The sequence below is a fragment of the Halomonas saccharevitans genome (assembly GCF_032333995.1).
In the GTDB taxonomy this organism is placed as follows: Bacteria; Pseudomonadota; Gammaproteobacteria; order Pseudomonadales; family Halomonadaceae; genus Halomonas; species Halomonas saccharevitans.
This window is the reverse complement of sequence record NZ_JAVXUR010000003.1, coordinates 157,042-268,712: the sequence shown is the minus strand read 5'-3', so window position 1 is coordinate 268,712 and position 111,671 is coordinate 157,042. Positions and strand designations below refer to the sequence as shown.

Here is a 111,671-nt window from a genome sequence, read left to right as displayed (position 1 = left end):
CTCGCCGCTGCTCTCCATTCCCCACGCCGCCGCGGCCTTCGGGCTGGCCTTTCTGATCGCCCCCTCGGGGCTGCTTGCGCGGCTGGCCTCGCCGTCGATGACCGGCTGGGAGCGCCCGCCGGATCTGCTGATCGTCCAGGATCCCTGGGGGCTCTCGCTGATCGCCGGGCTCGTCATCAAGGAGGTGCCCTTCCTGCTGCTGATGAGCCTGGCGGCGCTGCCCCAGCTCGACGCCGAGCGCCGCGTGGCCATGGCCCGCTCGCTGGGCTATCGCCCGGCCATCGCCTGGCTCAAGGTGGTGGCGCCGGCCCTCTACCCGCTGATCCGCCTGCCGGTGTTCGCGGTCGTCGCCTATGCCTCCTCGGTGGTGGACGTGGCGATGATCCTCGGCCCGACCCTGCCCCCGACGCTGGCCGTATCGATCCTCACCTGGTTCAGCGACCCCGACCTCGACCAGCGCTTCCTGGCCTCGGCCGGCGCGATCCTGCAACTCGGCGTCACCGCCACGGCGCTGCTGACCTGGTGGGGGCTGGAGCGGCTCGCGGCTCGGCTGATGGATGCCTGGATCGCCCGCGGCGGGAGGCGCCGCGGCGAGACGAGCCTGCACCTCACCGGCAAGCTTTTCACCCTGCTCGCCACGGGCGTCGCCTTCACCGGCATCGGCAGCCTGGCGATCTACTCGGTAGCGGGATTTTGGCGGTTTCCCGAGGCCCTGCCCCTCAGCATGACGCTGGATCACTGGGCCCAGGCGCTGCCCGCCCTCGGCGGGCCGCTCGCCTCGACGGTGCTGATCGCGCTTGGCTCGACCCTGCTCGCCGCGGTACTGGTACTGGCGGCCCTGGAGAACGAACAGCGCACCGGCCACACCGCCTCGAAGGCGCTGTGGCTGCTCTACCTGCCGCTGATCGTGCCGCAGATCGCCTTCCTGTTCGGCCTGGTGGTGGTGATGGAGCAGCTCGGCATCCGGCCGACCCACGGCCTGATCATCTTCGGCCACCTGCTGTTCGTGCTGCCCTACGTCTTCCTGTCGCTCTCGGAGGCCTACCGGCGGATCGACCCGCGCTGGACGCAGCTGGCCCTGACGCTCGGCGCCTCGCGCAATGCCGTCTTCTGGCGGGTCCGCCTGCCGATGCTGCTGGCCCCCCTGCTCACCGCCTGTGCGGTGGGCCTGGCGGTGAGCATCGGCCAGTACCTGCCCACCCAGCTGCTGGGCGCGGGACGGGTCACCACCGTCACCACGGAGGCGGTCTCACTGGCCGCCGGCGGCAACCGTCGGGTGATCGGGGTCTGGGCGCTGGTCCAGGCCTGCCTGCCGCTGGTGGGCTTCGTGATCGCCATCGGCCTGCCGAAGTTGCTATGGTCCAACCGCCGCGGCATGCAGGGAGCCCCATGACCACGCCCCATCGACTCGAACTTCGCGACGTCCGGATACAGCTCAGTGGCAAGACCCTGGTCTCGCTCGACACCCCCATCGCCCCGGGCGAGGTGCTCACCGTCATGGGCCCCTCCGGCTCGGGCAAGTCGACCCTGCTCGCCTACCTGGCCGGCTTCCTGGCCCCGGAGTTCCAGGCCAGCGGCCGGGTGCTGCTGGACGACCGCGACATCACCGCCCTGCCCGCCGAGCGCCGCGGCATCGGCCTGCTGTTCCAGGACCCGCTGCTCTTTCCCCACCTCTCGGTGGCCGGCAACTTGCGCTTCGGTATGCCCAGAGCCGGCGCCGACAAGGCCGCCCGGGTCGATCAGGCCCTCACGCACATCGGGCTGGCCGGCTTCGGCGAGCGCGACCCGGCCACGCTCTCCGGCGGCCAGAAGGCGCGCGTCGCGCTGATGCGCCTGCTGCTCTCGGCGCCCTGCGCGGTGCTGCTCGACGAGCCCTTCTCGAAGCTCGACACCCACCTGCGCCAGGCGATGCGCCGGCTGGTGTTCGACCGCCTGCGCGAGGCCGGCCTGCCGAGCCTGCTGGTGACCCACGACCGCGAGGACGCCGAGGCGGCCGGCGGGCGGGTGATCGAGATCTCCTCCTGACCCGCGTCGCCCTGGAGCGTATCGTGCTCGAGCGTACGTCCTGGGCCGTATCGCGTTCAGGTCGACTCCTGCCACGCCAGGGCGTGGGGATCAAAGCCGCCGACCAGCCGCGGCTTGACGACCTCGAACCAGGGAGAGAGATCGAAATCCCGCGGGGTGAAGAGGCTAGGGTGGCGACGCTGGAACACCCGCGAACGGCCCGCCACGGGGATCGGCAGGATCGGGTAGCGAACCGACTGGAAGGCCTCGGCGATCAGGGTCGAGCAGATGGCGCGGGTCGGATCACCGCTGCCGAGTCCCAGCATGTGCCGACGCCAGGGCGTCGGCACGGGCGGCAGGGGCAGGAGGTAGCGGGCCAGGTCGAGGAGGTTGCGCAGGTCGTAGCGGTGACCCACGCGGGCGCAGACGAAGGCGATCAGCCGGTCGATCTCCGCCGGGCCCAGCCCCACCGGGCGACAGATGCGCAGCGCATAGCCGTCGAACGCCTCGAAGCCCACCACGCGCACTCCCTCCGACAGGTCCGCCTCGACGAAACTGCCCTCGCCCACGTAGAGGGCGGCATGCGACCAGGTCGACTGCGTCAGGTACTTGATCACCGTGCTGATCCGCGAGGAGCCCTCGACCAGCAGGACATCACCGGGCTCGAGACACGCCTGGATGTCCTCCTCGACGGGCTGCTGGGGGCAATGCCAGGGCCTCGGGCAGGAGAGCCAGCCCCCGAGGCCGTGACCGCATCGCTCGAGCATCGCGGACATCGGCGCCCTCCTTGCGTCACTCACGGCAAGGCGGCCAGCCGCCTGGCCAGGGTAAGAAGACTCGCCAACAGCAGCAGCGCCGCCAGCGGCAGCAGCCAGGGGAGCACCGGGATCAGGGCACCGGCCAGCGGCAGCCCCAGCCAGATCATCACCATCGGCGCGCAGCAGGCGCCGCCCGCCAGCAGGGCCGGCAGCGCGGCCAGCAGGGAGCCGCCGGGCGCGCGCCAAGCGCAGTGGCGCGTGCCGTGGCGCAGCCGCCGGCCCAGCACGAGGTTGGCGCCCAGCAGCAGCCCGAGCCCCAGGGCCAGCAGGGTATTGAGCGGACTGAAGGTCCAGATCCAGGGGCCCGCCTCGATCAGCCCCACCGGCTCGAAATGGAGGGGGCCGCGCGCCTGCCAGACCCGCTCCCAGGCGGGGAAGCGCGCGGCGAGCCCCCCGCCACCGCCGGGGCCGAGATCGCCGATCACCCAGAGATAGAGCCCGGCATAGGCAAGCCCGATGACCCCGACGAGCGCCGCGTCCCGGGGGCGCCCGACCAGCGCGTCGCGCAGGGCGGCGAGCGCGGTCATGGTGCGTCCTCCGGCGCCCCGTAGAGCCGGGTGTCGGGGTAGAAGGCCGCCCAGGCGAACCACATGGCCTCGAAGGCATGGATCGGCTCGAGGGCCTCGGTGCCGCCGCCGCTGACGCCCGCCGGGCCGAAGGTCAGCTCGTCGACGCGGATCGCGACGCGCCCGGGATTGTGAAAGACCCAGCCGGTCGCCAGGCCCGCATCGCGGATCACCGTGTAGTGGCTGTCGCCAAGCGCAAGCTCGATCACCGCCTCACGGCGCAGCGCCTCGCGGGTCACGGCGGCCGCGCCCTGGCGGGTGCGAAACCCCAGCACGCTGGCCTTGGGCGGCAGGCGTCGGCTCTCCGCCATGACCGGGAAGAGCCGGCCGCTCTGCGGGCGGTAATAGCCGCGTCGGGGGGCGTAGCCGCCGTAGGGGTCGCGGCGATAGTTGCGCACGTGGCCGGTCTCCTGGCTGAGCACCCGGGTATCCGGGTGGCGCGCCCGCCAGGCCTCCCAGGTGGTCCAGACGACCCTCAGCTCCTCGAGTCCCTGTCCCGCCAGGGGGCCGTCGATGGCCACGCCGAGCATCTGCGGGATCTCGCTGCCGGTGGTGCGGTCGTACATCACCAGGTTGCTGTTCACCAGCCGCCCGGAGACGCCCAGCTCGGCGGCGCCGCGATGAAAGCCCAGGGCGCTGCCGGTCAGCGGGCAGTAGGTGATGCTCAGGGGCCGGCCGGCCACGCTGTCGTTGACGATCTCGTGCCACACCAGGATGCGCTGCGGGTAGGCGCGGGCCTCGCCGTCGAGGTAGAGGCCGATGATCCGGTCGCCCGGCGCAAGCTGCGCCTCGGCCGCCGCCACCGATTGAAAGCGGGGCCGGTCGATGGAGGGAATGCCGTCCTTGCCGGGGCCGCCGGAGCGCACCGCCTGGCGGAACTCTTGCAGGGAGTACGCCAGGGGCACGGGAGGCGCCTCCAGGGTGGGCAGCGCCGCCCACGCCTCAGGCAGAGGCTGTGGCAGGGTCTGTGGCAAGGGCAGCAGCCATGAGGCGAACAGGATGATCAGGATAAGACGCCACCGGGTCATGGATTACCTCCCTGCGCGAGGGATGCCGACGCGCCGCGAATGCCGTCGCCGCCGGGACGCGGGCGGCCTTATCCCTCTGTCGCGCGGTGCCCGACGACCTTACGCGCGCGATAGACTGTAAGCTGGCGGCTTCCGCTCCGACTCAGGCGCGGCGAGAGTGCCTTAACGATCCCCAGGAGAGACGACATGCCGGCGAGGCCGCGGCTCAGCATCATCGTTCCGACCCTCAATGAAGCGGCCATCATCGAGGCGCAGCTTACCCGCCTCGCGCCCCTGCGCGCGGGCGGCGCGGAACTGCTGGTGGTCGACGGCGGCAGCCGCGACGCGACCCTGGCCCGGGCGCGCCCGCTGGCCTCGCGGGTGATCGAGAGCGCGCCCGGCCGCGCCCGGCAGATGAATGCCGGCGCCCGGGAGGCCCAAGGCCGAGCGCTACTCTTCCTGCATGCCGACACCGTCCTGCCGCCGGGGGCAGAGGCCGCGATCGCCGCGGCGCTGGCCGAGGGGCGCGACTGGGGGCGCTTCGACGTGCGGCTGGCCGGGCGCCATCCGCTGCTGCCCGTGATCGCCTTCGCCATGAACCAACGCTCGCGCTGCACGGGCATCGCCACCGGCGACCAGGGCCTGTTCATGACCCGTGAGGCTTTCGCGGGCGCGGGCGGCTTTCCCGATCAGCCGCTGATGGAGGACATCGAGATGTCACGACGGCTCAAGCGGATCTCTAAGCCCGCCTGCCTGCGCGAGAAGGTGACGACCTCGGGACGGCGCTGGGAGCAGGGCGGCGCCTGGCGGACCATCCTGCTGATGTGGCGGCTGCGCTGGCGCTACTGGCGGGGCGCCTCCCCCGACGACCTGGCCCGGGCATATCGCCATGTGCGCTGAAGTCCGCGACACCTTTCCCCTGGCGATACTCGCCAAGGCGCCGATCCCGGGACGCGCCAAGACGCGGTTAATCCCGGCGCTCGGCGCCGAGCGCGCCTGCCGGCTCCACGAGCGGCTGCTGCGCCATGCGCTGGCCACCGCCCTGGCGGCGACCTCGCCTGACCGCATCACCCTGTGGACGGCACTTCAGCACGATCACCCGCTGTTCCGGGAGCTGGCCGACCGCCACGGCATCGCGCTACGCGCCCAGCCCGAGGGCGATCTGGGCGCGCGCATGCACCAGGCCCTCGCGGCCATGGACGCACCGGGGCTTCTGATCGGCAGCGACTGTCCGGCGCTGACCCCGGCGCTGCTGCAGCGCTGCCGGGCGACGCTGAGCGATGCCGACGGCGTCTTCGTGCCGGCCGAGGATGGCGGCTACGCGCTGGTCGGCACAAGGCGCGCCGAACGCCGCCTGTTCAGCGCCATCGACTGGGGCACGGAGCGCGTCATGGCCCAGACCCGCGCGCGCGCCGAGGAAATGGGCTGGCGACTGGCCTGCCCGGCGCGACTCTGGGACGTCGACCGGCCGGAGGACCTCGAACGGCTGGCCCGCCTCGGCGACTCGCTCGGCGTCTGCTTGTTTGACCACCGGCTCGATGACCGTCTCGATGACGGTCTCGATGAGCGTCTGGTTGATTGAGAGTGAGGCCTCGCCGTCGAGCGCGCGCCCTGTAAGGAACGCCGTGGGGCCGCGACCCAGCGGAGAGTCCATACTCGACAGCTAATCTAAGCTGCTAGACTTTTCCCGCAGCGCGCACAACAACGACAGCGGGAACGGGGGCTCACCGATGGACGAAAAAGCACACAGGCTGGAGCGGCTCGCCACGGTAAGGCCGCGCCTGGTCTCCTTCGCCCTCATGCACTTGCGTGATCGAAGCCAGGCAGAGGATGCCGTTCAGGAGGCCATGATGTCTGCCATCGAGAAGAACGACAGCTTCGCCGGACGCTCCGGCTACGAGACCTGGGTCTTCGGCATCCTCAAGTACAAGATCCTCGACACCATGCGCGCCCAGAAGCGCCAGGGCCGCTGGCAGCCGCTGGCGGACGAGAACGACGACGAGGCGATAGACCGGCAGTTCCAGCAGAACGGCCGCTGGCAGCAGGAGGCCCGTCCGCAGAGCTGGGGAGAGCCCGAGGCCGCCTTCGAGACTGAACGATTCTGGCAGGTCTTCGACGCCTGCATGATCGCCCTGCCGGACAGCGCCGCACGGATCTTCTCCCTGCGCGAGCTGATGGGGCTCTCCACCGAGGAGATCTGCCGGGAGCTCGGCATCAAGGAGAACAACTGCTGGGTGATGTTGCATCGCGCCCGGTTGAGGCTGCGCGCCTGCATCGAGCGGGGCTGGCTCGAGGGAGACGCCTCATGATGATGTGCAAGGAAGCGACTCGCCTGATGTCGCTGCGGCAGGACCGCTCGCTCAGCTTCCAGGAGAAATTCTCGCTGCGGCTGCACCTTGCCATGTGCAGCGCCTGCCGGGAGTGCGACCGGCAGTTCACGCTGCTCCACGGCGTCGACCGGCACTTCGGCACCGAGGACGACGATGAGCCGTCGGCATGAGTCACCGGCCCGCGGCGGCGCCGGCCAGGCCCTCGAGCACGCCGGCGATCTTCTCCAGGGGCAACCCGCACTCATCCAGGGCGTGGCGCTCGGCCAGGTAGTGGGGGGAGCTCCACTCCAGCCGAACGCCCTGGTCGGTCTCCCGCACCACCATCTTCTGCGGCAGGTCCAGCGCCACGCTGCCCTGGCACTGCATCATCGGCGTGCCCACCGCCGGGTTGCCGAAGATGAAGGTCCGGGTCGCCGGCAGCGAGCGCTCCACGCGCTGGGCGTTGGCCGCGTGGTCGACGACGCTCATCAGGGTCAGCCCCCGCGCCTCGATCGCCTCGCGCAGCCGCTGATCGACGCGCTCGAACGCATCACTCGAATCGAGATGCATGATGCCGTGCGACGCCGCCTGCGCGACCGGCGCTACGGCCATGAGCAGGCTCAGGGCCGCCCCAAGCAACGCTCTACGCATGATATCGCTCCTCTTGCCGTATGCTGGTGGGGTATCGACCCGCTCAGCGTGGTCGAGGCTCGCGGTCCTGACAAGCCTCCGCGGCCTCGAGTTCGCCCCCCGATTCCAGGAGTGACCGTGCGATGACGCGACACCCCCTTTCCACCCGCCGTCTGATACTGGCCGCGCTCTGCGCCGGACCGATCCTGGTCGGGGCCGGCCAGAGCCTCGCCGACGAAGCCCTGCACTTCTCGCCGGAGGAGATCCGCGGCTGGTCGACCCGCGTCTTCGCGGGCGAGACCGAATATCGGGTCGTCGAACTGGACGGCACGCAGGCGCTCCGGGCCCGCGCCCGCCGACAGGCCTCGGCGAAATACCTGGAGCGCGAGATCGACCTCGGCGAGACGCCGTACCTGCAATGGTGCTGGCGAGTCTCGGAGGTGCACGAGGGGCTCGACGAGACGAAGAAGTCGGGGGACGACTACCCGGCCAGGGTCTACGTGGCTCGAAAGACGGGGCTGCTGCCCTGGCAGGTGGAGTCGGTGAACTACGTCTGGGCCTCGAGCCAGCCGGCCGGCAGCGCCTGGCCCAACGCCTTCACCGACCGCGCTCAGCTGCTGGCGCTGCAGAGCGGCGACGCCCAGGTGGGCGAATGGGTGGCGGAGGTGCGCGACGTCGGCGCGGACTACAGGCGACTCTTCGGCAGTCGAGCGACCCGCATCGACAGCCTGGCCCTGATGAGCGACGGCGACAACGCCGGCGTCGATGCCACGGCCTGGTTCACCCACCTGGCCTTCTCCGCCTCGCCCACGCCGCCCTCCTGCCCCTGACGCGCTCAGTCGATAGCGACGAACAGCCGATCGCCATAGCGCCAGATCAGAGTGCCGACCGCGATGGCAACATAGCAGACGAAGGGGATGGCGCGCCGGGTGCGGTCGCCGCTTCCCGCTGCCAGTGGCGCAGGGTGGAGGGGTGCACGCCGAACGACGCCGGCAGGGCGATGCCGATCTGCTCGGCCAGCAGGCCGATGATCGCCATGTGATGCACGGTATGGCTGGCCAGGAAGGCCAGTTCACGGGCCAGGCTGGACGGCAGGGCGAGGCGCGCCTCATCGTCCGCGACGCGATCAGAGGCCGGCGCGTCGGCGTCCTGGCAATGGCGCAGGGTCAGGCGCTCGGGCGACGCCTGGCCCTGAAGCGACGAGAGCCAGGCGTCGAGGGCGGCCAGACGCCGGGCGGCCTCGTCGGGCCGGGCTTCGAGGGCCGGGTCGCGACGACGCTGCTCGTAGTCGAGGGTCTCGGCGCCCGCCTCGAGCCCGCCGATCAGCGCCTCATAGTGGTCGATGATATGGCGAACGTGCTTGCCGAGGGTGTGACGCCCATGGACGCCGAAGACTCGGCGATAGGCCTCGGGGGCCAGGTCGTCGAGCAGGCTATTGAGCTGGGCCAGCGCCATCCGGTTCTCCTCGATGAGGCCCGGGGCGGTTCGCGATGGCAAGGTTGCGGGAATTGGCATGGTGGCTGTCCTGTCGGGTCCGTGTCGGGCCCGCCCGAAAGCGGGGAGGAAGCCGGGGCCGTCACCCGTGGTGACGGCCCGGCCTCTCAGGGAAGGGGCGATGGCGAGATCACCCCTCGGCCTCGGTTTCTGCTTCGCCCTCGGCTTCCCCCTCGGCTTCCCCTTCGGGTTCACCCTCGGCCTCTCCTTCGGCCTCGGCATGCGCCTCGGCCAGCATCAGGGGCGCCTCCTGGCCGCTGGTGAAGCCGCTGGAGGCGCCCGTCCCCTCGGCGGGCTCGCTGGCCACGGCCTGGAAGGCCGCCCCGCTCGCCACCAGCAGCAGCGCCGGTGCCGTATAGCCGAGCTGGCGGCCGAGCCGGCCCAGCAGGTTACGGCGTTTCTCGTCGTGCAGTGTCATGGTTCTGACCTCCTCGATTGGCAGTCTCGACACGTCCCGTCGACGCGCGCTCGCTATCCACGCTCGACGTCCGCGCTCGAATGGCATGCTCGACACGCCGTGCGTGGCGTCATGCCCTGGACCAGTCCGGGGGACCGGCCCCGTCACCGACGCCGCCGCGGCGGCGCCGTATGCTCGTGCCCCGCTACTCTACCGCCGCCGCGGAACTCGCGACCGGGGCTTCGGGGGCGATATGCGTGGCCAGCCAGGCGGCCAGCGACGCGGACGACGGCCCCTGCGCCTCGCTCCCTGTTTGTATCGCTTCTGTCTCGCTCCCGCTGTCTGTCGGGATGGCGCTCAGGGCCAGGGTGGAAAGCCAGTCGCCGAGGGCCGTCACGCCGTGGCCCTCCAGCATCTGCCCTTCCCCGGCCAGGCAGTGCGGCAGCAGCGCACCCAGGGCCTCCAGCATGGCGACCGGGGCCAGGGGCTCCTGGACGTGCTCGCCGCCCGGCAGCAGCACGCCGCGCAGGGTCACGCCGGCCGGCATCCTCGATGCGGGCCGAGAGCTCGCCGGTTCGTCGGCGGCGTCCGCCAGGGGGAGATCCAGGGGCTCGGCCCGCGTCGGGTCCGAGAGCTCCAGGCGCACGCCGCGGGTCAACCGGCCGTCGCCGGCCTCGCGCAGCCGCGTGAGCAGGCGGCGGCGCGGCTCGCCCTCGGGGAGCAGACAGAGCACCGCAGTGTCGTCGGGCATCACCAGCAGGGGCGCATCGATCACCGGGCGGTCGGGACTCGCGACTCGGCGCAGCAGGTGCGTCGTCAGCGCGGGAGCCAGCTGGGCCAGCGTCAGCCGCGAGGCCAGCAGCCGATCGGCGTCGGCCAGGGCGTAGCCCGCCGTCTCGCGCAGCACCCGAAGCCGCGGAAGCCGACTCGCCGCCTCGTCGGCGAGGGGTGTCAGCCGCTCCCCGAATCCGCTCGCGAGCCTCGCGACGGCCGGCGCGCTCGCCACCGACAGCGCCCACTCCTGCCCCGCCAGACCCAGCGCGAAGAGGCGCTCGACGGGGGGCGTCTCGGACGCCGCCGCCGCGGCCCCGGCTCCCGGGTCAGACACGCCCGCGGCGCCCCGCTGGCAGAGCAGGCCGGCGCGGCACCAGTCGTGAAGGGTGCTCCAGACCTCCCGGCGCAGGCTCTCGTGATCGGTCACGCGCTCGTCCGTTGCCCCGTTCGCGGCGCTCGCCAGCGCCTCGACGATGGCGTCGAGATCGAGCCCCTCGGTCGCCAACAGCCAGATCAGCGCCGCCGTGTCGTTGGGCCGGTAGAGATCGCCGCGGCGCGTGTCGTAGAGGGCGAGGCGCTCCTCGTCGACGATCTCCACGACGTGGCGACGCGCAAGCCGCGGGGCCGGCAGCGAACGCCCGACGAGCCCCTCGGCCAGCCGCCGGTCGGCGAGGCTCGGCAGCGTGAAATAGGGCAGGTAGCACTCGGGATCGGCGGCCGGCAGCAGCCGCCGGAAGCCGCCGGCGCGGGCCCGCTCCGCCTCGGCCTCGGCGACCAGCGCCGCGGCCGCCCCCGGCGCCTGGTCCTCCTCCTCGCTTGCCGTCTCGTTCGATGCCTTTCTCACCGCTCGGCCGGGAATGTCGATGAGCGTCACCAGGTCCCGAACCAGCCCGCCCTTGACGGCCTCCTCGACCCGCCCGCCCGACTCCGGGGCGGCGCAGATGCCAAGTGACGGACTCAGGTTGCACTCGAGGATCCACGGCTTGAGGGTGTCATCTACCAGGCAGTCGAGCCCTAACAGCTCGTAGCAACCGCGGGGGTCGGCGCCGACTTCGGCGGTGCGGGCGCGCATGGCGTCCACGGCGGAGATCGCGGTCAGCGCCACCAGGTCCTCGATGCGGGCGAACAGGGCATCGTCGTCATGCCCCTGATCCTTGAGCCACTGGCGGTAGCGATCGAAGTCGATGAACTCCACCGGCACCTCGGCGCGGTCGTTCAGGGCATTGATATCCGGATTGGTCAGCTGGCTGTAGGGGTTATCGGCATCGTCGGGATCCCAGGGCTCCGAGGCCAGCTTGGCGAAGCCCTGGCGGTAGAGATAGACACGCAGCGGCGCAAGCGAGCTGATCAGCACATAGAGGCGCAGCACATACTTGTGGCCGCGGATGGTGTGGGGGTTGGCCAAGTACTCCTGCACCAGCCAGTCCCGGGCGAGGGGCGCCTCGCCGACATCCTTGAGCAGCCGTATGCCCTTGCCCTTTGAGGCGTTGGTGGGCTTGAGGATCCAGCGCTGCTCGGGGTGATCCTGGGCGGCCTGCTGCAGCGCGTGGTAGTCACCGGGCATCACATAGGCGCGGGGAAAGAAGGCCAGCCGCCGGGCGAGCTCATGCTCGGGCCCGTGGCTCTCGTGGATGCGCTCGCGCAGGGTGGAGAGGCTCTCGTGCAGGCGACTCTTGACGGTGAGCGCCGCATTGCCGGGGAAGTGATTCATCGTGCGCGTCGGCGAGACCCGCCGGAACTGCCCGGCCTCCGGCATGCCGGTGATCCAGGCGGCGTCCCAGTCGTGCTCGTCCCCGACCTGCCAACCCAGGGGCTCCAGGGCCTCGCGAAAGAAACGGTCCTGCTCGGCGGCCCGCTTGCCGCCCAGCCAGAAGCGTCTCGGCGAATGTGGCTCCGTCATGCTCGGATTCTCCTGTGCGGCCACCGCGATGATGATGCCGTGGCTGATGAACTCTGGTCGCTCTGTCGTCGCGGCCACGCGCTCCTTACAGCGATAGCAACCGCCAGGCGATCTGTCGCGCCTTGATTTCTGGAACGATCGACTCATTGATGGCCGCAAGGCGACGCCATGGCGAAGAGCCGTGCTACGTGCCTCGGCCCGATACGACGACGCCCTGGCCGGTTGACCGGCCAGGGCGTCGTCATGAGGGACTCATCGCCGCGTTACGCGGCGGCTCAGGCCAGCCGCTCGGCCAGGGCGTCGAGGTCGGCCACGGTAAAGTCCGGATCGATCCCCCAGGGATCGAAGGGCGCATCCGGGCTGCGCCGCACCCAGGCGGCATGCAGGCCGGCGTGACGCGCACCGATCACGTCGAAGGCGTTGCTGGAGATCAGCCAGGTGTCGCCGGGCTCGCTCTCCAGCCGATAGCGCAGGTGGGCGTAGACCGCCGGGTCGGGCTTGAAGCGCTTGATCTCGTCGACACTGACCACGTCATCGAAGCGCTCGCGAATCCCGGCCTGCGCGAGCAACCCCTCGACCGCCTCGCGGCTGCCATTGGAGAAGGCCACGCAGCTCACACCCGCTGCGACGAGACGATCCAGTGCGGCCGCGGCTTCCGGGAAGGCCGGCAGGCGCTCATAGACGCCCATCAGGTGCTCCTTGTCGGTCTCCGAGAAACGCGTCTGCAGGGCGCGATCGGTGAACTCCAGCGCCTCGCGGGTGCAGCGGGCGAAGTCGACGTAGGCCCCCATCAGGCCCCGGCGGAAGCTGTACTCCAGCTGCTTATCGCGCCAGCGGCGCGAGAACTCGGGAGCCAGCTCCGAGCGGTCCTGCCCGGCGAGACGCTGCTCGAGCTCGGCGACCACGCCATGGGTGTCGATCAGGGTCCCGTAGACGTCGAAGGCCAGTACCGTTGCCATCTCCTTGCTCCTTCCATCGGTGAACGCTCCCAGCGTGCGCCAGGACGCACGCCGCGACAAGTCGGCGCGAGGGCCGGGCTCAGCCTGCCAAAAGCCGCGCCGGGACGAGCCGGCAGCGGCGAGAATCAGTACGGAGCAACGCCGGCCCCTGGCGGGGCCAGCGACGGGCGCGCCGTCAGGCGACGGTGGCGGCCATGCCCTTGACGACGCCCTCGCGGACCAGCTCGTCGAGCACCGCGTCCACGGCGCGACGGGCCCGAGCGACGATCTCGTCGACCTCCTCGCGGCTGGTGGTCAGCGGCGGCGCGAAGCCCAGGATGTCGCCCTGGGGCATGGCGCGGGCGATCAGGTTCTCCTGCATCGCCGCGGCGGCGATGCGCGGGCCGACCTTGAGCGTGGGATCGAAGTTCTGGCGACGAACCGGATCGGCGGCGAACTCCAGCGCCGCCAGCATGCCCACGCCGCGCACGTTGCCGACGATGGGGTGGTCGCCGAAGGCGGCCTGCATCTGCTGCTGCAGGTAGGCGCCGGTCTCGGCGGCGTTTTGGGTCAGCCCCTCGCGCTCGATGATCGCCAGGTTGGCGAGCCCCGCGGCGCAGCCGAGGGCATGCCCGGAGTAGGTCCAGCCGTGACCGATCGGGCCGTACTCGCCGGTCCCCTGCTCCAGGACCTTCCACACGCGGTCGCCGACGATCACCCCGGAGAGCGGCTGGTAGGCGCTGGTCAGGCCCTTGGCGATGGTGATGAGGTCGGGCTTGATGCCGTAGAAGTGGCTGCCGAAGTCGGCGCCGATGCGCCCGAAGCCGCAGACCACCTCGTCGGCGATCAGCAGCACGTCGTACTTGGCCAGCACCGCCTGGATCTCGGTCCAGTAGCCCTCCGGCGGCGGCACGATGCCGCCAGTGCCGAGCACCGGCTCGCCGATGAAGGCGGCCACGGTGTCCGGGCCCTCGGCGAGGATCATCTCCTCGAGCCTGGTCGCGCAGTGCTTCGAGAACTCGCGCTCGGTCATGCCCTCGAGCTCCGCGGCCCGCTGGTAGTAGAACGGCGCCTCGGTGTGGCGGATGGTGTCGATGGGCAGGTCGAAGTGATCGTGGAACGCCTTGAGGCCGGTCAGCGAGCCCGAGGCGATGCCGGAGCCGTGGTAGCCGCGCATCCGCGAGATCACCTTCTTCTTCTGCGGCAGGCCGCGCACGTTGTTGTAGTAGCGCACGATCTTCAGCTGAGTCTCGTTGGCGTCACTGCCCGACATGCCGTAGTAGACCTTGGACATGCCGGGGCCGGCGAGCTCTAGGATCTTCTCGGAGAGCGCGATCTGCGGCTCGTTGGAGTGCCCCACGTAGGTGTGGTAGTAGGACATCTTCAGGGCCTGCTCATAGATGGCCTCGGCCACCTCGGTCCGGCCGTAGCCGATATTGACGCAGTACAGGCCGGCGAAACCGTCGATGAACTCGCGGCCATCCTTGTCGACGATGTGGATGCCCTGGCCGCCGGTGATCACCCGGCCCGGCGCGTCGCCATGGGCGAAGTCACGCAGGTGGGTGGAGGCGTGGAAGGTCACCTTGCGGTCGCGCTCGATCAGGTCCCGGTGCTGCTGGTTCATGTGTTTCCTCTGCTCATTTCAGGCTCCCCGGCTCCTGCCAGGAAGGATGTTCATCGAATTCGAATGCTGGTTGGCATCGCCGTCATGCACCATCTCGCGATGCCCGAGGACGAAACCCTGAGGCTTCGCTTGCGGCCTGCGCGTCGGGTCGGATCAAGGTCCCTCTTGCCGACCCTCGATCGACATCCTTGTCGATCGCCGCGCGCCGCGGCGCTTGCCTCAGCGCCCTCGGGTAGATATCGCTCGCTGGCACATCCCGGCGCTGTCTCGAAAGCTAGCTCCCGGACACGGAGCCCAGGGCGCCGAGGCAGTAATACTTGGTCTCCAGGTACTCGTCGATGCCGGTCACCCCGCCCTCGCGGCCGAGGCCGGAGTGCTTGACGCCGCCGAAGGGCACCGGGGGGCCGGTCATCTTCACCGAGTTCACCGAGACCATGCCGAACTCCAGGGCCCGCAGGACCTTCCAGATGCGGCGGATGTCGTGGGTGTAGAGATAAGCCGCCAGGCCGTACTCGGTGTCGTTAGCCATCTCGATGACCTGATCGTCGTCCGCGTAGGCGGTGATCCCGGCCACCGGCGCGAAGCTCTCCTCGTGCCAGAGCTTCATGTCGCGGGTCACGCCCGTCAGCAGCACCGGCATGAAGAAGTTCTCGCCGGGGGCCTGGCTCTGGTCGCCGGCCACCATCGTCGCGCCCTTGGAGATGGCGTCGTCGACGATGGCCGCGGCCTTCTCCACCGCCTGGCGATGGATCAACGGGCCCAGGTCGATCTCGCCCTCCTGGCCGTTGCCCACCGTCAGCGCTGCCATGCGCTCAGCGAAGTGCGCGACGAACGCGTCATGGATCGACTCGTGGACCAGGATGCGGTCCGCGGCCAGGCAGTCCTGCCCGGCGGTCTGGAACTTGGCCGCCACCGCGGCGAAGGCCGCCTCCTTGGGGTCCATGTCCGGCCCGACGATGAAGGGGGCATTGCCGCCCAGCTCCAGCGAGACGCGCTTCACGGTGTTGGCGCACTGCTCCAGCAGCAGCCGGCCGACTCGGGTGGAGCCGGTGAAGGAGAGCGCCTTGACGCGATCCTCGCCGCACAGGATCCGCGACACCTCGGGCGGGTCGCCCAGCACCACATTGAACACCCCGGCCGGGATACCGGCCCGCTCGGCAAGCTCCGCCAGTGCCAGCGCCGAGAACGGGGTCTCGCCGGCGGGCTTGACGATCACCGTGCAGCCGGCGGCCATGGCGGCGGCGGCCTTGCGGGTGATCATCGCCAGCGGGAAGTTCCAGGGCGTGATCAGCGCGGCGATGCCCACCGGCTCCTTGAGGGTGCCGAGCGCCGCATTGGGAATGTGGCTGGGGATCGTCTCGCCGAAGGTGCGCTTGCCCTCCTCGGCGAACCAGCGCACGAAGCTCGCCCCGTACTCCACCTCACCCCGGGCATCGGGCAGCGGCTTGCCCTGCTCAAGGGTCATCAGCAGCGCGAGATCCTCGCGATTGGCCTGCAGCAGGTCGTACCAGGCAAGCAGGCGCTCGCAGCGCTCGTCGGCGCGCAGGGCGCGCCAGTGCACGAAGGCGGCCTCGGCGGCGTCCACGCTGGCGGTGATCTGGTGGGGCTCCAGCCAGGGGATGTGACCCAGCGTCTCTCCGGTGGCCGGGTCGAACACGGCCTCCTCGCGGTTGCCGTCGCCGTGGGTCCACTTGCCGTCCACGTAGGCGTACTGACGGAACAGACGCGGATCGCTGAGCTTGTTGGACAGAGTCATGTGCTACCTCCCCTGACGCGCCGGCGTGTGTCAGCGCCGGCGATGTTCCGGCGCGGTTCTGGGCGCCGAGAAAATGGTTCCGGCGCGGTTCTGGGCGCCGAGAAAACGAAGAAACGGACGGGCCGCCTGTTCACACGATCAGGTCGGCTCGATGGGTACAGGGTAAGGGATATGGCGGGACGGGATTTTTCGTTGGGCCGGACGAGAGGCGCAGGATTTTTTGTCCTGCGCCGGGAAGATGCGGTTTTTTCTGTTGCTACGTCATTCAGCCCCGTGGCTCAGCCCAGCGGCGGGTCGCTGAGGGCCTCCTCGGTGAACACCAGCAGGCCGAGTTCGGGCCGGTAGCCGTGGATCTCGGTGACGTCCAGGGCCTGCAGGAAGTAGAGGATCTCCTCGCTGACCACCTGGCCGGGGACCAGCACCGGGAAGCCCGGCGGATAGGGAATCACGAAACTCGCCGAGACCACGTCGCGGCCGTCGCGCATCTGTGCCTGCAGCTCGCCGTTGTCGAAGCGCAGGTACTCGGTGTTCTCCTCGTCATAGCTCAGGAAGTAAGCGCGGCGGATGTCCCCTTCGGGGGTCTGGCTGCCGGCCACCGGGCGGAAGGCATCGTGGAAGCGGCTGAAGTCCGGCAGCGGCGGCAGCTCACAGGTCAGCGAGTGGACGCGATTCTCGATGATCTTGCGCTCGGGACGGCTGCTCTCCTCCCAGCGATACTCGAACTCCTTGGCCAACTTGATCAGCACGTCGAGCAGGTAGGCGATAGCGCCCCGCGAGGTGCCGATGTTGGTCATGAACAGCACGGTATTGCGCGAAGTCTTGTTGATCTGGATGCCGTACTTGTTCATCAGGTATTCGTTCTTGAAGGTATCGCCGTCGATGCCCGTGGTACCGATGGCGATAGTGATGCGGCTGGGGTCGACGACGAACTCATCATTGGCCCAGGCCTCCTCCATCTTGTTCCAGCCGGTGACCGGATCGTAGAAGGTCTCGACCCCTGATTCCCGGTACTCCAGCGGCACCATGTCCTTGTTGATCAGCACCCGGAAATACTTCTGCAGCAGCGGATGCGTATAGAGCTGCTCGCGCAGCGTCAGAGCGGCCTCGACCTGGGCATGCACCAGCTCGAAGCCCTCCATCTCGGCCTGCATCCGCCCCACGTCCAGCGAGGCGATGATCTGGTAGTTCGGCGAGGTCGAGGTATGGGTCATGTAGGCCTCGTGGAACGGCGCCTCGACCTTCTGACGGTAGTCCTGATCCCAGATATGGATCATCGAGCCCTGGCGCAGCGAGGTCAGGGTCTTGTGGGTGGAGTGGGTGGCATAGGCGCGGATGCGCACCGTGTCGGGATCGGGCTTCAGGCGCCGCTCGAGCCAGGTGGCATCGTCGTCGGGGTCGAGGGCGTCGAACTCCGCCTTCCAGGCGTCGTACTCCTCGCGGTAGGCGGCGCTGCGGTAGCGATCACGCAGGGTGCGGGCGGCATGCATGGCCGTGCGCGGTCGATAGGTCGGGTTGAAGCCAGCGAAGGCGAACCAGGCCTCGTCCCAGAGGAAGACCAAATCAGGCTTGATCGCCAGGCACTCCTCCATCACCCGCCGCACGTTGTAGACCACGCCGTCGAAGGTGCAGTTGGTCAGCAGCAGCATCTTGACCTTGTGGAGCTGGCCCGAGCGCTTGTAGCCGAGCAGCGTCTTCTTGATCTCGTGCAGCGGCACGGCGCCGTACATGGAGTAGTCGTCGAGGGGATAGGAGTCGAGGTAGCTGACGTGAGCCCCGGCCAGCACCATGCCGTAGTGGTGCGACTTGTGGCAGTCGCGGTCGATCAGCACGATGTCGCGGGGCTTGACCAGCGCCTGCACCACGATCTTGTTGGCGGTGGAGGTGCCGTTGGTGACGAAGAAGGTCTGGCGCGAGCCGAAGGCCCGGGCGGCATACTCCTGAGCCTTCTTGATCGGCCCGTAGGGCTGCAGCAGGGAGTCGAGCCCGCCGGAGGTGGCCGAGGTCTCGGCGAGGAAGATGTTGATGCCGTAAAAGTCGATCATCTGCCCGGCCCAGTGGGAGCGGGTGACCGACTTACCCCGCGAGATGGGCATGGCATGGAAGACCCCGGTCGGCTTCTTGCTGTACTCGCGCAGGGCGTCGAAGAAGGGCGTGCGGTAGCGATTGTCGATGGCCCGCAAGATGGTGTGATGCTGCTCGATGTAGTCCGTCTCGCGGTAGAAGATGCGATTGAAGTGACGGATGTCGCGGCTGGCCGTGGCCTCCACGTCGCCGCTGGTGACCAGGAACTGATCGATCTCGGGACGCAGCTCGTGGATCATCGAGCTGAGCAGGATGCTGCGCTCGGCCTCGGACTGGTAGGCCAGGGACTGCTCGGAGATCCCCTCGAGGTAGCTGCGCAGGGCGCTGAGGTTGTATTTCGACTTGTAGGGAAACTCGTAGCGGATCAGGCAGGCTTGGATGTTGGGATTGACCAGCACCGCGATCAGCGCGTCCTCGAAGCTGCGCACCGTGACCACGTCATAGACGAAGCGATCTTCCGGGCGGCGCATGTTGTGGAAGGCCTCGCGGACTACCTCCTCCTCCGGGGCCGAGAGGTTGTCGACGATCAGCAGCTCGAAGTAGGGCTGGGCCGAGCTGTTGGAGGCGGGATGGCCACGCCGCAGCTGCGCCAGGGCATCCAGGGTCTCTAGGTCCTCGGCATCGGCATCGGTCTCGGAGAGATCGACCTGGCGCCGCCGGTAGGACTCGCTGATCAGCGCCCGCACCAGGCGCTTGACCACCTTCTCCAGCAGCCCGTACTCCTCGCGATCGAAGAGCGCCCAGAGATGACGAAAATCCTCCTTGGAGGGGAAGGCGTGGTAGTCCTCGATGATCTCGAGCCGCGTCAGCTTGACGTCGACCGCCTTGATCAGATTCTTGGCCCGGCCCTCGTCCTCCAGGCGCACCAGCTGCCCCAGATCGCGCTTCAGCGCATTCCAGGTGTCGGCACGCAGCTGGGAGATCTTGTGGTAGAAGCCCAGGGCGGTGTAGGGCGTCTCGGTTTGCGTCAACTCTTGCATGGCAACACCCATCCAGGTTCGTTGTTATTGAAAGGCGGCGGCGAGCGGGCCGGGATCAGCCGGCATGCAGGCCGCGCGCCCCGTAGCGCACGGTGATCCGCTCCTCGGGGAAGTGATCGAAGCCCAGATCGAGGGTCAGGCCGGGCCAGTGAAACTGCGCGCGTCCCGTCGTGGGGCGATAGACCGCGGTATAGACCGTGCCCAGCCCGCGGCGATAGTCGTGGCGAAAAAGCGGCGGCGACGAGAAGGCGGCGATCAGCCGCTCCTCGGTGGTGGTCTCGTCGTCCACCAGGATCGACAGCTGACGCTCGCGGATCAGCGTCTCCGAGGCGAGCGCATGGGCATACCACTCGATCTTCTTCTGGTGGTTGGTCGCCACCGGCACCCGCCGGATGCTGGCACGACGGTCCGGTCCGATCATCGCCGTGACGTAGCGCCCGGCGGCGTCGGCCACGGTGATGTTGTAGGCCATGTGGGTGGGGATGCGCGCCAGCACCTCGGCGGCCTCGGGCACGCTGTCGCAGAACTCCAGCAGGTAGCGCAGGATGATCGGCGCGCCGAAGCCCTGGCCTACCGACTTGCGCCCGCCGAAGGCCAGCGATACGGCGAGCCCTCGGTCATTCATGCCGTCGAGCACGCCCCACAGACAGTCGGTCATGGCGATCACCCGCCGCTCGTTCCAGCGGGTATAGAGGATGGTCCCCTCGCAGAGCTCCGGGGGGTAGTCGTAGTTGCGCGCCAGCAGCGTCGAGGTGGGACTTGCCAGCACCGCCTGGGAGCAGCCGGTGATGTAGGGCGGCGGCTGGTAGAGGCTCAAAAAGCGCGCGGCGAGATCGCCACCGCCGGTCAGCGTGCAGAGCGCCCGGTAGGTATCGAGCAGCTCCGGCATGTGCTGTCGCAGCGCGTTGTAGCAGGCGAGATACCCCGGTCGCTCGCGCTCCCCTTCGCTCAGGTACCACTGCTCGTAGGCCGGCCAGTGGTACGCGAACAGCCCCTGCCAGCGCGGCCCCGCCGTCTCCTCGTGCACGGTGCGGAAATCGAGCATCTTGTTCATGTCGCCCGGCGGCACCTCCCGCGACGAAGGGGAACCGATCCCGGTATTCACAGGATCTTGAAGTTGCCGCCGCCGACGGCGTGGCTGACGGCCACCTCTTCCACCACCGGATCCTGGAGCGACTGCCCCGCGTACTGGCCGCGGATGCCGTCGATCCACGCCTTGGCGCGGTCGTTGAGCTGAAAGTCGTCGTCCATCAGGCGTCCGCGGGTGATCAGGATGCCGAGATCGGCGCCCTCGTAGCGGAAGTCGCCGGCCCCGCTGATGCGCAGGAAGAAGCCCTCGCTCTCGTCCTCGGCGGCATGGGGGTGATAGTTATAGTGGTGGTAGCCGATGCTGCCGTCGCCGGCCATCTTCCAGACCCCGGTGCGCGGCGCCTGGGTCAGCAGGTCGACGCTCTCGTCGGTGTGTTTGATCACCAGCTGGCTCCAGCTGTCGACGCTCTCGGGATGCGCCCAGCGCTCGTTGATCTCGTTGATGTCGAGATCGAAGTCGACGTCGGAGAACTCCAGCAGGTGGAACAGGAACAGCGGTATGTCGGAGTGGGCGAAGGCCGCCACGTTGGTCAGCGAGCTGGCGCCGGTGACTCGTGGATTGAGCTCACCGAGATAGACCTCACCATTGTCCATGTCGATCAGGAAGTCGAGCTCGAAGTAGCCGCGATAGCCCTCCTCGCGCAGCGCCTCGCCGAACTGAAAGGTGTACTCGCGAGCCTTGTCGCGAACCGACTGATCGAAGGCGCCAGCGAACATCTCGTTGCCGCACCAGCCCCCCTTGTAGGGCGTCAGCGTCTTGAAGCCGACCAGCTCGGTCATCAGCGGGCCGACCACGGTGCCGCAGCGGGTGGCACAGGCCTCGATGGCGGAGCCGCGGCAGTTGATGCGCTTCATGATCTTGACCTCGGACTCGGCCTCGATCTCCTCGGCGTGCTTGTAGTAGTCGTCTTCGTTGGAGATGAAGAAGGTGGTGTGGCCGGAGTCGCCGAAGGCGGTCTGCACCACCAGGTCGTCGCCGAGCTCCTTGCTGACCTCGCACAGCTCCTGGTAGCTGCCCACCCGGGCCAGCACGTTGGGCACGCTGGGCACGCCAGCCTTGTTGCCGATGCGCACGGTCTCGATCTTGTTGTCCATGCGCGAGCGCAGCTTGGCCGGCGGGAAGGCCACCTTGAGGCCGAGCTGCTCGCAGACCTCCTCGGTGTGCTCGTCGAACATCAGGAAGGCCGCCACGCCGGCATTCTCGCCGTCGGCGCGCGACTGGATGAAGTCGATGACCTCCTTGTGCTCGAGGAGGTAGTTGTTGATGTCCTCGATGCTCTCGAAGTCGCGGGGGAACTTCTCCTTGGGCACGAAGACGTTGCGCTGCTGACCCTCGAAGCAATCGATGTAGTTGATGTGGCGGAAGTTGCCCACCCAGTCGCCGATGCCCAGCAGGTTGAAGTTGGTGGCCGAGATGAAGTAGATCGGCTCCTTGTTATTGAGGAAGTGGCGGCGTACATCGGCAATGGTTGTTATTTTGCTCATCGTGGTCGCTCCATCGGGTACAGAAGAGGCGCCGGGCGCCAGTGACGGGGAAGTGTCCGCGGGGGAATGGCCGAACAGGCGGCGCAGCAGTCGAGACAGGTACTCCAGCATGAGACCTCCAGTCGTCTTCGAGGCACCGCCCGCGGGCGAGGATCAGTACTCCTCGACGTTGGCTCGGACCGGCTTTGCCAGCGGGCCCAGGGTATCGAGGAATGGGCTCGAGCCGGTCTCGCTGCGGTACAGCGAGAAGTCTACCGCGCGGTCGCGAAAGCTCTTCAACGGCTGGCCCAGGCCGCGCAGACCGGTCTCGCGCTCACGGCGCACCCGGCTGATGTCGACCTCGATGGGCATGACCTCCTCTCCGGTGCCCGCCTGATGGATCACGTCGCCGGAGGGCCCCACCACGATGGAGCGTCCGTTGCCAAGGGCGCCGGCGCCATTGATATCGAAGAAGTAGCACTGGTTGACGGCCGCATTGGTGCGCGCGATCGATAGCTCGATGTCGCGGTCGATGGTGTCGGTCATGGTCGGGTGCAGGATCACCTCGGCGCCCATGGCGGCCAGGGTGCGGGTGGTCTCGGGGAACCACATGTCGTAGCAGATCGAGACCCCGAAGCGCGCCACGTTGGGCACGTCGAAGACCACGAACTCGCTGCCGCCCTCCACGCCCGCCTCATAGGGGCGGAAGGGAAACATCTTGCGAAAGCGAGACACCACCTGGCCGTGGGGATTGATCACCGAGAGGGTGTTGAAGATGCCGTCTTCGGTATGCTCGAACATCGAGCCGGGGATCAGCCAGATGCGATGCTGCTCGGCGATCTGGCAGAACAGCGCCTCGGCGCCGCTGGGCAGCGGTTGCGCATGATGGGGCGAGGCCCCCAGGGGCATCAGTTCGCTGAACAGGACCATCTGTACCTGAGGGAAGCGGCCCATCAGCACGTCGATCCGATGGCGCATGGCCTCGGTGTTGTCACCGTGGTGCAGGGCGTGCATCTGCACCCCGGCAATCGTGAAATAGGACATAGGAGCTCTCTGCGTCAGGCGATCTTGAACACTTCCGGGGCACTTTCGAACCCGAACCGACACCAACGATCGCGTGCCGGCAGGATCGCCCGGTCGGGTGGGCAAACGCCCACCCACCAAGTTCAGCTTATGACACACAAGGCGATGTCACATCAACGCTGCGATTGCGCTCTGACGCGAGAGAAGATCAGGCGAGATCGTCGGGGCAGAACCCCGGGGAGGGACGCTTCACCGCCTTGGTGACGATGTAGGTGAAGTAGCGTTCGATGCCGGCCTCGCCGGTCAGCCAGGCATCCATGAGGCGCTGGTAGGCGTCGATGGAGTCGGTCTCGAACTTGATCAGGTAGTCGACGCCCCCGCCGACGGCCACGCATTCGGTGACCTCGGGGGTGGCGTGAACCAGGGCCTCGAAGCGGGCGAAGCTCTCGGCATTGTGCGCCTTGAGCTCGATCTGCACCCATACCGGGGTGCGCTTGACGAGCGCATCGGGATTGATGCGCGCCGCGTAGCCCTCGATGATGCCGGCCTTCTCGAGCCGCCGTACCCGTTCCCAGCAGGGGCTGACCGAGAGGTTGATCGCCTCGGCCAGCTTCGACTTGGTGATCCGCCCATCGCGGGAGAGTATCTCGAGGATCTTCAGATCGTAGCGATCGAGCTTCATGCCAGCGACTCGACCACCTCGGCGATCACCGCAATGGTATCCCCCATGTTGACCTGCGCCGGAAAGCGCCGCGCGGCGAGGATGCCGCTGCGCTCGGCGCGGTACTCGACCGGCGGCGTGCCGCTGCGGGTCATGTCGTAGACCCGGGCGATCACCTGGCCCTGCTCCACCGCCTCACCCAGCGCCAGGGTCAGCTCCAGCAGGCCGGAATGCTCGCTCTGCACATAGCAGCTGGCATCGGGCATATCGAGATAAACCTGGGGCTCGGCGGGCATCTCCACCTGCCCCTCGATCAGCCCGTACTGGATCAGGAAGTTGCGCACGCCGCGCTCGGTGATCGCCAGGCTCTCCGGCGTGGAGGTGCCGCCGCCGCCGAGCTCGGTGGCCACGAAGATCTTGCCCTGGCGCTCCACCACGGTATCGAACAGCGCCGCCGCATCGAGCTCGAACATGATCATGGCGTAGGGCGCCCCGAAGGCCTTGGCCCCCTCCAGCGCCCGGCGCTGCTGGTCGGCGTCCTCCAGCACGTGGGAGGCGCCAAACGGGATGATGTCCAGGGTGCGCCCACCGGAGTGCAGGTCGAGCACCACGTCGCTCATCGGCACCATCACCCGGGTGAAGTAGTCGGCGATCTTCTCGGTCACGCTGCCATCCGGGTCGCCGGGGAAGCTGCGGTTGAGGTTGCCTCCGTCCATCGGCGAGGTGCGCCGGCCGGCCATCGCCGCCGGCACGTTCATCATCGGCACGATGATCACCCGACCCTGCACGTCTTTCGCCTCGAGGGAGCTGGCGAGTTTCATCAGCGCGGTGATGCCCTCGTACTCGTCGCCGTGGTTGCCGCCGGTCAGCAGCGCCGTGGGGCCGTCGCCGTTCTTGACCACGGTGATCGGGATCATCACCGCCCCCCAGGCCGACTCGTCGTTGGAGATCGGCAGCTTCAGGAAGCCGTGCTGCACGCCGTCGGCGTCGAAGTCGACGGTGGCGCTGATGGGGCTGGGACGCTTGGTCATGGTGAAACTCCTAGTTAGACAGTAGCGAGTAGACGCTCGCGGCTGATCCGGCGATAGGCCTCTCGGAGGCGCTGTGAACCCCTCCCTGGGCGCTACCTCGGCCGTCCCTGGTCCTCGGACCTCCCTTCCGGCCTATCCCCGGCGCCCCTCGCTACGGTGATGCTCGCTGCTGCTCAGCGTACAAACAATTGACGCGGGAAATCGGCCAGGGTCTCGCAGCCGGTCTCGGTGATCAGGATGCTCTCGGTAATCTCCAGGCCCCAGTCGTCCTCCCACAGGCCCGGCATGAAGTGGAAGGTCATGCCCGGCTGCAGGATGGTCTCGTCCGAGGGGCGCAGACTCATGGTGCGCTCGCCCCAGTCCGGCGGGTAGCTGATGCCGATGGGATAGCCGCAGCGGGCGCCGCCGCGGTCGAAGCCGTATTTGTCCATGGCCGAGCCCAGCGCCATGGCGATATCCGCGGTGCGATTGCCGGGCCTGGCCACCGCCAGGCCGTTCTCGATGCCCTCGAGCAGCGCCGACTCGGCGCGCACGAACTCCTTCGGCGGCTTGCCCAGGAAGACGGTGCGCGACATCGGGGCGTGATAGCGCTTGAACACCCCGGCGATCTCGAAGAAGGTGCCTTCGCCCTCGCGGAACGGCGAATCGTCCCAGGTCAGGTGCGGGGCGGCGGCATCCGAGCCGGTAGGCAGCATGGGCACGATGGCGGGGTAGTCACCGCCGTAGATCTTGCCCTGGTCGTCGCGCCAGCCCTCGATGGCCACCCGGTAGATCTCCGAGACCAGCTGGCTCTTGGGCAGGCCCGGCTCGATCACCTCGAGGATGCGCGTGTGCATGCCCTCGACGATCTTTGCGGCCACCCGCATGTACTCGATCTCCTGGGGCGACTTGATCGCCCGGCACCAGTTGACCAGCGAGTTGGCGTCCATGAAGCGCGCATGAGGCAGCTCGCGCAGCAGACTCTGGTAGGCCTTGGCCGAGAAGTAGTAGTTGTCCATCTCCATGCCCACCACGCCCTCATGCCAGCCCCGGTCGGGCAGGATGGTCTGGGCGAGATAGTCCATGGGGTGCATGTCCGGATTCTGGACGTAGTAATCCGGGTAGTAGGTGATGTTGTCCGGGTCGATCCAGCAGGTACGCAGGGCCCCGTTGGCATCCATCCGTCGGCCATACCACACCGGCTCCCCTTCCAGGCCGACCAGCACGCACTGATGCACATAGAAGGACCAGCCGTCATAGCCGGTCAACCAGGCCATGTTGGAGGGGTCGCTGACGATCAGCACGTCGATACCGCGGCTGGCCATCTCGGCGCGCACCTTCCACAGGCGTGTCGCATATTCTTCACGAGTGAAGGGCAGAGAAACCTGAATCATGAATCCACTCGTCATCGCATCATCAACAAATCGGCCCTCTCTGCGTCGAGAAGGCCGGGCCGGGGTGCCGCGCACTGCCGAGGGCCATCCCGGTCACGGGCCGGGGTCGCGCCGCGCAGTCGATCGCTTATCTAAGAGCAGGTTACTGCCAACCCATGGTAGGCGGTCAAGCATTTCTTCGGGGGCTAAGATTCCGCTCCGCGGCCTCCCGGAGACCTGCTGCGAGCGTGCCCGGGTTGGCGTGCGTGACCGAGTCCCCCGCGCCTCCCCAAACGATGACGTGCGCCTTCACCGATGGAGCCGTTAAAACATTAGAAAACATGGGTTTAAGAAACGACGCGCGCCGGCCGATAAAGCGGCGTCATCCGTCATCCAAGGTTCTGCCCCATGCTGCAACGCTTCTCCATCGGCGCACGGCTCGCCCTTGCCTTCGCGCTTATCGTCCTACTGCTGCTGGCCGCCGTCGGCGTCGGCATCCGCGGCCTGTCACAGGTCAAGACCACCGCCGTCGAGACTCTTGACGTCGATACCGCCATTGCCCTCAACGCCTCGAGGGTCCAGCGGCTTGCCCTGCAACTGCGCCGCTACGAGAAGGACGCCTTCATCAACCTGCGCGATGCCGAGAAGGTCGCGGAGTACCACGACAAGTGGCGCGGGGCGCGCAAGCACCTCGCCGGCACCCTGGAAGCCGGCATCGACTTGGCTCCCACCCCTGAACTCGGCGAGCTCTATCGAAAGGCCGGAGAGGCTCTTGATGAATACGCTGCCGGCTTCGATGACACCTATCGCCGACTCCTGTCAGGCGACTTCGCCACCACCATCGCCGCCAACCGCGCCTTTTCGGCCCACAAGGCCGCGGTCTACGACCTCAAGGACACCGCCAACGCCATCGGCGAGCGCGCCGAGGCCCAGATGGTCGACGCCGAGACCAGCATCGTCGATCGCCACCGCAGCGCCCTCACCGGCTTGCTGGTCTTCGCCGGTCTGGCCCTGGCAATGGCCGTCGCTCTCTCGCTATCGATCACCCGAAGCATCGTGCGCCCGCTGAGCCAGGCGCTGGCGGTCACCGAGCGAGTCGCCAAGGGCGATCTCAGCGAGACCATCGAGGTCGAGGGGCGCGACGAAACCGCTCGCCTGCTCGGCGCACTGCGCCAGATGACCGACTCACTGGGCAGTCTGGTCGCCTCGATCCGCCAGACCGGCACTACCGTTCACCGCGGCGCCGAGGAGATCGCCCGGGGCGGCCAGGATCTGGCGGCGCGGACCGAGCAGCAGGCCAGCGCCCTGCAGCAGAGCGCCGCCAGCATGGAGGAGATCACCAGTTCGGTATCGCAGAACGCGCAGAGCACGCGCGAGGCTGACGGCCTAGCCGAGAGCGCCACGACCCAGGCCTGGGACAGCCGCGACAGCGTGACTCGCAGCGTATCGCTGATCCAGGCCGTGGTCGCCGATGCCGGGCGCATGGACACCATCATCGCGACCATCGACACCATCGCCTTCCAGACCAACATCCTGGCGCTCAATGCCTCGGTGGAGGCCGCACGGGCCGGCGAGAAGGGACGCGGCTTCGCCGTGGTGGCGACCGAGGTGCGGGCCCTGGCCAGCCGCAGCGCCGATGCCGCCAGCGAGATACGCCAGCTGCTGGAGGGCACGCGCCGCCAACTCGGCGAGTGCGCCCGCCAGGTGGAGCAGAGCGGCGTCAGCATGACCGAGACCACCCACAGCATCGAGCGCCTCGGCGAGGAGGTGATGCGCATCGGGGCGGCCACCCGCGAGCAGTCAGATGGCCTGGCGCAGATCGGCACGGCGGTGGCCGAACTCGATTCGACCACCCAGCAGAACGCCGGCCTGGTACAGGCTACCAACGCCTCGGCGGCGACCCTCGAGACCCAGGCCGCCGAGCTTGCCGAGCGGGTCGCCCGCTTCCGGGTCGCCGCCAAGCACGAGGCGCACGGCGAGCAGAAGGCGTCGACCCCGACTCATGCGGACACGCCCCCGACGAACGCCCGCCACACTCGCCGCGCGACGCCGGCCTGACCGGGGCTTTTCCCGCGCCGGCGAAACCGGGAAGATGGACGCCAACGTCCATCTTCCCCCGGAGGTCACCATGCGAGTGCTGGTCCATATCGACGACGCCGAGCAGTGGCGAGACGCCCTGGCTACAAGGCTGCCCGAGGCCGAGGTGATCACCAGCGCGGCCCCGACCGAGCAGCGTCGTCGCGCGGACTATCTCGCCGTGTGGAAGCCCTCCGCCGAGCTGCTCGGCGAGCCGGTAGCGCTCAAGGGCATCGTCAACCTCGGCGCCGGGGTCGATGCCCTGCTGAACAACCCGGGACTCCCCCGGGACGTGCCGATCGTCAAGCTGCGCGATGCCGGCATGGCCGAGCTGATCGGCGACTACGTGCGCTACGGCCTGCTGCACTTCCAGCGCGACTTCGACCGCTATCGCCGCCAGCAGGCGCGCCTCCAGTGGCGGGAACACGCGGTGGTCGACAAGGCCGACTGGCCGGTGGGCGTGCTGGGGCTGGGCGCCATCGGCGCCAAGGTGGCCGCCATGGTGGCCGCCGACGGCTTCCCGGTGCATGGCTGGAGTCGCTCGCCCAAGTCGCTGCCCGGCATCCACTGCCACCACGGCGACGCCGGCCTCGAGGCGCTGCTCGAGCGGGTCAAGAGCCTGGTGCTGCTGCTGCCCGACACCCCCTCAACGCACCACATCATCGATGCCGCCGCCCTGGCGCGGCTTCCCGAGGGGGCGAGCCTGATCAATCCAGGCCGCGGCACCCTGATCGATGAGGCGGCGCTGCTCGATGCCCTGGGGGAAGACGAGGGCGAGAGCGAGGAGGATGACGAGGTGCAGGGCCGGCTGCGCGGCGCGCTGCTCGACGCCTTCCCCGAGGAGCCGCTACCCGAGGCGAGCCGGCTCTGGTCGCACCCGCGTGTCTGGGTTACTCCCCACATGGCCGGTCCCACGCCGCTCGAGGAGGCGCTCGATCAGGTGGCCGAGGCGCTGCGCGCCTTCGAGGCCGGGGCGCCGATCGATACCGTCGACCCCCAGGCCGGCTATTGAGCGGCCGACCGGCCCCTACAACAACCGCGACGCAGCCCCTACCCTGTGGAGGGACACCCAACGACCTCCCGGGAGGTGCGTGATGAGCGTTAACGAGCACTATGATCCCCGCGACGCGCTGCTCGTCGTGGACATGCAGAACGACTTCTGCGAGGGCGGCGCCCTGGCCGTGAACGGCGGCGCGGCCCTGGTTCCCGCCATCAACGCCGAGATCGAGGCGGCCCGGGCGGCGGGCGCCCTGGTCGTCGCCTCGCGGGACTGGCATCCCGTCGATCACGTAAGCTTCGACTATCGCGGCGGCCCCTGGCCGGTGCACTGCGTGCAGGACACCGAAGAGGCGGCCTTCAATCCCGACCTCGCCCTGCCCGCCGAGACGGTGCGCGTCAGCAAGGCCACGGCCTTCGATGCCGACGCCTACTCCGCCTTCGACGGCACGGGCCTGGCCGGCTATCTGCGCGAAAAGGGCATCGAGCGGGTGATCGTGTGCGGCCTGGCGCTGGACGTCTGCGTCAAGGCCACGGCGCTGGACGCCCGCCGGGCGGACTTCGCCGTGCGCCTGCTCGAGTCTCTCAGCGCCGCGGTGGATCCTAACGCCGTGGACGACGCCCGCAACGCGCTGATCGATGCCGGCGTCGAGGTGCGCCCATGAGCGAACTGCTCCCGCTGACGGTAGGCGAGGAGGAGCTGGCCCTGCTCACCGACCTCTACCAGCTGACCATGACCCAGGCCTACTGGAAGGAGGCCATGGACGGTGTCGCTACCTTCAGCCTGTTCTTTCGCCGACTGCCCCCCGAGCGTCGCTTCATGCTTGCCTGCGGCCAGCAGCACGCCGCCGAGCGGCTCAGCCGGCTGAGCTTCGGCGACACCGCCCTTTCGCGCCTGGCCGACACCGGGCTCTTCGAGGACGGTTTTCTCGACTGGCTGGCCAACTGGCGCTTCGAGGGGGATATCTGGACCCTGCCCGAGGGCACGCCGGTGTTCGCCAACGAGCCGCTGATGGAGGTGGAGGCGCCCATCGCCCAGGCCCAGCTTCTCGAGAGCCTGGCGATGAACCTGGTGCAGCTGGAGACGGTGCTGGCGTCCAAGGCGGTACGCATCGTGATGGCGGCGCGGGGCCGGCCGGTGGTGGATTTCGGCATGCGGCGCATGCACGGCATCGATGCCGCGGTGCGTGGGGTTCGCGCCTACCGCACCGCGGGGCTTGCCGGCACCAGCAACGTGCTCGGCGGCCTGCGCCACGACCTGGCCCTCAACGGCACCATGGCCCACAGCTACGTGCTGGCCCACGACAGCGAGCGGGAGGCCTTTCGCGCCTTCGCCCGCCACTATCCCCGCACCACCCTGTTGGTCGATACTCACGACACCCTGGAAGGGGTGCAGAAGGTGATCGAGCTGATGGGCGAGGAGCCGGCGCTCGCGGTGAAGGCCATCCGGCTCGACTCCGGCGACCTGGCCGAGCTGGCCCGGGGCGCGCGCCGACTGCTCGACGCCGCCGGCCATGACGAGGTGCAGATCGTCGCCAGTAGCGGCCTCGACGAGGTCCAGATTGAGGCGCTGCTCGAGGCGGGGGCGCCCATCGACGCCTTTGGCGTAGGCACCCAGATGGGGGTATCGGCGGACGCGCCGGTGATCGATCTTTCCTACAAGCTGGTGGCCTACGCGGGCGAGCCGCGCATCAAGCACTCGCCGGGCAAGATCAACCTGCCCTGCCCCAAGCAGCTCTATCGCCGCCGGGACGAGCAGGGCCACTACCTCGGCGACATGATCGCCCTGCGCGACGAGCCGGTCGCGGCCGGCGAGCCGCTGCTGCGCCCTCTGGTGAAGGCCGGCCGCCTGGTCGATGCCGAGATGACCCGCGCCGACGAGGCCCGAGAGCGGGTCGCCGACGCCCTGCCCCGCTTCCCTGCGGACGTCCGGCGCCTCGAGGCGGGCGAGAGCGACTACCCGGTCATGCTGAGCCCTGGCCTCGAGCGCCTGCAGTCGCGCTCCTGAACGGCCGGCCGGATAACAGCGCCCTTCTCACGCCACGCATCAGATCGACGAGCCCACGCCAGGCACTTAAGCAAAGCGCTGACGCAAAATACTCACACAAGGCACTCACACAAGGCACTCACGAAAAAACCAGGGCACGGCGCTTCGCACCGTGCCCTGGCTCATTAACATCGCTCTCGAAAGCCGATCGTTCGGCGGGCGGCGTGCCCGCCGAGCGTACCGCTTAGAGCGGCTGCTTGGTCGGCCGGATGATCAGCTCGTTGACGTCGACATCGCCCGGCTGCTCGATGGCGTAGACGATCGCCCGGGCGATGGCATCGGCGTCGATGGCCATCTCATAGAGCTCATTCACACCCTTGGCGGTCTCCTCATCGCTGATGGTGGAAGTGAGCTCGGTGGCCACCGCACCCGGCGAGATGTTGGTGGAGCGGATCTCCTCGCCGCCCTCCTGGCGGATGCCCTCGGAGAGCGCCTTGACCGCGTACTTGGTGGCGCAGTAGACAGCGGCGGAGGGGAAGACCACGTGGCCGGCCACCGAGGAGAGATTGATGATATGGCCAGCATGCTGCTCGCGCATGGTCGGCAGCACCGCGGCGACGCCGTAGAGCACCCCCTTGATGTTGACGTCGACCATCTGCTCCCACTCGTCGACCTTGAGCTGGTCAAGCGGCGACAGTGGCATCAGGCCGGCGTTGTTGATCAGCACGTCGATGCGGCCGTAGGCCTCTTTGGCGGCCTCGGCCAGGGCCTCGACCTGCTCGCGGTCGGTCACGTCGGTGACCCGGTAAATCGCCTCGCCGCCCTGCTCGACGATGTCGTCACGCAAGGACTGCAGGCGCTCTTCGCGGCGGGCGCCGAGCACCAGCTTGGCACCGGCCTTGGCCAGACGATGCGCGGTGGCTTCGCCGAGGCCGCTGCTGGCCCCGGTAATGATCACGACCTTGCCTTGAATCTCGGACATCGATGCAACTCCTGTGCATTCGTTCTGCGGTACAGGCCTTATAGACCAGTCTACTAGAAACGGGGTAAATGATTAGATCGAGAGGCCGTCGTCATGATACGCGCCAGGACGACGACCTCGCTGGGCTAGGGCGTCTCGGGGGCCGCGCCGGCGGCCGTTTCCCGAGGTTTCACCTCACGACCCAGCAGTTCGTGGAACAGTACCTGCTCGAAGGCCTCCATGGGCGCCAGGGACTTGGTGGTCTTGGCGCGCAGCATGGCGCCCTGCCAGCCGGCCAGGATGAAGCCGGCGAGACGCTCGACGTCGAGCTCCTCGGCCACCTCGCCGGCCGCGCGGGCCTCCTCGAGGCAAGCCACCAGGTGCCGTTCCCACTGGCGAAACACCTGATCGAGCCGCGCGCGAAACGCCTCGCTGCGCGAGGAGAGTTCCTGACCGAGGTTGCCGATCAGACAGCCCCGTGCGTGATCGCAGGAGTGCATGTCGGTCCGGCCGGCCTCGAAGTAACGGCGTAGGCGCGCCAGTGGCGGCTGATCCGGCGCCTGGAGGATGGCCACCAGGCGGGCATCATACTGCTCGGCGAAGGCGTCGATCACGGCCAGGCCGAAATCTTCCTTGCTCGAGAAGTAGTGGTAGAAGGAGCCCTTGGGGACTCCGGCCCGGCTCAGCACCGCGTTGATGCCGGTGGCGTTGAAGCCCTGCTCGGCGATCAGCTCGGCGCCGATCTGGATCAGCTTGTCACGGGTGGCTTGCGTCTTCATACGGCAAAGAATAGACCAGTCGTCTAGTGGCGTCAAACCCCGCCGGATTCGGTCAGTCCAACAGGGCGGCGAACTGCTTCAGCCAGGCCGGATGGGCCGGCCAGGCCGGTGCGGAGACCAGCATACCACTGGTGACGGCCTGATCGACGGCGATCTCGGCGAAGTCGCCGCCGGCAAGGCGCACCTCCGGCGCACAGGCGGGGTAGGCCGAGACGCGAAAACCCTCGAGCGGCACCGCCGCCGCCAGCAGCTGGGCGCCATGGCAGATGGCCGCCGTCGGCTTGTCGTACTCGAAGAAGTGGCGAACCACCTCCAGCACGCGCTCATCGAGACGCAGGTATTCCGGGGCGCGCCCGCCGGGCACGACCAGGCCGTCGTAGTCCTCGGCGCTCACCTCGGCGAAGGTGGCGTTGAGGACGAAGTCGTGGCCGGGCTTCTCGGAGTAGGTCTGGTCGCCCTCGAAGTCGTGGATGGCGGTGCGCACCTTGTCGCCCTCGCGCTTGTCGGGACAGACGGCATCGACCGTGTGCCCCATGGCCTGCAGGGCCTGGAAGGGCACCATGATCTCGTAGTCCTCGACGTAGTCGCCGGCGATCAGCAAGAGTCTGGCCATGGGAATCTCCTCGTTGGGGTGAGCCTCTGGACGCGGGCTCGCGGTCAGTGATGCGACAGACGCCGCACTTCACCGCAAGCCTAGCAGCCCCGCCGGGCACCGCCGAGGCGCATTGGCGCTCGCCTCGGGAACCCCACGGCTCGCCTGGACTCTCATCCCTGCCGACCGAGCGCCCTGGAGCGTCAACATGTCCTCACTGCCACGATATCGCCGCGCCCTGCTGCTCGTACTGCTGCCCTTTCTGTTGCTGGCCGGCGTCGGCGTGCTCGCCGCCGAGCCGCGCCCCTTCGAGGCCCGCTATCATCTGGAGGTTGACGGCTGGCCGAACGCCACCATCGAGCATCGCCTCTCCCGCGACGGGACCCAGTGGCTGAGCGATATGCGTGCCGACATCACGCTGGCCCAGGGCCGCGAGCGCAGCCGTTTCCTCGCCGGCGAGGCCGTGCGCTCGCTGCACTACGCCAGCGGCTATTCCCTGCTGGGCGTCGGCAAGCGCTACGCCCTCGACCACGAGGCCCTGGCCCGGCTGCCCGACCGCCAGGCGGCGCTGTTCGAGCTGTCACGACGCGCCACGGCCGCAGAGTGCACCGCCCCCTGCCGGCTTCGCTACCTCGACCATCGCGGTCGCGAGACCCTTGTCGAGTACCGGCTGCTGCCGCGCACCGCGCTCTCGCTGCCGGCCGGCAACTTCGAGGCCGTGCGAGTAGAGGTCATCGAGCCCGACGAGCCGGATCGCCAACTGCGCTTCAGCTTCCACCCCGGCGTGCCCGGCCTGCTGCTCGCCATGGAGTATCACCGCGACGGCGAGCGGCGCAGCCGCCTGTCGCTGAGCGAGCTCGACCTGCCCCCGCGCTGAGCGCGCTTCCTCCCCGAAGGGAAATTGACTAGAGTGGGCGGCTTTCGGTCGCCGCCGGCGACCCCGACGGGAAGGGAGTCTCGATGCTGAGCGGTCTGCTGATCGTGCTGTTGCCCCTGGTGCTGGGCTACCTGGTCCGGGTCCGCGATCCCCGATGGATGACGCCGATCAATCACGGCGTCAACGCCTCGATCTACGTGATCCTGCTGCTGATGGGCGTGAGCCTCGCCGGGCTCGACGACCTGGGCGGCCAGCTCTCTCGCCTGGGGAGCCAGGCACTGCTGCTGTTCGCGGTGATCTCGACCTGCAACCTGACCGCCCTGTGGTGGCTGTCGCGCCGACTGGGCCTTACCGCCGGCACCTCGGCAGTGGTGGAGGGGGCGCCCACCAGCAAGTTTGCCGCCATGCTAGGCTCGCTGGCGCTGGTGGCAGTGGTGGTAGCCGGCGTGGTGATCGGCCTGCTGCTGGAGTGGCTGACCGGCAGCGGCCTGTTCGCGCTCGCCGAGCGCCTGGCGGAGTGGGTGCTCTACGCGCTGCTGGCGCTGATCGGCTGCCAGCTGCGCAACTCCGGCATGCCCTTGCGACAGATCGTGCTCAACCGCTTCGGCCTGGCCATCGCCCTGACCCTGGGCGCCAGCTCGCTGCTCGGCGGCCTGCTCGCCGCGCCGCTGCTGGATCTCGCCTGGAACGAGGGCCTGGCCATGGCGGCCGGCTTCGGCTGGTACTCGCTCTCCGGCATCCTGATCGGCGACCAGCTCGGCCCACTGCTGGGCGGCGTGGCCTTCTTCAACGACCTGGCCCGGGAGCTGCTCGCCTTCGTGCTGATCCCGCTGGTGATCCGCCGCCACGCGGCGCTGGCCATCGGCTACGGCGGCGCCACCTCCATGGACTTCACCCTGCCGGTGATCCAGCAGCACGGCGGCGTCGCCTGCGTGCCGGTGGCCGTGGTCTCGGGCTTCATCCTCTCGCTGCTATCGCCGCCGCTGATCCTGTTTTTGCTCACGCTGTGAGCCACGGGCGGCCTTACCGGCCCCCCTCCGCGTGCGCGAGGCTTTCGACAACCTGCACATTGGCTGCACAGAGCCTGAACGAAGGCTGCACGCCGCGCGGCGAGAATGATCGATACTCTCGCTGCCTCTCTCGCCGCCCCTCGCTTTCGGAGCCTGCCCATGCGCGCGCCTCGCCTCCCCCGCCCGGCCGTCTCGCGACTCGGCATCAAACTGTTCGCGATCATCCTGGTAGTCAACGTGGCCATTTCGGGGCTGGTGTTCCTGGCCGTCTCGCGCAGCCTCGATCAGGGCTTCATCGAGTACCTCGACAAGACCCAGACCCGCCGCGCCGAGACCCTGGCCGAGGGGCTCGCCGAGGAGTGGGCGAGCCGCGGCGACTGGCAGTGGCTGCGCCAGTCGCCGCGCGCCTGGCACCGGCTGGTGCGCCGTCAGCTGTGGCCCGGCGACACGCCGCCGCCGGAGGGCATCGAGCGGCGCCTAGGCGATCCCAAGGACTTCGTGCTCCACGACGCCGGCGGCCTGCCGGTGATCGGCCTGCCCCCGGACGGCGACCAAGAGGCGGCGGAGCTTCGCTGGCTGCCCATCGAGAGCGACGGCGAGGAGGTCGGCATGCTCGGCTACCGGCCGCCCCAGCAGCTGATGGCGCGCATGGATCGCATCTTCCTCTCCCGCCAGCAGCGCAACCTGGGCATCATCGTCGCCGCCCTGGGGCTGGCCTCGCTGCTGCTGGCCGGCGGCCTCTCCTGGTGGCTGGGGCGGCGCACCCGCGGCATGGCCCGGGCCACTCGGCGCCTCACCGAGGGCGACTACAGCACCCGCCTGGCCGAACACGGCCGCGACGAGCTGGCGAGCCTGGCCCACGACTTCAACGTCCTGGCGGCGACCCTGGAGGCCAGCCGTGAGGCGCGCAACCGATGGGTCTCGGACATCGCCCACGAGCTGCGCACGCCGCTCGCCGTGCTGCGCGGCGAGATCGAGGCGATGCAGGACGGCATCCGCGCGCTGGACGCCGACAACCTGCACTCGCTGGCCCAGGAGGTGGGCCAGCTCGAGCGCCTGGTCGCCGATCTGCGGTTGCTCTCCCAGAGCGATGCCGGCGCCCTGGAGGTCCAGCTGGCCCCGCTGGACCTGGCCGAGAGCCTCGCCTCGCGCCTCGATGAGGCCGCCGGCTGGCTCGACGACAGCGGCATCCGCCTGGAGCGCGAGGTCGAGGGGCCGGCCTGGATCCGCGGCGACGTCCAGCGCCTGCGCCAGCTGTGGAACAACCTGATCGACAATACCTGCGCCTACACCCGCTCGCCGGGGCGGCTGCGCGTGCGCCTGACCTGTCGCGATGGCCAGGTGCGAGTGACCTGGGAGGACAGCGCTCCCGGGGTGCCCGAGGCCGACCTGCCGCGGCTCACCGAGCGACTCTACCGAGTCGAGGGGTCGCGCAATCGCGCCAGCGGCGGCAGCGGCCTGGGGCTCTCGATCGCCACCGCCCTTGCTCGCGCCCACGGCGCCCACATGGAGGCCTCGCCCTCCGCGCTCGGCGGGCTATGCTGGACCCTGACCTTTACCGCCATCCAGGACCATTCGTCCAGGGAGGACGCCGCATGAGTAACCATGACGCCGATCCGGCTCAGATCCTGATCGTCGAGGACGAACCCAAGATCGCCCGCCTGGTCGCCGACTACCTCCAGGGCAGCGGCTTCACCAGCCACCACCTGGCCCACGGCGATGCCGTGCTGCCCTGGCTCGACGGCCGCGCGACGCGCCCCGAGCTGATCCTGCTCGACCTGATGCTGCCGGGCACCGACGGCCTGACGCTGTGCCGGGAGGTGCGCCAGCGCTGGCCCGACATCGCCATCGTCATGCTCACCGCGCGGGTCGAGGAGGTCGACCGCCTGCTCGGCCTGGAGCTGGGTGCCGACGACTACATCTGCAAGCCCTTCAGCCCCCGGGAGGTGGTGGCACGGATCAAGGCCGTACTGCGGCGCAGCCGAGCGGCCCAGGGCCCCGCCCCCGGCGGCGGCAGCGACCTGGTCCTCGACGAGGAGGGCTGGCGGGCGCTGGCCGATGGGCGGGACCTGGGGCTGACCGCGGTGGAGTTCCAGCTGCTCAAGGTGATGATGCAGTCGCCCGGGCGCATCTTCGCCCGCGAGCAGCTGATGGATCACATGTACCGCGATCATCGCATTGTCTCCGAGCGCACCGTGGACAGCCACGTCAAGAAGCTGCGCCGCAAGATCGCCGAGACCTGGCCGGAACGCGAGGTGATCCGCTCGGTATACGGCGTGGGCTACAAATATCAGCCGGAGGAGTAAGCGCCGAAGGCGCGCTACAGGGTAGAGCGCAGGAGAAGTGCTGTAGGAGCGCTGGAGGAGAGAGCGCCGGAGGAACGCTAGAATGGAGAAGCCAGCGGATTCACGGCTTTTGCACCGTCGCTGCATGCCGGCTGCACATCGAGCGACGAGACTGGCACCGTCATCCCGACCCGCCCGGGTCCTCAAGGAGTCCTGCCATGATGAAACGCTCGCCCACCCGTCCCCTGCTGGCCCCTTCGCTGCTGGCCCTTTCCCTCCTGGTCACGGCCGTCGCCTCCGTCTCGCCCTCGGCTCTCGCCTCCTCCGGCGACCGGGGCGGGCACCATGAACCCCCTTACACCGACCATCACGACGGTCATCACGGAAGCCATCTCGAAGGCCATCACTCGAGCGATTACGGCCGACACCACCGCGGTCACCCTGACGAACACCATGACGACCACCGCCGCGCCCTCTTCGAGCGCGCCGGCATCGACGACGAGACCCGCGAGACCCTGGAGACCGCCCGCACCGAGCACCGCGAGGCGGTTCGTGAACTGCGTGAGACGCACCGCCAGCGCATAGACGAGATCCTCGATGAAGAGCAGCGCGAGGCCCTGGCCACGGCGCGCCAGGCACTTTATGAAGAGCAGCGTCAAGAGTGGCGTAACGAAAGGCGCCAGGCGCATCGCGAGGCCATGCAGCAGCGCCTGACCGCGCTGGTCGACACCTGGCAGCTCTCGGACGCCGAACGCGAGACGCTTCGCGAGGCCCGCGAGGCCCGCGAGGCGATCTATACCGACATGCAGGCGCTGCGCGCCCGCGAGCTCGATTCACGTGAGGAGCGTCGCGAGGCGATGCGCGAGCTGCGCGAGGGGCATCAGGAAGCGCTCAGTCGAATCCTCAGCGACGAGCAGCTCGCAGAGATGCGCGAGGCGATCGAACCGCGCCGTCGCCATGGCATGGAGAAACATGGCCGCGACGGCGGCAAGGGCAGCGGCCAGGGAGCGTTTCTCAACGACTGAACCTGCCTGCGACGACTGAACCTGCCTCGTCTCACCGATATCGCGCCCGGCCTCGTGCCGGGCGCCGCTGTTGATGGCCGGCTGCGGCCAGCCGCTCACTTCCGGGCACAGAGCTCGTGCAGCCAGTCGCGACAGGCCGCCAGGGCAGGGTTGCCGAGGGCATCGGCCCGGTAGGCCAGGTAATAGTCGACGCCGGCCGGCAGCCAGGGCTCGAAGGGGGCCACCAGCCGCCCCGCCCGCAGCTCCTCGCGGACCAGGCTGAAGGGGCCCAGCGCCACGCCCCGCCCGGCCACCGCCTCCATGATCGCCAGGTACCAGACGCTGAAGCGCGGCCCCGAGCGGGCGTCCACCTGCGGCGCACCGGCCATCGCCAGCCACTCGCGCCAGCCGGTCACCCGGGGGCCGGGGTGCGGGTCGAAGATGTGCAGCAGCCGCTGGCGGCCGAGATCGGCGGGTTCGGTCAGTGGCGCCTCGCCCTCGAGCAGGGCCGGCGCGCACACCGGCGCCAGGGTCTCGCGCAGCAGCAGCTCCGAGACCACGCCCGCCTCCCGCGACGGTCCCAGGCGCACCGCCAGATCGACATCTTCACGGCGCAGGTCGACGTTGCGCTCGGTAGCGCCGATGCGCACGTCGACCTCGGGATGGCGGGCGTTGAACTCCCAGAGCCGCGGCACCAGCCATTGCGTGCCCAGCGACGGAGTGACGTTGAGGGTCAGCACCTGGCCGGCCTCGCGACTCTGCAGCACGCGGGTGGCCTGCTCCAGCCGATCGAAGGCCTCGCTGAGCTCCGGCAGGTAGCGCTCCCCCGCCTCGGTCAGCTCGAGCCCTCGGGCGTGGCGGGCAAACAGCGCCACCTCCAGCCAGGCCTCCAGGGCACGCACCTGCTGACTGACCGCCGAGGCGGTGACGTGAAGCTCCGTGCCGGCGGTGGCAAAGCTCTCGTGGCGAGCGGCGGCCTCGAAGGCGCGCAGGCCGTTGAGGGGTGGGAGTCGGCGCATGGATGACCCTTAGTTTTTCTTGTGCATCGATGTAGCAAATCGCGTTTGTCAGCATAGCACTAGAGCCCTATTTTACCTGCCTGCGCCGCATCAGGCGCCAAATCGACAAGCCCCAATTTTTCTTTCGTCAGGAGCCACCCATGGCGATCACGGCCCCCCGCCCCGGCACCACTACCGCCTCCGCCGCCTGGAGCCTCTGGGCGCTGCTGCTGGGCGTCGGCCTGCTAATGCTCGGCAACGGCCTGATGGGCAGCCTGCTGGGCATGCGCGCCGCCGAGGAGGCCTTCGGCAATACCGCGACCGGCTTCATCATGTCCTCCTACTTCGTGGGCTTCCTGGCCGGCTCGACCCTGACCCCACGCAAGCTGCGCGAGGTGGGCCATATTCGGGTCTTCGCCGCGCTGGCCTCGATCACCTCGATCGCCATCCTGGTCCACGTAATGGTCATCGATCCCTGGATCTGGGCCGGCATGCGCCTGGTGACCGGCTTCGCCTACGCCGGCCTCTATGTGGTAACCGAGAGCTGGCTCAACGGCTACGCCTCCAACCAGCTGCGCGGCCGCCTGCTGGCCTTCTACATGGTGATCAGCTACCTCGGCATGGGCGGCGGTCAGCTGATGCTCAACCTGGCCGACCCCAGCGGCGTGATCCTCTTCCTGCTGGTGTCGATCCTGGTGTCGCTGGCGCTGGTGCCGATACTCTTGAGCCATACCCCGCAGCCGGACACCAGCCAGCCCGAGTCCATGAGCCTGCTGCGGCTGTGCCGCCTCTCGCCGCTGGGCACCATCGGCTGCCTGCTCACCGGCATCGCCAACGGCACCGTGTTCGGCATGGGCGCAGTCTACGCCACCCGCTCGGGCATGGCGGTGGACGAGGTCGCCGCCTTCATGGGCGCCTTCATCCTCGGCGGGGCGCTCCTGCAGTGGCCGCTGGGCAAGCTGTCGGACAAGACCGACCGCCAGAAGGTGATCGTGGTGGTGGCCGGGCTGGCCACCCTGCTGGCGCTGGCCGGCCTGACGGTAGACGCCGACGCGCCGCTGCTGAGGATATTGCTGGGGGCGGCCCTGGGCGGCACCAGCCTGACCCTCTACTCGCTGTGCCTGGCGACTGCCAACGACGACCTGACCTCGAGCCAGGTGATCGCGGCCAGCAGCAGCCTGGTGCTGGCGCTGGGCATCGGCGCCACCCTCGGCCCGGTCAGCACCGGCCTGCTGATGGAGTGGCTCGGCCCCGGCGGCTTCATGTGGGACATGGCGGCGATCCATGCCCTGCTCGTCGCCGTCGGCCTCTACTGCCTGGTGCGATATCCGGGCCATGCCTCGGAGACCCACGGCCACTATGTCGCCATGCCGGCGGGTAGCGCGGCGCTGGGCACCACCTGGGCCGAGGAGGCCGCCAACGAAGCCGAGCAGCTGGAACTCGACCTCGAGGGCGAGCCGGAAGCCGCCGCTTGCGCGCCGGCGGAGAGCGAGGACGCCTGGGCGGATCACGGCGCGCCCCGCCCCTCGCCGCTATAGCTATAGTGAGGTCCGGCTAGTGCCCGTGAGTGGTGACCGCGCTCACTCGGTCTGGGGCGGAGTGCGTGTGAACAGCGCCACCTGGGTCGGCTGGCCGAGGTGGGGGTCGAGTTCGCCGACCCCCGAGAAGCGCACCCGGTAGCCGTTGCGACGGGCGACGCCCTGCCCCCAGTCGCGAAAGCGCGCCCGGCCCCACTCGAACTTGTGATCGGGATCGCGAAACTCGCCGGGCGCCAGGCCGTAAAGCGGGTTGTACTCGCCATTGGGAGTGGTCATCACCAGCAGCCTGGGGCGCAGGCCGGCGAAGACCGCCCGCTCGACCCGGGAGAGCGACTCGGAGGGCACGTGCTCGATAGTCTCGACCATGGCCGCGGCCTCGAAGCCGACAAGCGCCGGGTGGGCCTCGGCATAGGAGCCGCAGATCAGCTCGAGGCGCCCCGCACGGGCGGCCGGCAGGGTCGAAAGTCTCAGCTTGGCCTGGGCGAGCAGCTCGCCACTGAGCTCCAGGCCGACCACCCGCTCGAACTGCTCGTCGCGCAGCAGGTACTGCAGCAGACCCCCGGAGCCGCAGCCGAGATCGAGGACCCGCCGCGCCCCGCTCTGCCGGATCAGCGACGCCGCCCGCTGCAGGCGCGCCTGGTGGAGATCGGGGTCTTCGAGGTCGGTCATCGCCGTATCGTCCGGTCGGAAGCGGGGCGAGTGATGATGACGCAAAAGCGGGCGGGGCGTGTAGCGAGCGACGAAAAAAAGGCGCGACTCGCGTCGCGCCTAACTACCTGCTCGGTTATCGCCGAGGCCTCTGCCGGGCTTAAATCATCCGTACAGGCCATCAGTACAGACGATCAGTAAAGGCCGATCAGAAGAAGCCCAGCGGATTGATGTCGTAGCTCACCAGCAGGTTCTTGGTCTGCTGGTAGTGCTCGAGGGCCACCTTATGGGTCTCGCGGCCGACGCCGGACTTCTTGTAGCCGCCGAAGGCGGCGTGGGCGGGATACTGGTGATAGCAGTTGGTCCAGACGCGGCCGGCCTGGATGCCGCGGCCCATGCGGAAGGCGACGTTCATGTCGCGACTCCAGACGCCCGCGCCGAGGCCGAACTCGGTGTCGTTGGCGATGGCCAGCGCCTCTTCCTCGTCCTTGAAGGTGGTCACCGCTACCACCGGGCCGAAGATCTCCTCCTGGAAGACGCGCATGCTGTTGTTGCCCTTGAGCAGGGTCGGCTGGATGTAATAGCCGTTGTTGATGGCCGGATCCAGGGTCTCGGGCTTGCCGCCGGTCAGGAACTCGGCGCCCTCCTCGCGGGCGATGTCCATGTAGGACATGATCTTGTCGAACTGCTCCTGGGAGGCCTGGGCGCCGACCTGGACGTCGGTATCCAGCGGGTTGCCGCGCTTGATCTGCCCCACCTTCTCCATGACCTTGGCCATGAAGCCGTCGTACATGCTCTCCTGGATCAGGGCGCGAGAGGGGCAGGTGCACACCTCGCCCTGGTTGAAGAAGGCCAGCACCAGACCCTCGGCGGCCTTGTCGATGAAGGCCGGCTCGGCCTTCATGATGTCGGCGAAGTAGATGTTTGGCGACTTGCCGCCCAGCTCCACCGTGGAGGGGATGATGTTCTCGGCGGCGCACTTGAGGATGTGCGCGCCCACCGGTGTGGAGCCGGTGAAGGCGATCTTGGCGATGCGCTTGCTGGTCGCTAGCGCCTGGCCGGCCTCGGCGCCGTAGCCGTTGACGACGTTGAGCACGCCGGGCGGCAGCAGGTCACCGACCAGCTCCATCAGCTTGAGGATCGAGGCCGGGGTCTGCTCGGCGGGCTTGAGCACCACGCAGTTGCCCGCCGCCAGCGCCGGCGCCAGCTTCCAGACGGCCATCAGCAGCGGGAAGTTCCAGGGGATGATCTGCCCCACCACGCCCAGCGGCTCGTGGAAGTGGTAGGCCACGGTGTTGGCGTCGATGTCCGCGGCGGTCCCTTCCTGGGCGCGGATGCAGCCGGCGAAGTAGCGGAAGTGGTCGACGGCCAGCGGCAGGTCGGCATTCAAGGTCTCGCGGACCGCCTTGCCGTTGTCCCAGGTATCGGCCACGGCGAGCATCTCGAGGTTCTGCTCCATGCGATCGGCGATCCTGAGCAGCACGTTGGAGCGCTCGGCGGCCGAGGTCTTGCCCCAGGCCGGGGCGGCCTGGTGGGCGGCGTCCAGGGCGAGGTCGATGTCCTCGGCGGTAGAGCGGGGAATCTGGCAGAACACCTCGCCGTTGACCGGGCTGACGTTGTCGAAGTACTGGCCCTTCACCGGGGGCACGAACTCGCCGCCGATGTAGTTGCCGTAGCGCGGCTCGAAGCTGACGACCGAACCGGCCTGGCCGGGGTTGGCGTAGATCATGGCGTGACTCCTGGCTATTGTCGTTATGGTGTCGTGATGGAGGTTCATCTCTTAGTCTTGGTGAGCGCGGCCGTTCGCGACATACTCCGGTGGCAGGAGCCAGGCTCCTCCTTCGGGAGGAGGCCCAGGCGTCGCGCTCGGTGCGCCGCCACGGAGGCGCGATGCGATCGCGCCTTGATGAGCGTTACCGGTGGCGCCTCACGACGTCATGTCGAGCACCACGCGCCCTTCGATTCGGCCCTCGATCATGCGCTGGAAGACATCGTTGATGTTCTCAAGCCGGTCGGTGGCCACCGTGGCCTTGACCTTGCCCTCGCCGGCGAAGTCCAGCGACTCCTGCAGGTCCTGGCGAGTGCCGACGATGGAGCCGCGGATGGTCAGGCCGTTGAGCACGGTGCCGAAGATCGGCAGCGGGAAGTCCCCCGGCGGCAGGCCGTTGAGCACCAGGGTGCCGCCCCGGCGCAGCATGCCCTGGGCCTGGTCGAAGGCCTTGGGCGAGACCGCCGTGACCAGCGCCCCGTGGGCCCCGCCGATCGCCTTCTTGATGTAGGTCGCCGGGTCGGTCTGCATGGCGTTGACCGTCACCGAGGCGCCCAGCCGCTCCGCGAGCGCCAGCTTGGCGTCGTCGATGTCGACGGCCGCCACGTTGAGCCCCATCGCCCTGGCGTACTGCACGGCCATGTGACCAAGCCCACCGATGCCGGAGATCACCACCCACTGGCCGGGGCGGGTGTCGGTCATCTTCAGCCCCTTGTAGACCGTGACGCCGGCACACAGCACCGGGGCGATCTCGAGGAAGTCGACGTTGTCGGGCAAGCGCCCCACGTAGCCGGCGTCCGCCAGGGTGTAGTCGGCGAAGCCGCCATTGACCGAGTAGCCGGTGTTCTGCTGCGACTCGCAGAGGGTTTCCCAGCCGCCCAGGCAGTGCTCGCAATGGCCGCAGGCGGAGTAGAGCCAGGGCACCCCGACGCGATCGCCCTCCTTGACGTGGCTGACCCCCTCGCCCACGGCCACGATGTGCCCCACGCCCTCATGGCCGGGAATGAACGGCGGCTCGGGCTTGACCGGCCAGTCACCGTGGACGGCGTGCAGGTCGGTGTGGCAAACCCCCGAGGCCGCCACCTTGACCAGAATCTCCCCGCGCTTCGGCCGAGGCGTCGGGACCTCCTCGATGGTCAGCGGTTCGCCGAACTTGCGCACCACGGCGGCTTTCATCGTTGCGTCCATCTCGAATCTCCTTTGCCTTTTCAAGGGTCGCGCGAAGGTAGGGATCGCGACCTACTCCCCAGTCTTGGTCAGCGGGGCCTTGTGGGACATACTGCGGTGGCAGGAGAGCGCCTCCCCCTTCGGTAGGAGGCGAGACGATGCCAGGAGGATTGCCATGCACACCCTGATGGTCGCCGATGACCATCCGCTGTTTCGCGAGGCCATCGGCGCGGTGATCGCCGCCGGGCTGCCCGACAGCCGACTGCTGGAGGCCGAGAGCCTGGCCCACGCCCTGCAGCGAGCCGGGGAGCATGCAGACCTCGACCTGGTGCTGCTGGATCTCGGCCTGCCCGATGCCAGCGGGCTCGAAGGACTGCGGGCGCTGCGCGAGGCGTATCCCGCGCTGCCGGTGGCGATCCTCTCCGCCGACCAGGAACGGCGCACCGTGCTCGAGGCCATCGATCTCGGTGCGGTGGGCTATATCCCGAAGTCGACGCCGCGCCATGAACTGCAGGCGGCCCTGACCCGCCTGCTGGAGGGCCAGCTCTACCTGCCGGCGGACGTCATGCGCTGTGCTCCGGCTGCCCCTGCTCGGCCGCCTGCAGACGAGGAGGGGCCACGGAACGCCCAGCGCCTGGCCGAGCTCACCGACAAGCAGCTCGAAGTGCTGATCCGCCTCTCCCGAGGCGCCTCCAACAAGGTGATCGCCCGCGAACTGGATATCGCAGAGACCACGGTGAAGACCCACGTCTCGGCGATCCTGCGCAAGCTTCACGTCTCGGGCCGCGTCCAGGCAATACTCGCCGCCGGCGCCCTCGATCTCGAGGCGCTGCTGGCCGAGCGCCACGCCCCGTCACACTGAGCCACCGCCTCGCAGTCCGACCAGCTGCATGCGCAGCCGCAGCGGCTTCACGGGTTTGAGCAGGCAGCCGTAGCCCAGCTGGCGGGTCAGGCTCTTGATCGAGGCGTCATGATTGGCGGTGATCACCACCACCGCCAGCCCGGGCTGGCGCTCGCGCAGCCGCGCGGCCACCGAGAGGCCATCGGGGTCGCCCTCCCCCAGGTGATAGTCGACCAGCAGCACCTCGGCGACCTCGCCGGGGGCTTGGGTCTCCAGAGCGGTGTCCAGGTCGGCCAGACAGGTGGCGGTGCGCACCCCACAGCCCCAGCCGGCGAGCAGTGCCGCCATCCCCTCGCAGATCTCGGGGTCGTCGTCGACGACCCAGACCCGCATGCCCGCCAGGACGTCGCCCTCCCAGGCCGGCGCCGAGGCCGGGGCGCGCGCCGGCGATGACGGCAGCCGGCCGAAGGGCACGCGCACCGCAAACAGCGAGCCGCGCCCCGGCACCGAGGCCAGGCGCAGGGGATGGTCGAGGATCCCGGCGATGCGATCGACGATCGCCAGGCCTAGCCCCAGGCCGCGATCCTCCGCGTCGCGGCGCTCGCCCAGGCGCTGGAACTCCTGGAAGATCGCCTCGCGCTGCGCCTCGGGAATGCCGGGTCCGGTATCGCCCACCAGGATCTCGAGACCGTCGGGGCGGCGACGGCAGCCCAGCAGGATCCGGCCATGCTCGGTGTAGCGAATGGCATTGGTCAGGAAGTTACGCACCACCCGCGCCAGCAGCGCCAGGTCCGAGGCGATGATCGCCTCGCTGCCGACGTAGTGCAGCGCGAGCCCCCGGGCCGCGGCCATATGACGAAACTCCTCGGCCAGCACGTCGAGCAGCCGGGCGACGGGGAACGGGGCGATGTCCGGCTCGAGCACGCCGGCGTCGAGCCGTGAGATATCCACCAGGGTGCCGAGCAACGCCTCCACGTCCGTGAGCGAGCGGCCGACATGCCCCACCAGGCGAGTCGACGCGGCGGGCAGGTCGTGATCCTCCAGGGCGCTGGTGAACAGCCGAGCGGCATTCAGCGGCTGCATCAGGTCGTGGCTGACCGCGGCCAGGAAGCGCGTCTTGGAGAGGTTGGCCGCCTCGGCTTCGGCCTTGGCGGCATGCAGCTCGGCCAGGGTCTGCTGCAGGGCCTCGGTGCGCTCGCGGACCTGCTCGGCGAGCAGCACGGCATGCTCGAAGGCCGCATAGGGTGCGGCGCCCGCCACCCCCACGGATTCCACCCGCTCCATCAGCGCGGCGGCGATCCGGCGCAGGCGCGCGTTTTCCTCAAGCAGTTCCCGCTCGCGGGGGGAGGCGTCTTCAGGAATCGCCCGCGGCCGGTCGAGATCCAATGGCGACCCCGGTGAAGGTCTGGTTGATGTGCATGCCATGATGCTGCTCCCCATAGGAGTTGAAGCCGATCACCCGCGAGCGCGCCATCAGCCGCGAGGCCGCGTCCACGCGCTCCAGCGTTTCCAGCTCCAGCCGACGCAGGAAGCAGTCGCAGGCGATGATCAGCGCCGGGTCGCCAAGCCGCTCGGTGAGCCCATCGAAGACCGCCTCGAGATCCTCGAGCAGGGGCGCCGGGCGCATGGCGGTGAGCACGATGCCGTTCTCCACGGCGCAGTAGAAACTGAGGCTGCCATCGTCGTTGACTCGCTGGATGGCGCGCACGAAGTACGCCTCACCGAGCCGCACCGCCAGGGGATGGCGGGCGAAGACCGCGGCACCCAGGGCCGCGACCGGCAGGCCCACCAGCCGGGCATACTCCTCGGCGGCCGGCAGGGCGTTGAGCTCCAGCACCCGGCGGCGCTCGCGATCGGCCCGGGTGACCACCAGCTTTTCGCCGCGCGGGCGCAGGTGGTGAGTGGTGAAGACCTCGAAGGGCAGCCGGGTGTTGATCAGCACCACCACCGCGGCCTGGCCGTGGAAGCGGCCCTCGGCATGCACATGGGTATGGGCCAGGCGATTATCGTCACCGGCGGAGCCGCCGAAGCTGGGGATGCGCCCCAGGGCGGCATCCAGGGTCGCCAGCACCTGCTCCTCGCAGCTGGAGAGGCCGTCGAGCAGCGTCAGGGCGAAGCTGTGCTCGGCCAGTGGCGCCAGGGCGCGATCGCGACAGTCGTCGAGCAGGCCATCGACCAGGCGCTGGGCGCGCATCAGATCGAAGCCTCCCAGGTCATCGACTAGCGCGCAGGAGACCGCGAAGTGGCGCCGGTCGAGGCCGATGGCGACGATGCAGCCGCGTCCGTAGCCCTCGGGTGCGATCTCCCCGGCGGTGGTGCAGCCCGCCACCGGCACGCCGGCGAAGGCCGCGTTTAAGGCCTCGGAGAGCGCCGCCAGGGGATACTCGGCGCTGCAGAAGAACAGCACGAAGCCGAGCTCGGGGTGGCACAGCGCATCGGCCAGCTCCCGCGCCGCGGCACGGGGATCGCCCCGCTGGCTCACGGCCGTGTACAGCGGCACGCTCTCGTCTGCCGGCCCCTCGTCGGCCGTGCCATCGTCTACCGCGCCCTCGACTGCCATGCCAGCGAGCCCAGGGCTGGCGGGGAAAGGTTCGCGCATATCGGCCTGCCTGTCGGGTTTCGGGCAGTGTATGCCCCGGGGCCGGGGGCGACAATGCCGGGCCGTGGTGCTGATTCATCGCGTCGCGGGGAGCAGTGGCGGCCTGGTACTTTCTGCTGATCCGCGACCGAAATTGACCGACATCAAGGAGGGAGAGAACCCCGTGCGTCTACCTTAGTTAAACGGTGCCCGGAAGAGGCCCGGATGACAAAAACGGAGATGCCCATGCCTGCCTGCCCGCCCGAGATGCACGCTCGTCCCAGCCCAGCCGATCAGCCGCTGTCGCTTACGTACGATCACGAGTCGCGCGAGATGGAACGCTACCGTGGCCTGGCCCTGAGCTTCCTGCCGACCCGCCCCCACGTCAGCCGCCTGATGGCCACCCTGGGCATCGAGTGCGAGCAACGCCTGGGCGCCCTGGAGACCCTCGCCGAGCAGCTGCAGCGGCGTCACTGCCTGCCGGCGACCCTGGCCCGGCGCCGGGTCCTCGCAGAGCAGTACCGGCTGCACCTGTTCATCAGCGACGACGCCATGGCCTCCCAGACCCTCAGCTACGCCCTGGCCTTCGCCCAGCACTCGCTGCAGTTCAGCGAGCTGATGGCAAGGCACTGCCAGCTGACGAGACTCGATGCCCTGCTCGCGCGGTTCGTCGACGGCAAGCGTCACGAATGCCGGCTCCTCGAGGAGGTTCGGGATCAGACCCAGCGTGCGGCCGTGGGCACCTGACACGCCACGAAGCGGCCTCGACGCTACGACTCGGCTCGGCTCAACTCGTCCCGGGCCCGCTTCAGTCGGCTGGCGACCAGGCCTCCAGCGCCACCAGCGTCATGGCCAGGCAGCGATGCAGCGCGCTTACGATGACGGCGACCTCGTCGAGACGCTCCTGCGCACCGAGCCGTTCCACTTGGCCGGCCAGGCCGGCGAGCCGCGATGCCCCCAGGCTCGAGGACTCCCCCTTGAGCCGGTGGGCGAGATACTCGACCTGGCGGGCGTCCCCGTCGGCCAGGGCCTGTTCGAGTCCTGCCAGGTGCTCCGCCGCCTGTTGCCGATAGAGGGTGATCAGCGCCGTCAGCCCCTGCCGACCCAGGCTCTCCTCCAGCGACGACAGCGCCGCCTCCTCGAGGGGCAACTCGACCGCGGGAGGCGATGCGCCGCGCGGTAGATAGCGCTGCAGCAGTGCCACCAGGGCCTGCTGGAAGAGCGGCTTGGTCAGGTAGCCGTTCATGCCGGCGGCCAGGCAGCGCGCCTGATCGCCGCTCGGCCCGCCGGCGGTCATGGCCACGACCGGCACCTCGGCCGACCAGCCGCCCCGGGCGCGCAGCCGCCGGGTCGCCTCCAGCCCATCCATGCCGGGCAGCTGCACATCCATGAAGATCAGATCGAAGTGCTCACGAGCCGCCCAGGCAAGCGCCACGTCCGCGGCCTCGGCGACGCTGACCCGACAGCCCAGGCGCTCGAGCATGGCGCGGGCTACCTGCTGGTTGACCGGGTCGTCCTCGACCACCAGCAGCCGGGCGTCGGCCAGCCCCCCCTGCGCGGCGGGCACATCCACGTCGGCCGCGATCTCATCGGCCGTCGCCTCCGGCAGCGTCAACACGAACCAGAAGCGGCTGCCTCGGCCCGGCTCACTCTCGAAGGCGAGTCGTCCGCCCTGCGCTTCGATCAGGCGCTTGCTGATGACAAGCCCCAGCCCGGTGCCGCCGAAGCGGCGCGCGGTGGAAGGATCGCCCTGCTGGAAGGGCTCGAACAGCTGATGCTGGCTCTCGGGAGCAATGCCGATGCCCGTGTCGACGACCTCGAAAAGCACCGGCCCCTCACCCAGGGCGCGAACGCCCAGCCGGACCTCTCCCTGCTCGGTGAACTTGATGGCATTGGAGAGCAGATTGAGCAGCACCTGGCGCAGGCGGCCGGCATCGCCCACGAGGCGCGTCGGCAGCCGAGGATCCAGCTCACACTTTAGGTGCAGCCCCCGCGCCTGGGCTCGCGGCACGAACAGCGCGACCGCCCCGTCGATCAGCTCGTCCAGGTCGAAGGGGCGTGCCTCGAACTCGAGGCGCTGGGCCTCGATCTTGGAGAAATCCAGGATATCGTTGATCAGCTCGAGCAGCCGCTGAGCGCTGTCGTGAATGGTGTCGGCGAAGTGACGCGCCTTCACGGGCAGCGGCTGATCCTGCAGCAGGTCGCTCATGCCGATCACGCCGTTGAGCGGGGTACGGATCTCGTGGCTGACGGTCGCCAGGAACTCCGACTTGGCGCGACTCGACGACTCGGCGCGCTGCGCGGTGACCTCGAGCTCGCGGCTCAGGGTCTCCAGTTCGCGTCGGGCGGCGGCGTTGTCGCGAGACTCGCGGAACAGGAAGACCACTACCAGCGATGCCGCCAGGCTCATCGCGAGGATCAGCAGCAGCAGCACGACGTAGAGCGTCTGCAGCGCGTGTCGTTCGCCGGTGGTGGCCTCGGCCAGATGGCCATTGATGGCGATGATCAATCGCTCGGTGACGCCCCCCAGGATCCCCAGTCGCGAGATCAGGTTGCTCCGGGCATCACCGTCGAGGCTCTCCAGGCGGCGCAACTGCGCATCCATGGCGTCGAGATGCGACTCGACCTGCGCCACCAGCTCTCCGGCGATGTCGATCTCGGCGAGCAGCCGGGTGATGTCACCCTCCTTCAGCAGGTTGAGGCGACTGTAGAGCAGCTCCAGACGGATGCGCATGGCCAGCAGCGGCCGCCTTGCAGCCGGATTGGGGCGGGCCATGAAGCTGCGCAGCTCCACGGTGTCCCGATCGAGCTTGTAGGCGTGCCAGACGGCATTGCCGCCCACGCTCTCGGAGAGGGCGTGCTGGCGCCAGGCAACCAGGCCAACCACCACCAGGGCGGCGGCGAAGAACAGCAGGGCGGCGATGGCGCCCAGCTTGAGACGCAGGGGGTAGTGCGGCATCAGGCCTCCTCGCCCGGGGCCCCTCAGGGCACGATGATCCGTTCGACGTGCCAGACCGAGCGGAAGCGCACCGCCTCGGTCAAGAGCTCAGGATGCGCATCGAAGGGATAGACGACGAACAGCGGGCCATAGTCGCGGATGCCCAGCGGCTCGCCGTCGCGGGACATGGCGAGGATCACGTCGTGAGCGTAGAAGTCGGACAGCGGGGCCTGCGCCTCGAAGTCGTTGAGGGCCCGGATTTGCAGGGAGTCGCCGTCGGCACCGACGGCCTCGAGCAGAGCCCGGACCAGGGGCCCCTCAAAGCGCCCCTTGTCGCTATGCCAGGGCGTACGGGTCTCGATGATCCGCGACGGCAGGGCCTCGAGCATGGCGCGATCGAAGTGCGCCTCGTCACCCACGTTGGAACGGGCGATATCACCGCTGAGGGTCAGGATCACCCTGCCGGTGGGCTCGGGCAGGGACGCCGGCTGGGCTTGATCTGACGATGACGGGTGGTCCCGATCGTGGGGGTGAGCCTGGGCGTGAGGCAGCGCGAACAGCAGCCACAGCAGCGGTGCCAGCCGGCGAACGATGGATCCGGTCGACATGAGCGGGATTCCTGAGACAAGAAGACCGGCACAGAGTACGTCACTCGGCGTCCGAGGTCAGGACGTGGCGAGCCACAAAGCAGGAAGGGCGCCAAGGCGCCCCTCCTGTCTGGATGCATGTCATGCCACCGATGCCACTACCTCCGGCGACGAATATCGACTCAGCTTTCCAGTTTCTCGAGCGGTTCGATGCGCACCAGGTCTTCGTAGGCGTGCCAGCTGGCATGGCCCAGTACCGGCAGGATCAGGGCCAGGCCGATATAGAAGGTCATGACCCCGACCAGCACGCAGCCGGTGAGGATGGCCGCCCACAGCAGCATCGGCCGGAAGTTCTTGGCCACCGATCGGATGCTGGCCTCGATGCCCTCCATGAAGGTGAGGTCCTGATCCATCAGGGTGGGGATCGCCACCACGCTGATAGTGAAGGCGCCGAAGGCCAGCACGCCGCCAATCGCGGTACCCACCGCCAGCATGATCAGGCCGTCGGGGGTGGTCAACAGCGAGGAATAGAGCGTCTCGGGATTGGGTGCCTCGAGGCCGAAGAACAGCGCAAACAGCAGCGTGGCCAGGCGAATCCAGGCGAGAAAGAAGATCATCATCATCACGCCCATCATCGCCAGCTGTCCGGCGTGCCCCTTCCAGGCGCCGAAGGCATCACCGAGGTTGGGAACGCGGCCCGCCTCGATCGCCCGGCTGATGCCGTAGGATCCCACCGCCACCAGCGGTCCGAGGAACATGAACCCGGCAATCAGCGGCAGCAACCAGTGCCACAGCCCCAGCGTGAAGGCGCCGGCGGTGATGGCGATACTCAGCCCCACCCAGAACATGCCGTAGGCAAGGCTGACCGAGGTGGCCTGGCGAAAATCCTCGAAGCCCGCCGCCAACCAGGCACGTGGCTTGTCCATATCCACTGACCGGATGTTGATCCTGACATTGGGCGCAGCAGTCTTGTCCTGCTCTCTGGTTGCCGCATTCATGGTCACACCCCTGTTTCCGCCTTTGGTGTCCCGGTTCTGCCGGGCCGGTTCGGGGCGCATCTCGACGCGTAGCCGACAGGCGCCCGTCATCACTTAACGCCTAATTAATATAGACGACGACCGCCGTTGACGCAGAACTCGCGGATACGCGCCCCTCAACGCACCGTATCCTCACGAGAGCGCGAGTCCAGCTGTCTTGCCCGGAGTCACCACCCGCGCGACGCCCCCTTACGCGAACGCCTCCCTTGAGGGAGGCGTTCGCGGGATGCTGCGCGTTGCCTTGATTGCGATGCCATCAATAACGACGGCATCGCAAGCGGCATGGCGCCCACTCAGCGCACGATCATCACCGACACCTTCGAGTGATGCACGACATGCTCGGCATTTGGGCCGAGCACGTAGTCGACGAACTTGCGCTTGTTGTGGGAGGCCATGACGATCAGGTCGATCTCGAGCTGCTTCCCCGCCTTGATGATCGCCTCCCATGGCGAGCCATCGACGATCACGCTCTGGACGGTGATGTCCTCCGGCACGTGCTCACGAATGAACTCGTGCTGGGCCTCGGAGACCGCCTTGTGCGCCTTCGCGGCGAAGTTCTTGGGGAAGTAGGAGCCCACCAGCGGCATGCGGTAGTCGGGCAGCACCGTCACCACGTGCAGCGAGGCACCGAAGCTCTGGCACAGCGACAGGGCCGTGGGCAGCGCCTTCTCCCATGACGCCTCCTCGTTGAGATCCACCGGCAACATGATCTTCTGGTACATGGTTGCGCCTCCTTCAGGCTTGAGCCAGGGCGGCGTCGCGACCACGCCGCCGCCGTTGCAGCATCAGGACCAGGCCGAACACCAGGAAGGCGGGAATCCACATCCACTCCTTGGTCCAGCGATCCACCGGAGCCAGGACCTGGATAATCTCCTGATCGAAGTCGAAGCCCATGTCGGCGGCCTGACTGCCGTAGGCGACCATGTCGACTACCGCCTTCTCATCGTCGATGAACAGTTCCAGCCCCAGGTTCTCAAGGCGTTCCTCGCCGGTCTCGCCCTCCGGCACCGCCAGCGTCATGTAGGTGGTCATGGGATCACCGTAGGCGTCCAGACCCGCTATCTGCAGCCGCAGGGTGGTGTCATCGCTGACGCTACCCAGCGTCTCGACGAACTGCGCTGGAGGGATGTCCTGGTAGGGATCGTGGATCATGTCCATCCAGAACCCCGGCCGGAACAGCGTGAAGGCCACCAGCAGCAGCAGGATCGACTCGTACCAGCGGCTACGCGTCACCATGAAGCCCTGGGTGGCCGCCGCGAAGATCAGCATCGCCACCGTGGCCACCACGAAGATCAGGATCCCCTGCAGCCAGGAGACATCGATCAGCAGCAGATCGGTGTTGAAGATGAACAGGAACGGCAGCGCCGCGGTCCGCAGGCTGTAGTAGAAGGCCTGGAAACCGGTGCGGATGGGGTCACCGCCCGACACCGCCGCCGCGGCGAAGGAGGCCAGGCCCACCGGTGGTGTCACGTCGGCCATGATGCCGAAGTAGAACACGAACAGGTGCACCGCGATCAGCGGCACCAGCAGGCCATTCTGCTCGCCCAGCTGGACGATCACCGGGGCCAGCAGCGCCGAGACCACGATGTAGTTGGCGGTGGTGGGCAGACCCATGCCGAGGATCAGGCTGAGCACCGCGGTGAGCAGCAGGATCAGCATGAGATTACCCATGGAGAGCACCTCGACCACGTCGGCCAGCACCAGGCCCACGCCGGTCTGGGAGACGGCGCCGACGATGATGCCAGCGGTGGCCGTGGCGATGCCGATGCCGATCATGTTGCGCGCACCGGTCACCAGCCCGCTCCACAGATCCAGCAGCCCCTCGCGGACATCCTTCGCCATGTCGCTACGGCCGCGGAAGATCGAGGTGATCGGGCGCTGGGTGATCATGATGAAGACCATCAGCACCGTGGCCCAGAAGGCCGACAGCCCCGGCGAGAGGCGCTCTACCATCAGGCACCAGATCAGCACGACGACCGGCAGGATGTACTGCAGGCCGACCATCACCGTGGGGCGCGTCTGCGGCAGGGTATAGACCGGTTCATTGGGATCGTCGAGCTCGAGCTCGGGGTAGCCGGAGGCCAGCTTCAAGAGCCCTACGTACACCGCCGTCAGGACCACGGCCACCAACCAGGGGGTGGCATCGCCCATCAAGGGCTTGATCCAGCCCAGGCCGTAATAGACCACCAGGGCCGTGATCATCATCAGCAGCAGGCCGCCGAGGAAGCCGATCACCTTGCGCACCAGGGGCTTGGGCGGATTGCTGCTCTGCAGGCCCTGCATGTTGGCCTTCAGGGCCTCGAGGTGCACGATATAGATCAGCGCGATGTAGGAGATCAGCGCCGGCAGGAAGGCGTGCTTGATGACATCAACATAGGAGATGCCGACGTACTCGACCATCAGGAAGGCCGCGGCCCCCATCACCGGCGGCATGATCTGGCCGTTGACCGAGGAGGCCACCTCCACCGCGCCCGCCTTCTCGGCGGGGAAGCCGACGCGCTTCATCATCGGCACGGTAAAGGTGCCCGTGGTCACCACGTTGGCGATCGAGGAGCCGGAGATCAGGCCGGTCATACCGGAGGCCACCACGGCGGCCTTGGCGGGCCCGCCCTTGTAGTGGCCGAGCAGCGAGAAGGCGACCTTGATGAAGTAGTTACCCGCGCCCGCCTTGTCGAGCAGGGCGCCGAACAGCACGAACAGGAAGACGAAGCTGGTCGAGACCCCCAGGGCGATGCCGAAGACCCCCTGGGTGGTCAGCCACTGATGGTTGACCAGGCCGAACAGGCTAACCCCGCCGTGAGCCAGAATGCCCGGCATCCAGGGACCGGCGAGGCTGTAGACGAGAAACACCATGGCCACGATCATCAACGGCGGTCCGAGGGCGCGACGCGTCGCCTCGAGCAGCAGCAGGATGCCGATCACCCCGATGATCACATCCTGCAGGATGGGCGCACCGGGACGCTGGGCCAGCTGTTCGTAGAACATGAACATATAGGCGCCGCAGAAGGCCGCGACCGCCGCCAGCACCCAATCCTGGATGGGAATGCGGTCTCGCGGCGAGCGTTGCAGCGCCGGGTAGGCCATATAGGCCAGGAAGAGGGCGAATGCCAGATGAATCGATCGGGCCTCGGTGGCATTGAAGACCCCGAAGCCCAGCATGAAGGGGATCGGCGAGGCGATCCACAGCTGGAAGAGCGACCACACCGCGGCGATGCTGACCAGCAACTTGCCCGGCATTCCGGCCGGCTTGCGCGCCCCCGAGTCGGTAGAGGCGACCATATCCTCCAGGTCGACCTCGTCACCCGGAGACCTCATCTTGTCCTCGGTCATAAGCGAGCCCTGCTCTAAGTTATCGATTGACACTGGTAATCATTCGTCAGAACCAGAGTGCGCGGCCACCTCTGGGGATGACCGCGCACTCAACACCTGGATGAGGTGATCTCAGATGCCGAAGATCACTCGATCCAGCCCTGCTCGCGATAGTAGCGTGCGGCACCCTCGTGCAGCGGCGCCGACAAACCGGAGCTGACCATCTCCTGCGGATCGAGGTTCTCGAAGGCAGGGTGCAGACGCTTGAAGCGATCGAAATTGTCGAAGATCGCCTTGACCGTCTGGTAGACCACCTCGTCGTCGGTGTTGCTGTCGGTCACGAAGGTGGCCGCCACGCCGAAGGTGGGCACGTCGTCCGGGTTGCCCTTGTAGAGGCCGCCGGGGATGACCGACATGGAGTAGTAGGGATGCTCCTCGACGATCTGCTCGATGGCCGGCCCATCCAGCGGGACGAGACGCGCATCGACGGTGGTGGTGGCTTCCTGCAGGGAACCGTTGGGGTGACCGACCACATAGACCATGGCGTCGATGTTGTTGTCGGACAGGGCCGCGGCCTGCTCGGCGGCGTCCAGCTGGGAGGCCAGGGAGAAGGTATCCATGGTCCAGCCCTTGGCATCCATGACAACTTCCATGGTGTTGCGCTGGCCGGAGCCCGGGTTGCCGATGTTGACGCGCTTGCCTTCCAGGTCGTCGAGGCCCTCGATGCCGGCATCGGCGCGGGCCAGCATGGTCAGCGGCTCGCCGTGGACGCGGAAGACGGCGCGCAGCTCTTCGTAGGCATCACCCTCGAAGTTGCCGGTGCCGTTGTAGGCCTGGTACTGAACGTCGGACTGCACCACGCCCATGTCCAGCTCGCCGGACTTGATGCCGTTGACGTTGGCCACCGAACCGCCGGTGGAGGGGGCGTTGCACTTGATGTTCGCGTCTTCCAGACGGTTCACCAGGCGGCAGACGGACTGGCCAACCACGTAGTAGACGCCGGTCTGACCACCGGTACCGATGGTGATGAACTTCTCGTCCTGGGCCATGGCCGGCGATGCAAACATCGCGGCTCCCAGCAGCGCGCCGGAAAAGGCAGCGGCGGAGAAAGCATGACGTTTCATGAACACACCTCTTGTGTTGTGAAAACGGATTCCGTGTAGTGGCGGTCCCGATCCTGAACCGCCAACGGCTCTTAGCCGCTCCCCCCTACTTTAGCGAAAAAAGCGGTCGTATGATGAGGCCTTTTTGCTTACGGGGGAGTCTAGACACAGCGTAGATCACGCGAGCGTTAATTTTTCGCGGCGCTGTCCACGTAGCGGCGGCGAGACGTTCTCACGAATAGACTGAGATGAGGATCGAAAAGCAGTGGCCTGGATCCCGAATGCCAGGCCTCGCCACAGGAGACACCATGCAGATACTCGCCGGTCAGATCAGCATTCCGACGACGCGTTGTCGCGCCGACCAGCTCAGTCACCTGAGCCGGTTGGCGGAGCGTATGCACGCGGCCTGTGATGATGGCGTGCCGGATCTGATCGTGCTGCCCGAGCTCGCCGCCCAGGAATACAGCGACGACGCCTTCGACTGCCTCGCGGCGCTGGATGACGATCTCGGCGGCCCGGTGGTCCAGGCCTTCGCCGAGCTGGCCCGGGAACTGGGCACCGCCATCGCCTTCGGCATGGCGCGCCGCGCGGGCGGCCGCCGCCATATCAGCCAGGTGCTGGTCGGCCCCGACGGCCGCCTGGCCGGCGTCTACGACAAGCTCCACTGCGCCCAGTTCGGAGCCTCGGGCGAGGCGGCCCACTTCTCGCCCGGCGAGCAGCTGCTGGTCACCGAGATCGCCGGCTGGCGGGTCGGCGTGGTCATCTGCTACGACCTGCGCTTCCCGGAGCTGGCGCGGCGCCTGGCCACCGAGGGGGTCGAGCTGATCCTGCATCCGGTCGCCTTCACCCGCGACTTCAGCTTCGCCAGCTGGCACGCCTTCGTCGCCACCCGCGCCATGGAGAACCAGCTCTACTGGCTGAGCCTGAATCGCGCCGGCGCCGAGTGGGGCCGGTCGCTGTTCTGCCCGCCGCTGGTCGACGACGACCACCCCGCCCTTACCTTCGGCACCGGCGAGGAGTGGCAGCGACTTACCCTGGACAAGGCGGCGCTTCGCGAGGCGCGCCGCCGCCTGCCGCTGGGCAAGGACCGTCGGGCGGACCTTGATGCCCTGCCGCTGTGGACACCAGACTGAGAAGAGGCCAGGCAACGAAGGAGCCCCGCCATGACCGAGCGCATCGAATGCCAACAGGGCGATATCGCCCGCCAGGACGATATCGATACCGTGGTCAATGCCGCCAACGCCCAGCTGCGCAGCGGCGGCGGCGTGGCCGGCGCCCTGCACCGGGCCGCCGGCCCCGAACTCGCCGAGGCGTGCCGGCCGCTGGCGCCGATCCGCCCCGGCCAGGCGGTGATCACCGGGGCCTTCGCGCTGCCCAACCGTCGCGTGATCCACTGCCTGGGGCCGGTCTATGGCGTCGACGAACCCGCCGACGAATTGCTCGCGGCCTGCTACCGCCATGCCCTGGAGCTTGCCGAGCGCCACGGGGTCCGCTCGATCGCCTTCCCGGCCCTCTCCGCCGGGGCCTTCGGCTATCCGCCGGCCGAGGCGGCGCGCATCGCGATCTCGACGGTGCTCACCACCCTGCCCCGCTGCCCCGGCATCGAGCGCGTGCGCTTCGTGCTCTTCGACGCCACCAGCCGGGACCTGCATCGGCGCACCCTGGCCACCCTGCAGGATGGCCAGGCCCCGCACGACGGCTGAGCGCCGCGGCCCCTGCTACGCGACCCGGGCCTAGACGTTGTAGCCCAGCACCCCGGGCAGCCACAGGGCGATGGCGGGGAACAGCGCCACCAGCGCCAGGGCGGCCGCCATGGCCGCCACGAACAGCAGCGCCCAGCCCACGGTCTGCTCCAGGCGGATCTTCGCCACCTCGGTGGTCACCATCAGGTTCACCGCCACCGGCGGGGTGAACTGGCCGATGGCGATGTTCATCGCCAGCAGAATGCCGAACCACACCGGGTTCCAGTCGAAGTGCTGCATCACCGGGATCAGGATCGGCATCATGATCAGGTAGATCGAGATGGCGTCGAGCACCATGCCGGCCAGCAGCACCGCCAGCATGATCAGCACCAGCAGCAGCGTGCCGTTGTCGGTGAGCCCGACGATCCACTCCGCCAGGTGACGGAAGGTGCCGAGCATGGTGCCGGCCCAGGCGAAGATGCCGGCCAGGGCGATGATCAGCATCACCACGCCGGAGATCACCGCCGCCTCGCCGAGCAGCTCCCAGAGATCCCGCCAGCGCATCTCGCGGGTCAGGAAGAGGCCGACCAAGGCGCCGTAGGTCACCGCCACCACGGCCGCCTCGGTGGGCGTGAAGAGCCCGCTGCGCAACCCGCCGAGGATCAGCACCGGGGCGAAGAGCGCCGGCAGCGCCTGCCGGAAGCTCTCCCCCACCTGCGGGCGTGCCGCCGCCCGCTCCTGGCTGCCGCCTTCTCCACCACTCCCTTCCCAGCCATTCCCTTCCCAACGGTAGCGGCGCGAGACCAGCACCGCCGGCCCGAGCAGGGCCAGCCCGGCCAGGATGCCGGGGAAGAGCCCCGCCGCGAACAGCGCCCGCAGGTCGACCCCCGGCACCACGATGGAGTAGAGGATCAGCGCCACCGAGGGCGGGATCAGGATCGCCGTGGAAGCCGAGGCGGCGATCAGCGTGGCCGAGAAGGGCTTGGGATAGCCGGCCTTGGTCATGCTCGGCAGCATCACCATGGCCACCGCCGCGGCATCGGCGGGACCCGAGCCGCTCATCCCGCCCATGATCATGCAGACCAGCACCGCCACCACGGCCAGGCCTCCGTGGCGCGGGCCGATCAGCGCCTGGGCGAAGCGCACCAGCCGCGCCGCCACCCCGGCCCGCTCGAAGATCAGGCCCGTGAGGATGAACAGCGGGATGGCGATCAGCGGGTACTTGGCCACGCCGTTGTAGGTGTTAGTGCCCAGCGTGGCCAGCATGGCGGGCGAAAGGCCGGCGAGGATGCCCACGGCCCCGGACAGCCCCAGCGAGAAGGCCACCGGCACCCCGGCGATCAGCAGGCCCGCGAAGGCCAGCAGCATCCACAGATCAGGCGTCATCCTCGAGCCTCCCGCGCAGGCGATCCCAAGTCTGCTGCACCTGGCGCAGCATCATCAGCGCCGAGAGCAGCGGCAGCCAGGCCAGGTACCACCACTGCGGCAGGCCGAGCCCCGGTGAGAGCGAGCCCCACTGGACCTCCTGCCAGGTCATCCGGGCGCCGAACCAGGTGATCAGCCCCAGTACGGTCAGGCCGCAGGCTCCCTGGAAGAGGATCAGGACGCGGCGCGGCGCCGCCGGCAGGGCGCGCTCCAGCAGGCCGATGCGGATATGGCGGTGGTGGCGCAGGGCCACCGAGGCGCCGGCGAAGGTCAGCACCACCAGCAGGAACACCGAGAACTCCTCGGTGAAGGCGAAGGAGCCGCCGGTGAGGTAGCGCACCACCACGTTGGCCAGGCTGATCAGGCTGATGATCAGGATCGCCAGGGTCGCCAGCAGGCGTTCGAGTCTTGCGTCGGGACGTTTCATGGGGGTCGCGCTATCAGAGGAGTCGATACGGGATCGGCCCCGCATGGGGCCGATGAGAAGGGACGATGAGAAGGGCCAACAAGAGGCGCCGATGGGATGGAGTACCAGGAGGTCAGTCCGGCTGCATGTCGCTCCGGGCGGCCTCGACGATCGCCTCGCCGATGCGCGGCACCCACTCGTCGTGGACCGCCTCGGTCGCCTCGACGAAGGCCTGGTGCTGTGCCTCGTCGAGCTCGGTGACCGTGACGCCGCGCTCCTGGATCGCCGCCAGCCGCGCCGGCTCCTCCTCGCGGGTCATGGCGATCTCCCAGGCACCGGCCTCCTCGGCAGATTCGCGCAGGATAGTGCGCTCCTGCTCGCTGAGCGACTCCCACACCTGACGGTTCACCGCGAACACCAGCGGATCGTTCATGTAGTTCCACAGGGTCAGGTGTTCCTGCCCCACCTGGTCGATGCGCGCCACGTCGAACACCGACAGCGGGTTCTCCTGGCCGTCGACCGCGCCGGTGGTCAACGCCGGCTTGGCATCGGCCCAGCTCATCTGGGTGGGGTTGGCGCCCAGCGCCGTGAAGGTGTCCTGGAACAGCGGCGAGCCCACCACGCGGATCTTCAGGCCCTCGAGGTCGGCCGGCTCGTCGATGGGCCCCTGGGAGTTGGAGAGCTGGCGAAAGCCGTTCTCGCCCCAGGCCAGCGGCACCACGCCGCGCGACGCGATGGCCTCGAAGACCATCTCGCCGGCCGCACCGCCGGTGACGGCATCGACCGACTCGACGTCGGGCATGAAGAAGGGCAGCGAGAAGAGGTTCAGTTCCGGTACCTGGGGCGACCAGTTGATGGTCGAGCCCACGGCCGCGTCGATCAGTCCTGAGCGCATGGCCGAGAACTCGCGAGTCTGGTCGCCGCTGACCAGCTGGGAGTTGGGATAGACCCGCAGGGTCAGCTCGCCGCCGGAGCGCTCGGCGACCCGCTCGGCCCACTTCTCGGCGGCCTGTCCCCAGGGGAAGGCGTCGGAGAGCACGGTGGAGACGGAGAGCTCGCGGGCCTCGACGGACGAGGAGATGGCGAGGGAAGCGCTGACGAGCAGGACGCCGGCCAGGGCGGCGGCCACTCTGCGTGCGGGGCATGATGAAGGCATGGCGTGTCCTTGCGGTGTTGGGCGCGGGGAGCCCAGCGGTGGCCTCCCCGGCATCGTTGTTGTCAGGGCGTCATCGACGCCGCGAGCCTCAAGATGCCCTGTCATCCAAGCGTCATGCAAGGGACACGAAGCCCGCCGGCTGTCCCCGGATTCAACGAAGTTGCTATGCTGTCAGGCTTTGCGCTCATTCCCCCGAGGAGACACCGTGCCGCTCCGTGACCTGGCCCTGGGCCTCGCCGTCATCGTCATCTGGGCGCTGAACATCATCGTCATCAAGCTGGGGGTGGCCGAGCTTCCCCCGCTGCTGCTGACCACGCTGCGCTTCGCCCTGGTGGCGGTACTGCTGGTGCCGTTCCACCCGGTGGCGCGTCACCAGCTGCCCTTCCTGGCGCTGCTCTCGGTGACCTTCGGTTCGCTGCACTTCGCCCTGCTGTTCATCGGGCTCGGTCAAGCCGAGGCGGGCACCGGCGCGCTGCTGGTGCAGATGGGCACGCCCTTCGCGACCCTGCTCGCCGTGGTGTTCCTCAAGGAGCGCCTGGGGCCGCGTCGCCTGGCCGGCCTGGCGCTCTCCTTCGCCGGGGTCGCGGTACTGGCCGGCGGCCCTACCCTGCCCTCGCCGCTGCCCACCGCCCTGCTGCTGTTAAGCGCCCTGGGCTGGGCCATCTCGCAGTTGCTGATCAAGCAGGGCCCCAAGGTCTCGCCCATGGCGCTGGCCGGCTGGGTGGCGCTGTTCGCCACGCCTCAGGTGGCGCTGGGGTCCTGGTGGTTCGAGCAGGGCCAGTGGCAGGCCATCCAGGCGGCCGGATGGGCCGGCTGGGGCGCGGTGTTCTACACCGCGGTGATGTCCTCCATCCTGGCCTACGGCCTCTGGTACGGGCTACTGCGCCGCCACCCGGTGAGCCGGGTCACGCCGCTGACGCTGCTGATGCCGGTGGGAGCGGTGCTGCTGGGGGCCTGGCTGCTGGGCGATAGTCTGGGTATCAACAAGCTGGCCGGGGGCGGTTTGGTCCTCGCGGGACTGGCGCTGATCACGCTGCGCTTCGGACCGCGCCGCCCGGCATCCTGATCGAGGAGTGACCCGACCAGGGCGCCGGCGACGTGTTCAGGGGGCGGACGATTCGGAGGCCCGGCCCGCACAGAGCCCGCCGCCGCCCGGCCAGCTGACGCAGTCCCCCGCCGCCACGCCCATCGCCGCGAAGGCGCCGGCGTTGACCTCCAGGGCCGCGCGGTAGGGCACGCCGGGACGAGTCACCGGGCAGTCGCCGGGCGCGCCAGCGGTGCAGGGCGCCATCTGGTGGATCTCGGCGATACGGCCGGCCTCATCGATGAAGGCGATGTCCAGCGGGATCCGCGTGCGATACATCCAGAAGCCGTTGCGCGAGGGCTGGCGCCGATCGTAGAGGAAGAGCATGCCGGCCCCCTCGTCGAGGTGGTCGCGCTCCATCAGGCCGCGGCTGCGCTCGCGGATGCTTCGCGCCACCTCCACCTCGAGGCGCTGCGGCCCCTGGGCGGCGTGGATGACCAGCGGCACGCTCTCAAGGGATGGGGCAGCATCGGGGTCGGCGGCGAGCAGCGGACGCGGCAGCAGGCCGGCCGCGGGCAGCAGGGCCAGGCCCAGCAGGAGCTGGCGGCGGGTGGCATTCATTGAGGTCTCCTCAGCGGCCGGAAAGATCGGCGGGTTCGATATCGACGGGCTCGTCATCGACGGGCCGGGCGCCGGGCATCAGGTGGATCCCGGCGGCGAGCAGCGAGACGCTCACCCGCTCGCCCTGAGCCAGGCCGTTGCGACGCGCCGCATGGGTGGGCAGTTCGAAGCGCAGGGTATCGTCGCAGTGATCGAAGGCCAGCGCCACGAAGGTAATGCCACCCAGCACCGCCATCTCCACCACTCGGCCCTGAACGGGGTTCTCACGCTCTCCCCGAGAGGGACGGCCGCGGCGGTGCAGCACTACGTCCGACGGCGGCAGGTACCAGCTGACCCGCTGCCCCGGCGACAGCCGCTCGAGGCCACTCGCCACCTCCAGCCGCCAGGGCCCCCACTGCAGCCAGCGACCGGACGCGTCGTCCGCCACGCGGCCCGCGAAGACATTGTGGCGATCGAGAAGCCGCGCCACCGCGGGGCTCGCGGGCCAGCGGAAGAGCGCCTCGGCCGGCGCCTGCTGCAGGCTGCGGCCGGCATGCAGCACGCAGAGCCGATCGGCCAGGGCAGCGGCCTCGTCCAGGTCGTGGGTGACCAGCACGATGGGGATGCGAATCTCGTCACGCAGCAGGGCCAGCTCTCTCTGCAGCCGCCGCCGGGTGACCTGGTCCACCGCCGAGAAGGGTTCGTCGAGCAGCAGCACCCGCGGGTTGCGCGCCAGCGCCCGAGCCAGGGCGACGCGCTGACGCTGGCCGCCGGAGAGCGCCGCGGGATGGCGATCGGCGAGCCCATCGAGACGTACCCGGGCGAGCCACTGCTCGGCGGCGAGGCGCCGTTCGGCGGCGGGCAGGTGATCCAGCGCGACCATGACGTTGCCCCGCGCCGTCAGGTGCGGGAAGAGCGCATAGTCCTGGAACACCAGCCCCACCCGGCGCTGCTGGGGGCGCAGCGAGCGCCCTGCCGCTGCATCGAACCAGGTCTCGCCGGCGCAGCGAATGACGCCGCCCGCCGGCCGGTAGAGCCCGGCGATGGCGCGCAGCAGGGTGGTCTTGCCGCTGCCCGAGGGCCCCACCAGGGCCAGCAGTTCCCCGGCCTCGCAGTGGAAGTCGGCGGCCAGCGGGATCGGCCCGGGCTGGTGCAGGCTGACCGCCAGCCCGGGCCGATTCAGCTGGCCGTTCGCCTCGGACCGAACGCCTCGATTCGACTCAGCCACGGCGCCACCTGCGTCGCCCGGCGAGCCCATAGACCACGCCGATGGTCAGGAAGGAGACCAGCAGCAGCATGGCCGACATCACCGCGGCGCCGGACTCGTCGAAGGCCTGGACCCGATCGTAGATGGCGATGGCCAGGGTACGCGTCTCGCCCTCGATGGCGCCGCCGACCATCAGGATCACTCCGAACTCGCCGAGGGTGTGGGCGAAGGTCAGCGCCAGGGCCGAGACCAGCCCCGGCCACACCAGCGGCAGCTCGATGCGCCAGAGCGTCTGGCTCGGCGAGAGGCCGCTGCACCAGGCCGCCTCGCGCAGGTTGGGGGGGATCGTCTCGAAGGCGCGCTGGATCGGCTGCACGGCGAAGGGCAGGTTGGCGACCAGCGAGGCGAGCAGGATGCCGGTGAAGGTGAAGTTGAGCCCGCCGCCGGTCAGCGATTGCCAGAAGGCGCCGAACGGCGCCTGCACCCCGAACGCCTGCATCAGGTAGAACCCCAGCACCGTGGGCGGCATCACCAGCGGCAGCGCCACCAGCGCCTCGCAAAGCGCGCGGCCGCGAAAGCGCGACAGCGCCAGGGCGCGTCCCAGCCACAGCCCCACCGGCAGCAGCAGCAGGCAGGTCAGGGCCGACAGGCGCAGCGAGACCGAGAGCGCCGTCCAGTCCATCAGGATGCGTCCGCCGGGGCCTGGGGCAGGGTCGGCGGCTGGAAGCCGAAGCGCGCCAGGATCTCGCGCGCCTCCTTGCCCTGCAGCCAGGCGTAGAGGGCGCGGGCCGACGCGCCGGCGTCGGGCATCAGCGCCATGCGCTGGCGCAGCGGCGCGTGCCGGTCGTCGGGGATCAGCACGACCTCGGCCCGCTCGGCAAGCGTAGGGGCCAGGGCCAGCGAGTAGGCCACCAGGCCGCCGCGGGCCTCGTCGGCCAGGGCGAAGCGCGCGGCCTGGGAGACGTTCTCGCCCATCACGCGAAGCGGCGCAGAGGCCTCCCACAGTCCGGCCTGCTGGAGCGCCTGGCGGGCGGCGATGCCGTAGGGGGCGTGCTCCGGGTTGGCCAGGGCCAGCCGCGGGCGGCCCTCCCCCGCGCGGTGCGTGGCGATGGCCGACTCGACGGCGGAGAGCGCGTCCTCCTCGCTCGGCAGCGCGCCGCGCCCGGGGGGCTGGATCCAGGCCAGACGGCCGACCGCGTAGACCACCCCGGCATCCTCGGTGAAGCCTTCCTCGTCGAGGGCCAGCACGCTCTGTTCGTCCGCCGAGAGGAAGAGCTCGAAGGGCGCGCCCTGGGCGATCTGCCGCCGGAAGTTGCCGGAGGCGCCGTAGTTGATGCGCACCGGCGCGCCGCCCTGGGCACGAAAGCGCTCGATCAGCTCGGGGAAGGCGAATTGCAGCGAGGAGGCGGCGGCCACGGTGGCCGGCCCCGCGATCGCCGGAGAGGCGATCGCCAGCAGCCAGGCGGCCAGGGCGAGGCGGAGCACAGCGGTCATGAAGAGATCCCGAACCCGAGTCAACGAGCCCGCATTGTCGGCCAGGTCCGCGAATGGAACAAGGCGGGCGGCGCCGGGGCGCTACCCGCCTTGATGCGCATCAAGGTCGGATCAGGCCTGCGCCTCGTCGGCCTGCCCGAGGATCGCCATCAGGTCGATGCGGGTCTCCCGGGCGCTCAGGTCGAGGAGCGCCTCGAGGCTCTCCAGGTGCTCCAGGATGGCGCCCCGGGCGGCCTCGCCCTCGCCCTGCCGGAGGGCGGCCAGCAGCGAGGTGTGATCCCCCTCGAGGTAGCAGGAGCCGAGGCTCGGCCGCTTGTAGAGGGCGATCACGATGGAGGTGCGCAGGATCAGGTCGGTGAGCATCGCGCCCAGCACGCGATTCGGCGACTGGTCGGCCAGCAGGTGGTGAATGGCCAGGGAGTGCTCGATGCGCGCCGGCTCGTCGCCGCGCTGGTGGGCCGCGACTTCGCGCTCGACCTCCTGCTCGAGGCGCGCCGTCGAGGCGGCATCGAGACCGCCGGCCAACAGCGCGGCCACCTCGCCCTCGACCAGGCGCCGGGCGGCGAAGGTCTCGCGGGTCTCCTCGATGCTCGGCGCCCGCACCCGCGCCACCTGGTTGGGACGCTGATCGACCACGTGCTCCGAGGCGAGCCGGGTGAGGGCCTTGCGCACCACCGACCGGCTGACCCCGAAGACCTCGCCCAGCGTCACCTCCGGCAGACGCGTGCCCGGCGGCAGGCGCTGCATCAGCACGGCACGCCGCACCTGGTCGACGATGTCCCGGTCGCTGATGCGACGCCCGGCCCTGACCTCCGCCAGCACCTCCTCCTGCCACTCGTGCATGATCGTTCCTCTAGGTGGTTTGCTGACAGCTTCTCATCCCGTCACCGGAATGGCCACAGCAGACGGACCTATCGTATACAAGAATCACGCATCGGCCTGGTGTTCCGCCCCCACATCGAGGATCTTCAGGGTGTTGGTGCCGCCGTGGGCGTTCATGTGATCGCCGCGAGTGAGGATCACGTGATCGCCCGGTTCGGCGATGCCCTGCCCGACCAGCAGCGCCAGGGCGCGGTCGTTGAGCTCGGAAGCGCTCATCTCGCTGGTGTCGAAGGGCAGCGAGACCACCCCGCGATAGAGCGCCATGCGACGCTGGGCGATCGGGTTATGGGCCAGCCCGACGATCGGCAGCCCCGAACTGATCCGCGAGGCGATCAAGGGCGTGTAGCCCGACGCGGTCATGCAGGCGATGGCGGCCACGCCTTCGAGATGGTTGGCGGCATACATCGCCGAGAGCGCGATGGTCTCGTCGATGCGGCTGAAGCCCTCGTGGATGCGGTGGCCGGACTCCTGGGCACGGCGTTCGCGCTCGGCGCCCATGCACACCCGGTTCATCGCCTCGATGGTCTCTACCGGGAAGTCGCCGGCGGCGGTCTCGGCGGAGAGCATCACCGCGTCGGTGCCGTCGAGCACCGCGTTGGCCACGTCGAACACCTCGGCCCGGGTGGGCAGCGGCGACTCGATCATCGACTCCATCATCTGGGTAGCGGTGATCACCGCGCGGTTCAGCGTGCGGGCATGCTTGATGATGCGTTTCTGGGTGCCGATCAGCTTGGCATCGCCGATCTCCACGCCTAGATCGCCGCGGGCCACCATCACCGCCTCGCTGGCGCGGATGATGCCGTCCAGGGTCTCGTCACTGGCCACCGCCTCGGCGCGCTCGAGCTTGGCCACCAGGCCGATCTCGGCGCCGGCCTCGCCGAGCAGCTCGCGGGCCTCGAGCATGTCGGCGGCGCTGCGCGGGAAGGAGATCGCCAGATAGTCGACGCCGATGTCGACGGCGGTCTTCAGGTCGGCGCGATCCTTGTCGGTCAGCGCCGGGGCGGAGAGGCCGCCGCCCTGCTTGTTGATGCCCTTGTTGTTGGAGAGCTTGCCGCCCACCACCACGCTGGTGTGGATCAGGTGGTCGACGACGCGGTTGACGTCGAGCACCAGCCGGCCGTCATCGAGCAGCAGGCGATCGCCCGGGGCGACGTCGTCGGCCAGGGTCTTGTAGTCGCAGCCGACGCGGGTGGCGTCGCCCTGATCGCCGTCCAGGCCCATGTCGAGGATGAAGGACTGGCCCTCCTCCAGGGTCACGGCGCCCTCCTTGAAGCGGGCGATGCGAATCTTGGGGCCCTGCAGGTCACCCAGCGCGGCGACGCTGCGCCCCAGGCGCGCGGCGATCTCGCGCACCCGCGCCAGGCGCTGGCGGTGATCGTCGGCCGAGCCGTGGGAGAAGTTGAGGCGAACCACATCGACGCCGGAGGAAAGCATCTCTTCCAGCACGCCCTCCCGGTCGCTGGCCGGACCCAGGGTGGCGACGATCTTGGTGCGGCGAATGGGGGCGTGAATCGGGGCGTGAGTCGGCAGCGTCATGAGGTCCTCGGCAGTACCAGGATGGCACGAAAATCGTTGACATTGGTGCGCGTCGGCCCGGTGACGATCAGGTCGTCCAGGGCCTCGAAGAAAGTATACGCGTCATTGCGTGACAGGTAGTCGTCGGGATCGAGCCCCGCCGCTTGCGCCCTGCCCCAATCCTCGGGGGAGCAGTGTGCGCCGGCGTTATCCTCGGAACCGTCGATACCATCGGTATCCACCGCCACGGCGTGGATGCCGGGAGCGCCCTTGAGGGCCGTGAACAGCCCCAGCAGGTACTCGACGTTGCGTCCGCCGCGGCCGTCGCCCTCGACGGTCACGCTGGTCTCGCCGCCGGAAAGAATCAGCAGCGGCCGCTCGAGGCCGTCCTGGGCGGAGAGGGCCATGCGGCCCTGGGCACGGCCCAGCGCACGGGCCTCGCCTTCCAGATCGTCGCCGAGCAGGCGCACCTCGATGCCATCGTGCTCGGCGGCGGCCTGCCCGGCCGCCAAGGCGTCCCGGGCGCGGGCGAGGATCTCGCTTGAATCCCGGGCGAAGCCGGCGTCGTCGGGCCGCGGCGGCGTACTCTGGCCGGCCAGGCACTGACGCACGCCGTCGGAGACCTCGATGCCGTGACGCTCGAGGATCGCCAGCGCCTCGGCCGGACGGCTCGCGTCGGGCAGGGTCGGCCCGGAGGCGATCAGCGAGGCCTCGTCGCCGGGCACGTCGGAGATCAGCCAGGTCAGCACCCGGGCCGGGTGCGCGGCAGCCGCCAGGCGTCCGCCCTTGATGGCGGAGAGGTGGCGACGCACGGTATTGATCTCGCGAATCGGTGCGCCGCTTCTCAGCAGCGCCTTGTTGATCGCCTGCTTCTCGGCCAGGCTCACGCCGGGTGCCGGCAGGGTCATCAGCGACGAGCCGCCGCCGGAGACCAGCGCGATCACCAGGTCATCTTCCCCCAGGTCCTGCACGGCCTCGAGCATGCGGCGCGCCGCCTGCTCGCTCAGGTCGTCGGGCATCGGGTGCGAGGCCTCGAGGACCTCGATGCGCCGGCACTCGCTCTGCGGCCCCTGAGGACCCTGCCCTTGTGGACCGTGCCCGTAGCGGGTCACCACCAGGCCATCGAGCGGCGCCTCGGGCTGATGGGCCTGCCAGCTGCGCTCCAGGGCCGCGGCCATGGCGGCGGCGGCCTTGCCGGCGCCGACCACCAGGGTGCGCCCGCGGGGCGGCTCGGGGAGCCGGTCGGGCAGCAGGGTATCGGGATGCACGGCCGCGATGGCGGTATCCGCCAGCTGCCGGAGCCAGTCGCTCGGCGCCGCGAGTGCGCCGTGAGAGACCTGGGGGCTGAGTGTGTTCATGGGAGTCTCCTTCACGAAAAAGGCCCGGTGACGGGAGGGTACTTCAGGGGGAACCCACCACCGGGCAACGATCGCCAGCGGCGATCCGGCAGACGACGACCCGACGCCTGCCGTCAGGGAGCAGTCACCTCCCTGTCACCCGTCGGCCCACAATGACAGCCGACGGGTAGAGCTCACGACCTGTCGCTGGACGTGTCGTCACTCAGTCCTGGCCGATCTCGTGGTTGGCCAGAGACTCCAGGGCCCGGACCATGCCGGCATGATCCCAGTCGGCGCCATCTTGCGCGGCACAGGCCTGGAACAGCTGCTGGGCGTTGGCGGTGCCGGGCAGTGAGAGGTTGAGGGTGCGCGCGCCTTCGAGTGCCAGGTTCAGGTCCTTCTGGTGCAGCTTGACCTTGAAGCCCGGATCGAAGGTGCGCTTGATCATGCGCTCGCCGTGCACGTCGAGGATCTTCGACTGGGCCAGGCCGCCGAGCAGCGACTCGCGGACCTTGGCCACGTCGGCGCCGGCCTTGGAGGCGAACAGCAGACCCTCGGAGACCGCCTCGATGGTCAAGGCGACGACGATCTGGTTGGCCACCTTGCAGGTCTGGCCGGCGCCGTGTCCACCGATGTGGGTGATGGTCTTGCCCATTACCTCGAGGACCGGCGTGGCGCGCTTGAAGCCCTCTTCGGTGGCACCGACCATGATGGTCAGCGCGGCGTTAATGGCGCCGCCCTCGCCGCCGGAGACCGGGGCGTCGACGTACTCGCCACCCGCCTCATGGACGCGCTTGGCGAACTCCTGGGTGGGGATCGGCGCGATGGAGCTCATGTCGATCACCAGGGTGCCGGGCTTCAGGCCCTCGATCACGCCGCCCTCGCCGAACAGCACGTGCTCGACGTCCGGGGTGTCCGGGACCATGGTGATGATCACCTCGGAGGCCTCGGCGACCGCCTTGGGATCGGCGAGCGCCTGCATGCCCTTGGAGGCCAGGGTCTCGTCCAGGGTACCGCGCTTGACGGTGGTCAGTTCGTGGCCGGCGTCCAGCAGGTGGCCCGCCATGGGACGACCCATGATGCCCAGTCCAATAAATCCGATCTTGCTCATGATATCTCTCCTGTCACTTGCGTGATGCGTCGCATTGTTTCTCGATCTTTCCTGGTGCGAAACGCGTTACGAGCGATGGCAGGTCGGTCGCCGCCGGAGCGGAGGAGCCGGAGTGTACGTCAGTACATGAGGACTCCGAGCACCGCCGGCGATCGAGATGCCGAGCGCAGTCACGTTTCAGCGAACGCCGTCCAGCCAGCCCAGGCCTTCCTGGGTGCCCGCCTTGGGCTTGTACTCGCAGCCGATCCAGCCGTCATAGCCGAGACGATCGAGGTGCGCAAACAGGAAGGGATAGTTGATCTCGCCGGTGCCCGGCTCGTGGCGGCCGGGGTTATCGGCCAGCTGCACGTGGGCGATGCGCGCGAGGTTCGCCTCGATGGTCGGAGCCAGATCCCCTTCCATGATCTGCATGTGATAGATGTCGTACTGCAGCTTCAGGTTGTTCGAGCCCACCTCGTCGAACAGCGCCAGGGCCTGGGCGGTGCGGTTGAGGAAGAAGCCCGGGATGTCGCGGGTGTTGATCGGCTCGGCGATCAGCAGGATGCCCTCGGCCGCGAGCTTCTCGGCGGCGAAGCGCAGGTTCTCGACCAGCGTCTGGCGCGCCTGATCGTCGCTGACGTTTTCGAGCTTGATGCCGGCCAGGCAGTTGACCTGGGTGTTGCCCAGCACCTTGGCGTAGGCGATCGCGCGATCGACGCCCGAGCGGAACTCCTCGACGCGATCCGGATGGCAGGCGATACCGCGCTCACCCGCGCCCCAGTCGCCGGCCGGCAGGTTGAACAGCACCTGGGTCAGGCCGTTGTCGTCGAGACGACGCTTGATATCGGCGGCCTCGAAGTCGTACGGGAAGAGGTACTCCACGCCCTTGAAGCCGGCCTTGGCGGCGGCCTCGAAGCGGTCGAGGAAGTCGACCTCGGTGAACAGCATGCTGAGATTGGCGGCAAACTTGGCCATGTGCATCTCCCTGTCTCTTTTCATGTATTTCAGCGGTCTTTCCGGAGCGCTCGCCGCCGGTCCCCACCGGCGGCGAGCCTCCTGCCCTTCAGCGAAGAGCGGCTCAGCGCAGGGCGGCGATGGAGCTCGGAGCGTCGGCGGGATTCTCGGCCAGCGACTCGAACTCGTTGATGCCACCCAGGTCGGTGCCCATGGAGATGTTGGTCACCTTCTCGAGGATGATCTCGACCATCACCGGCACGCGATGCTCCTTCATCAGCTCACGCGCCTCGGCGAAGGCCGACGCAATCTGATCGGGCTCGGTGACGCGGATCGCCTTGCAGCCCAGGCCCTCGACCACGGAGACATGATCGACGCCGTAGCCGTTGATCTCCGGGCAGTTGATGTTCTCGAAGGCGAGCTGCACCTGGTAGTCCATCTCGAAGCCGCGCTGTGCCTGGCGAATCAGTCCCAGGTAGGAGTTGTTCACCACCACGTGGATGTAGGGCAGGTTGAACTGTGCCCCGACCGCCAGCTCTTCGATCATGAACTGGAAATCATAGTCGCCGGAGAGCGCGACGATATCGGTATCCGGGTCGGCGCGACGCACGCCCAGGGCGGCCGGGATGGTCCAGCCCAGCGGCCCCGCCTGGCCACAGTTGATCCAGTGGCGCGGCTTGTAGACGTGCAGGAACTGCGCGCCGGCGATCTGCGAGAGCCCGATGGTGCTGACGTAGCGGGTGTTCTTGCCGAACGCCTTGTTCATCTCCTCGTAGACGCGCTGCGGCTTGACCGGCACCTCGTCGAAGTGGGTCTTGCGCAGCAGAGTGCGCTTGCGCTCCTGGCACTCTTCGGCCCAGGCGCTGCGATCCTTGAGCTTACCCTCGGCCTGCCACTCGCGGGCCACTTCGATGAACAGCTCGAGCGCCGCCTTGGCGTCGGAGACGATGCCATAGTCGGGGCCGAAGATGCGCCCGATCTGGGTCGGCTCGATGTCCACGTGAACGAACTTGCGATCCTTGGTGTAGGTCTCGAGCGTGCCGGTGTGGCGGTTGGCCCAGCGGTTGCCGATGCCCATCACGAAGTCGGACTCGAGCATGGTCGCGTTGCCGTAGCGGTGCGAGGTCTGCAGGCCGACCATGCCTGCCATCAGGCGGTGATCGTCGGGAATGGTGCCCCAGCCCATCAGGGTCGGAATCACCGGCACCCCGGTCAGCTCGGCGAACTCGGTGAGCTGGTCGGCGGCATCGGCGTTGATGATGCCGCCCCCGGCCACCAGCAGCGGCTTGTCGGCCTCGTTGAGCATGCCCAGCGCCTTCTCCACCTGGGCGCGGCTGGCGGCCGGCTTGTAGGCGGGGAGCGGCTCATAGGTGTCCGGATCGAACTCGATCTCGGTCATCTGCACGTCGATGGGCAGATCGAGCAGCACCGGGCCCGGACGCGAGCTGCGCATCAGCTGGAAGGCCTGCTGGAAGGCGCGCGGCACCTGGGCGGCCTCCAGCACGGTGACGGCCCACTTGGTGACCGGACCGGCGATGGCCTGGATGTCGACCGCCTGGAAGTCTTCCTTGTGCAGCTTGCCGGTCGGTGCCTGGCCGGTGATGCACAGGATCGGGATGGAGTCCGCCGAGGCAGAGTAGAGACCGGTGATCATGTCGGTGCCGGCCGGGCCGGAGGTACCGATGCACACGCCGATGTTGCCCGGCTGGGTGCGAGTATAGCCCTCGGCCATGTGCGAGGCGCCTTCGACATGGCGCGCCAGCACGTGATCGACGCCTCCGACCTTGCGCATCGCGGCGTAGAAGGGGTTGATGGCGGCGCCGGGCACCCCGAAGGCGACATCGACGCCCTCCTTGCGCAGCACGTGAATGGCAGCTTCCGCGGCGGTCATGCGAGCCATGACGATTCCTCCAGTGGCGGGTTTTATTCTTTGGAAAATATTTCTGTATACAGAGACTAGGCGCCACTCCCGGGGTCCGTCAAGATTTTCTGGAAAACATTTCCAGCTTATTTTTCGCCGAAAAAACTCGTTTATATATCAGGTGGTTGTCGAGATATAAAATGCTCACCGCGGCAATGGCATGCCGCTTCATCATCCGCGCCGCACCGACGACTGTCGGCACAGGCTTCCGATTTATGTATGCAATCCTTCGGCATTGTGGCGACAGATCGCGCCCGACGTCAGCGTGGCACGGCGTTTCGCGGGGGTAGCGAGGGTGGCGATGGCGTAGCCCGACCGGGGGTCAGGGCGACGGCGCGAGGTCTCGACAGGGCTCCAGGGCCAGATCGACGAAGGCGCGCGCCGCGGCGGTGCGATAGGCACCCCGGCGCTGCAGCAGAACGGCCGTGCGAAAGAAGGAGGACGGCTCGAGGGCCAGGGCCAGCAAGTCGTCGTGTTGCCGGACGATCGGCTCCGGCAGCAGGGTCGCCAGAGACGTTCGGCGCACGATCTCGACCACCGCGCTGATCGAGTTGGCCTCCATCATCACCCGGGGATAGACGCCGTGCTGGCGGCAGTAGCGATCGATGCGCTCGCGGGTGGCGAACTCGTCATCGAGCAGGATCATCGGCTGGGCGTCGAGCCGGGCGAGCGCCACGCGCGCCTGCCCGGCCAGTGGATGCTCCCGCCCCACCCCCAGGGTCAGCGTCTCGACGAGCAACTCGGTCGCCTCGAGATCCGCGGAGTGCACCTCGTCGAAGGCGATCCCCACGTCGATCCGGTCGTCGTTGATCAGCTCCTCCATGCGCTCCTGAGACATCTCGCCGACGCTCAGCGTGATCTCGGGATAGCGCGCGTGGAAGGCGGCGACGAGCGGGCCCACCAGGTAGGCGGTGAAGGTCGGCGTGATCGCGAGGCGCAGGCTGCCCTCGCTGAGGTCGCCGACGTCGTGGATGGCGCGCTCGCCCGCCTCCAGATCCTTAAGGGCGAGCCGGGCGAAGCGCGCGTAGACCTCGCCGGCATCGGTCAGGCGGATCGCGCGCCCGGAGCGGTCGAACAGCGGCGCCCCCAGCCGCTCCTCGAGCTGCTTGATCTGCTGAGAGAGCGCCGGCTGGGAGACGTGCAGGGCGGCGGCCGCCCGGGTGAAGCCGCGGTGCTCGGCGACGGCGAGGAAGTAGTGGATATGACGCAGCAGCATGCCTGATCACCATAATTGAGACTTATGGCGATCATTGTACATGGGTCTTTTACCTTATCGGGAGGCGGGCGTAGATTTCCCTGCATCGCAACGACGCAGACGGAGCCCACCATGCAGGACATCATCGACGGTTTCTTGACCTTTCAGCGCGACGCCTTTCCCAAGCGCGCCGCCCTGTTCCAGGATCTGGCCTCCCGACAGGCGCCCCGGGCGCTGTTCATCTCCTGCTCCGACAGCCGCCTGGTCCCGGAGCTGGTCACCCAGCGCGAGCCCGGCGACCTGTTCGTGATCCGCAACGCCGGCAACATCGTGCCCTCCTATGGCCCGGAGCCCGGCGGCGTCTCCGCCGCGGTGGAGTATGCGGTGACGGCCCTGGGCGTGGCCGACATCGTGATCTGCGGCCACTCCGACTGCGGCGCCATGACGGCCATCGCCAGCTGCCAGTGCATGGAGCACATGCCCGCCGTCGACAAGTGGCTGCGCTACGCCGACTCCGCGCGGATCGTCAACCGGGCACGCCACTACGACAGCGAGCGTGAACGCGTCGATGGCCTGGTCCGCGAGAACGTGATCGCCCAGCTGGCCAACATCAAGACGCATCCCTCGGTGCGCTTCGCCCTCGATGAGGGACGCCTGGCCCTGCACGGCTGGGTCTACGACATCGCCTCGGGCCAGATCGACGCCCTCGACGCCCGCACCAACACCTTCGTTTCCCTCGCGGACCACACCACGGCCCGCGCCACCCCCGAGCAGCTGCCCGCAGCTGTCTGATCACCCAAGGAGATACCATCATGCTGCAATCCCAGAACCGCCAGGCCGCCCGTCAGGCACTGACCGACCGCGCGCTGATCGCCAAGGCCAGGAAGGACCTGTCGTTCGCCGAGATCACCGCGGGCACCGGCCTGAGCAAGGCCTTTGTCACCGCCGCGCTGCTGGGCCAGCACCCCCTGCCCGCCGAGGCCGCCGAGGTCGTGGGCAAGACCCTCGAGCTCGACGCCGACGACGTGGCGCTGCTGCAGACGATCCCGCTGCGCGGCAGCCTCGAGGAAGCCATCCCCAGCGATCCGACCGTCTACCGCTTCTACGAGATGATTCAGGTCTACGGCACGACCCTCAAGGCCCTGGTGCACGAGGAGTTCGGCGACGGCATCATCAGCGCCATCAACTTCAAGCTCGACGTGAAGAAGGTGGAAGACCCCGAGGGCGGCTCCCGCGCGGTGATCACCCTCGACGGCAAGTTCCTGCCCTACAAGCCGTTCTGAGCGGCCTCCCCTCTCACAAGAGACTCACAAGAGACTCCAGAGCGACGCCCAGCGACTCCCGAGCCAGCGCCAGGCGGCGGTGGCTCGGATCGCGAAGGCTCGAGAGGGCGAGATTCGAGAGGGAAAGACACAGCATGACGCGACGAACCGCGGCGCCTTCGAGGCGCCGCGGTTCGTCGCGTCCAGGCGGCTCGAGGTCAGGCTAGTCGAGATCCAGCACGGCCTCGCCGATGCCGGCGAAGGCGAGCCTTGCCCGCTGGCCGGCGCGCATCTCCACCACGCCGTTGAAGGTGCCGGTGGTGATCACCTCGCCGGCCGCGATGCCCTGCCCCGTGGCCGCCATGTGGTCGTTGATCATCTCCACCAGCAGCCGCGCCGGGTCGCCGCCCGGGTGGCCGCCCTGGCCGTCGAGCACCGTTTCGCCGTCGAGCTCGAGGCGGTAGGCGGCGTCGCGCATCTGACGAAGGTCCCCCGCCGGCGCCGCCTCACCCAGCGCGAAGGCGCCGTGGCTGAGCCCGTCGGCCAGCTGCCAGAGCGCCGGCACCGCCGGCCACTCGACGAAGCGGCTGTCGACCAGCTCGATGGCCGCGTGCAGGCTCGCGACGCGGGGGGCGACCTCGTCGAGCCGGTAGGGCATCTCGCGAAAAGGCAGGGCCTCGCCCATCACCACGGCGAGCTCCGGCTCCAGGAAGACGCGATGGAAGACGTCACGCGAGAAGCGCGCCGGCGAGACCTGGCTCCACTCGGCGAACAGCCGCGAGTAGCGCGGCGTCTCGTCCGGCACGATACCGCCGAGCTTCCAGCCGCTGGGCGTGCCCAGCGCGGCCGACACCCGCGACTGCACGGCATAGGCCGTGCGCTCATCCGCAAGCGCCAGGTCGGTCGGCACCGGGATCATCGCTCCGGGGGGATAGGCCGCCAGCAGGCGCTTGGCGGCGCGGTCGATCCGCTCGTCGATTCGCTCTTGCTGCGCCATCCTCAGAACCCCTTCGCCTGGCCACGCGGCCGAGCGGGCGTGGGCTTGTCGCAGGTCAGGAAGCGACCGTGGCCGGCCGGCGCGGTGAAGGCGCCGTCCCGGTAGACCGCCCGGCCGCGGGACAGCGTCAGCACCGGCTTGCCGGTGAGTTCCACGCCCTCGTAGGGGGTGTAGTCAACGGCATGGTGCAGGTCGGCGTTGCGGATGGTGGAGCGAGCGGCGGGATCCCACAGCGTCAGGTCGGCGTCGCTGCCGATGGCGATGGTGCCCTTCTGCGGATAGAGGCCGTAGATCTTGGCCGGGTTGGTCGCGGTCAGGGCCACGAAGCGCGTCGGGTCGATGCGCTCCTTGACCACCCCCTCGGAGAACAGGATCGAGAGGCGCGTCTCGAGCCCCGGGATGCCGTTGGGGATGTGCTCGAAGCTCGCCGACTCGCCGTGCAGCTTCTTGCCCTGGGGGTCGTCGAAGCGAAACGGCGCGTGGTCCGAGGAGAACACCTGGAAGACACCGCTCTCCAGCGCCTGCCACACCGCCTCCTGGGCCGCCGCGTCGCGGGGCGGCGGGCTGCACACGCACTTGGCGCCCTCGAAGCCCTCCTGGTCCAGATCGGCGGCGGTCAGCATCAGGTACTGGGGGCAGGTCTCGCCGTAGACGCGCAGCCCGCGCCCCTGGGCCCAGCGGATCTGCTCGATCGCCTCGGGACCGGAGACATGCACGATCAACAGCGGCACGTCGATCAGCTCGGCCAGCGAGATGGCCCGGTGGGTGGCCTCGCGCTCGGCGATCGCCGAGTGCGCCACGCCGTGGTAGTAGGGCGAGGTCTGGCCCTGAGCCTCGAGCAGCTCGGTCAGGTAGGCGATGCAGTCGGCGTTCTCGGCGTGGACCATGACCATGCCGCCCTCGCGGCGGGCCATGGCCAGCACGTTGAGCACCTCACGATCGTTGAGCTTCAGGTCGTCGTAGGTCAGGTAGATCTTGAAGGAGCTGTAGCCCTCGTTGATCAGCGCCGGCAGCTCCTCCTTGAGCACCGTCTCGGTGGGGTCCGTGACGATCATGTGGAAGGCGTAGTCGATGAAGGCCTTGCCGTCGCTGCGCCGGTGATAGTCCTCCACAGCGGCGCGCAGGCTCTGGCCCTTCTGCTGGGCTGCGAAGGGAATCACCGTGGTGGTGCCGCCACAGGCCGCCGAGCGGGTGCCGGTCAGGAAGTCGTCGGCCATCACCGCGCCGTCGCCGAGCGGCTGGTCGAGGTGGCAGTGGGCGTCGATGCCGCCGGGCATCACCCAGAGCCCCTGGGCGTCGATGATCTCGTCGGCCTCACCCAGTTCATGGCCCAGGGCGACGATACGCCCGCCCTTGATGCCGATGTCGGCCGTGTAGCGGTCGGCCGCGGTGATCAGCTGGCCGTTCTTGATGATGGTGTCGAAGCGTGACATGTCGCGTGCCTCGTCTGAAGTGTCGGAATGAGCCGGCGCAGAGGCCGACCGGAGCGAATCAGGAATCCTTCCACGGTCCTCGATCGTGATGCGCCTGTCCGGCGGCAAGCTTCGCGAGAGCGCTGTAAACCCTTCCCTGGGCGCTACTTTTGCCATCCATGGCAAAAGACCCTCGCGTCGCCTTGCCCCCGGCGCCCGTCAACGTCGAGCGTTAGGAAAGGCCAAAATGGCCATCGGGCATGTCCTAGCCCATGGCCTCGGGCAGCCACAGCACCAGGCCCGGCCAGATGATGATCAGCGCCACGAAGGCCAGCATGATGGCGAGGAACGGCAGGCTGCCGATCATCACGTCGGAGATCGAGCCGCGTCCGCGCACTCCCTGCACCACGTAGAGGTTCATGCCGATGGGCGGGGTGATCAGCGAGATCTCCATCATGATCACCAGGAAGATGCCGAACCACACCGGGTCGAAGCCGAACTGCACCACCATCGGCACCACGATGGGCACGGTGGCGATCATCATCGACAGCGTCTCGAGGAAGCAGCCCAGCACCAGGTAGAAGATCACCAGCGCGAGGATCAGCCCCAGCGGCGAGAGCCCCAGGTCGGCGACCCACTGGGTCAGGGTATGGGGGATGCCGAGGATGCCGACGATGTAGTTGAGGAAGAAGGCCGCCACGATGATCAGCATGATCATCGCCGTGGTCCGCGCCATCGACAGGAAGCACTCGTGGAGCATGGTGAGCGTCAGCTTGCGATTGATCGCGGCCAGCAGCAGCGCGGCGACCACGCCGAGCGCCGCGGCCTCGGTGGGCGTGGCCCAGCCGCTGTAGATGCTGCCGATGACGATGGCGAAGACGAAGGCCGGCGGCAGCAGGTCCACCAGCGAGGCCAGGCGCGCACGCAGCGGCACCCTGGGCTCGCGCTCGCCGGCCACTTCGGGGCGCAGCAGGCTGAAGGCCATGATCGCCAGCATGAAGGCCCCGGCCAGCGCCAGCCCCGGCAGGATGCCGGCGATGAACAGCTTGCCGATGGAGGTGTTGGTGATCGCGCCGTAGATGATCATGTTGATGCTGGGCGGAATCAGGATGCCCAGCGTTGCCCCGGCGGCCAGGGTACCCAGCGCCAGGCGCTCGCTGTAGCCCCGCTCGGCGAAGGCCGGCAGCGCCACGGTGCCGATGGTGGCGGCGGTGGCGACCGACGAGCCGGACATGGCGGCGAACACCGAGGAGGCGCCGATGTTGGTGTGCAAGAGCCCGCCGGGCATGCGGTTGAGCCACACCGACAGGGCGCTGTACATCCGCTCGGTGATGCCGCTGCGCAGCAGCAGCTCGCCGAGCAGGATAAACAGCGGGATGGCGGTGAGGATGAAGTCGTTGAGGGTGCCCCACAGGGTGTCGCCGAAGGAGTAGAGCAGCGGCGTGCCCAGATACATCAGGGTACCCAGGGCGGCGACCGAGAAGATCGCCACCGCCACGTGAATGCCGGCCGCCATCATGCCGAGCATGATGCCAAAGCCGATCAGGACCTCGAATGCGCCGATCATGTCGCGTCTCCCTGAGTGGCGGGGGTAGCGGTCGTGGACACGCTGTCGCCGTAGTCCCGCTGGGCCTCGTCCAGCTCATCCTGGGCGCTGCGCGGACCGTAATCCCGGTTGAGCGCACGCACGCGGCCGGTGACCAGCTGCGCCAGGGCGTGCAGCGCCAGCAGGCTGGTGAGCAGGGCGAAGACCCCCAGGCCGATCACCCACAGGCTCTGGGGAATCCATAGCGGGGTCTGCAGCGGCGTGCTGGCCAGGCTGCCGAACTCCAGGGTCTCGTGGAGGGTCTCGATCGCCCGCCACAGCATGAACAGCGAGAAGGCGGCGAGCATCAGCATCGCCGCGACGTTGAGCGGCGCCTGCAGCACGGCCGGCAGCCGCGCCATCAGCACGTCGACCCGGGTATGGGCGCGGTGCAGCAGGGCGTAGGCGAAGCTGAACGAGACGCCGATCGCCAGCACGTAGCCGCCGATCTCGTCGACACCCTGCAGGGAGAAGTTGAACAGCTTGCGCGCGATCACCTCGAAGGTGATCAGAAGCGACAGGCCCAGCGCGGCATAGCCGGCGGCCACGGCGGCGCCGTGGGCCAGGCTGCGGGCGAGCCAGTAGGGATTCCGGGGTAGCATCGGGCACCTCCAGGGGCGCCCCGGCCGCGGCCGGGGCGTGGGTTGACGACGCTTACTGGATGCTCAGGCCGGCGGCCTCACCCACGGTGCGATTCCAGACCGCGGCGCAGTCGTCGTACTGCTTGCTGCAGGTCTCGGCCCACACCGGCAGCACCGCCTCGCTGGTGATCTGCTCGACGAGTTCGCGAGAGCTCGGATCGATCTCCACCAGGTCCATGTCGTAGGCCTCGTGGTTGGTGCAGCTCTCCTGGCCGGTGTTGCAGGCGATGGCGTCGTCGTTGACCTCGGAGGCCAGTCCCCACATCTGCGCTTCCAGGCGCGCGAAGGCCTCGGTGAGTTCACGCTGCTGCTCCTCGCTGAAGCCGTTCCAGGTGTCGAGGTTCATGAAGTGACCCTGCACCGAGTAGGCCAGCGGCAGCGGCACGAAGGTGTCGGTGACCTCCGGCCACTTGCCGTTATTACCGGCGGAGGGCGCGGTCACGCCGCAGTCGGCCACGCCGCGCTGCAGGGCCAGGTAGACCTCGCTGAACTGCAGCGTCACCGGGATGGCGCCAAGGCCTTCCACCAGGCGTGACATGGAGGGGGTGAAGACGCGCACCTTCTTGCCGGCGAGGTCCTCGACGCCGTCGATGTCGCCGTTGCAGAACATCATCTGCGGGCCGAAGGGCCACAGCGTCATCAGCTTGGCATTGAAGCGCTCCTGCAGGCGCGCATCGAACGCCTCACGCACCGCATCGACCGCCTCGCCCTGGGCATCCAGGCTCGGCGACACGCCGGCCAGGTCGATACCCTCGAAGAACGGCTCGTCCCGGGAGGCCATGCCGATCTGCACCGACATCACGTCGAAGGCGCCGGAGCGAATCAGGCGCAGGGCATCGGCCGCCTCGACGCCGATGGCATCCATGGGGTTGTAGACGACCGCCAGGTCGTCCCGGGCATTCAGCTCGTTGAAGAAGGGCCGCTCGACCTGCTCGACGTGCAGCTTGTTGCCGGAGAAGTTGCCCACGGTTCGCAGCATGGTCTCGGCCTGGGCCAGGCCGCCGATCAGCAGGCCGCCGGCCATCGATACGCCGAGTGCGATCTGTTTGGGGGTCATGGTTGGCATTGGGTCACCTCGTGATTGGGATTATTGGTGGTGGTCTTGCCGTTGATGTCGGGGAGCGTTGCCGAACTCAGGCCGTCAGGCGCGGATCCTGGAACAGCCCTCCCCAGCCGGTGATGCGAGCGGGATCGATCCCGGCCAGGGCCAGCGTCTTCCACACGGTGACGCTGACCGAGTCGTAGATGGGAATGCCGAGCTCGCGCTCGAGCTCGGGCACGATGCCGGCGCCACGCAGGTTGGTGCAGAGGATCGTGATGGCCTGGGGCTTCGCCTTGGCCACCTCGCGCACCATCTCGGTCAGGGTGGCCTCGTCATACTCGGAGAAGGAGAAGTTGCCGCGATCGTTGAGGTGGCGCTCGGCGACCACCTCGATCCCCTCGGATCGATAGTTGGCGACGATCGCCTCCTGAATGCCGTCGAGATAGGGCGTCACCAGCCCGAGCCGGGTCACCCCGGTGCGCTCGAGCGCCTCGTTGAGCGCCAGCACGCTGGTGGTCGCCGGCGCGCCGGTCACCTCGGTGATGGCGGCGCACAGCCGGCGGTCGGCCTCGAAGCCCAGCCAGCTCGCCGAGGTGCCGTTCCAGGCGATGACGTCCATGCGGGCGTCGTTGAGCAGGCCGGCGGCCTCGAGCAGCGGGGCCGGGTCGAACTGCGCCAGCGCCTGGTCGCTCAGGGAGATCTCCTTGACCGTGAAGCGCTGGAAGTGGGCGGTCACCTCGGGCATCAGCTCGCCGAGCAGGGCCGCGGTATAGGGCTCCAGCACGGTATTCGAGGAGGGAGTGAGCATCCCGATCAGGGTGCGTGACATGGGCAGGATCCTTGTTCTTGTCGGCGTTCGTGTTGGCGTTGTTATTGGACGCGCTTATCGGGCTTTTGGCGTGCTCTGAATTTTGAATTCAAAATACAGCATGCAAAGACTCGCACAAGATCCAGATTTTGCAAGTACACTTTTCGGCAACCGGCGACGCGGGTTCGCGTCGCCTCCCAACAGGAGACGTCCATGGACGACACCGCAGATGTGAACGCCCCCGAGGCCCTCGCCGGCTCGGCGCCGCTGCGCCGCCTGTCGCTCTACGAGGTGGTGGCCGAGCAGCTTCGCGAGATGGTGCTGGAGGGTGAGCTGACGCCGGGCAGCCGGATCTCCGAGAAGCGCCTCTGCGAGTCCTTCGAGGTCTCGCGCACCCCGCTGCGCGAGGCCCTCAAGGTGCTGGCCAACGAGGGGCTCGTGGAGCTGCTGCCCAATCGCGGCGCCAAGGTGACCGAGGTGGATCCCCGGGAGGTGGCCGACCTGTTCGAGGTGATGGTGGAGCTGGAGGCGCTGTCCGGGCAGCTGCTGGCGCGGCGCGCCAGCGACGCCGAGATCGCCGAGCTGCGCACGCTGCACCGGCAGATGCTGGATCACTATCAGCGCCAGGAGCGGGCCGAGTATTTCCGCCTCAACCAGCGGATCCATCGCCGGCTGGCCGAGATCTCGGGCAACGGCGTGCTGCTCGAGCTCGAGACCGCGCTCACCCTCAAGATCACCCGCGCCCGCTACGCGGCCAACATGAAGCTCGGTCGCTGGGACGAGTCGGCCCGCGAGCACGAGCGCATCCTCGACGCCCTGGAGCGCCGCGACGGCGAGGCCCTGGCCTGCGCCATGCGCGACCACATGCGCAAGACGGGCGACGCGGTGCTCGAGGGCCTGGCATCGCGCTGAGCCCTGCCGGCGCTGGCCGGCCGCTGCCTAGCGCCGGCTGGGCCATCTCCCTCCTCGCCCCTTCGCCCTCTCGATCCATCGCCCAGAGGGCCGACTGGAGCCGAGTGCCCTCTCGGCGAGTGATGCGATCGCATGCCCACATGCACCCAGCCGCTTACCTGCTCGGCATTTGTAAAAATACAATCTTATGATTTTATTGAATAATTAAAAAAACCGTATTCTGTATTTTGAATTTTTAGAAACGCTGACCTATGGTTTCCCTGAAGCGTTGGCTTGCCCCTGGGCGCCCCCCGCTTCCTCCTCACTTGCCGCGAAGGATTTTCGGATGACAACAACAACGCGCACCATTCGTTACACCACCCCTCTGCTGTTGGCCCTGGGCCTCGGCGCGCCGCTGATGGCCGGCGCCGACACCCTGCGCTTCGGTGGCAACTTCACCGACGATCACTCCAGCAGCCGCGCCATGGAGATCTTCCAGGAGCAGCTCGCCGAGCGTACCGACGGCGACCTGACCGCCCAACTGTTCCCCAACATGCAGCTAGGCGGCGCCGGTGAGAACGTCGACCAGGTGAACTCGGGCGCCATCATGGGCACCTGGATCGGCATCTCCTACCTGTCGCGCACCGTGCCCGAGCTCGAGGCGCTGAGCCTGCCCTTCGCCTTCGACAGCCGCGAGGACGCCTTCGCGCTGATCGACGGCGAGGTCGGCGAGCTGCTCGACGAGAAGCTCGCCGAGGCCGGTTTCACGGCACTCGGCTACATGGAGCTCGGCTTCCGCCATGTCACCAACAGCGTCCACCCCCTCGAGACCGTGGAGGACTTCCAGGACCTCAAGATCCGCCTGCAGCCCAACCAGACCCACCTGGACACCTTCCGGGCCATCGGCGCCAACCCGGTCTCCATGGACATCAACGAGGTCTACGGGGCCCTCCAGCAGGGCGTGCTCGACGGCCAGGAGAACCCCTACAGCATCATCAGCACCAAGCGCCTCGACGAGGTGCAGAGTTATCTCTCCGATACCGGCCACTTCTACGACTACATCGTGGTGGTCGCCAATCGCGACAAGTTCGAGGGACTGAGCGAGGACGAGCAGCAGGCGGTGAACGAGGCGATGGCCGAGGCGGTGGCCTGGCAGCGCGAGACCGCCGCCGAAGAGGACACGGCGGCCCGCGAGACGCTGATCGAGCGCGGCATGCAGTTCACCCCGATCAGCGACGAGACCCGCAGCGCGCTGCGTGACGCCAGCCAGGGCGTGGTCGATGACCTGCGCGACAAGATCGGCGCGGAGATCGTTGACCGGGTGCTCGAGGAGCTGGGGTCATGACACCCGCCTGGCACCGGCTGGAGGCGCATGCCTCCAGCCCGCTCACCCGCCATTTCCTGCACGGCCTGGCGCTGCTGGATCGCAGCTCCTATTTCGCCATCCTGCTGGCCATGACGCTGATGACCGTGCTGGTCTCGTCCCAGGTGTTCGCCCGCTACGTGCTCGGCACCTCCATCGACTCCGCCGATGAGCTGTCGCGCCTGTGCTTCGTGTGGGCGATCTTCCTGGCCATTCCCCACGGCATCAAGGTCGGCATCCACGTCGGCATCGACGCCCTGGTGAGCCTGCTGCCGAAGAGCGTGCGGGACTCGCTGGCGCGCCTGATGGCGCTGGTCGGCGCCATGCTGATGGCGGTGCTGGCCTGGATCAGCCTCGGCGCGGTGGCCGACAAGTGGCAGGAGATGATGCCGACCCTGCCGATCACCGCCGCCGTCTTCTACATCGCCGTGCTGGTCTGTGCCGTCCACTGCTGCCTGCACCTGATCGCCCAGGCCTGCCGGCTGGAGCCGCTGCCAAGCGCCCCGCCGGAGCGTCAAGGAGGGAGCGCCTCATGACCCCCGCCATCATCTTCACCTTCCTGGGCTTCGCCCTGCTGCGCATGCCGCTGGCCTTCGCCCTGGGCCTGGCCTCGCTGGTCGGCCTCTACGTCGGCGGCATGGACTTCTCGGTGATGCCCCAGCGCATGATGCACTCGGTCAACAGCTTCCCGCTGATGGCCATCCCGCTGTTCATGCTGGCCGGCGAGCTGATGGTCGCCGCCGGCATCCTGCAGCGGCTGGTCGACTTCGCCAATTCGCTGATCGGGCGCGTCCACGGCGGCCTGGCCCACGTCGCCATCGTCGCCGGCATGGTGCTGGCCGCGGTCAGCGGCGCCGCAGTGGCCAGCGCCAGCGCCCTGGGCAGCTCGCTGGTGCCCTCCATGCGCCAGCAGTACGACACCGGCTACAGCAGCGCCGTGGTGGCCTCGGCCGCCAACCTGGGCGCCATCATTCCGCCCAGTAACGCCATGATCATCTACGCCCTGATGGCCGGCTCCTCGGTCTCGGTGGGCGGGCTGTTTATGGCAGGAGTCATACCCGGTGTGATTCTTGCTGTGGGCTTTATGGGCCTGGCCAGCTTCCTGTCGATGCGCCGCGGCTATCCGCTGGTCGGCGGCGTGGTGGGGCTGCGCCACGTGCTGGTGCAGACCTGGCGCGCCCTGCCGATCCTGCTGATGCCCATCGTGGTGGTCGGCGGCATCGTCGCCGGCGCCTTCACTCCTACCGAGGGGGCCGCCATCGCCGTGGTCTATGCGCTGCTGATCGGCTTCTTCGTGACTCGCCAGCTGCGCCTCTCCGACCTGCCCAAGGCGATGTTCAACGCCGCGGTGACCGCCGCCATGGTGGGCGCGCTGATCGCCTTCGCCTCGACCATGACCTTCGCCTTCACCATCGACCTGATCCCGATGCAGCTCACCAACTGGATCCAGGGGCTCACCTCCGACCCGCTGATGTTCCTGCTGCTGGTCATGGCGCTGCTGATCGGCGTGGGCATGTTCATCGAATCCAACGCCGCCTACATCATGCTGGTCCCGCTGCTGGCCCCCATCGCGCTGGCCTATGGCGTCGACCCGCTGCTGTTCGGCTTCCTGTTCGTGATGAACCTGGTGGTCGGCATGATGACGCCGCCGGTGGGCGTGCTGCTGTTCGTGATGTGCGGCATCTCCAACCTCAGCCTCAACGAGCTGATGAAGAGCGCCTGGCCGTTCATCCTCTTCCAATACGCCGTGCTGATCGCCTGCATCGCCTTCCCCGGCATCGTCACCTGGCTGCCCCGCGCCATGGGCTACTGACGACCACTCGACCATAACGAGAGTCCCGCGCCCCGCCCTCACGGGCGGGCTGCGAGGACCACTGCGCCCAGAGCGCGGCATCGACATCCGAACACGAGAGCACGCCATGAAACTTTTGGTCATCAACCCCAACATCTCCACCGACGTGACCCGCCTGATCGAGGCCGAGGCGCGGCGCAGCACCCGCCCCGGCACCGAGCTGACCATGGCCACCGCGCCCTTCGGCGTGGCCTACATCGAGACCCGGGCCGAGTCTCAGGTCGGCGGCTACGCGGCCATGCAAGTCGCCGCCGAGGCCCATGCCGACCACGACGCCGTAGTGGTCGCCGCCTTCGGCGACCCCGGGCTTGCCGCGCTGCGCGAGATCCTGCCGATCCCGGTGGTCGGCATGACCGAGGCCGCCCTGGTCACTGCCTGCCAGCAGGGCAGCCGCTTCTCGGTGATCGCCATCTCCCAGCGCATCCAGGCCTGGTACCGCGAGACCATCGCGGGCTACGGCCTCTCCGACCGGCTGGCCAGCATCCGCGCCCTGGACGAGCCGCTGGCCCACATCGGCCGCGTCCAGGAGGATCAGGGCGATCGCCTGGTGGCGCTGGCCGAGCGGGCGGTGGCCGACGATGGCGCCGACGTGCTGATACTCGCCGGCGCGCCGCTGGCGGGGCTCGCCCGCTCGGTGGCGCATCGCCTACCGGTGCCGGCACTGGACGGGGTGACCTGCGCCCTGCACCAGGCCCAGGCGATGGTCGATCTAGCCCCCACCGCGCCCCGCGGCGGCAGCTTCGCCGTGCCGCCCAGCAAGGACTGCCAGGGCCTGGGCGAGGCCCTCTCGCGACTGGTCGGCCGCCAGCCGCTGGCCACCACGCAGGCCTGAGCACGTGCGGAGCAGGCCGCCGGGAACCCCCCGGCGGCCTTCCCGCCCCGCCGTGACGCGCCCTATACTGAGCACATTCGCCCGACGGGCTTCTTCCCGCTCACCGCTCCTGCCCCTCCAAGGAGGCCCTGCCCATGACCATGGACAGCGATGCCGTCCCCGCACCCGACATCGCCGACTCGCCGCCCGGCCGGCGCCGCATCCAGACCACCTCACTGGCCCAGGAGGCCTACGAGGTGCTGCAGCGCATGATCGTGCGCGGTGAGCTGGCCCCCGGCGAGCGCATCGCCGAGCCGGCGCTCTGCGAGCAGCTGGGCATCTCCCGCACGCCGCTGCGCGAGGCGCTGCGCATGCTGGCAAGCGACGGCCTGATCGCCACGCGGCGCAACCGTAATGCCGTGGTCACGCGGATCGACCCCCGCGAGCTCGAGCACCTGTTCGAGGTCGAGGCCGGCATCGAGAGCCTCGCCGTGAGCCTGGCCGCCGAGCGCATGACCAACACCGAGCTCAAGCAGCTGGAGGCCCTGCAGGAGCGCCTGGAGAAGCTCCACGAGAAGGGCGACCGGGACGGCTACTTCGCGCTCAACCAGCGGATCCATGCCCTGCTGGTGGCCGGCGCCAAGAACCCAGTGCTGGAGGAGACCCACCGACGGCTGCTCGGCCGCCTGGAGCGTGCCCGCTACCTGGCGCTGGAGCGCATCGGCCGCTGGCAGGAGTCCACCGACGAGCACCGCGCCATCCTCGAGGCCCTGAAGGCTCGCGACGGCGAGCGGGCGCGGCGCCTGCTCGCCGATCACGTCCAGCACACCGGCGAGTCGATCACCCAGATCAATCGCGACTGACGCCTCGCCTATTCCACAACCCTCCCCCACAGCGACGACACCCGCCTGTTGGCGGGTGTCGTCGTGTCGCGCAGTCGTGGCCTCAGCCTCAGCGGCGCTGGCTGTAGGGCAGCGCCATATGCCGGTTGACGTCCTTGTAGAGCAGGTAGCGGAAGGGCCCCGGGCCGCCCGCATAGCAGGCCTGCGGGCAGAAGGCGCGCAGCCACATGTAGTCGCCGGCCTCGACCTCGACCCACTGCTGGTTGAGGTGGTAGACCGCCTTGCCCTCGAGCACGTAGAGGCCGTGCTCCATGACGTGGGTCTCGTCGAAGGGGATCACGCCGCCGGGCTGGAAGGTGACGATGGTCACGTGCATGTCGTGGCGCAGGTCGTCCGGGTCGACGAAGCGGGTGGTGGCCCATACCTCGTTGCAGTCCGGCATCACCGTCGGCGCGATGTCGTTCTCGTTGACCACGAAGGCCTCGGGCACGTCGATGCCGTCGACGTACTCGTAGGCCTTGCGGATCCAATGGAAGCGCACCGGGGCGTCGGCCTCGTTGCGCAGCTGCCAGTCGCTGCCGGGCGGCAGGAAGGCGTAGCCGCCGGGCACCATGCGGTGCTTTTCGCCTTTGAGGGTCAGCGTCATCTCGCCGTCCACCACGAACAGTACACCCTCGGCACCGGCATCGGTCTCGGGACGCTCGCTGCCGCCGCCCGGGGAGACCTCCATGATGTACTGGGAGAAGGTCTCGGCGAAGCCGGAGAGCGGACGCGACAGCACCCACAGCCGGGTGTTCTCCCAGTGCGGCAGCTTGCTGGTGACGATGTCGCGATACACGCCCTTGGGGATGACCGCGAAGGCCTCGGTGAACATGGCGCGGTCGGTAGTCATCACCTTCTGGCTCGGGTGGCCGCCCTGGGGGGCATAGTACTGGTGAGAGGACCTACGCGGCTGACTCATGAAGTGGACTCCTGTTCGCTACTGGTCGGCGCGACGGCCTCGCCTTGCGGCAGGGTCACGCGGATGTCGATGGGGTACTCGTCGCAGTTGTTGCCCTCGCCGCCGCGATCGACCACCAGGAACTCGCCCTCGCGCTCGAGCACCGACTGGATGGCGTGCCAGGTACCGGCGCGGTAGTTGACGCCCTGACGGCCGTCGGTCACGAAGGCGCGCACCGCGGCGGGCTCGATGGCCTCGCCGGGCGGCGCCACCACCACGATGAAGCGCTCCTCGTGCATCGGCACGAAGGCCTGGCTGCCCTGGGGATGACGCTCGAGGAACGGCAGCTCGAGGGGCGCCTCGACCGGCTGGCTGACGAAGATGCTGATCAGCGTGTGGGCCTGCTCGCCGAGGGTCTCGACCCGGGCCAGGTCGTGGTAGCGCCGGGTGCGGCCGGCGTTGATGTGAAAGTAGTCAGACGTGCGCGTATCGATCACGTCGCCAAAGGGCGCGAAGGCCTCCGGGGTGAGGGGCTGGGCCTCGAGTTCAAGCATGACGGCTCCTGAAGAATGCAGGCCGGGGCGGGCGGCGAACCGCCTGCCCCGGCGCGGTGTATGACGCCGACTCAGGGCGCCGGGTGGTGATCGGCCCAGTGGCGGGCGATGTCCACGCGGCGGGTGACCCAGACGCGATCGTGGGCCTCGATGTGGTCGAGGAAGCGCTGCAGGGCGCGGAAGCGTCCGGGACGGCCGAGCAGCCGGCAGTGCATGCCCACGGAAAGCATCTTCGGGGTGTCCTCACCCTCGGCATAGAGCACGTCGAAGGCATCACGCAGGTAGGTAAAGAAGTGATCCGCGGTGTTGAACCCCTGGGGAGCGGCGAAGCGCATGTCGTTGGTGTCCAGGGTGTAGGGCACCACCAGGTGACTACGCTCCTGGCCCTGGCTGTCCGCCTCGCGGGTCCAGAACGGCAGGTCGTCGCCGTAGTAGTCGCTGTCGTAGAGGAAGTTGCCCTCGTCGAGCACCAGACGGCGCGTGTTGGGGCTGTCGCGGCCGGTGTACCAGCCCAGCGGCTTCTCGCCGTACAGCGACTGGAAGATCTCGATCGCCTTGCGCATGTGCTCGCGCTCGAGCTCTTCCGGGACGTTCTGGTAGTGGATCCAGCGATAGCCGTGGCAGGCGATCTCGTGCCCCAGCTCCTTGAAGGCGTGGGCCACCTCGGGGTTGCGCTCCAGCGCCATGGCCACGCCGAACACGGTCAGCGGCAGGCCGCGACGCTCGAACTCGCGCAGGATCCGCCACACGCCCGTGCGGGAACCGTACTCGTAGATCGACTCCATGCTCAGATGGCGATCGGGGAAGGAGGGTGCGCCGATGATCTCGGAGAGGAACTGCTCGGAGCCCTCGTCGCCATGCAGCACGCAGTTCTCGCCGCCCTCTTCGTAATTGAGCACGAACTGCACGGCGATGCGCGCCTTGCCGGGCCAGTTGGCCTGGGGCGGCGTGCGGCCATAGCCGATCAGGTCACGCGGATAGTCGCCTCGGATCGGTGAGGTCATGGCGTAGCTTCCTTCTTGTTAGAGGCCGGGTGTTAGGGCCGATTGTTAGGGGCTGGCTCGATGGCACATAGCGGCCATTTTGAGCAACACTAAATGTATACAATAAAAGGATAGAGTGTGCCCATTATAGTTGCAAGATCCCCACCTTCAGTCGGCGGTCAGCCGCATCAGCGCCAGGCTCTGGGCCAGGCCGGCGTCCAGGGAGTCGATCAGCCGGGTCCCGGGGGGCGCGGAGAGCTCCGCGGCCAGGCCGGCAAAGGCGGCGCCGCCAACGATGATCGCGTCGGGCGATAGCCGCGCCTGCTGATCGTCGACGGCCGCCTGGACCCGCTCGCGGGCGGCATCGCGCTCGGCCGGCAGGGACAGGTCGCCGATCTCCACCGGCGTGATGCCGAGGCAGTGGCGAGCGGCGCCCAGGTCGTGCAGCACGTCCTCGATCATCCGCGGCCAGCGGTGCCCCGGCGTCACGATCGCGAAGCGCGCGCCGAGCTGCAGCGCCGAGAGCACCGAGGCCTCGAGCAGTCCAACCACCGGCACCGAACTGATCTCGCGCACCGCCGCCACCCCCGGCTCGCCGAAGCAGGCCAGCAGCACGGCCTCATACTCCTGCGCGGCACGCGCCTCGAGGCTCGCCACCACGGCGGCGCCGGCCAGGGCACAGTCGCGCCGCGAGCCGATGTAGGCCACGCCCTGCTCGGCCGTCTCGGCATCCACCTCGACCGCCTCGCCGAGAAACGCCCTGGCCCGGGTGGCCATGGCGGCGGTCATGGCGGCATTGGTGTTGCCGTTGAGCATCAGCAGGCGCATCGCGTCTCCTCCGGTAAAGCTGAGGCGCGTCCCTCAGAATCCGTTTTTGTATACAAGAAATCAACCCCCGACCGAGAGGTAAGTGCCCCCCTCGTCTCACGCCACGCTGCCTGCCTCAGCGTCTCGCTCGGCAATAGCCGACCCTGACAGGAGCCGGTGGCAGGAGCGGCGAATCGTCATCACCATCATTGTATTCATTACACAATTAAAAATGTATGCATTTTGGCAGACAAGATATAGACGCTTAATTGTATACACAGAATGAGGTCACGAAATTTTCTCTAACTATTATTTATATTACTGATTTTAATGGGTTTATTGGACACACCTGCCACCCGATTCGGACTTGATTTGCCGATCTCGCCGTCCTATTTTGTGTACAAGAAACAAATTCCTTGTTCACAAGAATAACGACACAGCGAGAGACCCCATGCAGATTCGCGTCATCAACCCCAACACCACCCGCGGCATGACCGACACCATCGGTAGCGCCGCTCAGGGCATCGCCGCCCCCGGCACCGTTATCACCTCCACCCAGCCGGCGCACGGGCCGGTCTCCATCGAGAGTCACTTCGACGAGGCCATCAGCGCCGTCGGCGTGCTCGAAGAAGTGATGGCCGGCGAGCGCGACGGCGTGGATGCCTATATCATCGCCTGCTTCGGCGATCCGGGCCTGCTGGCCGCCCGCGAGCTGACCCGGGCCCCGGTGATCGGCATCGCCGAGGCGGCCTTCCACATGGCCACGCTGATCAGCACCCGCTTCTCGGTGGTCACCACCCTGGGCCGCACCGGCATCATCGCCGAGCACCTGCTCGAGCAGTACGGCTTCGGCCATCACTGCCGGCGGGTCCGCGCCGCCGAGATCCCGGTGCTCGACCTGGAAGACGACGGCGACGCCGCGCTCACCCGCATCATCGAAGAGGGCCGCCGCGCCCGGGACGAGGATGGCATCGGCGCCATCGTGCTGGGCTGCGGCGGCATGGCCGACCTCACCGACGAGATCAGCGAGGCCGTCGGCCTGCCGGTGGTCGAGGGCGTGACCGCGGCGGTCAAGCTCAGCGAGGCGCTGGTCGGCCTGGGACTCGGCACCAGCAAGGTGGGCGATCTCGCCTTCCCGCGCGCCAAGGCCTTCACCGGGCGCTTCGAGCACCTTTCCCACGGCGCCGGCCTGCGCTGACGCCGACGCTTGCATCGCCGGTCCCGCCGGTAGCGCACCGCAAGCGCCCCCGGCCCCCGAGCGGGTCGGACAACAACCACAACGACTGCAGCATCTTGCGAGGAGAGCACCATGACACTCTCGACTTCCCGCGCCGCCCCCGGCGATGATACCCGGGTGACCCACGACGCCTCCCACGACACCAAGGCCGCCGGCAGCGAATCGCTGGCCCCCCAGAAGACCCGCATCATGGGGCGCACCTCCTACCTGCTGGCCTGGTTCGGCGGTTGCGTCTCGATCGGCACCTTCACCATGGGCTCCAGCGTGGTCGGCACGCTGAACCTGCTGCAGGCGACCCTGGCGATCGCCATCGGCTGCTTCGTGATCGGCATCGCCCTGGCCCTGAACGGCGCCGCCGGCTACAAGTACGGCATCCCCTTCATGGTCCAGGCGCGCAGCGCCTTCGGCTTCGCCGGCACCCGCCTGCCGGGGCTGGTGCGCGCCGTGCCCGCCATCGTCTGGTACGGCTTCCAGAGCTGGATCGGCGCCGGCGCGCTGAACATGGTCTCGGCGACCCTGTTCGGCTTCGACAACCTGATCTTCTTCTTCATCACCTTCCAGTTCCTGCAGATCGCCCTGTCGGTGCTGGGCTTCCAGGGCATCAAGTGGCTGGAAAACATCGGCAGCGCCTTCATCCTGGCCTCGCTGGTCTACATGTTCTATAGCACCGTGCAGCGCTACGGCGACGAGCTCTCGGCCAGCATGCTGACCATGGAAGGCTCCTGGGGGATGCCCTTCTGGGGCGCCACCATGCTGTTCCTGGGCATCTACAGCACCATGATGCTCAACGTCAGCGACTACTCCCGCGAGCACAAGGAGGGCAGCGGCCCGGGCCTTCTGACAACCCTCTACGCCATGTCGATCCTGCCCTGCACCCTGTTCATGGGCCTGATCGGCTACATGGTCTCCGAGGCCACCGGCGTCGCCGACCCCGTCCAGGTGTTCGCCAACGCCGTGGACAACACCCCGCTGCTGATGACCACCCTGCTGTTCATCGCCTTCGCCCAGGTGACCACCAACGTGCTCAACAACGTGGTGCCGCCAACCTACGTGCTGATGGACGCCTTCAAGCTGAAGTTCCGCACCGCCACCGTGATCGTCGGCCTGCTGGCCTTCGCGACCTTCCCCTGGGAGCTGGTGCAGCCGGACTCCGCCGACGGCCTGCAGCTGTTCGTGCAGACCTACTCCGCCTTCCTCGGCCCGATCTTCGCCATCCTGGTAGTCGACTACTACCTGGTGCGCCGCCGCACCCTGGACCTCGGCAAGCTCTACGACGAGCAGGGGCCTTACCGCGGCGTCAACCCGGCGGCCCTGATCGCTACCGCCGTGGGCATCGCCGCCGCCCTCTCCTTCTCCTCCGTCTCCTGGTACGCCAGCCTGATTCCGGCCGGCCTCACCTACTACCTGCTGATGAAGCACTGGGCCCCCTGCCAGCGCTTCTGCCAGTGATGCGCCGAAAACGGCGATAGCGTCCCCTGCCGCCCGGCCCCTTCCCGACGGAAGGGGCCGGGATCACCACAAGACCACAAGGCCTCTCCCATGACGGACATGACGGACCAAGAGCTGGAGATCCAGCATCGCGACCCGAGCCTCTACAACGAGGACCTGGCCCCGATCAAGAAACGCGACCGCAACTGGGGCTGGTTCGAGATCTTCAACGTCTGGTCGAACGACATCCAGAGCCTGTTCGGCTACACCCTGGCGGCCTCGCTGTTCATCTCCTACGGCCTCAACGGCTGGGCGGTGATGGCGGCGATCATCCTGGCCGGCATCGTGGTGATGTGGCTGGTCAACCTGACCGGCAAGCCGAGCGTCAAGTACGGCATCCCCTTCCCGGTGATGATCCGCGCCAGCATGGGGGTACGCGGCGCCAACTTCCCGGCGATGCTGCGCGCCATCATCGGCATCTTCTGGTACGGGGTGCAGACCTACTTCGCCTCCACCGCGATGGCGCTGCTGCTCACCGCGCTGTTCGGCGATCCCGGCGGCCAGTTTCTCGGCATGTCGCTGATCGGCTGGCTCTCCTTCGTGATCGTCTGGGTCTTCCAGATCGCGCTGTTCTGGCAGGGCATCGAGAAGATCAAGCACTTCCTCAACTGGGCGGGACCACTGGTCTACGTGGTGATGGTGGCGCTGATGATCATCGTCTGGTTCCAGGCCGGCAGCGACCTGCTGCCCGCGGTGGGCACCATCTTCAGCGGCGAGAGCGAGTACCAGGGCAGTGCCATCGGTGCCTTCCTGGCCATCACCGGCACCATGATCGCCTACTTCGCCGCGGTAGTGATCAACTTCGGCGACTTCACCCGCTTCGTCAGGAGCGAGCGCGAGATGAAGCTTGGCAACCTGCTGGGCCTGCCGCTCAACGTCGCCTTCTTCTCGTTCATCGCGCTGATCATCACCGCCGGCACCCTGGCGCTGTTCGGCGAGACCCTGACCAATCCCTCGGACATCATCGAGCGGGTCGACTCGCTGCCGCTGACCATCATCGCCGCGATCACCTTCTTCGCCGCCACCGTGGGCATCAACCTGGTGGCCAACTTCATTCCGCCGGCCTATGACCTGGCCAACCTCTTCCCAAGCAAGATCAGCTTTCGCATCGGCGGCCTGATCACCGCCGGGGTGGCGTTCTTTGTCGGAGCGCTGTGGGTCTCGGTGATCAGCCAGATCGGCATCGCCGGTTTCGTCAACGCCCTGGGCGCCATCGTGGCTCCCTTCTACGGCATCATCGTGGTCGACTACTACCTGGTGAAGCACCAGCGCCTGAACATCCAGGACATGTTCTCCAGCGACCCCGACGGCGCCTACCACTACGTCAAGGGCTGGAACAAGCGGGCGCTGGCTGCCTTCGGCCTGGCCGCGCTGTTCTCGATCTCCTCGGTGTGGGTGCCGGCCCTGGAAGCGCTGGGCGGCTACGCCTGGCTGATCGGGGCGGCCCTGGGCGGCGCCTTCTACTTCCTGCTGATGCATACCCAGCGAGAGCCGATCGCCGCTCACTCCTGAGCCCGTCGTAGCGGGTCCCGCCCTTCCCGGCCCCACAACGCGACGCGCCCCGTGCCGATGGCACGGGGCGCGTCGTCGTTCGCGGGGCAAGGAGCGGCGCTAGCCGGAGAAGATCTCGAACAGGTCCGGCGCCTCGTCCTCCTCGACGTGGATCGACAGCGAGGCCTCGATGGCCTTCAGGTGCCGGCCCATGAAGGCCTCGGCACGCTCGCCGTTGCCGGCCTCGAGATAACCGATCAGGTCGTCGTGGTCGTGGGACTCGCAGCCCAGGTGGCCGGCGTTGCCGTAGACGGCGAGGATCAGCGAGGAGCGCGAGCAGAGCCCCTCGACGAAGCCGGCCAGGGTGGCGTTGCCCGAGATGCTCGCCAGGCGCGTATGGAAATCCGCCGAGAGCCGGATCGCCGTGCTCTGCTCGCCGGCTCTCAGGGCCTGGCGCTCGCGCATGGCCATGTCGCGCAGCGCGATCGCATCCTCGTCGGTGATGCGCCTGGCGATCTCGGGCATCAGGCCGCACTCGACCATCAGCCGCGCATCGAAGACGTCCTTGGCCTCGTCGGCGGTAGGCCGCGTCACGCTGGCCCCGCGGCGCGGCGTCAGGGTCACCAGGTGTTCCAGGGCCAGGCGCTGCAGGATCTTGCGAATCCCGGTGCGGCTGACACCGAACACCTCGGCCAGGGCGTCCTCGCGAAGGCGCGCCCCGGGCTTGAGGCGATGCTCGATGATCGCATCGCTGATAGACTGGTAGATCGCCTCGTGACGCTTGGTGCCGTCGCCGTTCTTGCCGGAGCGACCGCCGCCGTCGCTGGACTTGCCCTCGGCAACGAACTGACGCTGGTTCATGGACGCTACGCCTCCGTGAAAAACCCGATATTCCAGTCATTGTATACGCTTTTCGGTCCCCAACACGACAGCCGCCCGCCAAAATGGCGGGCGGCTGTCAACGTCGGAATGGCGCGACCTCAGCTCACGGGGTCCAGGCGGCCACCTCGGCACGCTCCGCATCGGTCATCTGGGTGATGTTGCCCAGCGGCATGTAGCCGCTCGCCACCACCTGCCGGACCTGATCGATCTGGCGCAGCAGCTGCTCCTCGGTCTCGAGGATCACCCCGGCCGGTGCCGCGGCGAAGCCGGCATGCTCAGGCGCCTGGGCGTGACAGCTCACGCAGCGCTGCTCGATGATCTCGTGCACCTCGCTGAGCGAGCTCGATGCGGCCAGCACCCGCTCCTCGTCGTTCGCCGAGGAGGACACGGAGTGAGCGGCAGCCACGTTGTCGTTGCCGGTCGGTGCACCGACCCAGATCGCCACCAGGATCAGCGCGACGCCCGCGGCCGGATAGGCCGGCTGGATCGAGCCCGCGTGCATCAGCACGAAGAACTGGCGGATCAGCGCGCCGGCGAAGATGAACAGCGCCATGATCACCCAGGAGAGCTCATGGGTGTAGGTGAAGGAGTAGTGGTTGCTGAGCATCAGCAGCACTACCGGCAGCGTGAAGTAGGTGTTGTGAACCGAACGCTGCTTACCGCGCTTGCCGTCGATCGGGTTCGGGGTCTCGCCGGCCTTCATCGCCTTCACCATGCGGCGCTGGCCCGGGATGATCCAGAAGAAGACGTTGGCCGACATGGCGGTGGCCATCACTGCACCGGTGAGCAGGAAGGCGGCGCGGCCGGCGAAGATCTGGGTGCTCAGGTAGGCGACCACCACCATCATCACCGCCACGGCCAGACTCAGGATGCCGTCGCGTTCCATGTTGGGGCTGATGCGCTTGCACAGCTCGTTGTAGACCACCCAGCCCGACAGCAGGAAGAGCAGCGCCACGGCGTTGGCCTGCCAGCCGGTCAGCTCGGCGGCCCAGGCCCAGTCGCTGCCCGGGTTGACCAGATAGAAGCCGGGGTTGGTCATGTAGAGCAGCACGAACAGGCCGAAACCGGAGAGCCAGGTGGTATAGGCCTTCCAGAACGACCAGTGCAGATCGGCGGGCAGCTTGGCCGGGGCACTGGCGTACTTCTGGTTGTGGTAGAAGCCGCCGCCGTGCACGGCCCACATCTCGCCGAATACGCCCTTCTTCTTGTCCTCGTCCGCCTTGGGCGGTCGCAGGCCGTTGTCCAGCATCACGAAGTAGATGGACTCGCCGATCCAAGCGACGGCGGCGATCACATGCAACCACCGTAGCAGGAGGTTGGCAAAGTCCAGTAGATACGCTTGCATGAGTCAGCTCTCGTCTTGTGCGTTGTTAGTCATCGCCCGGGCAGGGGGAGACCCGGGCAGGCGGCGCCGAGTGGGCTCAGCTGCCGCGATAGGTGGAGTAGCTGTAGGGCGATACCAGCAGCGGCACGTGATAGTGCTGGGAGGCGTCGGCGACGCCGAAGCGCAGCGGAATCACGTCGAGAAAGCGCGGGGTGTCGCCGGCCAGGCCCTGGCGATCGAGGTATTCACCGGCGTGGAAGACCAGCTCGTATTCACCCGTCGTGAGGGCCTCGCCCTCCAGGATCGGCGCGTCGCAACGGCCGTCGTCGTTGGTCACGACCTCGCCGATGCGGCTGCGGCTCTCGCCCTCGATGCGATAGACCTCGATGCGAATGCCCTGCCCCGGCCGGCCCTGTGCCGTGTCCAGCACGTGTGTGGTCAAGCGTCCCATGAGTCTCTCCTCTCCGCGATAGCCGGCTCCCATGGCGCGGGTGGCCGGCAAGCAAGTGAATGGTACTGCCGGGCGTCTTCCCCCGGATGGCGATACACACATTTTTAGCTCGAAAGGGAGTACATTTCAAAGCATTTTTTGTATACAGTCGAAGTCTGTCTTGCGAGACACGCATCACCACCCGCAACGGAGGTCACGGCATGAGCGACAACACCCTTTCTCCTCGCCCCAGCGAGCTCGATCAGGCGCGCTTTATCGAGCAGTACGGCGAGATCTACGAACACTCCCCCTGGGTGGCCGAGCTGGCCTGGCAGCAGGGGCTTGGCAGCGAACAGGACACCCCCCATGGCCTCGCCGAGGCCATGGGACGAGTGCTCGCCAGCGCCTCCCCAGAGCGCCAGCTCGAGGTGATCCGCGCCCACCCGGACCTGGCCGGCAAGGCGGCCATCGCCGGGGAGCTCACCGACGACTCCACTCGCGAGCAGGCCGGCGCCGGCCTGGACCAGTGCACGCCCGAGGAGATGGCGCGGTTCGAGCGCCTCAACGCCGCCTACAAGGAGAAGTTTGGCTTCCCCTTCGTGATGGCCGTCAAGGGCAATGACCGCCACGACATCCTGGCCGCCTTCGAGACGCGCCTGGAGAACGATCCGGCCGAGGAGCGCCGCACCGCGGTGGAGCAGATCAACCGCATCGCCCGCTTCCGCCTCGAGGCCCGCCTGGGCTGAATCCCAGGCGAATCGGCGTCCTCGGGGACAGCCGAGATCGCCCCTGCACATGCGAGCTGCCGGCCTGCCGGCAGCTCGCTTTTTATGCCGGCTCGGCGACCGGCGAGACTGGCCATGACCGCGATGAAAGCCGGCCGACGAGTCGCGAGCGCTCCTGAATGCCCGCGTATCGCCGCGTGTCGCCACCTCTCACCCCGCGACGATGCACCCTCCAGACACGAAGGCGCGGGCACCCGGCCAAGAATCGGCCGGGCGCCCGCGCTCTACTTCCGCTGAGTCGCTCGTCGCGTCGTTACTTCGATGCGCCGGCGATCTTGGCCGAGTGGCCATTGCCGTCGTCGACGGACTCGCCAGCCGCCGCGGCGGCCGCCTCGGCATCCGCCTTGGCGATCTCCTCGCGCTCTCGGGCCTCGTCAGACAGCGACTTCTTCGGCAGCACGATGTTGAGCACGAAGGCGGTGATCGCCGCCACCACGATGGGCGCGCCGCCGATCACGTTCTGCAGCATCGCCGGGAACTGCTCGATGGCCGACGGCACCGAGGAGATCCCCAGGCTCAGCGCCAGCGCCAGCCCGACGATGGTCATGTTGCGGGCGGAAAGCTCGTCTTTGATCAGCAGCTGGATGCCGGTCATGGTGATCATGCCGAACACCGTGATGGTGGCACCGCCGAGCACCGGGTAGGGAATGGTGGTCATGATGGCGCCGAACTTGGGACTGAGCCCTGCCGCGATCATGAACACCCCGGCGATGGCCAGTACCGAGCGGCTGATCACCTTGGTCATGGCCACGATGCCGACGTTCTGGCTGAAGGTGGAGGTCGGCAGGGCGCCGAAGAAGGAGCTCGCCGCGGTGGTCAGGCCGTTGCCCAGCAGGCCACCGGTCAGCTCCTTGGTCTTCAGCTCACGGTTCATGCCCGCCACGCTGGTGGCCGACAGGTCACCGATGGTCTGCACCGAGTTGATCACGCAGATCACCACCATGGAGACGATGGCCGCGGTGTGGAACTCCATCTCGAAAGGCATCACTTCCGGCACGGCGATCCAGCTGGCGTTGGCCACGGCCTCGAAGCTGACCATGCCCAGCGACAGCGACAGCAGGTAGCCGACCAGGATGCCGACGATGATCGCCGAGAGCTTGACCACGCCGCGCCCAAACTGCGAGGCCACCAACACGGTCAGCAGCGTGACGATGCCCACCATCCAGTTGAGCGGCTCGCCGAAGTTCGGCGCGTTGACGTTGCCGCTGCCGGCCATGTAGCGAATCGAGATGTCATAGAGCGACAGGCCGATCACCAGCACCACGGTGCCCGCGACGACCGGCGGGAACAGATGGCGGATGTACTGGATGAAGTAGCCCACCACCATCATGGTGATGCCGCCGATCAGCTGGGCGCCGAGGATGCCCTCGATACCGAACTGGCCGCCGACCGCGATCAGGGTCGGCACGTAGGCGAAGCCCACGCCGAAGATGGCCGGCAGGCGGGCACCGAACTTCCAGACGCCATAGAGATGGAACAGGGTGCAGATCCCCGAAGCCAGCACGGCGATCTGGATCAGCAGCAGTTTCTCTCCCGGGGTCGCCCCCACCACGCCGGCGATGATGATCGGCGGCGTGATGACGCCGGCAATCATCGCCAGCACGTGCTGCAGAGAGAGCGGCAGGGCCTTCACGAAGGGTGGCCTGCCGTGGAAATCGAAGATCGAGGTGTTCCTGGGATTGGTTGGCATGGTTGAACCACTGCTGTTGTTATGGGGAGGAGAGCGGTAATTGTTGTAGCCAGACAAGCTGCCACAGTGTCGTACGATTTGAAATGCAACTAAATACAAAGTCGTACACAACTGACAGCTCTTAAGGTATACATTTTTCCGCCGTCAGCAGGTCACGATGGCCCTCGGGCCTCGCCTGCGCGGGCTGACTTAGAGATGCCACTCCAGCTGGAGCATCAGGGCATCGGTATCCACGCCCGGCTTGTTCTGATTGCCGAACTTGTTGCGCCAGTACTCGTAGCCGGCGCCGACCCAGAGGGTGTTCTCCCCCATGCCGCCGAGTTGCCCCACGTCGAGCATCAGCGAGCTGCGCATCAGCTGCTCGGCCGCGGTCTCGGCACCGAAGTAGTCGTCGCCCTTCTCGCCGTTGAGGTTGTAGAAGCCCTGAAACTTCATCGGCAGCGCCCCCGCCTGGAACGGCAGGCCCCAGGCCAGGTTGAGCTGATAGTAGGGGTCGAAGCTGATGTCGGTCTCGTTGCCCGACGCCGCGCAGGCATCGAGGCCGCAGTGGTTCCACTCGTAGGAGTAGAGAAGGCTGAGGTCGAGAAAGCCCCTGGGCACATCGAACTTCAGGGTCGGGCCCAGCAGCAGCTGCCGCTTGCGCGGCGCGAAATTAGTGTTCTTGGTATTGAGATCGAAGCCGCCGCTCAGCGCCACGTCCTTCACCGGCCCGAAGGCGAGCGGCTCATCGAACACCTTGCCGACGTGCAGCTGGTGCCGATAGACCAGATAGGCCTCGGTGGCCCCCTCGTCGCTGTTGCGGGCCGGATCGGCGCTGTCGGACTGCAGCAGGTCGAGGTTGAAGAAGTTCTGGCCCAGCGAATAACCGCTCGCGTGGGTGAGCTGCAGGACGTGCTTGGCGACGTCATCGGAGTTTCCAGGTTCCTGGAACTGGGTGCCGTAGCGATAGCCGATGGAGGTATCGCTCCAGGTGGCGGCCTGAGCCGTGACGGACGCGACGGCGAGACACAGGGCCGCACCCGCGGCCAACGGCGTAGAAGAGCTGAGGGACATGGGAAGCATCTCCGGTTGTTGGTGTTATACCGAGACCGTTCCGTGCCGACGCGAATCCAAAGATGTCGCCATCGGCCGGACAACATGGCCAACATTACCTAACAACTTTGTATACTGGAAATGATTTCCGTTAAATACATAAACGGGACACATCCCTGAGGTAGGGCGGCCGGCCGGCGCCTGCCGATGAGACGGCCGCGTGGGACCATCGCCGTGATCCGAAGGGGCGACCGCCGGGAAGAGGGACCTACACTGAGAGGACACCTGCCTGCCGGGAGCCCGCCATGTTTCGTGATCGCCGCGAGGCGGCCGAGCACCTCATCGACCGCCTCGCCTACCTGAAGACCGAGAACCCGCTGATACTGGCCATCCCCCGCGGCGCCGTGCCCATGGGGCGATGGATGGCCGATGCCCTGCACGGCGAACTGGACGTGGTGCTGGTGCGCAAGGTGGGCGCGCCGGGAAACCCGGAGTACGCCATCGGCGCGGTCGATGAGAACGGCCGCGTGGCACTCGAGCCCGCCGCCGAGCACTATCGTGAGGACGCGGTGAATCGTGAGGTGGAACACCAGCGCGGCCTGATCGAGGAGCGCCGCCGGCGCTATACCCCGGTGCGCTCGGCCATCGACCCCGGGGGGCGCATCGTGGTGGTGGTGGACGACGGCAGCGCCACCGGGGCGACCATGGCGGCCGCCCTTACCGCCCTGCGGGACCGCCGCCCGCGGCGGCTGATCGCCGCCCTGGGGGCGGCGCCACCCGAGACCGTGGCACGCCTCGAGTCGCTGGCCGATGAGGTGATCTGCCTGGAGACCTCCCGAGACTTTCGCGCCGTGGGGCAGTTCTTCGCCGACTTCGGCCAGGTGGAGGACGAGGAGGTGATCGCGCTGCTGGGACACGAACGCGACTGAGCCGTGGCGCGGGGGATCCGAGCCGCCGCAACAAAGGCAACGAAAGCGGGCCCCTCACGCAAACGGGCGCCACCCGCAGGTGGCGCCCGTGAAGCGTCGCATCGTCAGCTCCCCCTATCGGTGGCGCGAGAGCGGCAAGCGAAGGTGTGCCTTACTTGGTGGCCGGCGTGGCGGCCTTGAGGCCGTCCTCGGCGAGCTTCTGGCTCTCGCGAACGTATGCCTGGCCCAGGCTCATGATCTTCTCGGCATCGCCACGCAGTCGCTCGCCCATGTGCTGGCTGGCCTTCTGCTGGGTGTCCACGGCCTTCTTCAGGCCCTCGGCGTCACGCACGTCGAGCCAGCCGCGGGCCTGGGAGAGCCCCATGTCGGTCAGGGCCCGAACGGCGTCGAACTGGGCGGCGACCAGCTTCTCGGTGTAGTCGAGATTGAGGGCGCCGAGACGGCGGGCGGGTGCCACAAACGTGGACTCGAGCTGTTCGGTCGCCTGCTGGGTGGTTGCCTTGCTCATGTAACACCTCCATCGGTGGTGGACAGCGTGGGGGGCATTTGGCCCCGTGCTGCATTGCAACATAGCAGCCTGTTTTGTGCAGCGCAACATCCAACGATGCTCGATGCCCCAGGTCCCTGAACGGCACAGAACGACAACGCCCGGCCGAGGCCGGGCGTGGCGAGAGGCGGCGCGTGACACAAACGCCCTCAGCGGGAAACGAGAGCCCTCCGCGGGTGACGAGCGCCCCCCGCGGAACGGCAAGCGTCAGCGTAGAAAGACCGGCCCCTCAGCGATAGGCGCCCTCGATGTCGGTGACGCGCAGGGCCCGGCGCCCCAGGCCGTCGTGCAGGTCGAGCATGCGCTCGAGCCAGCCGTGCACCGGGTCGGCGTTGGAGACCAGGTCGGCGCTGGAGACGCAGCGCGCCCACATGAAGTTGCCGAAGACCAGGTAGTCGGCGCCGGCCGGGGCGTCGCCGTCGAGGAAATCGCTCTCGCCGAGCTGGGCGCGCAGCGGCTCCAGGGCGGCATCGAGCTGGGCGAGCCCCTTGGCCGGGGAGTGGAACTCCTCGAGGGTGCGGCCGAAGCGCTTCTCGCGGGTCTCGCGGAAGTAGGCGCGGTCGTCGGGATGGATCGCGTTGAGCAGGTCCATGATGATGGTGCGCAGCATGGCCGGGGCCATCACCCGCTCGGCGTAGTGCTTGAAGAAGCGTCCGCGCGCCGCGGCGAGCCCCTCGCCGAGCAGCGGCGCCTCGGGATAGGCGCGATCCAGGTAGCGCAGGATCTCGTAGCTGTCGGTGATCACCTCGTCGCCGTCGACCAGCACCGGTACCTTGTCATGCTCGGCGAAGGCCAGGGCCTCGGTGTCGTTGAAGCGCCAGGGCCGCGTCTGCACCTCGAGGCCCTTGTGGGCCAGGGCGTAGCGCACCCGCCAGCAGAAGGGCGAGAACCTCAGCTCCTCGTCAATGCCGCAGAGATCATAGAGCACCCGTGTCATGCCGCCTCCTCAGTGTCGTGTTCAGGGTCCTCGATAGTGCCAGCCTTTGCGGCCACCGCCAACGCCGCGCGCACGCGGTAATCCGGCGACAGCGAGTTGCCCATTAGTCTAACGCCGCGCCCACCTCGCGGCCTGGGCGAGACGCCCATGCGCGAGACAAACCATTGAATAGACAATCATTTCACGTGCCAAAAGCGAGGCTCACGGGGCCAGCCTTATTGGTCATACCAATGTTCCAACAGTAGTCAGGGCCGCGACTTGGGCTTAAGGTCGCAGCCACAACACGCCCCGAGCGGGCACCCAAGACTCCACCGTTCCCACGCGAAAGGAACTCCTCCATGAACGAAACCTTACTCGCGCTGCTCGCCTTCGTGCCTCTGGTGCTGGCCGGCGTGCTGCTGATTGGCCTGCGTATGGCCGCTAGGGTCGCCATGCCCATCGTCTTCGTGGTCACCGCGCTGATCGGCCTGCTCGCCTGGCAGATGAGCTTCACCCGGGTTTTGGCCTCGACCCTGCAGGGCCTGATGCTGACCGTGGCGATCCTGTGGATCATTTTCGGCGCCATCCTGCTGCTCAACACCCTCAAGCACTCCGGGGGCATCACCGCCATCCGCAACGGCTTCTCGGGCATCAGCCCGGACCGCCGCGTGCAGGCGATCATCGTCGCCTGGTTGTTCGGCTGCTTCATCGAGGGCGCCTCGGGCTTCGGTACCCCGGCCGCCGTGGCCGCGCCGCTGATGGTAGCGCTCGGCTTCCCGGCGCTGGCCGCCGTGGTGGTGGGCATGATGATCCAGTCCACGCCGGTCTCCTTCGGCGCCGTGGGCACGCCGATCGTGGTGGGGGTCACCGGTGGCCTGGATCGCGCTGGCATCACCGAGACCCTCGACGCCGGCGGCTCCAGCTGGCTTGAGTACTTCCGCCTGATCGCCGGTGAGGTCGCGGTGATTCACGCCATCGTCGGCGTGCTGATGCCGCTGATCATGGTGGTGATCATGGTGCGCTTCTTCGGCGCCAACCGCTCCTGGAAGGAGGGGCTCTCCATCACCCCCTTCGCGCTCTTCGCCGGCATTTCCTTCGTGGTGCCCTACGCCCTGGCCGGCGTGCTGCTGGGGCCGGAATTCCCGTCGATGATCGGCGCCATGGTGGGCCTGGCCATCGTCGTACCGGCGGCCCGTCGCGGCTTCCTGCTGCCCAAGGACACCTGGGACTTCCCGCCCTCCTCCGCCTGGCCGGATCAGTGGATCGGCAAGCTGGTGATCAAGACCGAAGACGTGGTGGGCAAGACCCCGATCACCACCTTCATGGGCTGGGTACCCTACGTGCTGCTGGCCGTCTTCCTGGTGGCCTCGCGCACCATCGAGCCGCTCAAGAGTGCGCTCACCTCCTTCGCCTTCGGCTGGAGCAACATCCTCGGCGAAGCCGGCGTCTCCGGCAGCATTCAGCCGTTCTACCTGCCCGGCGGCATCCTGCTGGCGGTGGTGCTGGTCACCGCCGTGCTGCACCGCATGCGCCTGGGTGAGCTCAAGGCGGCCTTCGGCGAATCCAGCCGCACCCTGCTGGGCGCCGGCTTCGTGCTGATCTTCACCATCCCCATGGTGCGCATCCTGATCAACTCGGGCGTCAACGGCGCCGACCTGGTCTCCATGCCGGTAGCCATGGCGCAGCTCGTCGCCAATGGAGTAGGCGATGTCTATCCGCTCTTCGCGCCGGCCGTGGGCGCCCTGGGGGCCTTCATCGCCGGGTCGAACACCGTCTCGAACCTGATGCTCTCCGACTTCCAGTTCAACGTCGCCCAGCAGCTCGGCGTCTCCACCGCCATGATGGTCGCCCTGCAGGCCGTGGGCGCCGCGGCGGGCAACATGATCGCCATCCACAACGTGGTTGCGGCCTCCGCTACCGTGGGCCTGCTCGGCCGCGAGGGTGAGACCATCCGCAAGACCATCCTGCCGACCCTCTACTACCTCGTCGCCGCCGGCGCGATCGGCCTGGTGGCCTTCTATGTGCTGGGCATCGGCGATCCGCTGCTGAGCCTGGGCTGATATCAGGCGAACCCGGCCACGCAGCAAACCGACGTGGCGCAAGACGCACCGCCCCCACGGCCCGGCCGTGGGGGCGGTGCTTTTTTGTGGGCGCTCTTTAAGCGTTCTTGTGAACGTTCTGTCGCTCGAGGCGCCCGACGCGGCCCCGCTACTCCCAGCCCTCCAGACGCATGGCCGAGCGCTCCAGCCGCTGCTCCTCCGCCTCGATCTCGCCCAGCTGCTCGCCGATGCTCGAGAGGTGCTCCAGGGCGGCGCGCCGGGCGAGCTCCGGCTTGCCCTCAACCACCGCGCGATACAGCCGGGCGTGCTGGCGATTGATCATCTCGCGGGACCGAGGGCGGTGATAGAGATTCTTCACCGAGGCGAACACCGAGCTCAGCAGCAGGTCCGTCAGGCTCTGGAGGGTATGGACCAGTACCGGATTGTGGGAGGCCTGGCAGATGGCCAGGTGGAAGCCGTGATCCAGGCGCGCCAGGCGCTCGGCATCGATCGTCTCGGCGCCCTCCGCGTAGTCGACCATCTCCTGGTAGCGGCGGGTGATCAGCACCCGGTCCGAGGCCGTGCCGCGGCTGGCCGCCAGGCTCGCCGACTCGCCCTCGAGCAGCGAGCGCACCTCCAGCAGGTCGAACAGGGTGCGCGGGTGATCGCGGAAGAGATGCATCAGCGGCGAGTCCAGCGGCGTCGCCACCAGCGAGGCGACCACCGAGCCCCGCCCCTGGCGGGTCTCGATGACGCCCTTGCTGCGCAGCGTCCTCAGCCCCTCACGCAGGGAGGCGCGCGACACCTGCAGGCGCTCGCTGAGCCGCCGCTCGGAAGGCAGCAGCTGGCCCGGACGGAACACGCCGTCGAGAATCAGCTCCTCGAGCCGGGCCGCGATGGCGTCGGGCGTGCGCGAGGTGATCCGCAGCTCTTCATGGTAACGGGGCATGATCGTGCTCTCCGGGGATGCCAGGGCGAGCCTCGAGGGTGTATTGTGGAAAAGCTTTCCACAATACAACTAACGACTGGTCTGACCAGCGAACCAGACGCTGGACACGCCCACCATTAAGGCACAGATTGGTGCCAAACAGGTCATGTGCCCGGCCCGGGTGGGCGATGGGCACGCAAGCGAGGAAGCCCCATGAACATCCTCTACGACGAGCGGCTCGACGGCGAGCTGGCCCCTACCGACAAGGCCGAGGTCCTGGCCGACCTGCAGCGCTCGGCGCCCGGCCTCACGCTGCTGCACCGCGAGGAGGACCTGCGTCCCTTCGAGTGCGACGGCCTCGCGGCCTATCGGGTGCTGCCGATGCTGGTGGCGCTGCCCGAGACCCTCGAGCAGGTCGAGACGCTGATGAAACGCTGCCGGGCGCTGGGCGTGCCGGTGGTCACCCGCGGCGCCGGCACCGGCCTCTCCGGCGGCGCGCTGCCGCTGGAGCAGGGCGTGCTGCTGGTGATGTCGCGCTTCAATCGCATCCTCGACGTCGACCCGGATGCCCGCATCGCCCGCCTCCAGCCGGGCGTGCGCAACCTGGCCATCTCGGAGGCGGCGGCGCCCTACGGCCTCTACTACGCCCCCGACCCTTCGTCGCAGATCGCCTGTTCGATCGGCGGCAACGTCGCCGAGAACGCCGGCGGCGTGCACTGCCTGAAGTATGGGCTGACCGTGCACAACGTGATGAAGGTGGAGGTGATCACCATCGAGGGCGAGCGCATGACGCTGGGCAGCGAGGCGCTGGACGCCCCCGGCCTCGACCTGCTGGCGCTGTTCACCGGCTCCGAGGGCATGCTCGGCGTGGTCACCGAGATCACCGTCAAGCTGCTGCCCAAGCCCGAGACCGCCAAGGTGCTGATGGCGAGCTTCGACGACGTCGAGAAGGCCGGCCGAGCGGTCGGCGACATCATCGCCGCGGGCATCATCCCCGGCGGGCTCGAGATGATGGACAAACTCGCCATCCGCGCCGCCGAGGATTTCGTCAAGGCCGGCTACCCCGTCGAGGCCGAGGCCATCCTGCTCTGCGAGCTCGACGGCGTGGAGGCCGACGTCGACGATGACTGCGCCACGGTGCGCGCGGTGCTCGAGAAGGCCGGCGCCACCGATATCCGCCAGGCCCGCGACGAGGCCGAGCGCGCGCTGTTCTGGGCAGGACGCAAGAACGCCTTCCCGGCGGTGGGGCGCATGTCGCCCGACTACTACTGCATGGACGGCACCATCCCCCGTCGCGAACTGCCGCGGGTGCTCAAGGGCATCGCCGAGCTCTCCGAGGCGTATGGCCTGCGCGTCGCCAACGTCTTCCACGCCGGCGACGGCAACATGCACCCGCTGATCCTCTTCGATGCCAACCGCGAAGGCGAGCTTGAGCAGGCCGAGGCCTTCGGCGGCAAGATCCTCGAGCTGTGCGTCGAGGCGGGCGGCTCGATCACCGGCGAGCATGGAGTGGGCCGCGAGAAGATCAACCAGATGTGCGCCCAGTTCGCGCCGAGCGAGCTGACCGTCTTCCATGCGGTGAAGGCCGCCTTCGATCCCGGCCGGCTGCTCAACCCTGGCAAGAACATCCCGACGCTGGCCCGCTGTGCCGAATTCGGCGCCATGCACGTCCATAACAACGAGCTCCCGCACCCCGAGCTGCCCCGATTCTGAGGATTTCCCATGGCCGAGACACGCCCCACATCGACCGATCAGGACATCAGCGAGGCGCTTGGCGAGCGCGTGCGCCGGGCCGCCGAGGCGGGCACCCCGCTGCGCATCGTCGGCGGTGACACCAAGGCCTTCTATGGTCGGCCCGTCGAGGGCGAGACGCTCTCGACCCGGGAACACCGCGGCATCACCTCCTACGACCCGGTAGAGCTGATCGTTTCGGTGCGCGCCGGTACGCGGCTGGCCGAGCTCGAGGCTGCCCTGGCCGAGCAGGGCCAGATGCTCGGCTGCGAGCCGCCCTACTTCGGCGCAAACGCCACCGTGGGCGGCATGGTCGCCACCGGCCTCTCCGGCCCGCGCCGCCCCTGGGCCGGCAGCGTGCGCGACTTCGTGCTGGGCATCCGCCTGATCACCCAGGACGGGCAGCAGCAGCGCTTCGGCGGCGAGGTGATGAAGAACGTCGCCGGCTATGACCTGTCGCGGCTGATGGTCGGCGCCCAGGGCACCCTGGGGCTGGTCACCGAGGTATCGCTCAAGGTGCTGCCACGCCCCGGCGCCCGCCACAGCCTGCGCCTGGAGATGCCCCGGGCCGAGGCCATGGCGAGGCTCGCCGAGTGGGGCCGCTCACCGCTACCCCTCACCGCCGCCGCCTGGCACGAGGGCGCCCTGCACCTGCGCCTGGAGGGCGGGCCGAGCTCGGTGGCCGCCACCCGCGAGCGGCTGGGCGGCGACGACCTGGACGACAGCTTCTGGGAAGCGCTGCGCGAGCAGCGCCTGGGCTTCTTCTCCCGCGATGACGCGCGCCCCCTGTGGCGCCTCTCGCTGCCCCACAACACCCCGTCGCTGGACCTGCCCGGCGTCGCCGAGGCGGACCTGCTCTACGACTGGGGCGGCACCCAGCGCTGGCTGCGCAGCGACCTAGACGCGGACATCCTGCGCGAAGCCTGTGCCCGCGCCGGCGGCCACGCGACCTGCCTCGGTGCCCGCGAGGGCGCGGGCCAGGCCGACCCCTTCATGCCACTGGAGCCCGTGGTGGAGAAGTACCACCGCGCCCTGAAGGCCCAGCTGGACCCGAAGGGCATCTTCAACCCTGGCCGACTCTACGCGGCGATCTGAGACCTGAAGGGGAAGCCCGAGATGCAGACGCACTTTACCGAGGAAGACCTCCAGAAGCCCCATATCCGCGAGGCCGACCGGGTCCTGCGCACTTGCGTGCACTGCGGCTTCTGCAACGCCACCTGCCCCACCTACCAGCTGCTGGGCGACGAGCGCGACGGCCCCCGCGGGCGCATCTACCTGATGAAGGAGATGCTCGAGAGCCGCGACGACGACCACCAGGTCACCGAGGAAACTCGGCTACACCTCGACCGCTGCCTCACCTGCCGCAACTGTGAGACCACCTGCCCCTCCGGAGTGGAGTACCACAAGCTGCTCGACATCGGCCGCGCCGAGATCGAGCGCCGGGTGCCGCGCCGGCCCGCCGACCGCGCCCTGCGCCTCGGGCTGCGCAAGGCGCTGGTCGAGCCCGGGCGCTTCAAGGCGCTGCTCAAGCTGGGCCAGACCTTCCGCCCGCTGGTGCCCGGCGCGCTGGCCAGCAAGATGCCGCCGGCCCCGGTGGATGCCGGCATGCGCCCCGAGGGCAAGCGCCACCCGCGCCAGATGCTGATCCTCGAGGGCTGCGTGCAGCCCGGCCTCTCGCCCAACACCAACGCCGCCACCGCCAGGGTGCTCGACCGCCTCGGCATCGGCCTGACGCCGGCGCCGGAGGCCGGTTGCTGCGGCGCCATCGACTACCACCTCAACGCCCAGGAGGCCGGGCGAGCGCGCATGCGCGCCAACATCGACGCCTGGTGGCCGCATATCGAACCGGCGAGCGGGGCCGGCGTGGAAGCCATCGTGCAGACGGCCAGCGGCTGCGGGGCGATGGTCAAGGAGTACGCCGAGGTGCTTGCCGACGACCCCGACTACGCCGAGAAGGCGACGCGCATCAGCGCCCTGACCAAGGATCTCGTGGAGGTGCTGCGGGATGAAGACCTCGCCACTCTGGAGGTGAAGGAGAGCCGGCGGCTCGCCTTCCACTGCCCCTGCACCCTGCAGCACGCGCAGAAGCTCAGCGGCGCCGTGGAGCAGGTGCTGCGCAGGCTCGGCTTCACCCTCACCCCCGTTCAGGACGCCCACCTCTGCTGCGGCTCGGCCGGCACCTACTCCGTCACCCAGCCGGCGCTCGCCACCGAGCTGCGCGACAACAAACTCGATGCGCTGGAGGCCGGTCACCCCGAGGTGATCGTCACGGCCAACATCGGTTGCCAGACCCACCTGGCCGGCGCCAACCGCACCCCGGTGCGCCACTGGATTGAAATCGTCGACGAGGCCCTGGCATGACGCATCGTCACCGCGCTCAAACATTCAGCTGCCAGACCCACCTGGCCGGCGCCAACCGCACCCCGGTGCGCCACTGGATCGAGATCGTCGACGAGGCCCTCGCATGACGCATCGTCACCGCGCTAACACATTCAGCTGCCAGACCCACCTGGCCGGCGCCAACCGCACCCCGGTGCGCCACTGGATCGAGATCGTCGACGAGGCC

103 protein-coding genes (1 of these 103 running past the window's edge) are annotated in these 111,671 nt (G+C 68.3%); 39 read left to right on the top strand and 64 right to left on the bottom strand.

Going from position 1 to position 111,671, the window contains the following annotated elements:
* Positions 1-1,393, top strand: the 3' portion of a protein-coding gene (locus RSO68_RS09275; protein WP_315586551.1) for an ABC transporter permease. The gene continues 287 nt to the left of window position 1, outside the view; 1,393 of the gene's 1,680 nt are visible here — the last part of the coding sequence; its start codon lies beyond the left edge, outside the window; the stop codon is at positions 1,391-1,393.
* The gene (locus tag RSO68_RS09270) at positions 1,390-2,025 is read left to right on the top strand and encodes an ATP-binding cassette domain-containing protein (protein WP_315586387.1); all 636 of its coding nucleotides are present in this window, start codon (positions 1,390-1,392) and stop codon (positions 2,023-2,025) included. The genes RSO68_RS09275 and RSO68_RS09270 overlap by 4 nt, the downstream gene beginning before the upstream one ends.
* Positions 2,026-2,081: 56 nt before the next feature.
* Here RSO68_RS09270 and RSO68_RS09265 read toward each other — a convergent pair whose 3' ends face one another.
* Genes RSO68_RS09265 through RSO68_RS09255 form a run of 3 tightly spaced genes read right to left on the bottom strand, consistent with a single transcriptional unit; the run spans position 2,082 to position 4,416 of the window.
* Positions 2,082-2,780 carry a lipo-like protein gene (locus tag RSO68_RS09265; RefSeq protein ID WP_315586386.1) on the bottom strand — a complete coding sequence of 233 codons (699 nt, stop codon included), beginning with the start codon at positions 2,778-2,780 and terminating at the stop codon, positions 2,082-2,084.
* 20 nt (positions 2,781-2,800) lie between these two features.
* Positions 2,801-3,349 carry a hypothetical protein gene (locus RSO68_RS09260; RefSeq protein WP_315586384.1) on the bottom strand — a complete coding sequence of 183 codons (549 nt, stop codon included), beginning with the start codon at positions 3,347-3,349 and terminating at the stop codon, positions 2,801-2,803.
* Positions 3,346-4,416: a DUF3179 domain-containing protein gene (locus tag RSO68_RS09255; protein ID WP_315586383.1), complete on the bottom strand. Its 1,071-nt coding sequence runs from the start codon at positions 4,414-4,416 to the stop codon at positions 3,346-3,348. The genes RSO68_RS09260 and RSO68_RS09255 overlap by 4 nt, the downstream gene beginning before the upstream one ends.
* A 186-nt stretch (positions 4,417-4,602) precedes the next feature.
* Between RSO68_RS09255 and RSO68_RS09250 the strand changes: the two genes are divergently transcribed.
* The 4 genes from RSO68_RS09250 (at position 4,603) to RSO68_RS09235 (ending at position 6,895) form a co-directional block, all read left to right on the top strand.
* Positions 4,603-5,295, top strand: a complete 693-nt coding sequence (locus tag RSO68_RS09250) for a TIGR04283 family arsenosugar biosynthesis glycosyltransferase (protein WP_315586382.1) — start codon at positions 4,603-4,605, stop codon at positions 5,293-5,295.
* Positions 5,285-5,977 carry a TIGR04282 family arsenosugar biosynthesis glycosyltransferase gene (locus tag RSO68_RS09245; protein ID WP_315586381.1) on the top strand — a complete coding sequence of 231 codons (693 nt, stop codon included), beginning with the start codon at positions 5,285-5,287 and terminating at the stop codon, positions 5,975-5,977. The genes RSO68_RS09250 and RSO68_RS09245 overlap by 11 nt, the downstream gene beginning before the upstream one ends.
* A 148-nt stretch (positions 5,978-6,125) precedes the next feature.
* The gene (locus tag RSO68_RS09240) at positions 6,126-6,704 is read left to right on the top strand and encodes a sigma-70 family RNA polymerase sigma factor (protein WP_315586380.1); all 579 of its coding nucleotides are present in this window, start codon (positions 6,126-6,128) and stop codon (positions 6,702-6,704) included.
* Entirely contained in the window at positions 6,701-6,895 is a 195-nt protein-coding gene (locus RSO68_RS09235; RefSeq protein ID WP_315586379.1) for a zf-HC2 domain-containing protein, read from the top strand. Before RSO68_RS09240 ends, RSO68_RS09235 begins: the two co-directional genes overlap by 4 nt.
* A 1-nt stretch (position 6,896) precedes the next feature.
* Here RSO68_RS09235 and RSO68_RS09230 read toward each other — a convergent pair whose 3' ends face one another.
* Positions 6,897-7,355 (bottom strand): DUF302 domain-containing protein, encoded by a 459-nt coding sequence (locus tag RSO68_RS09230; RefSeq protein ID WP_315586378.1) that lies wholly within the window; start codon positions 7,353-7,355, stop codon positions 6,897-6,899.
* Between the two features lie 122 nt (positions 7,356-7,477).
* On the opposite strand from RSO68_RS09230, the gene RSO68_RS09225 reads away from it, so the two are divergent.
* Positions 7,478-8,164, top strand: coding sequence for a DUF3047 domain-containing protein (locus tag RSO68_RS09225; protein WP_315586377.1), 687 nt, complete (start codon positions 7,478-7,480; stop codon positions 8,162-8,164).
* Positions 8,165-8,210: 46 nt separating this feature from the next.
* Here the strand turns inward: RSO68_RS09225 and RSO68_RS09220 are convergent, their stop codons facing one another.
* The 13 genes from RSO68_RS09220 to doeA all read right to left on the bottom strand — a co-directional run bounded on the left by RSO68_RS09220 (position 8,211) and on the right by doeA (position 25,920).
* Positions 8,211-8,849 (bottom strand): DinB family protein, encoded by a 639-nt coding sequence (locus RSO68_RS09220; protein WP_315586376.1) that lies wholly within the window; start codon positions 8,847-8,849, stop codon positions 8,211-8,213.
* 109 nt (positions 8,850-8,958) lie between these two features.
* On the bottom strand, positions 8,959-9,246 hold the full coding sequence (locus tag RSO68_RS09215; protein ID WP_315586375.1) for a hypothetical protein: 288 nt from the start codon (positions 9,244-9,246) through the stop codon (positions 8,959-8,961).
* 184 nt (positions 9,247-9,430) lie between these two features.
* Positions 9,431-11,899 (bottom strand): PqqD family peptide modification chaperone, encoded by a 2,469-nt coding sequence (locus RSO68_RS09210; RefSeq protein WP_315586374.1) that lies wholly within the window; start codon positions 11,897-11,899, stop codon positions 9,431-9,433.
* Positions 11,900-12,174: 275 nt separating this feature from the next.
* Positions 12,175-12,858, bottom strand: a complete 684-nt coding sequence (locus tag RSO68_RS09205; protein ID WP_315586373.1) for a haloacid dehalogenase type II — start codon at positions 12,856-12,858, stop codon at positions 12,175-12,177.
* Positions 12,859-13,033: 175 nt separating this feature from the next.
* Positions 13,034-14,461 carry an aspartate aminotransferase family protein gene (locus RSO68_RS09200; protein WP_315586372.1) on the bottom strand — a complete coding sequence of 476 codons (1,428 nt, stop codon included), beginning with the start codon at positions 14,459-14,461 and terminating at the stop codon, positions 13,034-13,036.
* Between the two features lie 274 nt (positions 14,462-14,735).
* Positions 14,736-16,217: an NAD-dependent succinate-semialdehyde dehydrogenase gene (locus tag RSO68_RS09195; RefSeq protein WP_089846754.1), complete on the bottom strand. Its 1,482-nt coding sequence runs from the start codon at positions 16,215-16,217 to the stop codon at positions 14,736-14,738.
* Between the two features lie 278 nt (positions 16,218-16,495).
* Positions 16,496-19,279: an aminotransferase class I/II-fold pyridoxal phosphate-dependent enzyme gene (locus RSO68_RS09190; protein ID WP_315586371.1), complete on the bottom strand. Its 2,784-nt coding sequence runs from the start codon at positions 19,277-19,279 to the stop codon at positions 16,496-16,498.
* Between the two features lie 55 nt (positions 19,280-19,334).
* A complete protein-coding gene (locus RSO68_RS09185) occupies positions 19,335-20,333 on the bottom strand; it encodes a C45 family autoproteolytic acyltransferase/hydolase (RefSeq protein ID WP_245781438.1) in 999 nt (332 codons plus the stop codon).
* A 47-nt stretch (positions 20,334-20,380) separates the two neighbouring features.
* Positions 20,381-21,853 carry a biotin carboxylase gene (locus RSO68_RS09180; RefSeq protein ID WP_315586370.1) on the bottom strand — a complete coding sequence of 491 codons (1,473 nt, stop codon included), beginning with the start codon at positions 21,851-21,853 and terminating at the stop codon, positions 20,381-20,383.
* A gap of 153 nt (positions 21,854-22,006) precedes the next feature.
* Entirely contained in the window at positions 22,007-22,876 is an 870-nt protein-coding gene (locus RSO68_RS09175) for a carbon-nitrogen hydrolase family protein (protein ID WP_089846760.1), read from the bottom strand.
* 187 nt (positions 22,877-23,063) lie between these two features.
* Positions 23,064-23,537 (bottom strand): Lrp/AsnC family transcriptional regulator, encoded by a 474-nt coding sequence (locus RSO68_RS09170; protein ID WP_089846762.1) that lies wholly within the window; start codon positions 23,535-23,537, stop codon positions 23,064-23,066.
* Complete coding sequence (doeB, locus tag RSO68_RS09165; RefSeq protein ID WP_315586369.1) at positions 23,534-24,547, bottom strand: N(2)-acetyl-L-2,4-diaminobutanoate deacetylase DoeB; 1,014 nt, start codon at positions 24,545-24,547, stop codon at positions 23,534-23,536. Before doeB ends, RSO68_RS09170 begins: the two co-directional genes overlap by 4 nt.
* Positions 24,548-24,720: 173 nt before the next feature.
* Positions 24,721-25,920 carry an ectoine hydrolase DoeA gene (gene doeA / locus RSO68_RS09160; protein ID WP_089846765.1) on the bottom strand — a complete coding sequence of 400 codons (1,200 nt, stop codon included), beginning with the start codon at positions 25,918-25,920 and terminating at the stop codon, positions 24,721-24,723.
* Positions 25,921-26,307: 387 nt separating this feature from the next.
* Here doeA and RSO68_RS09155 point away from each other — a divergent pair, with 387 nt between their 5' ends.
* The 4 genes from RSO68_RS09155 (at position 26,308) to RSO68_RS09140 (ending at position 30,979) form a co-directional block, all read left to right on the top strand.
* On the top strand, positions 26,308-27,957 hold the full coding sequence (locus RSO68_RS09155; protein WP_315586368.1) for a methyl-accepting chemotaxis protein: 1,650 nt from the start codon (positions 26,308-26,310) through the stop codon (positions 27,955-27,957).
* Between the two features lie 70 nt (positions 27,958-28,027).
* Positions 28,028-28,987, top strand: coding sequence for a 2-hydroxyacid dehydrogenase (locus RSO68_RS09150; RefSeq protein ID WP_315586367.1), 960 nt, complete (start codon positions 28,028-28,030; stop codon positions 28,985-28,987).
* Between the two features lie 82 nt (positions 28,988-29,069).
* Positions 29,070-29,636 carry a nicotinamidase gene (locus RSO68_RS09145; RefSeq protein WP_315586366.1) on the top strand — a complete coding sequence of 189 codons (567 nt, stop codon included), beginning with the start codon at positions 29,070-29,072 and terminating at the stop codon, positions 29,634-29,636.
* Positions 29,633-30,979: a nicotinate phosphoribosyltransferase gene (locus RSO68_RS09140; RefSeq protein WP_315586365.1), complete on the top strand. Its 1,347-nt coding sequence runs from the start codon at positions 29,633-29,635 to the stop codon at positions 30,977-30,979. The genes RSO68_RS09145 and RSO68_RS09140 overlap by 4 nt, the downstream gene beginning before the upstream one ends.
* A 223-nt stretch (positions 30,980-31,202) precedes the next feature.
* On the opposite strand, the gene RSO68_RS09135 is transcribed toward RSO68_RS09140, so the two are convergent.
* The 3 genes from RSO68_RS09135 to RSO68_RS09125 all read right to left on the bottom strand — a co-directional run bounded on the left by RSO68_RS09135 (position 31,203) and on the right by RSO68_RS09125 (position 33,311).
* Positions 31,203-31,940, bottom strand: coding sequence for an SDR family oxidoreductase (locus tag RSO68_RS09135; protein WP_315586364.1), 738 nt, complete (start codon positions 31,938-31,940; stop codon positions 31,203-31,205).
* Positions 31,941-32,065: 125 nt separating this feature from the next.
* Positions 32,066-32,698, bottom strand: coding sequence for a TetR/AcrR family transcriptional regulator (locus RSO68_RS09130; protein WP_315586363.1), 633 nt, complete (start codon positions 32,696-32,698; stop codon positions 32,066-32,068).
* 52 nt (positions 32,699-32,750) lie between these two features.
* Positions 32,751-33,311 carry a DJ-1/PfpI family protein gene (locus RSO68_RS09125; RefSeq protein WP_315586362.1) on the bottom strand — a complete coding sequence of 187 codons (561 nt, stop codon included), beginning with the start codon at positions 33,309-33,311 and terminating at the stop codon, positions 32,751-32,753.
* A 187-nt stretch (positions 33,312-33,498) separates the two neighbouring features.
* On the opposite strand from RSO68_RS09125, the gene RSO68_RS09120 reads away from it, so the two are divergent.
* From RSO68_RS09120 to RSO68_RS09100, 5 genes are all read left to right on the top strand, one after another.
* Positions 33,499-34,167: a hypothetical protein gene (locus tag RSO68_RS09120; protein WP_315586361.1), complete on the top strand. Its 669-nt coding sequence runs from the start codon at positions 33,499-33,501 to the stop codon at positions 34,165-34,167.
* Between the two features lie 83 nt (positions 34,168-34,250).
* Positions 34,251-35,177, top strand: coding sequence for a lysine exporter LysO family protein (locus RSO68_RS09115; RefSeq protein ID WP_315586360.1), 927 nt, complete (start codon positions 34,251-34,253; stop codon positions 35,175-35,177).
* 159 nt (positions 35,178-35,336) lie between these two features.
* On the top strand, positions 35,337-36,776 hold the full coding sequence (locus tag RSO68_RS09110; protein WP_315586359.1) for an ATP-binding protein: 1,440 nt from the start codon (positions 35,337-35,339) through the stop codon (positions 36,774-36,776).
* A complete protein-coding gene (locus tag RSO68_RS09105) occupies positions 36,773-37,483 on the top strand; it encodes a response regulator (protein ID WP_315586358.1) in 711 nt (236 codons plus the stop codon). Before RSO68_RS09110 ends, RSO68_RS09105 begins: the two co-directional genes overlap by 4 nt.
* Before the next feature lie 197 nt (positions 37,484-37,680).
* A complete protein-coding gene (locus RSO68_RS09100; RefSeq protein WP_315586357.1) occupies positions 37,681-38,487 on the top strand; it encodes a hypothetical protein in 807 nt (268 codons plus the stop codon).
* A 95-nt stretch (positions 38,488-38,582) separates the two neighbouring features.
* Here the strand turns inward: RSO68_RS09100 and gcvA are convergent, their stop codons facing one another.
* A complete protein-coding gene (gene gcvA, locus RSO68_RS09095) occupies positions 38,583-39,485 on the bottom strand; it encodes a transcriptional regulator GcvA (RefSeq protein WP_315586356.1) in 903 nt (300 codons plus the stop codon).
* 140 nt (positions 39,486-39,625) lie between these two features.
* Here gcvA and RSO68_RS09090 point away from each other — a divergent pair, with 140 nt between their 5' ends.
* Positions 39,626-41,002, top strand: a complete 1,377-nt coding sequence (locus tag RSO68_RS09090; RefSeq protein WP_175535020.1) for an MFS transporter — start codon at positions 39,626-39,628, stop codon at positions 41,000-41,002.
* A 42-nt stretch (positions 41,003-41,044) separates the two neighbouring features.
* Here the strand turns inward: RSO68_RS09090 and RSO68_RS09085 are convergent, their stop codons facing one another.
* From RSO68_RS09085 to adhP, 3 genes are all read right to left on the bottom strand, one after another.
* On the bottom strand, positions 41,045-41,671 hold the full coding sequence (locus tag RSO68_RS09085) for a methyltransferase domain-containing protein (protein WP_315586355.1): 627 nt from the start codon (positions 41,669-41,671) through the stop codon (positions 41,045-41,047).
* A 187-nt stretch (positions 41,672-41,858) separates the two neighbouring features.
* Positions 41,859-43,379, bottom strand: coding sequence for an acetaldehyde dehydrogenase ExaC (gene exaC, locus RSO68_RS09080; protein WP_315586354.1), 1,521 nt, complete (start codon positions 43,377-43,379; stop codon positions 41,859-41,861).
* 198 nt (positions 43,380-43,577) lie between these two features.
* Positions 43,578-44,606, bottom strand: a complete 1,029-nt coding sequence (adhP, locus tag RSO68_RS09075; protein WP_315586353.1) for an alcohol dehydrogenase AdhP — start codon at positions 44,604-44,606, stop codon at positions 43,578-43,580.
* 154 nt (positions 44,607-44,760) lie between these two features.
* On the opposite strand from adhP, the gene RSO68_RS09070 reads away from it, so the two are divergent.
* Positions 44,761-45,447, top strand: a complete 687-nt coding sequence (locus tag RSO68_RS09070) for a response regulator (RefSeq protein ID WP_089846799.1) — start codon at positions 44,761-44,763, stop codon at positions 45,445-45,447.
* On the opposite strand, the gene RSO68_RS09065 is transcribed toward RSO68_RS09070, so the two are convergent.
* Positions 45,439-46,851 (bottom strand): ATP-binding response regulator, encoded by a 1,413-nt coding sequence (locus tag RSO68_RS09065; protein ID WP_315586352.1) that lies wholly within the window; start codon positions 46,849-46,851, stop codon positions 45,439-45,441. The genes RSO68_RS09070 and RSO68_RS09065 overlap by 9 nt on opposite strands.
* Positions 46,781-47,986 carry a nitric oxide-sensing protein NosP gene (nosP, locus tag RSO68_RS09060; RefSeq protein WP_315586351.1) on the bottom strand — a complete coding sequence of 402 codons (1,206 nt, stop codon included), beginning with the start codon at positions 47,984-47,986 and terminating at the stop codon, positions 46,781-46,783. Before nosP ends, RSO68_RS09065 begins: the two co-directional genes overlap by 71 nt.
* Positions 47,987-48,337: 351 nt before the next feature.
* Between nosP and RSO68_RS09055 the strand changes: the two genes are divergently transcribed.
* The gene (locus tag RSO68_RS09055; RefSeq protein WP_315586350.1) at positions 48,338-48,751 is read left to right on the top strand and encodes a hypothetical protein; all 414 of its coding nucleotides are present in this window, start codon (positions 48,338-48,340) and stop codon (positions 48,749-48,751) included.
* Between the two features lie 61 nt (positions 48,752-48,812).
* Here RSO68_RS09055 and RSO68_RS09050 read toward each other — a convergent pair whose 3' ends face one another.
* From RSO68_RS09050 to RSO68_RS09025, 6 genes are all read right to left on the bottom strand, one after another.
* Entirely contained in the window at positions 48,813-50,963 is a 2,151-nt protein-coding gene (locus RSO68_RS09050; RefSeq protein ID WP_315586349.1) for an ATP-binding protein, read from the bottom strand.
* A gap of 23 nt (positions 50,964-50,986) precedes the next feature.
* Positions 50,987-51,550, bottom strand: coding sequence for a molybdopterin-dependent oxidoreductase (locus RSO68_RS09045; RefSeq protein ID WP_245781440.1), 564 nt, complete (start codon positions 51,548-51,550; stop codon positions 50,987-50,989).
* 161 nt (positions 51,551-51,711) lie between these two features.
* Positions 51,712-52,527: a DUF2189 domain-containing protein gene (locus tag RSO68_RS09040; protein ID WP_089846809.1), complete on the bottom strand. Its 816-nt coding sequence runs from the start codon at positions 52,525-52,527 to the stop codon at positions 51,712-51,714.
* A 332-nt stretch (positions 52,528-52,859) separates the two neighbouring features.
* Complete coding sequence (locus tag RSO68_RS09035; protein ID WP_089846811.1) at positions 52,860-53,288, bottom strand: universal stress protein; 429 nt, start codon at positions 53,286-53,288, stop codon at positions 52,860-52,862.
* A gap of 13 nt (positions 53,289-53,301) precedes the next feature.
* Entirely contained in the window at positions 53,302-55,896 is a 2,595-nt protein-coding gene (locus RSO68_RS09030) for a TRAP transporter permease (RefSeq protein WP_315586348.1), read from the bottom strand.
* 125 nt (positions 55,897-56,021) lie between these two features.
* Positions 56,022-56,999 carry a TAXI family TRAP transporter solute-binding subunit gene (locus RSO68_RS09025; protein ID WP_089846815.1) on the bottom strand — a complete coding sequence of 326 codons (978 nt, stop codon included), beginning with the start codon at positions 56,997-56,999 and terminating at the stop codon, positions 56,022-56,024.
* A gap of 287 nt (positions 57,000-57,286) precedes the next feature.
* Between RSO68_RS09025 and RSO68_RS09020 the strand changes: the two genes are divergently transcribed.
* Together RSO68_RS09020 and RSO68_RS09015 are read left to right on the top strand one after the other, a co-directional pair.
* Positions 57,287-58,111, top strand: coding sequence for a carbon-nitrogen hydrolase family protein (locus tag RSO68_RS09020; protein WP_315586347.1), 825 nt, complete (start codon positions 57,287-57,289; stop codon positions 58,109-58,111).
* A gap of 30 nt (positions 58,112-58,141) precedes the next feature.
* A complete protein-coding gene (locus RSO68_RS09015; RefSeq protein WP_315586346.1) occupies positions 58,142-58,681 on the top strand; it encodes a macro domain-containing protein in 540 nt (179 codons plus the stop codon).
* A 30-nt stretch (positions 58,682-58,711) separates the two neighbouring features.
* On the opposite strand, the gene RSO68_RS09010 is transcribed toward RSO68_RS09015, so the two are convergent.
* The 3 genes from RSO68_RS09010 to RSO68_RS09000 all read right to left on the bottom strand — a co-directional run bounded on the left by RSO68_RS09010 (position 58,712) and on the right by RSO68_RS09000 (position 61,647).
* Entirely contained in the window at positions 58,712-60,046 is a 1,335-nt protein-coding gene (locus tag RSO68_RS09010; RefSeq protein ID WP_089846823.1) for a TRAP transporter large permease, read from the bottom strand.
* Positions 60,036-60,512, bottom strand: coding sequence for a TRAP transporter small permease (locus tag RSO68_RS09005; protein ID WP_315586345.1), 477 nt, complete (start codon positions 60,510-60,512; stop codon positions 60,036-60,038). Before RSO68_RS09005 ends, RSO68_RS09010 begins: the two co-directional genes overlap by 11 nt.
* A 112-nt stretch (positions 60,513-60,624) precedes the next feature.
* Positions 60,625-61,647 (bottom strand): DctP family TRAP transporter solute-binding subunit, encoded by a 1,023-nt coding sequence (locus RSO68_RS09000; protein ID WP_089846827.1) that lies wholly within the window; start codon positions 61,645-61,647, stop codon positions 60,625-60,627.
* 205 nt (positions 61,648-61,852) lie between these two features.
* Between RSO68_RS09000 and RSO68_RS08995 the strand changes: the two genes are divergently transcribed.
* Positions 61,853-62,713, top strand: coding sequence for a DMT family transporter (locus tag RSO68_RS08995; RefSeq protein ID WP_089846829.1), 861 nt, complete (start codon positions 61,853-61,855; stop codon positions 62,711-62,713).
* Between the two features lie 36 nt (positions 62,714-62,749).
* Here RSO68_RS08995 and RSO68_RS08990 read toward each other — a convergent pair whose 3' ends face one another.
* The 11 genes from RSO68_RS08990 to cynR form a co-directional block, all read right to left on the bottom strand.
* Positions 62,750-63,292, bottom strand: a complete 543-nt coding sequence (locus RSO68_RS08990) for a DUF192 domain-containing protein (protein WP_315586344.1) — start codon at positions 63,290-63,292, stop codon at positions 62,750-62,752.
* A 10-nt stretch (positions 63,293-63,302) separates the two neighbouring features.
* Positions 63,303-64,499, bottom strand: coding sequence for an ABC transporter ATP-binding protein (locus RSO68_RS08985; protein ID WP_315586343.1), 1,197 nt, complete (start codon positions 64,497-64,499; stop codon positions 63,303-63,305).
* Complete coding sequence (gene modB / locus RSO68_RS08980; protein ID WP_315586342.1) at positions 64,492-65,160, bottom strand: molybdate ABC transporter permease subunit; 669 nt, start codon at positions 65,158-65,160, stop codon at positions 64,492-64,494. The genes RSO68_RS08985 and modB overlap by 8 nt, the downstream gene beginning before the upstream one ends.
* On the bottom strand, positions 65,160-65,972 hold the full coding sequence (modA, locus tag RSO68_RS08975) for a molybdate ABC transporter substrate-binding protein (RefSeq protein WP_315586341.1): 813 nt from the start codon (positions 65,970-65,972) through the stop codon (positions 65,160-65,162). Before modA ends, modB begins: the two co-directional genes overlap by 1 nt.
* A gap of 111 nt (positions 65,973-66,083) precedes the next feature.
* A complete protein-coding gene (locus RSO68_RS08970; RefSeq protein ID WP_315586340.1) occupies positions 66,084-66,815 on the bottom strand; it encodes a GntR family transcriptional regulator in 732 nt (243 codons plus the stop codon).
* Between the two features lie 84 nt (positions 66,816-66,899).
* Entirely contained in the window at positions 66,900-68,390 is a 1,491-nt protein-coding gene (gene pyk, locus RSO68_RS08965) for a pyruvate kinase (protein WP_089846841.1), read from the bottom strand.
* Positions 68,387-69,727, bottom strand: a complete 1,341-nt coding sequence (locus tag RSO68_RS08960) for a glycerate kinase type-2 family protein (protein ID WP_315586339.1) — start codon at positions 69,725-69,727, stop codon at positions 68,387-68,389. Before RSO68_RS08960 ends, pyk begins: the two co-directional genes overlap by 4 nt.
* Before the next feature lie 202 nt (positions 69,728-69,929).
* Positions 69,930-70,817, bottom strand: a complete 888-nt coding sequence (locus RSO68_RS08955) for a 2-hydroxy-3-oxopropionate reductase (protein ID WP_315586338.1) — start codon at positions 70,815-70,817, stop codon at positions 69,930-69,932.
* A 177-nt stretch (positions 70,818-70,994) separates the two neighbouring features.
* Positions 70,995-71,771 carry a hydroxypyruvate isomerase gene (gene hyi, locus RSO68_RS08950; protein WP_315586337.1) on the bottom strand — a complete coding sequence of 259 codons (777 nt, stop codon included), beginning with the start codon at positions 71,769-71,771 and terminating at the stop codon, positions 70,995-70,997.
* A gap of 103 nt (positions 71,772-71,874) precedes the next feature.
* Positions 71,875-73,650, bottom strand: coding sequence for a glyoxylate carboligase (gene gcl, locus RSO68_RS08945; protein WP_089846847.1), 1,776 nt, complete (start codon positions 73,648-73,650; stop codon positions 71,875-71,877).
* Positions 73,651-73,993: 343 nt separating this feature from the next.
* Positions 73,994-74,887 (bottom strand): transcriptional regulator CynR, encoded by an 894-nt coding sequence (cynR, locus tag RSO68_RS08940; protein WP_315586336.1) that lies wholly within the window; start codon positions 74,885-74,887, stop codon positions 73,994-73,996.
* A 111-nt stretch (positions 74,888-74,998) separates the two neighbouring features.
* Between cynR and RSO68_RS08935 the strand changes: the two genes are divergently transcribed.
* Both RSO68_RS08935 and cynS read left to right on the top strand, forming a co-directional pair.
* Positions 74,999-75,658 (top strand): carbonic anhydrase, encoded by a 660-nt coding sequence (locus tag RSO68_RS08935; protein WP_315586335.1) that lies wholly within the window; start codon positions 74,999-75,001, stop codon positions 75,656-75,658.
* Positions 75,659-75,678: 20 nt separating this feature from the next.
* Entirely contained in the window at positions 75,679-76,149 is a 471-nt protein-coding gene (cynS, locus tag RSO68_RS08930; RefSeq protein WP_315586334.1) for a cyanase, read from the top strand.
* Between the two features lie 202 nt (positions 76,150-76,351).
* On the opposite strand, the gene RSO68_RS08925 is transcribed toward cynS, so the two are convergent.
* The 6 genes from RSO68_RS08925 to RSO68_RS08900 form a co-directional block, all read right to left on the bottom strand.
* A complete protein-coding gene (locus RSO68_RS08925; protein WP_315586333.1) occupies positions 76,352-77,125 on the bottom strand; it encodes a 2-keto-4-pentenoate hydratase in 774 nt (257 codons plus the stop codon).
* A 2-nt stretch (positions 77,126-77,127) separates the two neighbouring features.
* A complete protein-coding gene (hydA, locus tag RSO68_RS08920) occupies positions 77,128-78,558 on the bottom strand; it encodes a dihydropyrimidinase (protein ID WP_315586332.1) in 1,431 nt (476 codons plus the stop codon).
* A 244-nt stretch (positions 78,559-78,802) separates the two neighbouring features.
* A complete protein-coding gene (locus RSO68_RS08915) occupies positions 78,803-80,104 on the bottom strand; it encodes a TRAP transporter large permease (RefSeq protein WP_315586331.1) in 1,302 nt (433 codons plus the stop codon).
* Positions 80,101-80,724: a TRAP transporter small permease subunit gene (locus RSO68_RS08910; protein ID WP_315586330.1), complete on the bottom strand. Its 624-nt coding sequence runs from the start codon at positions 80,722-80,724 to the stop codon at positions 80,101-80,103. The genes RSO68_RS08915 and RSO68_RS08910 overlap by 4 nt, the downstream gene beginning before the upstream one ends.
* A 52-nt stretch (positions 80,725-80,776) precedes the next feature.
* The gene (locus RSO68_RS08905) at positions 80,777-81,820 is read right to left on the bottom strand and encodes a TRAP transporter substrate-binding protein (protein WP_315586329.1); all 1,044 of its coding nucleotides are present in this window, start codon (positions 81,818-81,820) and stop codon (positions 80,777-80,779) included.
* A 76-nt stretch (positions 81,821-81,896) separates the two neighbouring features.
* A complete protein-coding gene (locus RSO68_RS08900) occupies positions 81,897-82,634 on the bottom strand; it encodes a maleate cis-trans isomerase family protein (protein ID WP_315586328.1) in 738 nt (245 codons plus the stop codon).
* Between the two features lie 192 nt (positions 82,635-82,826).
* Here RSO68_RS08900 and RSO68_RS08895 point away from each other — a divergent pair, with 192 nt between their 5' ends.
* From RSO68_RS08895 to RSO68_RS08870, 6 genes are all read left to right on the top strand, one after another.
* The gene (locus RSO68_RS08895) at positions 82,827-83,525 is read left to right on the top strand and encodes a GntR family transcriptional regulator (protein WP_315586327.1); all 699 of its coding nucleotides are present in this window, start codon (positions 82,827-82,829) and stop codon (positions 83,523-83,525) included.
* A 325-nt stretch (positions 83,526-83,850) separates the two neighbouring features.
* The gene (locus RSO68_RS08890; protein WP_315586326.1) at positions 83,851-84,849 is read left to right on the top strand and encodes a TRAP transporter substrate-binding protein; all 999 of its coding nucleotides are present in this window, start codon (positions 83,851-83,853) and stop codon (positions 84,847-84,849) included.
* Positions 84,846-85,403 (top strand): TRAP transporter small permease, encoded by a 558-nt coding sequence (locus RSO68_RS08885; protein WP_315586325.1) that lies wholly within the window; start codon positions 84,846-84,848, stop codon positions 85,401-85,403. Before RSO68_RS08890 ends, RSO68_RS08885 begins: the two co-directional genes overlap by 4 nt.
* On the top strand, positions 85,400-86,680 hold the full coding sequence (locus RSO68_RS08880) for a TRAP transporter large permease (RefSeq protein ID WP_315586324.1): 1,281 nt from the start codon (positions 85,400-85,402) through the stop codon (positions 86,678-86,680). The genes RSO68_RS08885 and RSO68_RS08880 overlap by 4 nt, the downstream gene beginning before the upstream one ends.
* A gap of 106 nt (positions 86,681-86,786) precedes the next feature.
* Positions 86,787-87,551 carry an aspartate/glutamate racemase family protein gene (locus RSO68_RS08875; protein WP_315586323.1) on the top strand — a complete coding sequence of 255 codons (765 nt, stop codon included), beginning with the start codon at positions 86,787-86,789 and terminating at the stop codon, positions 87,549-87,551.
* 134 nt (positions 87,552-87,685) lie between these two features.
* Positions 87,686-88,393: a GntR family transcriptional regulator gene (locus RSO68_RS08870; RefSeq protein WP_089846875.1), complete on the top strand. Its 708-nt coding sequence runs from the start codon at positions 87,686-87,688 to the stop codon at positions 88,391-88,393.
* Between the two features lie 88 nt (positions 88,394-88,481).
* Here the strand turns inward: RSO68_RS08870 and RSO68_RS08865 are convergent, their stop codons facing one another.
* The 4 genes from RSO68_RS08865 to RSO68_RS08850 all read right to left on the bottom strand — a co-directional run bounded on the left by RSO68_RS08865 (position 88,482) and on the right by RSO68_RS08850 (position 91,677).
* Positions 88,482-89,333, bottom strand: coding sequence for a bifunctional allantoicase/(S)-ureidoglycine aminohydrolase (locus RSO68_RS08865; RefSeq protein WP_315586322.1), 852 nt, complete (start codon positions 89,331-89,333; stop codon positions 88,482-88,484).
* Entirely contained in the window at positions 89,330-89,866 is a 537-nt protein-coding gene (locus tag RSO68_RS08860) for an ureidoglycolate lyase (RefSeq protein WP_089846879.1), read from the bottom strand. The genes RSO68_RS08865 and RSO68_RS08860 overlap by 4 nt, the downstream gene beginning before the upstream one ends.
* Before the next feature lie 71 nt (positions 89,867-89,937).
* Positions 89,938-90,870, bottom strand: a complete 933-nt coding sequence (gene puuE / locus RSO68_RS08855; RefSeq protein ID WP_089846881.1) for an allantoinase PuuE — start codon at positions 90,868-90,870, stop codon at positions 89,938-89,940.
* A 147-nt stretch (positions 90,871-91,017) separates the two neighbouring features.
* Positions 91,018-91,677 carry an aspartate/glutamate racemase family protein gene (locus RSO68_RS08850; RefSeq protein WP_315586321.1) on the bottom strand — a complete coding sequence of 220 codons (660 nt, stop codon included), beginning with the start codon at positions 91,675-91,677 and terminating at the stop codon, positions 91,018-91,020.
* A gap of 430 nt (positions 91,678-92,107) precedes the next feature.
* Between RSO68_RS08850 and RSO68_RS08845 the strand changes: the two genes are divergently transcribed.
* From RSO68_RS08845 to RSO68_RS08835, 3 genes are all read left to right on the top strand, one after another.
* The gene (locus tag RSO68_RS08845) at positions 92,108-92,854 is read left to right on the top strand and encodes an aspartate/glutamate racemase family protein (protein ID WP_315586320.1); all 747 of its coding nucleotides are present in this window, start codon (positions 92,108-92,110) and stop codon (positions 92,852-92,854) included.
* Positions 92,855-92,965: 111 nt separating this feature from the next.
* On the top strand, positions 92,966-94,342 hold the full coding sequence (locus tag RSO68_RS08840; protein WP_315586319.1) for an NCS1 family transporter: 1,377 nt from the start codon (positions 92,966-92,968) through the stop codon (positions 94,340-94,342).
* A 99-nt stretch (positions 94,343-94,441) separates the two neighbouring features.
* Positions 94,442-95,893, top strand: a complete 1,452-nt coding sequence (locus RSO68_RS08835) for an NCS1 family nucleobase:cation symporter-1 (RefSeq protein WP_315586318.1) — start codon at positions 94,442-94,444, stop codon at positions 95,891-95,893.
* A 99-nt stretch (positions 95,894-95,992) separates the two neighbouring features.
* Here RSO68_RS08835 and RSO68_RS08830 read toward each other — a convergent pair whose 3' ends face one another.
* From RSO68_RS08830 to uraH, 3 genes are all read right to left on the bottom strand, one after another.
* Entirely contained in the window at positions 95,993-96,733 is a 741-nt protein-coding gene (locus tag RSO68_RS08830) for a GntR family transcriptional regulator (protein WP_089846889.1), read from the bottom strand.
* A gap of 124 nt (positions 96,734-96,857) precedes the next feature.
* The gene (locus RSO68_RS08825) at positions 96,858-98,099 is read right to left on the bottom strand and encodes a urate hydroxylase PuuD (RefSeq protein WP_315586317.1); all 1,242 of its coding nucleotides are present in this window, start codon (positions 98,097-98,099) and stop codon (positions 96,858-96,860) included.
* Positions 98,100-98,175: 76 nt separating this feature from the next.
* Entirely contained in the window at positions 98,176-98,529 is a 354-nt protein-coding gene (gene uraH, locus RSO68_RS08820) for a hydroxyisourate hydrolase (RefSeq protein WP_089846892.1), read from the bottom strand.
* Between the two features lie 200 nt (positions 98,530-98,729).
* Between uraH and uraD the strand changes: the two genes are divergently transcribed.
* A complete protein-coding gene (gene uraD, locus RSO68_RS08815) occupies positions 98,730-99,254 on the top strand; it encodes a 2-oxo-4-hydroxy-4-carboxy-5-ureidoimidazoline decarboxylase (RefSeq protein ID WP_089846894.1) in 525 nt (174 codons plus the stop codon).
* 292 nt (positions 99,255-99,546) lie between these two features.
* Here the strand turns inward: uraD and RSO68_RS08810 are convergent, their stop codons facing one another.
* Positions 99,547-100,983: a uracil-xanthine permease family protein gene (locus RSO68_RS08810; RefSeq protein ID WP_315586316.1), complete on the bottom strand. Its 1,437-nt coding sequence runs from the start codon at positions 100,981-100,983 to the stop codon at positions 99,547-99,549.
* A 189-nt stretch (positions 100,984-101,172) separates the two neighbouring features.
* Positions 101,173-102,036: a hypothetical protein gene (locus RSO68_RS08805; protein ID WP_315586315.1), complete on the bottom strand. Its 864-nt coding sequence runs from the start codon at positions 102,034-102,036 to the stop codon at positions 101,173-101,175.
* 284 nt (positions 102,037-102,320) lie between these two features.
* On the opposite strand from RSO68_RS08805, the gene RSO68_RS08800 reads away from it, so the two are divergent.
* Positions 102,321-102,944, top strand: coding sequence for a phosphoribosyltransferase (locus tag RSO68_RS08800; protein ID WP_315586314.1), 624 nt, complete (start codon positions 102,321-102,323; stop codon positions 102,942-102,944).
* Between the two features lie 151 nt (positions 102,945-103,095).
* Here the strand turns inward: RSO68_RS08800 and RSO68_RS08795 are convergent, their stop codons facing one another.
* On the bottom strand, positions 103,096-103,452 hold the full coding sequence (locus tag RSO68_RS08795) for a phasin family protein (protein WP_089846901.1): 357 nt from the start codon (positions 103,450-103,452) through the stop codon (positions 103,096-103,098).
* Between the two features lie 268 nt (positions 103,453-103,720).
* Complete coding sequence (locus RSO68_RS08790; RefSeq protein ID WP_089846903.1) at positions 103,721-104,428, bottom strand: glutathione S-transferase N-terminal domain-containing protein; 708 nt, start codon at positions 104,426-104,428, stop codon at positions 103,721-103,723.
* Positions 104,429-104,766: 338 nt separating this feature from the next.
* Here RSO68_RS08790 and RSO68_RS08785 point away from each other — a divergent pair, with 338 nt between their 5' ends.
* On the top strand, positions 104,767-106,467 hold the full coding sequence (locus tag RSO68_RS08785) for an L-lactate permease (RefSeq protein ID WP_089846905.1): 1,701 nt from the start codon (positions 104,767-104,769) through the stop codon (positions 106,465-106,467).
* A gap of 148 nt (positions 106,468-106,615) precedes the next feature.
* Here RSO68_RS08785 and glcC read toward each other — a convergent pair whose 3' ends face one another.
* Positions 106,616-107,395 carry a transcriptional regulator GlcC gene (glcC, locus tag RSO68_RS08780; RefSeq protein WP_315586313.1) on the bottom strand — a complete coding sequence of 260 codons (780 nt, stop codon included), beginning with the start codon at positions 107,393-107,395 and terminating at the stop codon, positions 106,616-106,618.
* A 192-nt stretch (positions 107,396-107,587) separates the two neighbouring features.
* Between glcC and glcD the strand changes: the two genes are divergently transcribed.
* The 3 genes from glcD to glcF are packed head-to-tail and all read left to right on the top strand — an operon-like array spanning position 107,588 to position 111,466.
* Positions 107,588-109,087, top strand: a complete 1,500-nt coding sequence (gene glcD, locus RSO68_RS08775; RefSeq protein ID WP_315586312.1) for a glycolate oxidase subunit GlcD — start codon at positions 107,588-107,590, stop codon at positions 109,085-109,087.
* Positions 109,088-109,096: 9 nt separating this feature from the next.
* Complete coding sequence (gene glcE / locus RSO68_RS08770) at positions 109,097-110,200, top strand: glycolate oxidase subunit GlcE (RefSeq protein ID WP_089846911.1); 1,104 nt, start codon at positions 109,097-109,099, stop codon at positions 110,198-110,200.
* 21 nt (positions 110,201-110,221) lie between these two features.
* Positions 110,222-111,466: a glycolate oxidase subunit GlcF gene (gene glcF / locus RSO68_RS08765; RefSeq protein WP_315586311.1), complete on the top strand. Its 1,245-nt coding sequence runs from the start codon at positions 110,222-110,224 to the stop codon at positions 111,464-111,466.
* Positions 111,467-111,671 lie beyond the last annotated feature (205 nt).

Excerpts from the sequence above, each read along its gene's own strand:
- RSO68_RS09010 (WP_089846823.1), bottom strand. The coding sequence starts at position 60,046 with ATGACGCCTGATCTGTGGATGCTGCTGGCCTTCGCGGGCCTGCTGATC.
- exaC (WP_315586354.1), bottom strand. The coding sequence starts at position 43,379 with ATGATCTACGCCAACCCCGGCCAGGCCGGTTCGGTCGTCAGCTTCGAG.
- RSO68_RS08910 (WP_315586330.1), bottom strand. The coding sequence starts at position 80,724 with ATGCTACCCCGGAATCCCTACTGGCTCGCCCGCAGCCTGGCCCACGGC.
- RSO68_RS08935 (WP_315586335.1), top strand. The coding sequence starts at position 74,999 with ATGCAGGACATCATCGACGGTTTCTTGACCTTTCAGCGCGACGCCTTT.
- RSO68_RS08805 (WP_315586315.1), bottom strand. The coding sequence starts at position 102,036 with ATGTCCCTCAGCTCTTCTACGCCGTTGGCCGCGGGTGCGGCCCTGTGT.
- RSO68_RS08790 (WP_089846903.1), bottom strand. The coding sequence starts at position 104,428 with ATGACACGGGTGCTCTATGATCTCTGCGGCATTGACGAGGAGCTGAGG.
- RSO68_RS08955 (WP_315586338.1), bottom strand. The coding sequence starts at position 70,817 with ATGAGCAAGATCGGATTTATTGGACTGGGCATCATGGGTCGTCCCATG.
- RSO68_RS09250 (WP_315586382.1), top strand. The coding sequence starts at position 4,603 with ATGCCGGCGAGGCCGCGGCTCAGCATCATCGTTCCGACCCTCAATGAA.
- RSO68_RS09025 (WP_089846815.1), bottom strand. The coding sequence starts at position 56,999 with ATGAAACGTCATGCTTTCTCCGCCGCTGCCTTTTCCGGCGCGCTGCTG.
- RSO68_RS09205 (WP_315586373.1), bottom strand. The coding sequence starts at position 12,858 with ATGGCAACGGTACTGGCCTTCGACGTCTACGGGACCCTGATCGACACC.
- RSO68_RS08810 (WP_315586316.1), bottom strand. The coding sequence starts at position 100,983 with ATGCCAACCAATCCCAGGAACACCTCGATCTTCGATTTCCACGGCAGG.
- RSO68_RS08915 (WP_315586331.1), bottom strand. The coding sequence starts at position 80,104 with ATGATCGGCGCATTCGAGGTCCTGATCGGCTTTGGCATCATGCTCGGC.
- RSO68_RS09265 (WP_315586386.1), bottom strand. The coding sequence starts at position 2,780 with ATGTCCGCGATGCTCGAGCGATGCGGTCACGGCCTCGGGGGCTGGCTC.
- RSO68_RS08860 (WP_089846879.1), bottom strand. The coding sequence starts at position 89,866 with ATGCTTGAACTCGAGGCCCAGCCCCTCACCCCGGAGGCCTTCGCGCCC.
- RSO68_RS09090 (WP_175535020.1), top strand. The coding sequence starts at position 39,626 with ATGGCGATCACGGCCCCCCGCCCCGGCACCACTACCGCCTCCGCCGCC.
- RSO68_RS09240 (WP_315586380.1), top strand. The coding sequence starts at position 6,126 with ATGGACGAAAAAGCACACAGGCTGGAGCGGCTCGCCACGGTAAGGCCG.
- RSO68_RS08835 (WP_315586318.1), top strand. The coding sequence starts at position 94,442 with ATGACGGACCAAGAGCTGGAGATCCAGCATCGCGACCCGAGCCTCTAC.
- RSO68_RS09255 (WP_315586383.1), bottom strand. The coding sequence starts at position 4,416 with ATGACCCGGTGGCGTCTTATCCTGATCATCCTGTTCGCCTCATGGCTG.
- RSO68_RS09115 (WP_315586360.1), top strand. The coding sequence starts at position 34,251 with ATGCTGAGCGGTCTGCTGATCGTGCTGTTGCCCCTGGTGCTGGGCTAC.
- RSO68_RS09120 (WP_315586361.1), top strand. The coding sequence starts at position 33,499 with ATGTCCTCACTGCCACGATATCGCCGCGCCCTGCTGCTCGTACTGCTG.
- uraH (WP_089846892.1), bottom strand. The coding sequence starts at position 98,529 with ATGGGACGCTTGACCACACACGTGCTGGACACGGCACAGGGCCGGCCG.
- RSO68_RS08795 (WP_089846901.1), bottom strand. The coding sequence starts at position 103,452 with ATGAGCAAGGCAACCACCCAGCAGGCGACCGAACAGCTCGAGTCCACG.
- puuE (WP_089846881.1), bottom strand. The coding sequence starts at position 90,870 with ATGACCTCACCGATCCGAGGCGACTATCCGCGTGACCTGATCGGCTAT.
- RSO68_RS09105 (WP_315586358.1), top strand. The coding sequence starts at position 36,773 with ATGAGTAACCATGACGCCGATCCGGCTCAGATCCTGATCGTCGAGGAC.
- doeA (WP_089846765.1), bottom strand. The coding sequence starts at position 25,920 with ATGATTCAGGTTTCTCTGCCCTTCACTCGTGAAGAATATGCGACACGC.
- RSO68_RS09070 (WP_089846799.1), top strand. The coding sequence starts at position 44,761 with ATGCACACCCTGATGGTCGCCGATGACCATCCGCTGTTTCGCGAGGCC.
- gcvA (WP_315586356.1), bottom strand. The coding sequence starts at position 39,485 with ATGCGCCGACTCCCACCCCTCAACGGCCTGCGCGCCTTCGAGGCCGCC.
- cynR (WP_315586336.1), bottom strand. The coding sequence starts at position 74,887 with ATGCTGCTGCGTCATATCCACTACTTCCTCGCCGTCGCCGAGCACCGC.
- RSO68_RS08895 (WP_315586327.1), top strand. The coding sequence starts at position 82,827 with ATGGACGACACCGCAGATGTGAACGCCCCCGAGGCCCTCGCCGGCTCG.
- hyi (WP_315586337.1), bottom strand. The coding sequence starts at position 71,771 with ATGGCCAAGTTTGCCGCCAATCTCAGCATGCTGTTCACCGAGGTCGAC.
- RSO68_RS08845 (WP_315586320.1), top strand. The coding sequence starts at position 92,108 with ATGCAGATTCGCGTCATCAACCCCAACACCACCCGCGGCATGACCGAC.
- RSO68_RS08875 (WP_315586323.1), top strand. The coding sequence starts at position 86,787 with ATGAAACTTTTGGTCATCAACCCCAACATCTCCACCGACGTGACCCGC.
- RSO68_RS09150 (WP_315586367.1), top strand. The coding sequence starts at position 28,028 with ATGCGAGTGCTGGTCCATATCGACGACGCCGAGCAGTGGCGAGACGCC.
- RSO68_RS08865 (WP_315586322.1), bottom strand. The coding sequence starts at position 89,333 with ATGAGTCAGCCGCGTAGGTCCTCTCACCAGTACTATGCCCCCCAGGGC.
- RSO68_RS09260 (WP_315586384.1), bottom strand. The coding sequence starts at position 3,349 with ATGACCGCGCTCGCCGCCCTGCGCGACGCGCTGGTCGGGCGCCCCCGG.
- nosP (WP_315586351.1), bottom strand. The coding sequence starts at position 47,986 with ATGGCAGTCGAGGGCGCGGTAGACGATGGCACGGCCGACGAGGGGCCG.
- RSO68_RS09170 (WP_089846762.1), bottom strand. The coding sequence starts at position 23,537 with ATGAAGCTCGATCGCTACGATCTGAAGATCCTCGAGATACTCTCCCGC.
- RSO68_RS09235 (WP_315586379.1), top strand. The coding sequence starts at position 6,701 with ATGATGATGTGCAAGGAAGCGACTCGCCTGATGTCGCTGCGGCAGGAC.
- RSO68_RS09045 (WP_245781440.1), bottom strand. The coding sequence starts at position 51,550 with ATGTCGACCGGATCCATCGTTCGCCGGCTGGCACCGCTGCTGTGGCTG.
- RSO68_RS08900 (WP_315586328.1), bottom strand. The coding sequence starts at position 82,634 with ATGTCACGCACCCTGATCGGGATGCTCACTCCCTCCTCGAATACCGTG.
- RSO68_RS09245 (WP_315586381.1), top strand. The coding sequence starts at position 5,285 with ATGTGCGCTGAAGTCCGCGACACCTTTCCCCTGGCGATACTCGCCAAG.
- RSO68_RS08830 (WP_089846889.1), bottom strand. The coding sequence starts at position 96,733 with ATGAACCAGCGTCAGTTCGTTGCCGAGGGCAAGTCCAGCGACGGCGGC.
- RSO68_RS08885 (WP_315586325.1), top strand. The coding sequence starts at position 84,846 with ATGACACCCGCCTGGCACCGGCTGGAGGCGCATGCCTCCAGCCCGCTC.
- RSO68_RS08925 (WP_315586333.1), bottom strand. The coding sequence starts at position 77,125 with ATGGCGCAGCAAGAGCGAATCGACGAGCGGATCGACCGCGCCGCCAAG.
- RSO68_RS09015 (WP_315586346.1), top strand. The coding sequence starts at position 58,142 with ATGACCGAGCGCATCGAATGCCAACAGGGCGATATCGCCCGCCAGGAC.
- RSO68_RS08880 (WP_315586324.1), top strand. The coding sequence starts at position 85,400 with ATGACCCCCGCCATCATCTTCACCTTCCTGGGCTTCGCCCTGCTGCGC.
- RSO68_RS08960 (WP_315586339.1), bottom strand. The coding sequence starts at position 69,727 with ATGAACACACTCAGCCCCCAGGTCTCTCACGGCGCACTCGCGGCGCCG.
- RSO68_RS09065 (WP_315586352.1), bottom strand. The coding sequence starts at position 46,851 with ATGGCATGCACATCAACCAGACCTTCACCGGGGTCGCCATTGGATCTC.
- RSO68_RS09220 (WP_315586376.1), bottom strand. The coding sequence starts at position 8,849 with ATGCCAATTCCCGCAACCTTGCCATCGCGAACCGCCCCGGGCCTCATC.
- RSO68_RS09135 (WP_315586364.1), bottom strand. The coding sequence starts at position 31,940 with ATGTCCGAGATTCAAGGCAAGGTCGTGATCATTACCGGGGCCAGCAGC.
- RSO68_RS09185 (WP_245781438.1), bottom strand. The coding sequence starts at position 20,333 with ATGAACAAGATGCTCGATTTCCGCACCGTGCACGAGGAGACGGCGGGG.
- modB (WP_315586342.1), bottom strand. The coding sequence starts at position 65,160 with ATGGACTGGACGGCGCTCTCGGTCTCGCTGCGCCTGTCGGCCCTGACC.
- RSO68_RS09230 (WP_315586378.1), bottom strand. The coding sequence starts at position 7,355 with ATGCGTAGAGCGTTGCTTGGGGCGGCCCTGAGCCTGCTCATGGCCGTA.
- RSO68_RS08870 (WP_089846875.1), top strand. The coding sequence starts at position 87,686 with ATGACCATGGACAGCGATGCCGTCCCCGCACCCGACATCGCCGACTCG.
- RSO68_RS09100 (WP_315586357.1), top strand. The coding sequence starts at position 37,681 with ATGATGAAACGCTCGCCCACCCGTCCCCTGCTGGCCCCTTCGCTGCTG.
- glcD (WP_315586312.1), top strand. The coding sequence starts at position 107,588 with ATGAACATCCTCTACGACGAGCGGCTCGACGGCGAGCTGGCCCCTACC.
- RSO68_RS09110 (WP_315586359.1), top strand. The coding sequence starts at position 35,337 with ATGCGCGCGCCTCGCCTCCCCCGCCCGGCCGTCTCGCGACTCGGCATC.
- RSO68_RS09195 (WP_089846754.1), bottom strand. The coding sequence starts at position 16,217 with ATGACTCTGTCCAACAAGCTCAGCGATCCGCGTCTGTTCCGTCAGTAC.
- RSO68_RS09085 (WP_315586355.1), bottom strand. The coding sequence starts at position 41,671 with ATGACCGACCTCGAAGACCCCGATCTCCACCAGGCGCGCCTGCAGCGG.
- doeB (WP_315586369.1), bottom strand. The coding sequence starts at position 24,547 with ATGACCAAGCGTCCCAGCCCCATCAGCGCCACCGTCGACTTCGACGCC.
- RSO68_RS09270 (WP_315586387.1), top strand. The coding sequence starts at position 1,390 with ATGACCACGCCCCATCGACTCGAACTTCGCGACGTCCGGATACAGCTC.
- RSO68_RS09215 (WP_315586375.1), bottom strand. The coding sequence starts at position 9,246 with ATGACACTGCACGACGAGAAACGCCGTAACCTGCTGGGCCGGCTCGGC.
- RSO68_RS08905 (WP_315586329.1), bottom strand. The coding sequence starts at position 81,820 with ATGACCCCCAAACAGATCGCACTCGGCGTATCGATGGCCGGCGGCCTG.
- RSO68_RS09125 (WP_315586362.1), bottom strand. The coding sequence starts at position 33,311 with ATGGCCAGACTCTTGCTGATCGCCGGCGACTACGTCGAGGACTACGAG.
- RSO68_RS09145 (WP_315586366.1), top strand. The coding sequence starts at position 29,070 with ATGAGCGTTAACGAGCACTATGATCCCCGCGACGCGCTGCTCGTCGTG.
- RSO68_RS09050 (WP_315586349.1), bottom strand. The coding sequence starts at position 50,963 with ATGCCGCACTACCCCCTGCGTCTCAAGCTGGGCGCCATCGCCGCCCTG.
- modA (WP_315586341.1), bottom strand. The coding sequence starts at position 65,972 with ATGACCGCTGTGCTCCGCCTCGCCCTGGCCGCCTGGCTGCTGGCGATC.
- RSO68_RS09130 (WP_315586363.1), bottom strand. The coding sequence starts at position 32,698 with ATGAAGACGCAAGCCACCCGTGACAAGCTGATCCAGATCGGCGCCGAG.
- glcE (WP_089846911.1), top strand. The coding sequence starts at position 109,097 with ATGGCCGAGACACGCCCCACATCGACCGATCAGGACATCAGCGAGGCG.
- cynS (WP_315586334.1), top strand. The coding sequence starts at position 75,679 with ATGCTGCAATCCCAGAACCGCCAGGCCGCCCGTCAGGCACTGACCGAC.
- RSO68_RS09225 (WP_315586377.1), top strand. The coding sequence starts at position 7,478 with ATGACGCGACACCCCCTTTCCACCCGCCGTCTGATACTGGCCGCGCTC.
- RSO68_RS09200 (WP_315586372.1), bottom strand. The coding sequence starts at position 14,461 with ATGAACCAGCAGCACCGGGACCTGATCGAGCGCGACCGCAAGGTGACC.
- gcl (WP_089846847.1), bottom strand. The coding sequence starts at position 73,650 with ATGGCTCGCATGACCGCCGCGGAAGCTGCCATTCACGTGCTGCGCAAG.
- RSO68_RS09055 (WP_315586350.1), top strand. The coding sequence starts at position 48,338 with ATGGAACGCTACCGTGGCCTGGCCCTGAGCTTCCTGCCGACCCGCCCC.
- RSO68_RS09155 (WP_315586368.1), top strand. The coding sequence starts at position 26,308 with ATGCTGCAACGCTTCTCCATCGGCGCACGGCTCGCCCTTGCCTTCGCG.
- RSO68_RS09040 (WP_089846809.1), bottom strand. The coding sequence starts at position 52,527 with ATGAATGCGGCAACCAGAGAGCAGGACAAGACTGCTGCGCCCAATGTC.
- RSO68_RS09020 (WP_315586347.1), top strand. The coding sequence starts at position 57,287 with ATGCAGATACTCGCCGGTCAGATCAGCATTCCGACGACGCGTTGTCGC.
- RSO68_RS08850 (WP_315586321.1), bottom strand. The coding sequence starts at position 91,677 with ATGCGCCTGCTGATGCTCAACGGCAACACCAATGCCGCCATGACCGCC.
- RSO68_RS08890 (WP_315586326.1), top strand. The coding sequence starts at position 83,851 with ATGACAACAACAACGCGCACCATTCGTTACACCACCCCTCTGCTGTTG.
- adhP (WP_315586353.1), bottom strand. The coding sequence starts at position 44,606 with ATGGACGCAACGATGAAAGCCGCCGTGGTGCGCAAGTTCGGCGAACCG.
- RSO68_RS09000 (WP_089846827.1), bottom strand. The coding sequence starts at position 61,647 with ATGCCTTCATCATGCCCCGCACGCAGAGTGGCCGCCGCCCTGGCCGGC.
- RSO68_RS08970 (WP_315586340.1), bottom strand. The coding sequence starts at position 66,815 with ATGCACGAGTGGCAGGAGGAGGTGCTGGCGGAGGTCAGGGCCGGGCGT.
- RSO68_RS09140 (WP_315586365.1), top strand. The coding sequence starts at position 29,633 with ATGAGCGAACTGCTCCCGCTGACGGTAGGCGAGGAGGAGCTGGCCCTG.
- RSO68_RS09180 (WP_315586370.1), bottom strand. The coding sequence starts at position 21,853 with ATGAGCAAAATAACAACCATTGCCGATGTACGCCGCCACTTCCTCAAT.
- RSO68_RS08990 (WP_315586344.1), bottom strand. The coding sequence starts at position 63,292 with ATGAATGCCACCCGCCGCCAGCTCCTGCTGGGCCTGGCCCTGCTGCCC.
- RSO68_RS09190 (WP_315586371.1), bottom strand. The coding sequence starts at position 19,279 with ATGCAAGAGTTGACGCAAACCGAGACGCCCTACACCGCCCTGGGCTTC.
- uraD (WP_089846894.1), top strand. The coding sequence starts at position 98,730 with ATGAGCGACAACACCCTTTCTCCTCGCCCCAGCGAGCTCGATCAGGCG.
- pyk (WP_089846841.1), bottom strand. The coding sequence starts at position 68,390 with ATGACGCTGCCGACTCACGCCCCGATTCACGCCCCCATTCGCCGCACC.
- RSO68_RS08785 (WP_089846905.1), top strand. The coding sequence starts at position 104,767 with ATGAACGAAACCTTACTCGCGCTGCTCGCCTTCGTGCCTCTGGTGCTG.
- RSO68_RS09005 (WP_315586345.1), bottom strand. The coding sequence starts at position 60,512 with ATGAAACGTCCCGACGCAAGACTCGAACGCCTGCTGGCGACCCTGGCG.
- RSO68_RS08800 (WP_315586314.1), top strand. The coding sequence starts at position 102,321 with ATGTTTCGTGATCGCCGCGAGGCGGCCGAGCACCTCATCGACCGCCTC.
- RSO68_RS08825 (WP_315586317.1), bottom strand. The coding sequence starts at position 98,099 with ATGCAAGCGTATCTACTGGACTTTGCCAACCTCCTGCTACGGTGGTTG.
- RSO68_RS09035 (WP_089846811.1), bottom strand. The coding sequence starts at position 53,288 with ATGTACCAGAAGATCATGTTGCCGGTGGATCTCAACGAGGAGGCGTCA.
- RSO68_RS09210 (WP_315586374.1), bottom strand. The coding sequence starts at position 11,899 with ATGACGGAGCCACATTCGCCGAGACGCTTCTGGCTGGGCGGCAAGCGG.
- hydA (WP_315586332.1), bottom strand. The coding sequence starts at position 78,558 with ATGTCACGCTTCGACACCATCATCAAGAACGGCCAGCTGATCACCGCG.
- glcC (WP_315586313.1), bottom strand. The coding sequence starts at position 107,395 with ATGCCCCGTTACCATGAAGAGCTGCGGATCACCTCGCGCACGCCCGAC.
- RSO68_RS08840 (WP_315586319.1), top strand. The coding sequence starts at position 92,966 with ATGACACTCTCGACTTCCCGCGCCGCCCCCGGCGATGATACCCGGGTG.
- RSO68_RS09175 (WP_089846760.1), bottom strand. The coding sequence starts at position 22,876 with ATGTCCTATTTCACGATTGCCGGGGTGCAGATGCACGCCCTGCACCAC.
- RSO68_RS09030 (WP_315586348.1), bottom strand. The coding sequence starts at position 55,896 with ATGACCGAGGACAAGATGAGGTCTCCGGGTGACGAGGTCGACCTGGAG.
- glcF (WP_315586311.1), top strand. The coding sequence starts at position 110,222 with ATGCAGACGCACTTTACCGAGGAAGACCTCCAGAAGCCCCATATCCGC.